Source organism: Paraburkholderia sp. SIMBA_027 (assembly GCF_046535315.1).
GTDB lineage: Bacteria > Pseudomonadota > Gammaproteobacteria > Burkholderiales > Burkholderiaceae > Paraburkholderia > Paraburkholderia tropica.
In genome coordinates this window covers 56,006-157,375 of the sequence record NZ_JAWRWY010000020.1, presented here as the reverse complement: position 1 = coordinate 157,375, position 101,370 = coordinate 56,006, and the positions used below count along the sequence as shown (strand labels likewise).

At 64.2% G+C, this 101,370-nt stretch carries 103 protein-coding genes, 4 tRNA genes, 1 pseudogene and 1 riboswitch (1 of these 109 running past the window's edge); of the genes and pseudogenes, 96 read left to right on the top strand and 12 right to left on the bottom strand.

Going from position 1 to position 101,370, the window contains the following annotated elements:
* The first annotated feature begins 211 nt into the window (after nucleotides 1-211).
* From SB764_RS31825 to dsbD, 50 genes are all read left to right on the top strand, one after another.
* Nucleotides 212-297, top strand: a tRNA-Tyr gene (locus tag SB764_RS31825).
* Nucleotides 298-348: 51 nt separating this feature from the next.
* Nucleotides 349-422, top strand: a tRNA-Gly gene (locus SB764_RS31820).
* A 32-nt stretch (nucleotides 423-454) separates the two neighbouring features.
* Nucleotides 455-529 (top strand) — tRNA-Thr (locus SB764_RS31815).
* Nucleotides 530-639: 110 nt separating this feature from the next.
* Nucleotides 640-1,830 carry an elongation factor Tu gene (gene tuf / locus SB764_RS31810; protein ID WP_011350666.1) on the top strand — a complete coding sequence of 397 codons (1,191 nt, stop codon included), beginning with the start codon at nucleotides 640-642 and terminating at the stop codon, nucleotides 1,828-1,830.
* Between the two features lie 68 nt (nucleotides 1,831-1,898).
* A tRNA-Trp gene (locus SB764_RS31805) sits at nucleotides 1,899-1,974 on the top strand.
* Between the two features lie 37 nt (nucleotides 1,975-2,011).
* Nucleotides 2,012-2,392 (top strand): preprotein translocase subunit SecE, encoded by a 381-nt coding sequence (secE, locus tag SB764_RS31800; RefSeq protein ID WP_028222169.1) that lies wholly within the window; start codon nucleotides 2,012-2,014, stop codon nucleotides 2,390-2,392.
* A gap of 1 nt (nucleotide 2,393) precedes the next feature.
* On the top strand, nucleotides 2,394-2,951 hold the full coding sequence (gene nusG, locus SB764_RS31795; RefSeq protein ID WP_027821101.1) for a transcription termination/antitermination protein NusG: 558 nt from the start codon (nucleotides 2,394-2,396) through the stop codon (nucleotides 2,949-2,951).
* A 182-nt stretch (nucleotides 2,952-3,133) separates the two neighbouring features.
* On the top strand, nucleotides 3,134-3,565 hold the full coding sequence (gene rplK / locus SB764_RS31790; RefSeq protein WP_074987833.1) for a 50S ribosomal protein L11: 432 nt from the start codon (nucleotides 3,134-3,136) through the stop codon (nucleotides 3,563-3,565).
* A complete protein-coding gene (gene rplA, locus SB764_RS31785) occupies nucleotides 3,566-4,261 on the top strand; it encodes a 50S ribosomal protein L1 (RefSeq protein WP_074987832.1) in 696 nt (231 codons plus the stop codon). It begins immediately after the preceding gene.
* Nucleotides 4,262-4,608: 347 nt separating this feature from the next.
* Entirely contained in the window at nucleotides 4,609-5,106 is a 498-nt protein-coding gene (gene rplJ, locus SB764_RS31780; protein ID WP_035534644.1) for a 50S ribosomal protein L10, read from the top strand.
* A gap of 78 nt (nucleotides 5,107-5,184) precedes the next feature.
* Nucleotides 5,185-5,559, top strand: coding sequence for a 50S ribosomal protein L7/L12 (gene rplL, locus SB764_RS31775; protein ID WP_027821097.1), 375 nt, complete (start codon nucleotides 5,185-5,187; stop codon nucleotides 5,557-5,559).
* 381 nt (nucleotides 5,560-5,940) lie between these two features.
* On the top strand, nucleotides 5,941-10,047 hold the full coding sequence (rpoB, locus tag SB764_RS31770; RefSeq protein ID WP_074987830.1) for a DNA-directed RNA polymerase subunit beta: 4,107 nt from the start codon (nucleotides 5,941-5,943) through the stop codon (nucleotides 10,045-10,047).
* Between the two features lie 21 nt (nucleotides 10,048-10,068).
* Nucleotides 10,069-14,319, top strand: a complete 4,251-nt coding sequence (gene rpoC / locus SB764_RS31765; protein ID WP_074987829.1) for a DNA-directed RNA polymerase subunit beta' — start codon at nucleotides 10,069-10,071, stop codon at nucleotides 14,317-14,319.
* Nucleotides 14,320-14,659: 340 nt separating this feature from the next.
* Nucleotides 14,660-14,983, top strand: coding sequence for a hypothetical protein (locus tag SB764_RS31760; RefSeq protein WP_074987828.1), 324 nt, complete (start codon nucleotides 14,660-14,662; stop codon nucleotides 14,981-14,983).
* Nucleotides 14,984-15,312: 329 nt separating this feature from the next.
* Complete coding sequence (gene recQ, locus SB764_RS31755; RefSeq protein WP_410865927.1) at nucleotides 15,313-17,160, top strand: DNA helicase RecQ; 1,848 nt, start codon at nucleotides 15,313-15,315, stop codon at nucleotides 17,158-17,160.
* Nucleotides 17,161-17,622: 462 nt separating this feature from the next.
* Complete coding sequence (rpsL, locus tag SB764_RS31750; protein ID WP_027821136.1) at nucleotides 17,623-18,003, top strand: 30S ribosomal protein S12; 381 nt, start codon at nucleotides 17,623-17,625, stop codon at nucleotides 18,001-18,003.
* Between the two features lie 184 nt (nucleotides 18,004-18,187).
* Nucleotides 18,188-18,658, top strand: a complete 471-nt coding sequence (gene rpsG, locus SB764_RS31745; protein WP_006053291.1) for a 30S ribosomal protein S7 — start codon at nucleotides 18,188-18,190, stop codon at nucleotides 18,656-18,658.
* 150 nt (nucleotides 18,659-18,808) lie between these two features.
* Nucleotides 18,809-20,911 (top strand): elongation factor G, encoded by a 2,103-nt coding sequence (fusA, locus tag SB764_RS31740; protein ID WP_065062799.1) that lies wholly within the window; start codon nucleotides 18,809-18,811, stop codon nucleotides 20,909-20,911.
* A 95-nt stretch (nucleotides 20,912-21,006) separates the two neighbouring features.
* Nucleotides 21,007-22,197, top strand: coding sequence for an elongation factor Tu (gene tuf / locus SB764_RS31735; RefSeq protein ID WP_011350666.1), 1,191 nt, complete (start codon nucleotides 21,007-21,009; stop codon nucleotides 22,195-22,197).
* Between the two features lie 137 nt (nucleotides 22,198-22,334).
* Entirely contained in the window at nucleotides 22,335-22,646 is a 312-nt protein-coding gene (rpsJ, locus tag SB764_RS31730) for a 30S ribosomal protein S10 (RefSeq protein WP_017777154.1), read from the top strand.
* A gap of 199 nt (nucleotides 22,647-22,845) precedes the next feature.
* Nucleotides 22,846-23,505: a 50S ribosomal protein L3 gene (gene rplC / locus SB764_RS31725; protein WP_065062826.1), complete on the top strand. Its 660-nt coding sequence runs from the start codon at nucleotides 22,846-22,848 to the stop codon at nucleotides 23,503-23,505.
* Nucleotides 23,505-24,125, top strand: a complete 621-nt coding sequence (gene rplD / locus SB764_RS31720) for a 50S ribosomal protein L4 (RefSeq protein WP_065062797.1) — start codon at nucleotides 23,505-23,507, stop codon at nucleotides 24,123-24,125. The genes rplC and rplD overlap by 1 nt, the downstream gene beginning before the upstream one ends.
* Entirely contained in the window at nucleotides 24,122-24,436 is a 315-nt protein-coding gene (rplW, locus tag SB764_RS31715; RefSeq protein WP_065062794.1) for a 50S ribosomal protein L23, read from the top strand. Before rplD ends, rplW begins: the two co-directional genes overlap by 4 nt.
* A gap of 2 nt (nucleotides 24,437-24,438) precedes the next feature.
* Entirely contained in the window at nucleotides 24,439-25,266 is an 828-nt protein-coding gene (rplB, locus tag SB764_RS31710; protein ID WP_065062792.1) for a 50S ribosomal protein L2, read from the top strand.
* A 10-nt stretch (nucleotides 25,267-25,276) separates the two neighbouring features.
* Nucleotides 25,277-25,552 carry a 30S ribosomal protein S19 gene (gene rpsS, locus SB764_RS31705; RefSeq protein ID WP_027797286.1) on the top strand — a complete coding sequence of 92 codons (276 nt, stop codon included), beginning with the start codon at nucleotides 25,277-25,279 and terminating at the stop codon, nucleotides 25,550-25,552.
* A 12-nt stretch (nucleotides 25,553-25,564) separates the two neighbouring features.
* The gene (rplV, locus tag SB764_RS31700; RefSeq protein WP_004199272.1) at nucleotides 25,565-25,894 is read left to right on the top strand and encodes a 50S ribosomal protein L22; all 330 of its coding nucleotides are present in this window, start codon (nucleotides 25,565-25,567) and stop codon (nucleotides 25,892-25,894) included.
* 11 nt (nucleotides 25,895-25,905) lie between these two features.
* Entirely contained in the window at nucleotides 25,906-26,700 is a 795-nt protein-coding gene (gene rpsC / locus SB764_RS31695; RefSeq protein ID WP_028213348.1) for a 30S ribosomal protein S3, read from the top strand.
* 2 nt (nucleotides 26,701-26,702) lie between these two features.
* Nucleotides 26,703-27,119 carry a 50S ribosomal protein L16 gene (gene rplP / locus SB764_RS31690; protein ID WP_027797288.1) on the top strand — a complete coding sequence of 139 codons (417 nt, stop codon included), beginning with the start codon at nucleotides 26,703-26,705 and terminating at the stop codon, nucleotides 27,117-27,119.
* Nucleotides 27,120-27,129: 10 nt separating this feature from the next.
* Nucleotides 27,130-27,324 (top strand): 50S ribosomal protein L29, encoded by a 195-nt coding sequence (rpmC, locus tag SB764_RS31685; protein WP_027819350.1) that lies wholly within the window; start codon nucleotides 27,130-27,132, stop codon nucleotides 27,322-27,324.
* On the top strand, nucleotides 27,321-27,593 hold the full coding sequence (rpsQ, locus tag SB764_RS31680) for a 30S ribosomal protein S17 (RefSeq protein ID WP_065062790.1): 273 nt from the start codon (nucleotides 27,321-27,323) through the stop codon (nucleotides 27,591-27,593). Before rpmC ends, rpsQ begins: the two co-directional genes overlap by 4 nt.
* 358 nt (nucleotides 27,594-27,951) lie before the next feature.
* Nucleotides 27,952-28,320 (top strand): 50S ribosomal protein L14, encoded by a 369-nt coding sequence (rplN, locus tag SB764_RS31675; protein ID WP_006998478.1) that lies wholly within the window; start codon nucleotides 27,952-27,954, stop codon nucleotides 28,318-28,320.
* Nucleotides 28,321-28,329: 9 nt separating this feature from the next.
* Nucleotides 28,330-28,638, top strand: coding sequence for a 50S ribosomal protein L24 (rplX, locus tag SB764_RS31670; RefSeq protein WP_065062788.1), 309 nt, complete (start codon nucleotides 28,330-28,332; stop codon nucleotides 28,636-28,638).
* Nucleotides 28,639-28,654: 16 nt separating this feature from the next.
* Nucleotides 28,655-29,194 (top strand): 50S ribosomal protein L5, encoded by a 540-nt coding sequence (gene rplE / locus SB764_RS31665; RefSeq protein ID WP_065062786.1) that lies wholly within the window; start codon nucleotides 28,655-28,657, stop codon nucleotides 29,192-29,194.
* Nucleotides 29,195-29,201: 7 nt separating this feature from the next.
* The gene (rpsN, locus tag SB764_RS31660) at nucleotides 29,202-29,507 is read left to right on the top strand and encodes a 30S ribosomal protein S14 (protein WP_027819346.1); all 306 of its coding nucleotides are present in this window, start codon (nucleotides 29,202-29,204) and stop codon (nucleotides 29,505-29,507) included.
* Nucleotides 29,508-29,521: 14 nt separating this feature from the next.
* On the top strand, nucleotides 29,522-29,917 hold the full coding sequence (gene rpsH / locus SB764_RS31655; RefSeq protein ID WP_027819345.1) for a 30S ribosomal protein S8: 396 nt from the start codon (nucleotides 29,522-29,524) through the stop codon (nucleotides 29,915-29,917).
* 18 nt (nucleotides 29,918-29,935) lie between these two features.
* Nucleotides 29,936-30,466, top strand: coding sequence for a 50S ribosomal protein L6 (rplF, locus tag SB764_RS31650; protein ID WP_065062784.1), 531 nt, complete (start codon nucleotides 29,936-29,938; stop codon nucleotides 30,464-30,466).
* 12 nt (nucleotides 30,467-30,478) lie between these two features.
* Nucleotides 30,479-30,844 (top strand): 50S ribosomal protein L18, encoded by a 366-nt coding sequence (gene rplR, locus SB764_RS31645; RefSeq protein ID WP_027819343.1) that lies wholly within the window; start codon nucleotides 30,479-30,481, stop codon nucleotides 30,842-30,844.
* Between the two features lie 14 nt (nucleotides 30,845-30,858).
* Nucleotides 30,859-31,377: a 30S ribosomal protein S5 gene (rpsE, locus tag SB764_RS31640; RefSeq protein ID WP_027819342.1), complete on the top strand. Its 519-nt coding sequence runs from the start codon at nucleotides 30,859-30,861 to the stop codon at nucleotides 31,375-31,377.
* A gap of 11 nt (nucleotides 31,378-31,388) precedes the next feature.
* Nucleotides 31,389-31,571: a 50S ribosomal protein L30 gene (gene rpmD / locus SB764_RS31635; protein WP_010106952.1), complete on the top strand. Its 183-nt coding sequence runs from the start codon at nucleotides 31,389-31,391 to the stop codon at nucleotides 31,569-31,571.
* Nucleotides 31,572-31,600: 29 nt separating this feature from the next.
* Nucleotides 31,601-32,035: a 50S ribosomal protein L15 gene (rplO, locus tag SB764_RS31630; RefSeq protein ID WP_028206523.1), complete on the top strand. Its 435-nt coding sequence runs from the start codon at nucleotides 31,601-31,603 to the stop codon at nucleotides 32,033-32,035.
* A gap of 59 nt (nucleotides 32,036-32,094) precedes the next feature.
* Nucleotides 32,095-33,441: a preprotein translocase subunit SecY gene (gene secY / locus SB764_RS31625; RefSeq protein ID WP_065062782.1), complete on the top strand. Its 1,347-nt coding sequence runs from the start codon at nucleotides 32,095-32,097 to the stop codon at nucleotides 33,439-33,441.
* Between the two features lie 7 nt (nucleotides 33,442-33,448).
* The gene (gene infA / locus SB764_RS31620) at nucleotides 33,449-33,667 is read left to right on the top strand and encodes a translation initiation factor IF-1 (RefSeq protein ID WP_004521905.1); all 219 of its coding nucleotides are present in this window, start codon (nucleotides 33,449-33,451) and stop codon (nucleotides 33,665-33,667) included.
* A gap of 20 nt (nucleotides 33,668-33,687) precedes the next feature.
* Nucleotides 33,688-33,804 carry a 50S ribosomal protein L36 gene (rpmJ, locus tag SB764_RS31615; protein WP_027797300.1) on the top strand — a complete coding sequence of 39 codons (117 nt, stop codon included), beginning with the start codon at nucleotides 33,688-33,690 and terminating at the stop codon, nucleotides 33,802-33,804.
* Between the two features lie 42 nt (nucleotides 33,805-33,846).
* Nucleotides 33,847-34,212: a 30S ribosomal protein S13 gene (rpsM, locus tag SB764_RS31610; protein ID WP_065062780.1), complete on the top strand. Its 366-nt coding sequence runs from the start codon at nucleotides 33,847-33,849 to the stop codon at nucleotides 34,210-34,212.
* A 28-nt stretch (nucleotides 34,213-34,240) separates the two neighbouring features.
* On the top strand, nucleotides 34,241-34,645 hold the full coding sequence (gene rpsK / locus SB764_RS31605) for a 30S ribosomal protein S11 (protein WP_006052224.1): 405 nt from the start codon (nucleotides 34,241-34,243) through the stop codon (nucleotides 34,643-34,645).
* Between the two features lie 165 nt (nucleotides 34,646-34,810).
* Nucleotides 34,811-35,434 carry a 30S ribosomal protein S4 gene (gene rpsD, locus SB764_RS31600; RefSeq protein WP_065062778.1) on the top strand — a complete coding sequence of 208 codons (624 nt, stop codon included), beginning with the start codon at nucleotides 34,811-34,813 and terminating at the stop codon, nucleotides 35,432-35,434.
* A 124-nt stretch (nucleotides 35,435-35,558) separates the two neighbouring features.
* Nucleotides 35,559-36,536 (top strand): DNA-directed RNA polymerase subunit alpha, encoded by a 978-nt coding sequence (locus tag SB764_RS31595; RefSeq protein ID WP_027819335.1) that lies wholly within the window; start codon nucleotides 35,559-35,561, stop codon nucleotides 36,534-36,536.
* Between the two features lie 129 nt (nucleotides 36,537-36,665).
* Complete coding sequence (gene rplQ, locus SB764_RS31590; protein ID WP_027819334.1) at nucleotides 36,666-37,058, top strand: 50S ribosomal protein L17; 393 nt, start codon at nucleotides 36,666-36,668, stop codon at nucleotides 37,056-37,058.
* Between the two features lie 269 nt (nucleotides 37,059-37,327).
* Nucleotides 37,328-37,660, top strand: coding sequence for a divalent-cation tolerance protein CutA (gene cutA / locus SB764_RS31585; protein ID WP_065062776.1), 333 nt, complete (start codon nucleotides 37,328-37,330; stop codon nucleotides 37,658-37,660).
* The gene (gene dsbD / locus SB764_RS31580; RefSeq protein ID WP_410865926.1) at nucleotides 37,653-39,584 is read left to right on the top strand and encodes a protein-disulfide reductase DsbD; all 1,932 of its coding nucleotides are present in this window, start codon (nucleotides 37,653-37,655) and stop codon (nucleotides 39,582-39,584) included. Before cutA ends, dsbD begins: the two co-directional genes overlap by 8 nt.
* Nucleotides 39,585-39,728: 144 nt before the next feature.
* On the opposite strand, the gene hemB is transcribed toward dsbD, so the two are convergent.
* Both hemB and yihA read right to left on the bottom strand, forming a co-directional pair.
* Nucleotides 39,729-40,727, bottom strand: coding sequence for a porphobilinogen synthase (gene hemB, locus SB764_RS31575; RefSeq protein WP_065062772.1), 999 nt, complete (start codon nucleotides 40,725-40,727; stop codon nucleotides 39,729-39,731).
* Nucleotides 40,728-41,176: 449 nt separating this feature from the next.
* A complete protein-coding gene (gene yihA / locus SB764_RS31570; protein WP_065062770.1) occupies nucleotides 41,177-41,848 on the bottom strand; it encodes a ribosome biogenesis GTP-binding protein YihA/YsxC in 672 nt (223 codons plus the stop codon).
* 236 nt (nucleotides 41,849-42,084) lie between these two features.
* Here yihA and SB764_RS31565 point away from each other — a divergent pair, with 236 nt between their 5' ends.
* The 5 genes from SB764_RS31565 to msrQ all read left to right on the top strand — a co-directional run bounded on the left by SB764_RS31565 (nucleotide 42,085) and on the right by msrQ (nucleotide 48,374).
* Nucleotides 42,085-42,759 carry a c-type cytochrome gene (locus SB764_RS31565; RefSeq protein ID WP_065062769.1) on the top strand — a complete coding sequence of 225 codons (675 nt, stop codon included), beginning with the start codon at nucleotides 42,085-42,087 and terminating at the stop codon, nucleotides 42,757-42,759.
* Between the two features lie 116 nt (nucleotides 42,760-42,875).
* Nucleotides 42,876-45,122, top strand: coding sequence for a cytochrome c biogenesis protein ResB (locus SB764_RS31560; protein WP_183716803.1), 2,247 nt, complete (start codon nucleotides 42,876-42,878; stop codon nucleotides 45,120-45,122).
* A 74-nt stretch (nucleotides 45,123-45,196) separates the two neighbouring features.
* A complete protein-coding gene (gene ccsB, locus SB764_RS31555; RefSeq protein ID WP_065062765.1) occupies nucleotides 45,197-46,417 on the top strand; it encodes a c-type cytochrome biogenesis protein CcsB in 1,221 nt (406 codons plus the stop codon).
* 189 nt (nucleotides 46,418-46,606) lie between these two features.
* On the top strand, nucleotides 46,607-47,629 hold the full coding sequence (msrP, locus tag SB764_RS31550; protein ID WP_065062763.1) for a protein-methionine-sulfoxide reductase catalytic subunit MsrP: 1,023 nt from the start codon (nucleotides 46,607-46,609) through the stop codon (nucleotides 47,627-47,629).
* Nucleotides 47,630-47,636: 7 nt separating this feature from the next.
* Nucleotides 47,637-48,374, top strand: a complete 738-nt coding sequence (gene msrQ, locus SB764_RS31545; protein ID WP_410865925.1) for a protein-methionine-sulfoxide reductase heme-binding subunit MsrQ — start codon at nucleotides 47,637-47,639, stop codon at nucleotides 48,372-48,374.
* A 103-nt stretch (nucleotides 48,375-48,477) separates the two neighbouring features.
* On the opposite strand, the gene lysA is transcribed toward msrQ, so the two are convergent.
* Nucleotides 48,478-49,749 carry a diaminopimelate decarboxylase gene (gene lysA, locus SB764_RS31540; RefSeq protein ID WP_065062759.1) on the bottom strand — a complete coding sequence of 424 codons (1,272 nt, stop codon included), beginning with the start codon at nucleotides 49,747-49,749 and terminating at the stop codon, nucleotides 48,478-48,480.
* Between the two features lie 23 nt (nucleotides 49,750-49,772).
* Nucleotides 49,773-50,096: an LPS translocon maturation chaperone LptM gene (lptM, locus tag SB764_RS31535; protein ID WP_065062757.1), complete on the bottom strand. Its 324-nt coding sequence runs from the start codon at nucleotides 50,094-50,096 to the stop codon at nucleotides 49,773-49,775.
* A 53-nt stretch (nucleotides 50,097-50,149) separates the two neighbouring features.
* Between lptM and cyaY the strand changes: the two genes are divergently transcribed.
* On the top strand, nucleotides 50,150-50,467 hold the full coding sequence (cyaY, locus tag SB764_RS31530; protein ID WP_065062754.1) for an iron donor protein CyaY: 318 nt from the start codon (nucleotides 50,150-50,152) through the stop codon (nucleotides 50,465-50,467).
* A gap of 76 nt (nucleotides 50,468-50,543) precedes the next feature.
* Here cyaY and SB764_RS31525 read toward each other — a convergent pair whose 3' ends face one another.
* Nucleotides 50,544-52,982, bottom strand: a complete 2,439-nt coding sequence (locus SB764_RS31525; RefSeq protein ID WP_110328886.1) for a penicillin-binding protein 1A — start codon at nucleotides 52,980-52,982, stop codon at nucleotides 50,544-50,546.
* 315 nt (nucleotides 52,983-53,297) lie between these two features.
* Between SB764_RS31525 and SB764_RS31520 the strand changes: the two genes are divergently transcribed.
* The 8 genes from SB764_RS31520 (at nucleotide 53,298) to ugpQ (ending at nucleotide 61,603) form a co-directional block, all read left to right on the top strand.
* Nucleotides 53,298-54,371, top strand: coding sequence for a pilus assembly protein PilM (locus SB764_RS31520; protein ID WP_410865924.1), 1,074 nt, complete (start codon nucleotides 53,298-53,300; stop codon nucleotides 54,369-54,371).
* Nucleotides 54,372-54,445: 74 nt separating this feature from the next.
* Nucleotides 54,446-55,042 carry a PilN domain-containing protein gene (locus SB764_RS31515; protein WP_321867050.1) on the top strand — a complete coding sequence of 199 codons (597 nt, stop codon included), beginning with the start codon at nucleotides 54,446-54,448 and terminating at the stop codon, nucleotides 55,040-55,042.
* Nucleotides 55,039-55,938: a hypothetical protein gene (locus SB764_RS31510; RefSeq protein WP_410865923.1), complete on the top strand. Its 900-nt coding sequence runs from the start codon at nucleotides 55,039-55,041 to the stop codon at nucleotides 55,936-55,938. Before SB764_RS31515 ends, SB764_RS31510 begins: the two co-directional genes overlap by 4 nt.
* Complete coding sequence (gene pilQ / locus SB764_RS31505) at nucleotides 55,935-57,554, top strand: type IV pilus secretin PilQ (RefSeq protein ID WP_410865922.1); 1,620 nt, start codon at nucleotides 55,935-55,937, stop codon at nucleotides 57,552-57,554. The genes SB764_RS31510 and pilQ overlap by 4 nt, the downstream gene beginning before the upstream one ends.
* 246 nt (nucleotides 57,555-57,800) lie before the next feature.
* Nucleotides 57,801-58,355 carry a shikimate kinase gene (locus SB764_RS31500; protein WP_065062741.1) on the top strand — a complete coding sequence of 185 codons (555 nt, stop codon included), beginning with the start codon at nucleotides 57,801-57,803 and terminating at the stop codon, nucleotides 58,353-58,355.
* Nucleotides 58,356-58,409: 54 nt separating this feature from the next.
* Nucleotides 58,410-59,501 (top strand): 3-dehydroquinate synthase, encoded by a 1,092-nt coding sequence (gene aroB / locus SB764_RS31495; protein WP_176081423.1) that lies wholly within the window; start codon nucleotides 58,410-58,412, stop codon nucleotides 59,499-59,501.
* Between the two features lie 112 nt (nucleotides 59,502-59,613).
* On the top strand, nucleotides 59,614-60,798 hold the full coding sequence (locus tag SB764_RS31490; protein WP_065062824.1) for a deoxyguanosinetriphosphate triphosphohydrolase: 1,185 nt from the start codon (nucleotides 59,614-59,616) through the stop codon (nucleotides 60,796-60,798).
* 40 nt (nucleotides 60,799-60,838) lie between these two features.
* Entirely contained in the window at nucleotides 60,839-61,603 is a 765-nt protein-coding gene (gene ugpQ / locus SB764_RS31485) for a glycerophosphodiester phosphodiesterase (protein WP_408583333.1), read from the top strand.
* Nucleotides 61,604-61,768: 165 nt separating this feature from the next.
* Here ugpQ and SB764_RS31480 read toward each other — a convergent pair whose 3' ends face one another.
* Both SB764_RS31480 and SB764_RS31475 read right to left on the bottom strand, forming a co-directional pair.
* Nucleotides 61,769-62,146, bottom strand: coding sequence for a YqjD family protein (locus SB764_RS31480; protein WP_065062735.1), 378 nt, complete (start codon nucleotides 62,144-62,146; stop codon nucleotides 61,769-61,771).
* Nucleotides 62,147-62,645: 499 nt separating this feature from the next.
* Complete coding sequence (locus SB764_RS31475; protein WP_065062734.1) at nucleotides 62,646-63,359, bottom strand: OmpW/AlkL family protein; 714 nt, start codon at nucleotides 63,357-63,359, stop codon at nucleotides 62,646-62,648.
* Nucleotides 63,360-63,544: 185 nt separating this feature from the next.
* Between SB764_RS31475 and SB764_RS31470 the strand changes: the two are divergent.
* From SB764_RS31470 to thpR, 4 genes and pseudogenes are all read left to right on the top strand, one after another.
* Nucleotides 63,545-64,240: pseudogene (locus tag SB764_RS31470) on the top strand (transposase); the annotation flags it as partial.
* 667 nt (nucleotides 64,241-64,907) lie between these two features.
* Complete coding sequence (locus SB764_RS31465) at nucleotides 64,908-69,608, top strand: glutamate synthase-related protein (protein WP_183716809.1); 4,701 nt, start codon at nucleotides 64,908-64,910, stop codon at nucleotides 69,606-69,608.
* Between the two features lie 102 nt (nucleotides 69,609-69,710).
* The gene (locus SB764_RS31460; protein ID WP_065062729.1) at nucleotides 69,711-71,177 is read left to right on the top strand and encodes a glutamate synthase subunit beta; all 1,467 of its coding nucleotides are present in this window, start codon (nucleotides 69,711-69,713) and stop codon (nucleotides 71,175-71,177) included.
* A gap of 591 nt (nucleotides 71,178-71,768) precedes the next feature.
* The gene (thpR, locus tag SB764_RS31455) at nucleotides 71,769-72,338 is read left to right on the top strand and encodes an RNA 2',3'-cyclic phosphodiesterase (protein ID WP_065062727.1); all 570 of its coding nucleotides are present in this window, start codon (nucleotides 71,769-71,771) and stop codon (nucleotides 72,336-72,338) included.
* A 45-nt stretch (nucleotides 72,339-72,383) separates the two neighbouring features.
* Here thpR and SB764_RS31450 read toward each other — a convergent pair whose 3' ends face one another.
* The 4 genes from SB764_RS31450 to SB764_RS31435 all read right to left on the bottom strand — a co-directional run bounded on the left by SB764_RS31450 (nucleotide 72,384) and on the right by SB764_RS31435 (nucleotide 78,036).
* Nucleotides 72,384-73,739: a D-amino acid dehydrogenase gene (locus SB764_RS31450; protein ID WP_065062725.1), complete on the bottom strand. Its 1,356-nt coding sequence runs from the start codon at nucleotides 73,737-73,739 to the stop codon at nucleotides 72,384-72,386.
* 46 nt (nucleotides 73,740-73,785) lie between these two features.
* Nucleotides 73,786-75,102, bottom strand: coding sequence for an MFS transporter (locus tag SB764_RS31445; RefSeq protein ID WP_080180421.1), 1,317 nt, complete (start codon nucleotides 75,100-75,102; stop codon nucleotides 73,786-73,788).
* A gap of 397 nt (nucleotides 75,103-75,499) precedes the next feature.
* Nucleotides 75,500-76,282, bottom strand: a complete 783-nt coding sequence (locus tag SB764_RS31440) for an SDR family NAD(P)-dependent oxidoreductase (RefSeq protein ID WP_410865921.1) — start codon at nucleotides 76,280-76,282, stop codon at nucleotides 75,500-75,502.
* Nucleotides 76,279-78,036: an ABC transporter ATP-binding protein/permease gene (locus SB764_RS31435; RefSeq protein ID WP_074987157.1), complete on the bottom strand. Its 1,758-nt coding sequence runs from the start codon at nucleotides 78,034-78,036 to the stop codon at nucleotides 76,279-76,281. Before SB764_RS31435 ends, SB764_RS31440 begins: the two co-directional genes overlap by 4 nt.
* A 500-nt stretch (nucleotides 78,037-78,536) precedes the next feature.
* Nucleotides 78,537-78,649, top strand: a riboswitch (TPP riboswitch).
* Between the two features lie 248 nt (nucleotides 78,650-78,897).
* Between SB764_RS31435 and SB764_RS31430 the strand changes: the two genes are divergently transcribed.
* The 28 genes from SB764_RS31430 (at nucleotide 78,898) to tatC (ending at nucleotide 100,887) form a co-directional block, all read left to right on the top strand.
* Nucleotides 78,898-80,031, top strand: a complete 1,134-nt coding sequence (locus tag SB764_RS31430) for an FAD-dependent oxidoreductase (protein WP_410865920.1) — start codon at nucleotides 78,898-78,900, stop codon at nucleotides 80,029-80,031.
* 88 nt (nucleotides 80,032-80,119) lie between these two features.
* Nucleotides 80,120-80,317, top strand: a complete 198-nt coding sequence (thiS, locus tag SB764_RS31425) for a sulfur carrier protein ThiS (protein WP_065062715.1) — start codon at nucleotides 80,120-80,122, stop codon at nucleotides 80,315-80,317.
* Between the two features lie 52 nt (nucleotides 80,318-80,369).
* Nucleotides 80,370-81,185: a thiazole synthase gene (locus tag SB764_RS31420; protein ID WP_065062713.1), complete on the top strand. Its 816-nt coding sequence runs from the start codon at nucleotides 80,370-80,372 to the stop codon at nucleotides 81,183-81,185.
* Nucleotides 81,185-82,297, top strand: a complete 1,113-nt coding sequence (gene thiE, locus SB764_RS31415; RefSeq protein WP_082992120.1) for a thiamine phosphate synthase — start codon at nucleotides 81,185-81,187, stop codon at nucleotides 82,295-82,297. Before SB764_RS31420 ends, thiE begins: the two co-directional genes overlap by 1 nt.
* A 168-nt stretch (nucleotides 82,298-82,465) precedes the next feature.
* A complete protein-coding gene (locus tag SB764_RS31410) occupies nucleotides 82,466-83,287 on the top strand; it encodes an ABC transporter ATP-binding protein (RefSeq protein ID WP_065062711.1) in 822 nt (273 codons plus the stop codon).
* Nucleotides 83,284-84,060, top strand: coding sequence for a lipid asymmetry maintenance ABC transporter permease subunit MlaE (gene mlaE / locus SB764_RS31405; RefSeq protein ID WP_065062709.1), 777 nt, complete (start codon nucleotides 83,284-83,286; stop codon nucleotides 84,058-84,060). Before SB764_RS31410 ends, mlaE begins: the two co-directional genes overlap by 4 nt.
* Nucleotides 84,061-84,184: 124 nt before the next feature.
* Nucleotides 84,185-84,763 carry an outer membrane lipid asymmetry maintenance protein MlaD gene (mlaD, locus tag SB764_RS31400; RefSeq protein ID WP_065062821.1) on the top strand — a complete coding sequence of 193 codons (579 nt, stop codon included), beginning with the start codon at nucleotides 84,185-84,187 and terminating at the stop codon, nucleotides 84,761-84,763.
* 11 nt (nucleotides 84,764-84,774) lie between these two features.
* Entirely contained in the window at nucleotides 84,775-85,767 is a 993-nt protein-coding gene (locus SB764_RS31395) for a VacJ family lipoprotein (RefSeq protein WP_065062707.1), read from the top strand.
* A 215-nt stretch (nucleotides 85,768-85,982) separates the two neighbouring features.
* On the top strand, nucleotides 85,983-86,615 hold the full coding sequence (locus SB764_RS31390) for a phospholipid-binding protein MlaC (RefSeq protein ID WP_110328893.1): 633 nt from the start codon (nucleotides 85,983-85,985) through the stop codon (nucleotides 86,613-86,615).
* Nucleotides 86,612-86,884: a lipid asymmetry maintenance protein MlaB gene (locus SB764_RS31385; RefSeq protein WP_074987155.1), complete on the top strand. Its 273-nt coding sequence runs from the start codon at nucleotides 86,612-86,614 to the stop codon at nucleotides 86,882-86,884. The genes SB764_RS31390 and SB764_RS31385 overlap by 4 nt, the downstream gene beginning before the upstream one ends.
* A gap of 217 nt (nucleotides 86,885-87,101) precedes the next feature.
* Nucleotides 87,102-88,037 carry an ABC transporter ATP-binding protein gene (locus SB764_RS31380; protein ID WP_065062701.1) on the top strand — a complete coding sequence of 312 codons (936 nt, stop codon included), beginning with the start codon at nucleotides 87,102-87,104 and terminating at the stop codon, nucleotides 88,035-88,037.
* Nucleotides 88,034-88,789 (top strand): ABC transporter permease, encoded by a 756-nt coding sequence (locus SB764_RS31375; RefSeq protein ID WP_065062700.1) that lies wholly within the window; start codon nucleotides 88,034-88,036, stop codon nucleotides 88,787-88,789. The genes SB764_RS31380 and SB764_RS31375 overlap by 4 nt, the downstream gene beginning before the upstream one ends.
* A gap of 27 nt (nucleotides 88,790-88,816) precedes the next feature.
* On the top strand, nucleotides 88,817-89,056 hold the full coding sequence (locus tag SB764_RS31370) for a BolA family protein (protein WP_065062699.1): 240 nt from the start codon (nucleotides 88,817-88,819) through the stop codon (nucleotides 89,054-89,056).
* Nucleotides 89,057-89,164: 108 nt separating this feature from the next.
* Nucleotides 89,165-90,427 carry a UDP-N-acetylglucosamine 1-carboxyvinyltransferase gene (gene murA / locus SB764_RS31365; RefSeq protein ID WP_110328894.1) on the top strand — a complete coding sequence of 421 codons (1,263 nt, stop codon included), beginning with the start codon at nucleotides 89,165-89,167 and terminating at the stop codon, nucleotides 90,425-90,427.
* Nucleotides 90,424-91,122, top strand: a complete 699-nt coding sequence (gene hisG / locus SB764_RS31360; protein WP_065062697.1) for an ATP phosphoribosyltransferase — start codon at nucleotides 90,424-90,426, stop codon at nucleotides 91,120-91,122. Before murA ends, hisG begins: the two co-directional genes overlap by 4 nt.
* Nucleotides 91,123-91,188: 66 nt before the next feature.
* Nucleotides 91,189-92,508, top strand: coding sequence for a histidinol dehydrogenase (hisD, locus tag SB764_RS31355; RefSeq protein WP_074987153.1), 1,320 nt, complete (start codon nucleotides 91,189-91,191; stop codon nucleotides 92,506-92,508).
* Nucleotides 92,509-92,774: 266 nt separating this feature from the next.
* The gene (gene hisC / locus SB764_RS31350; protein ID WP_110328916.1) at nucleotides 92,775-93,851 is read left to right on the top strand and encodes a histidinol-phosphate transaminase; all 1,077 of its coding nucleotides are present in this window, start codon (nucleotides 92,775-92,777) and stop codon (nucleotides 93,849-93,851) included.
* An 81-nt stretch (nucleotides 93,852-93,932) separates the two neighbouring features.
* Nucleotides 93,933-94,520, top strand: coding sequence for an imidazoleglycerol-phosphate dehydratase HisB (gene hisB / locus SB764_RS31345; RefSeq protein WP_065062696.1), 588 nt, complete (start codon nucleotides 93,933-93,935; stop codon nucleotides 94,518-94,520).
* 183 nt (nucleotides 94,521-94,703) lie between these two features.
* Nucleotides 94,704-95,345, top strand: coding sequence for an imidazole glycerol phosphate synthase subunit HisH (hisH, locus tag SB764_RS31340; protein ID WP_065062695.1), 642 nt, complete (start codon nucleotides 94,704-94,706; stop codon nucleotides 95,343-95,345).
* A gap of 192 nt (nucleotides 95,346-95,537) precedes the next feature.
* On the top strand, nucleotides 95,538-96,290 hold the full coding sequence (gene hisA, locus SB764_RS31335; protein WP_065062693.1) for a 1-(5-phosphoribosyl)-5-[(5-phosphoribosylamino)methylideneamino]imidazole-4-carboxamide isomerase: 753 nt from the start codon (nucleotides 95,538-95,540) through the stop codon (nucleotides 96,288-96,290).
* A 165-nt stretch (nucleotides 96,291-96,455) separates the two neighbouring features.
* On the top strand, nucleotides 96,456-97,229 hold the full coding sequence (gene hisF, locus SB764_RS31330; RefSeq protein WP_322005547.1) for an imidazole glycerol phosphate synthase subunit HisF: 774 nt from the start codon (nucleotides 96,456-96,458) through the stop codon (nucleotides 97,227-97,229).
* Nucleotides 97,230-97,232: 3 nt separating this feature from the next.
* Complete coding sequence (gene hisI / locus SB764_RS31325) at nucleotides 97,233-97,649, top strand: phosphoribosyl-AMP cyclohydrolase (RefSeq protein ID WP_065062689.1); 417 nt, start codon at nucleotides 97,233-97,235, stop codon at nucleotides 97,647-97,649.
* Entirely contained in the window at nucleotides 97,646-98,014 is a 369-nt protein-coding gene (locus SB764_RS31320; RefSeq protein WP_065062687.1) for a phosphoribosyl-ATP diphosphatase, read from the top strand. The genes hisI and SB764_RS31320 overlap by 4 nt, the downstream gene beginning before the upstream one ends.
* Nucleotides 98,015-98,121: 107 nt before the next feature.
* Nucleotides 98,122-98,517, top strand: coding sequence for a DUF4870 family protein (locus SB764_RS31315; protein WP_410865919.1), 396 nt, complete (start codon nucleotides 98,122-98,124; stop codon nucleotides 98,515-98,517).
* Between the two features lie 63 nt (nucleotides 98,518-98,580).
* Entirely contained in the window at nucleotides 98,581-98,949 is a 369-nt protein-coding gene (locus SB764_RS31310) for a histidine triad nucleotide-binding protein (protein ID WP_065062680.1), read from the top strand.
* Nucleotides 98,950-99,154: 205 nt separating this feature from the next.
* Nucleotides 99,155-99,391 (top strand): Sec-independent protein translocase subunit TatA, encoded by a 237-nt coding sequence (gene tatA, locus SB764_RS31305; RefSeq protein ID WP_065062678.1) that lies wholly within the window; start codon nucleotides 99,155-99,157, stop codon nucleotides 99,389-99,391.
* A 71-nt stretch (nucleotides 99,392-99,462) separates the two neighbouring features.
* The gene (gene tatB, locus SB764_RS31300) at nucleotides 99,463-100,035 is read left to right on the top strand and encodes a Sec-independent protein translocase protein TatB (protein ID WP_065062676.1); all 573 of its coding nucleotides are present in this window, start codon (nucleotides 99,463-99,465) and stop codon (nucleotides 100,033-100,035) included.
* 69 nt (nucleotides 100,036-100,104) lie between these two features.
* Nucleotides 100,105-100,887: a twin-arginine translocase subunit TatC gene (gene tatC / locus SB764_RS31295; RefSeq protein WP_074987152.1), complete on the top strand. Its 783-nt coding sequence runs from the start codon at nucleotides 100,105-100,107 to the stop codon at nucleotides 100,885-100,887.
* A 186-nt stretch (nucleotides 100,888-101,073) separates the two neighbouring features.
* Here the strand turns inward: tatC and SB764_RS31290 are convergent, their stop codons facing one another.
* On the bottom strand, nucleotides 101,074-101,370 hold the final stretch of the coding sequence (locus SB764_RS31290; protein WP_065062672.1) for a Do family serine endopeptidase. The gene runs 921 nt beyond the window's last position; 297 of the gene's 1,218 nt are visible here — the last part of the coding sequence; the start codon falls outside the window, past its right edge — the gene reads right to left on this strand; its stop codon occupies nucleotides 101,074-101,076.

Below are 101,370 nucleotides of genomic sequence, written 5' to 3'. Positions count from 1 at the left end.
CAGGACCGTGAAACGACTCTACGCCGATGATAGTGCGGATTGCCCGTGTGAAAGTAGGTAATCGTCAGGCTTCTTATTGCGAAACCCCGGCCCTAAAAAGCCGGGGTTTTTGCTTTTCCGCTCTCCCTATAAGTGAGAGCGTTGTGGGTTCGGCGCCGAACAAAGTGCTTGACACGATTCGGAACTTACCCCATAATCATCAGTTCTCTACGGAGGGGTGCCCGAGTGGCTAAAGGGGGCAGACTGTAAATCTGTTGGCTTACGCCTACGTTGGTTCGAATCCAACCTCCTCCACCAGAATTCAGCTGAAGTTAAGTGTCGGGAATCGGCAGTAGTCGGAAAAACTTCGCGGGTGTAGCTCAATGGTAGAGCAGAAGCCTTCCAAGCTTACGACGAGGGTTCGATTCCCTTCACCCGCTCCAGCGACGCAATAAAGCAGTTTAGAGCAGTTTTTGCCCATGTGGCTCAGTGGTAGAGCACTCCCTTGGTAAGGGAGAGGTCGGCAGTTCGATCCTGCCCATGGGCACCAGCCGGTATCTAGCAGGCCTCCAGAGGCCTCGCATCGAGCAGGCAGCAGCAACCCAGTGATTGTTTGCGCGCCCCGCGCAACGTACGGAAAAATCCTCTTAGGAGTCGAAAATGGCCAAGGGTAAGTTTGAGCGGACCAAGCCGCACGTGAACGTGGGCACGATCGGTCACGTTGACCACGGCAAGACCACGCTGACGGCAGCTATCACGACGGTTCTGACCAAGAAGTTCGGTGGCGAAGCCAAGGCGTACGACCAGATCGACGCGGCACCGGAAGAAAAGGCACGTGGTATTACCATCAACACCGCGCACGTCGAGTACGAAACGGCTAACCGCCACTACGCACACGTCGACTGCCCGGGCCACGCTGACTACGTGAAGAACATGATCACGGGCGCGGCACAGATGGACGGCGCGATCCTGGTTTGCTCGGCTGCTGACGGCCCGATGCCGCAAACGCGTGAGCACATCCTGCTGGCACGTCAGGTTGGCGTTCCGTACATCATCGTCTTCCTGAACAAGTGCGACATGGTCGACGACGCCGAGCTGCTCGAGCTGGTCGAAATGGAAGTGCGCGAGCTTCTGTCGAAGTACGACTTCCCGGGCGACGACACGCCGATCGTCAAGGGTTCGGCCAAGCTGGCGCTGGAAGGCGACACGGGCGAGCTGGGTGAAGTGGCGATCATGAGCCTGGCCGACGCGCTGGACACGTACATCCCGACGCCGGAGCGCGCAGTTGACGGCGCCTTCCTGATGCCGGTGGAAGACGTGTTCTCGATCTCGGGTCGTGGCACGGTGGTGACGGGTCGCGTTGAGCGCGGCATCGTCAAGGTCGGCGAAGAAATCGAAATCGTCGGTATCAAGCCGACGGTGAAGACGACCTGCACGGGCGTGGAAATGTTCCGCAAGCTGCTCGATCAAGGTCAGGCAGGCGACAACGTCGGTATCCTGCTGCGCGGCACGAAGCGTGAAGACGTCGAGCGCGGCCAGGTTCTGGCCAAGCCGGGTTCGATCACGCCGCACACGCACTTCACGGCTGAAGTGTACGTGCTGAGCAAGGACGAAGGCGGCCGTCACACGCCGTTCTTCAACAACTACCGTCCGCAGTTCTACTTCCGTACGACGGACGTGACGGGCTCGATCGAGCTGCCGAAGGACAAGGAAATGGTCATGCCGGGCGACAACGTGTCGATCACGGTGAAGCTGATCGCTCCGATCGCGATGGAAGAAGGTCTGCGCTTCGCAATCCGCGAAGGTGGCCGTACCGTCGGCGCCGGCGTCGTCGCGAAGATCATCGAGTAAGTTTTTGCCAGTCTCGTTGATCGACTAGGTGGTTTCGGGGTGGTGGTTACCATCACCCCAAATGGTTTAGGGGTATAGCTCAACTGGCAGAGCGTCGGTCTCCAAAACCGAAGGTTGGGGGTTCGATTCCCTCTGCCCCTGCCAACTTTACGCGCTACGGCGCGTTGTTCTTTAAGGTGTTATGGCGAATCCTTCCGTCGAAACTGTAAATACTTCCAGCGACAAGCTGATGCTTGCAGCAGGTGTATTGTTGGTTGTGGCCGGGTTCGTAGGGTTCTACTGGCTCGGTAGCCAGGAGTGGTATGTCCGCGGTGCAGCGCTTGCAGTTGGCGTGATCGCGGGGGTGGTAGTCGGTCTTCTCTCGGCGCCCGGCAAGAGCTTCATCGCGTTTGCCAAAGACTCGTACAAAGAAGTTCGCAAGGTCGTCTGGCCGACTCGTAAAGAGGCCACGCAAACGACGTTGGTGGTCTTCGGTTTTGTGCTGGTAATGGCCATCTTTCTGTGGGTTTGCGACAAATCCATCGAATGGGTGATTTTCTCGGCGATTCTGGGTTGGAAATGATATGAGCGATACACCGGCATCCCCGAGCGGAAAACGTTGGTATGTGGTGCACGCCTACTCCGGCATGGAGAAGAGCGTGCAACGTGCGCTTCAAGAGCGCATCGATCGTGCCGGCATGCAAGACAAGTTTGGCCAGATCCTCGTCCCGACTGAAGAAGTCGTCGAGGTGAAGGGTGGTCACAAATCAGTGACCGAACGTCGTTTCTTCCCGGGCTACGTCCTGGTCGAAATGGAAATGACGGACGAAACGTGGCACCTCGTGAAGAACACGGCAAAGGTGACGGGTTTTGTCGGCGGGGCGCGTAATCGCCCGAGTCCGATTTCGCCGCGCGAAGTCGAAAAGATCATGTCGCAGATGCAGGAAGGCGTTGAGAAGCCGCGCCCCAAGACCCTGTTCGAAGTCGGCGAGATGGTCCGCGTGAAGGAAGGTCCGTTCACGGACTTCAACGGCAGCGTCGAAGAAGTCAACTACGAAAAATCGCGCGTCCGGGTCTCCGTCACCATTTTTGGCCGCGCCACACCAGTCGAACTCGAATTCGGCCAGGTCGAAAAGCTGTAAATCGAATACGACGGATCGCATCTTTGGTGCGGTCCGTTTTTCCGCGCTTACGGTCCGCGTCATGGCCGTAGAGGAGCGCCAGTAGTCCAGTCGGCTGTGGAAGATGTTTGGTACAGCGAAGATTGGGTGACAGCGCGCTACCACTCACCCGAACGCTCACGCGTTCCAAAGAGGTTTTCAACATGGCAAAGAAAATCATCGGCTTTATCAAGCTGCAGATTCCTGCAGGTAAAGCCAACCCGTCGCCGCCGGTCGGTCCGGCACTGGGCCAGCGCGGCCTGAACATCATGGAGTTCTGCAAGGCGTTCAACGCGCAGACTCAAGCTCTGGAACCGGGTCTGCCGATTCCGGTCGTGATCACCGCGTTCGCGGACAAGAGCTTTACGTTCGTCCTGAAGACGCCGCCGGCTACGGTTCTGATCAAGAAGGCAGCGAAGGTCGACAAGGGTTCGGCCAAGCCGCACACCGACAAGGTCGCTACGATCACGCGCGCACAAGCCGAAGAAATCGCCAAGACCAAGATGCCGGACCTCACGGCAGCCGATATGGATGCAGCGGTCCGCACGATCGCTGGTAGCGCCCGCTCGATGGGCATCGTCGTGGAGGGCGTGTAAATGGCTAAGATTTCGAAGCGTCAAAAGGCTCTGGCCGCCAAGATCGATCGCCAGAAGCAATACGCAATCGTCGACGCACTGTCGCTCGTGAAGGAATGCGCAACGGCGAAGTTCGACGAGTCGATCGACGTCGCAGTCCAGCTCGGCATCGATGCGAAGAAGTCGGACCAGGTCGTTCGTGGTTCGGTCGTTCTGCCCGCAGGTACCGGCAAGTCGGTTCGCGTTGCTGTGTTCGCGCAAGGTGAGAAGGCTGAGCAGGCTAAGGCAGCTGGCGCGGAAATCGTCGGCATGGAAGACCTCGCCGAGCAGATCAAGGGCGGCAACCTGAACTTCGACATCGTGATCGCTTCGCCGGACACGATGCGTATCGTCGGTACGCTGGGTCAGATCCTCGGCCCGCGCGGCCTGATGCCGAACCCGAAGGTCGGTACGGTTACGCCGGACGTCGCCACCGCGGTCAAGAACGCGAAGGCTGGTCAGGTGCAATTCCGTGTCGACAAGGCCGGTATCATCCACGCGACCATCGGCCGTGCTTCGTTCGAGCCGACCGCGCTGCGCAGCAACCTCGACGCGCTCCTCGAAGCGCTGACGAAGGCCAAGCCGGCAACGAGCAAGGGCGTGTACCTGCGCAAGATCGCTGTTTCGAGCACGATGGGTGTTGGCGTTCGCGTCGACCAGTCGTCGCTGGCAGCCTGATCGCCGCGGTAAGCGTCGCAACAAGTTTTGCCGCGCTGAAGTCTGGAACGTAGCTTGCTACCCAGATCGCAGTGCGGATTTAAAGGGCTTTGGGCGGTTGTGCAGCGGCAGTCCGCGCGGCACAACCGGTTGTCAAAGACCGTTGGCGGAAGTGCAGTCGTTGGGTGCTTCCTTAATGCAAAGCCAACGCAGATGGCGAACCCGAAAAAGTTTTGAAGTGCTGATGTGAGCTGAACCAGGTGGAAACGCCTGAAGATGCAAACTGATTTACTCCGGACTGGTCGGTCGCCGTTGTTGAACGCGGCATCTGGCGCAATCGCGTTGGGTGTCGAATCTGGAGGTTAACCGTGCCACTGAACAAAGAAGGTAAGCAGGCCGTCGTGGCTGAAGTCTCCGCGCAAGTCGCGAAGGCTCAGACCATGGTGTTGGCCGAGTATCGTGGAATCGCGGTTGGCGATCTGACCAAGCTGCGCGCGAAAGCGCGTGAGCAGCAGGTGTACCTGCGCGTGTTGAAGAACACGCTGGCGCGTCGCGCTGTCGAAGGTACCCCGTTTGCTCCGCTGGCAGAGCAGATGACTGGCCCCCTGATCTACGGCATCTCGGAAGATGCCATTGCTGCAGCGAAGGTCGTGAACGACTTCGCAAAGAGCAATGACAAGTTGGTCATCAAGGCTGGTTCCTACGAAGGCAAGGTGATGGACGTGGCAGGCGTGCAAGCGCTGGCCAACATCCCGAGCCGCGAAGAACTGCTCTCGAAGCTGCTGTTCGTTATGCAAGCTCCTGTCTCCGGCTTCGCGCGTGCACTCGCCGCGCTGGCAGAGAAGAAGCAAGCAGAAGCTGCTTAAGTTCAAGCAGCAGACGAACAAGCAAGAGCGAGCGAAGATCGCTAGCTGTTTCCGAATTCAAATCTGGAGTAATTTCAAATGGCAATCGCAAAAGAAGACATCCTCGAAGCCGTTGGCTCGATGTCGGTTCTCGAACTGAACGAACTGGTCAAGGCATTCGAAGAGAAGTTTGGCGTGTCGGCAGCTGCTGTGGCAGTCGCTGGCCCGGCAGGCGGCGGCGCAGCTGCTGCTGCTGAAGAGCAGACCGAATTCACGGTCAACCTGCTCGAAGCAGGCGCGAACAAGGTTTCGGTCATTAAGGCCGTTCGTGAACTGACGGGTCTCGGCCTGAAGGAAGCGAAGGACCTGGTCGACGGTGCACCGAAGCCCGTGAAGGAAGCGGTGCCCAAGGCTGCTGCTGAAGAAGCGAAGAAGAAGCTGGAAGAAGCCGGCGCGAAGGCTGAAATCAAGTAAGTTTCAGCGCGCTGTGCGAAGGCTGGCGGTTTTTACACCGCCGGCCTTTTTGTGCTTTGTGGGGACTGCGTTTTTGTGTTCGATTTTCAGGAGTCGGAGGCAGGATGCGGGACCCAGAAGCCAAAGAAAAACGTCTTGTTCAGGGTGAGTGCCAGAACGGCATGAAGGACATCCAGACGCACGACGCTTCTCTTTGTCTTCTGAAGCGACTGCAGAAGGCAAGTTTGGTCGGGCAGCGGGTAAGTTATGACAAGCCCAAATCCGCTGCCGTCAGCCAGCGGTTGGTAGAGGCCAACCACCAAGCTTCCAAGGCTCGCGAAGCCATCGGGTCTCAGTCGGTGAACACTCGGGTCGTCCTACCCGCCGTGATTCGGAGATCGTATGCAATATTCCTTCACCGAGAAGAAGCGTATTCGCAAGAGTTTCGCGAAACGCCCCATCGTTCACCAAGTTCCTTTCCTGCTGGCTACCCAGCTTGAATCATTCAGCACGTTCCTGCAAGCAGAAACGGCGAGCGCACAGCGCAAGTCGGAAGGTCTGCAAGCAGCGTTTTCGTCTGTTTTTCCTATTGTTTCCCATAACGGCTTTGCTCGTCTAGAGTTCGTCAGCTACATGCTGTCGCCGCCGGCATTCAACATCAAGGAATGCCAGCAGCGCGGTCTGACGTACTGCTCGGCGCTGCGCGCCAAGGTACGTCTCGTTCTGCTCGACAAGGAATCGCCGAGCAAGCCGGTCGTCAAGGAAGTGAAGGAGCAGGAAGTGTACATGGGCGAAATTCCGCTCATGACGCCGACCGGTTCGTTCGTCATCAACGGCACCGAGCGTGTGATCGTCTCGCAGCTGCACCGTTCGCCTGGCGTGTTCTTCGAACACGACAAGGGCAAGACGCACAGCTCGGGCAAACTGCTGTTCTCCGCTCGTATCATTCCTTACCGTGGTTCGTGGCTCGATTTCGAGTTCGACCCGAAGGACGTGCTGTACTTCCGTGTCGACCGCCGCCGCAAGATGCCGGTCACGATCCTGCTGAAGGCCATCGGCCTCACGCCGGAACAGATCCTCGCGAACTTCTTCGTGTTCGACAACTTCACGCTGATGCCGGAAGGCGCGCAGATGGAGTTCGTGCCGGAGCGTCTGCGTGGTGAAGTCGCGCGCTTCGACATTTCGGATCGCGAAGGCAAGGTCATCGTCCAGAAGGACAAGCGCATCAACGCGAAGCACATTCGCGACCTCGAAAGCGCCAAGACCACCTACATTTCGGTCCCCGAAGACTATCTGCTCGGCCGCGTTCTGGCGAAGAACGTCGTCGACGGCGACACGGGCGAAGTGATCGCGAACGCGAACGACGAAATCACCGAAGGTGTGCTCGACAAGCTGCGCGAAGCGAAGATCAAGGACATCCAGACGCTCTACACGAACGATCTGGATCAGGGTCCGTACATCTCGTCGACGCTGCGTATCGACGAAACCGCCGACAAGACGGCCGCGCGCATCGCGATCTACCGCATGATGCGTCCGGGCGAGCCGCCGACCGAAGAAGCGGTCGAGGCCCTGTTCAACCGCCTGTTCTACAGCGAAGAAGCGTACGACCTCTCGAAGGTGGGTCGTATGAAGTTCAACCGCCGCGTGGGCCGTGACGAAATCGTCGGCCCGATGACGCTGCAGGACGACGACATCCTCGCGACGATCAAGATCCTCGTCGAGCTGCGCAACGGCAAGGGCGAAGTGGACGACATCGACCACTTGGGCAACCGTCGCGTGCGTTGCGTCGGCGAACTGGCGGAAAACCAGTTCCGCGCCGGTCTCGTGCGTGTCGAACGTGCAGTCAAGGAACGCCTCGGCCAGGCCGAAAGCGAAAACCTGATGCCGCACGACCTGATCAACTCGAAGCCGATTTCGTCGGCGATTCGCGAGTTCTTCGGTTCGTCGCAGCTGTCGCAGTTCATGGACCAGACCAACCCACTGTCGGAAATCACCCACAAGCGCCGCGTGTCGGCACTTGGCCCGGGCGGTCTGACGCGCGAGCGCGCTGGCTTTGAAGTCCGCGACGTGCACCCGACCCACTACGGCCGCGTGTGTCCGATTGAGACGCCGGAAGGTCCGAACATTGGTCTGATCAACTCGCTCGCTCTGTACGCGCACCTGAACGAATACGGCTTCCTCGAAACGCCGTATCGCAAGGTCGTGGACAGCAAGGTGACCGACCAGATCGACTACCTGTCGGCAATCGAAGAAGGCCGTTACGTGATCGCTCAGGCGAACGCGGCAGTGGCCGACGACGGCACGCTGACCGACGAACTCGTCTCGTCGCGTGAAGCGGGCGAAACGCTGATGGTCACGCCGGACCGCATCCAGTACATGGACGTGGCGCCGTCGCAGATCGTCTCGGTGGCTGCTTCGCTGATTCCGTTCCTCGAGCACGACGACGCGAACCGCGCACTGATGGGTTCGAACATGCAGCGTCAGGCCGTGCCTTGCCTGCGTCCGGAAAAGCCGGTCGTCGGTACGGGTATCGAGCGTACGGTTGCGGTCGACTCGGGTACGACGGTTCAGGCGCTGCGTGGCGGCGTGGTGGATTACGTCGACGCGGGCCGTATCGTGATTCGCGTGAACGACGATGAAGCCGTCGCCGGTGAAGTCGGCGTGGACATTTACAACCTGATCAAGTACACGCGTTCGAACCAGAACACGAACATCAACCAGCGTCCGATCGTGAAGATGGGCGACTGGGTGTCGCGTGGCGACGTGCTGGCTGACGGCGCGTCGACCGATCTGGGCGAGCTCGCGCTCGGTCAGAACATGCTGATCGCGTTCATGCCGTGGAACGGCTACAACTTCGAAGACTCGATTCTGATCTCGGAGAAGGTGGTTGCGGACGACCGTTACACGTCGATCCACATCGAAGAACTGAATGTCGTTGCACGCGACACGAAGCTCGGACCGGAAGAAATCACGCGCGACATTTCGAACCTCGCGGAAGTGCAGCTTGGCCGTCTCGACGAGTCGGGCATCGTGTACATCGGCGCGGAAGTCGAAGCGGGCGACGTGCTCGTGGGCAAGGTCACGCCGAAGGGCGAAACCCAGCTCACGCCGGAAGAAAAGCTGCTGCGCGCGATCTTCGGCGAGAAGGCTTCGGACGTAAAGGACACGTCGCTGCGCGTGCCGTCGGGCATGAGCGGCACGGTCATCGACGTGCAGGTGTTCACGCGCGAAGGCATCACGCGCGACAAGCGCGCGCAACAGATCATCGACGATGAACTGAAGCGTTATCGCCTCGACCTGAACGACCAGCTGCGTATCGTGGAAGGCGACGCGTTCCAGCGTCTCGCGCGCATGCTCGAGGGCAAGGTCGCGAACGGCGGTCCGAAGAAGCTCGCGAAGGGTACGAAGATCGATCAGGCTTACCTGAGCGACCTCGACCACTACCACTGGTTCGACATCCGCCTCGCGGACGAAGAAGCAGCGGCGCAGCTCGAAGCGATCAAGAACTCGATCGAAGAAAAGCGTCACCAGTTCGATCTGGCGTTCGAAGAGAAGCGCAAGAAGCTCACGCAAGGCGACGAACTGCCGCCGGGCGTGCTGAAGATGGTCAAGGTGTACCTCGCCGTCAAGCGTCGTCTGCAGCCTGGCGACAAGATGGCAGGCCGCCACGGTAACAAGGGTGTCGTGTCGAAGATCGTGCCGATCGAAGACATGCCGTACATGGCCGATGGCCGTCCGGCCGACGTCGTGCTGAACCCGCTGGGCGTTCCGTCGCGGATGAACGTGGGTCAGGTTCTCGAAGTGCACCTCGGTTGGGCCGCGAAGGGTCTGGGCTGGCGTATTGGCGAAATGCTTGCGCGTCAGACCAAGATTGCAGAGCTGCGTGAGTTCCTCACGAAGATCTACAACGAATCGGGCCACAAGGAAGACCTCGACAGCTTCAGCGACGACGAAATCTTCGAACTCGCGAAGAACCTGCGCGAAGGCGTGCCGTTCGCAACGCCGGTGTTCGACGGTGCGACCGAAGAGGAAATGGGCAAGATGCTCGATCTGGCTTACCCGGACGACATCGCCGCGAACCTCGGCATGACGCCGTCGAAGAACCAGGTGCGTCTGTACGACGGCCGCACGGGCGAGATGTTCGAGCGCACCGTGACCGTGGGTTACATGCACTACCTGAAGCTGCACCACCTTGTCGACGACAAGATGCACGCGCGTTCGACGGGGCCGTACTCGCTCGTCACGCAGCAGCCGCTGGGTGGTAAGGCGCAGTTCGGTGGCCAGCGCTTCGGTGAAATGGAAGTGTGGGCGCTCGAAGCGTATGGCGCTTCGTACGTGCTGCAAGAAATGTTGACGGTGAAGTCGGACGACGTGAACGGCCGGACGAAGGTGTACGAAAACCTCGTCAAGGGCGACCACGTGATCGATGCAGGCATGCCGGAATCCTTCAATGTGCTGGTGAAGGAAATCCGTTCGCTCGGTATCGACATCGACCTCGACCGCAACTAATCGGACTACGGAGAGAAGGCAATGAAAGCTCTGCTCGATCTATTCAAGCAAGTCCAACAAGAAGAAGTTTTTGACGCGATCAAGATCGGTCTGGCCTCGCCGGACAAGATCCGCTCGTGGTCGTTCGGTGAAGTGAAGAAGCCGGAGACCATCAATTACCGTACGTTCAAGCCGGAACGCGATGGTCTGTTCTGCGCGAAGATCTTCGGGCCGATCAAGGACTACGAGTGCCTGTGCGGCAAGTACAAGCGCCTGAAGCACCGTGGCGTGATCTGCGAGAAGTGCGGCGTTGAAGTCACGCTGGCGAAGGTGCGTCGCGAACGCATGGGCCATATCGAACTGGCCTCGCCGGTCGCGCACATCTGGTTCCTGAAGTCGCTGCCGTCGCGTCTGGGCATGGTGCTCGACATGACGCTGCGCGACATCGAACGCGTGCTGTACTTCGAAGCCTATGTGGTGATCGAACCGGGCATGACGCCGCTGAAGGCGCGTCAGATCATGACCGAAGAGGATTACTACAATAAGGTCGAAGAGTACGGTGACGAATTCCGCGCCGAGATGGGTGCGGAAGGCGTGCGCGAACTGCTGCGTGCGATCAACATCGACGAACAGGTCGAAACGCTGCGCACCGAGCTGAAGAACACCGGCTCGGAAGCGAAGATCAAGAAGTACGCGAAGCGCCTGAAGGTGCTCGAGGCTTTCCAGCGTTCGGGCATCAAGCCCGAATGGATGGTGCTCGAAGTGCTGCCGGTGCTGCCGCCCGAACTGCGTCCGCTGGTGCCGCTGGACGGTGGCCGCTTCGCCACTTCGGACCTGAACGACCTGTATCGCCGCGTCATCAACCGTAACAACCGTCTGAAGCGTCTGCTCGAGCTGAAGGCGCCGGAGATCATCGTCCGCAACGAAAAGCGGATGCTCCAGGAAGCGGTTGACTCGCTGCTCGATAACGGCCGTCGCGGCAAGGCGATGACGGGCGCGAACAAGCGTCCGCTGAAGTCGCTCGCCGACATGATCAAGGGTAAGGGCGGTCGCTTCCGTCAGAACCTGCTGGGTAAGCGCGTCGACTACTCGGGCCGTTCGGTCATCGTGGTGGGTCCGACGCTCAAGCTTCACCAGTGCGGTCTGCCGAAGCTGATGGCGCTCGAACTGTTCAAGCCGTTCATCTTCAACAAGCTGGAAACGATGGGCGTCGCGACGACCATCAAGGCTGCGAAGAAGGAAGTCGAGAACCAGACGCCGGTGGTGTGGGACATCCTCGAAGAGGTGATCCGCGAACATCCGGTCATGCTGAACCGTGCACCGACGCTTCACCGTCTTGGCATTCAGGCTTTCGAGCCGGTGCTGATCGAAGGTAAGGCAATCCAGCTCCACCCGCTCGTTTGCGCGGCGTTCAACGCCGACTTCGACGGTGACCAGATGGCTGTTCACGTGCCGCTGTCGCTCGAAGCGCAGATGGAAGCGCGCACGCTGATGCTGGCGTCGAACAACGTCCTGTTCCCGGCCAACGGCGATCCGTCGATCGTGCCGTCGCAGGATATCGTGCTGGGCCTGTACTACGCCACGCGTGAAGCGATCAACGGCAAGGGCGAAGGCATGACGTTCACGGGCGTGTCGGAAGTCCTCCGCGCGTACGAGAACAAGGAAGTCGAGCTGGCGTCGCGCGTGAACGTGCGTATTACCGAAATGGTCCACAACGAGGACAAGTCGGAAGGCGCACCGGCATTCGTGCCGAAGATCTCGCTGTACGCGACGACGGTTGGCCGTTCGATCCTGTCGGAAATCCTGCCGCCGGGTCTGCCGTTCTCGGTGCTGAACAAGCCGCTGAAGAAGAAGGAAATCTCGCGTCTGATCAACACCGCGTTCCGCAAGTGCGGTCTGCGTGAAACGGTGATCTTCGCCGACCAGCTGATGCAGTCGGGTTTCCGCCTGGCAACGCGCGCCGGTATTTCGATCTGCGTGGACGACATGCTCGTGCCGCCGCAGAAGGAAACCATCGTCGGCGAAGCCGCGAAGAAGGTGAAGGAATACGACCGTCAGTACATGTCGGGTCTCGTCACCGCGCAGGAACGCTACAACAACGTGGTCGACATCTGGTCGAACACGTCGGAAGCGGTCGGCAAGGCGATGATGGAGCAGCTCGCGACGGAACCGGTGGTCGACCGTGACGGCAAGGAAACGCGTCAGGAATCGTTCAACTCGATCTACATGATGGCCGACTCGGGCGCGCGGGGTTCCGCAACCCAGATTCGCCAGCTGGCGGGTATGCGCGGCCTGATGGCGAAGCCGGACGGCTCGATTATCGAAACGCCGATTACCGCGAACTTCCGCGAAGGTCTGAACGTGTTGCAGTACTTCATCTCGACCCACGGTGCACGTAAGGGTCTGGCTGATACGGCACTGAAGACCGCGAACTCGGGTTACCTGACGCGTCGTCTCGTCGACGTGACGCAGGATCTCGTGGTCGTCGAGGAAGATTGCGGCACGTCGAACGGCGTGGCGATGAAGGCACTCGTGGAAGGCGGTGAAGTCGTCGAAGCGCTGCGCGACCGTATTCTCGGCCGCGTTGCGGTGGCGGACGTCGTCAATCCTGAAACCCAGGAAACGATCTACGCTTCGGGCGACCTGCTCGACGAAGACGCAGTCGAAACGATCGAAAGCCTCGGCATCGACGAAGTGCGCGTACGCACCCCGCTGACCTGCGAAACGCGTTACGGTCTGTGCGCTTCGTGCTACGGCCGCGACCTGGGTCGTGGCTCGCGCGTGAACGTCGGCGAAGCCGTCGGCGTGATCGCAGCACAGTCGATCGGCGAACCGGGCACGCAGCTCACGATGCGTACGTTCCACATCGGTGGTGCGGCATCGCGTGCAGCAGTGGCCTCGTCGGTTGAAGCCAAGTCGAACGGTACGGTCCGCTTCACGGCGACGATGCGTTACGTCACGAACGCGAAGGGCGAGCAGATCGTCATTTCGCGCTCGGGCGAAGCCATCATCGCCGACGATCACGGCCGCGAGCGCGAGCGTCACAAGGTGCCGTACGGCGCGACGCTGCTGCAACTCGACGGCGACGCGATCAAGGCCGGCACGCAGCTCGCAACGTGGGATCCGCTGACGCGCCCGATCATCACCGAGTACGGTGGTACGGTGAAGTTCGAAAACGTCGAAGAAGGCGTGACGGTTGCGAAGCAGATCGACGATGTGACGGGTCTGTCGACCCTCGTCGTGATCGACGTGAAGCGCCGCGGTTCGCAGGCTTCGAAGAGCGTGCGTCCGCAGGTCAAGCTGCTCGACGCGAACGGCGACGAAGTCAAGATCCCGAACACCGAGCATTCGGTGCAGATCGGCTTCCAGGTCGGCGCTCTGATCACGGTGAAGGACGGTCAGCAAGTGCAGGTCGGTGAAGTGCTCGCACGTATCCCGACTGAAGCGCAGAAGACGCGTGACATTACCGGTGGTCTGCCGCGTGTGGCGGAACTGTTCGAAGCACGTTCGCCGAAGGACGCAGGTATCCTGGCGGAAGTCACGGGTACGACGTCGTTCGGTAAGGACACGAAGGGCAAGCAGCGTCTCGTTATCACGGACCTCGAAGGCAATCAGCACGAGTTCCTGATCGCGAAGGAAAAGCAGGTTCTGGTTCACGATGCACAGGTCGTCAACAAGGGCGAAATGATCGTGGACGGCCCGGCCGATCCGCACGACATCCTGCGTCTGCAGGGTATCGAAGCGCTGTCGCGTTACATCGTGGACGAAGTGCAGGACGTGTACCGTCTGCAGGGCGTGAAGATCAACGACAAGCACATCGAAGTGATCGTGCGTCAGATGCTCCGTCGTGTTCAGATCACCGACAACGGCGATACGCGTTTCATCCCTGGCGAACAAGTCGAGCGTTCGGACATGCTCGACGAGAACGACAAGATGATCGCGGAAGACAAGCGTCCGGCGACGTACGAGAACGTGCTGCTCGGTATCACGAAGGCATCGCTCTCGACCGACTCGTTCATCTCGGCGGCATCGTTCCAGGAAACGACCCGCGTGCTGACCGAAGCGGCGATCATGGGCAAGCGCGACGATCTGCGTGGCCTGAAGGAGAACGTGATCGTCGGCCGTCTGATTCCGGCCGGTACGGGTCTCGCGTTCCACAAGGCGCGCCGTGCGAAGGAATCGTCGGATCGCGAGCGTTTCGACCAGATCGCAGCGGAAGAAGCGTTCGACTTCGGCGCACCGGAAACCCCGGCTGCCGAAGTGCCGGAACAGCCGCATACGACGGACGAGTAAGCAGAAGGGCGGCGCAAGCCGCCCGATGCTCCGCTCGTGCGCCATGCGCACCCCAAAAAGCCGTCTGGTTCACGCCAGACGGCTTTTTTTATGGGTTTTTCTCGGGCTGGCGGGCGAAGCGGTTCGTAGTGCCTGGTATTGCATGCGCGGGTTGCGCGCACGGCTTGCGCGCGACGCGGCGAGGCATTGCCGGGCCGCCGCATGTGCGACCCCGCGCCGCACCGCTGGCGCGGTCGCTGCGCGTGTCTGCGGCGCGTGCTAACGTAGCGCGCCAAGTCTGTCGGCGTACGAACTTTCGCGGCGCGCCGGCAGCAATTTTCTGAATCTGGAGGCGGTAATCATGTGGGTCGTTGGTGTCGGTCTCATCCTGAATCTGGTGGCGTGCATCGCCGACTTTTCGCATCTGCTGCATCACGTCGGAAACCAGGAGGCCGCCATGTTCTTCGCGACTTTCCTCGTGATGTGGGCATTCCTGATCATCGGTTACATCATGCAGCTGGCGCGCAAGGTGAAAATGGGCGCGGTGCTGCTCGTGCTCGGCTCGCTGCTGCTCGTGGTCGGCAGTTTCGTGCAACTGCCCTTTGGCGCGCTCGTGATGCTGTCGGTGGTCGCGGCCATCGTGACGATCGTCGGCGCGCTGCGCGTCGCGCAGAAGCGCGCCTGAGTCCGCGCGCTTCGCTTGCCGCGGGCGCGGGTTCTCCGCGCTCGCCGCGTCGCTGATTCATTGATTCGCTGGTTCGCTGATTCGCAGACAGCGTGCGCACCGCGCGCACGCGCGTTTCAGTCGCGTATTTGTCGTCTATTGCTCGCGTTGTCTTCGCGCGGTTCTGCGCAGTTCTTCCCCGTTTTCCCTTCGCTTTTTGCCGCTGGATTCGTGACGGATTCCTGGCCTGATGGCCAATCTTCACGGTTGCGGCGGTCAAGGCGCGTCCGGGTTGGTAAAATCCGGTCCACCGCCTCCGCTTCACGCCTCCTCCTTACGTCGCCGCCTTCATGTCCCGTTCGCTCGAAATTCTCAACGAAGTCTTCGGTTATCCCGTCTTTAGAGGGCAACAAGCCGAGATCGTCGAGCATGTCGCGGGCGGCGGCGATTCGCTGGTGCTCATGCCCACGGGCGGCGGCAAGTCGCTCTGCTATCAGATTCCGGCGCTGGTGCGCCACGAGGCCGGGCTCGGCGCCGGCATCGTGGTCTCGCCGCTGATCGCGCTGATGCAGGACCAGGTGGCCGCGCTGACCGAAGTCGGCGTGCGCGCGGCGTATCTGAATTCGACGCTCACCGGCGCCGAGGCGGCCGCCACCGAGCGCGCGCTGCGCGAAGGCGACCTCGATCTGCTCTACGTGGCGCCCGAGCGTCTGATGACGTCGCGCTTTCTCGAGCTGCTCGAACGCACGCGCATCGGCCTGTTCGCGATCGACGAGGCGCACTGCGTGTCGCAATGGGGGCACGATTTCCGCCCCGAGTACATCCAGCTTTCGGTCCTGCACGAGCGCTTCCCGAACGTGCCGCGCATCGCGCTCACGGCCACCGCCGACGCGATCACGCGCGACGAGATCATGCACCGCCTCGCGCTCGACGACGCGCGCGTGTTCGTGTCGAGCTTCGACCGGCCGAACATCCGCTACCGCATCGTCGAAAAGGACAACGCGCGCACGCAACTGCTCGATTTCATCCGCGCGGAGCACACGCGCGCCGACGGCACGACCGACGCGGGCGTGGTCTATTGCCTGTCGCGCCGCAAGGTCGAGGAAACCGCGGAGTGGCTGAAGGGGCAGGGCGTGCGCGCGCTGCCGTATCACGCCGGCATGGAATTCGAGGTGCGCCAGAAGCATCAGGAGCTGTTCCAGCGCGAAGAGGGTGTGGTGATGTGCGCGACCATCGCGTTCGGCATGGGTATCGACAAGCCGGACGTGCGCTTTGTCGCGCATCTGGACTTGCCCAAGAGCGTGGAAGGCTATTACCAGGAAACCGGCCGCGCGGGCCGCGACGGGCTGGCGGCCAATGCCTGGATGGCTTATGGCCTTGGCGACGTCGTGCAGCAGCGCAAGATGATCGACGAGTCCGACGCCGACGAGCAGCACAAGCGCGTGCAGACGGGCAAGCTCGACGCGCTGCTCGGCCTGTGCGAAACGGCCACCTGTCGCCGCGTGCGTCTGCTTGCGTACTTCGGTGAGGAGAGCAAGCCCTGCGGCAACTGTGACACCTGCATCGAGCCGCCCGCCACCTGGGACGCCACGCGCGAGGCGCAAATGGCGCTTTCGTGTGTGTTCCGCGCCCAGCGCGCGAGCGGCTTCAATTTCGGCGCGGGTCACCTGATCGACATTCTGCGCGGCAACCGCAACGAGAAGATCATGCAGCGCGGCCACGAGAAGATCTCGACCTTCGGCATTGGCGCGGCGCTGTCCGAGGCCGAGTGGCGCGGCATCTTCCGTCAGCTGGTGGCGTTCGGCTATCTGACCGTCGATCACGAGGGCTTCGGCGCGCTCGTGCTGACGGAGGCGAGCAAGGCGGTGCTCAAGGGCGAGCAGCACGTCACGATGCGCCGCTATGTGAAGCCCACGCGCACACGTATGTCGTCGAGCCGCACCAGCGAGCGCGCCGATCCGACCGTGGGCATGAGCCCGCGTCAGCGCGCGCGCTGGGAGCGCTTGCGCCTGTGGCGCACCGATACGGCCAAGAGCGAGGGCGTGCCCGCCTACGTGATCTTCCACGACGCCACGCTGGCGGAAATCGCCCGCAACGGTCCCGAATCGGTCGACGATCTGCGCGATATTCCGGGCATCGGCGCGCGCAAACTCGAGCGCTTTGGCGAGGAACTCGTCGAGGTCGTCGGCGACGAGTAAGCGGCTCGCTGGCGCCGGGCTCACGACTGGTGCGAAGCCTTTGCACTGTGAGCGCACCGGTCGTATTTGCGTCCTGGTCCGTCCGAGCCGCGCCGTAATTGGCCATGCGCCTTTTCCGCTTCCTCCAGCGCTGCAATTTACCGGTGAGCACGCGTTTTATCCTCGTCGCACCGCAACACGCCACACACTTCTTCCGTGCTCCGAAATACCGCAAGCCGTTGACTTGCTTGGTGTTTTCGGAATATCATGCTGGGTTCCGGTTCTTGGGTTGTCTGCGCACGTCAGTTAGTTTGACTAATTCGTTGACTAATTCGGCGTGGAAGCACGGTGGAGTGCGCTCCAGGTGCATGCGTCGCAGGCGGCGGTTTTCAGGGCCGGAATTCTCGTAGGAGTTTAGATGCGTGGTTTTCCGCTTTGCCCGGAAATAAACGCATCGATTTTGTTCAATTTCAGGAATAAACAATGCCAACCATCAATCAACTGGTTCGCAAAGGCCGCACTTCGGAAGTCACGAAGAGCAAGTCGCCGGCCCTGCAGGACTGCCCTCAGCGTCGCGGCGTGTGCACGCGTGTGTACACGACGACGCCGAAGAAGCCGAACTCGGCACTTCGTAAAGTTGCCAAGGTTCGTCTGACGAACGGCTTCGAAGTCATTTCGTACATCGGTGGTGAAGGCCACAACCTGCAGGAACACTCGGTTGTGCTGATCCGCGGCGGCCGTGTGAAGGACTTGCCGGGTGTGCGTTACCACATGGTTCGCGGCTCGCTGGATACCCAGGGCGTCAAGGATCGTAAGCAGGCTCGCTCGAAGTACGGCGCGAAGCGCGCGAAGGCTGCGAAGTAAGAGTCAAGTGTCGTCTGCGCTCCAGAGCGCTGGCGATAAAAGCGACAGGTGCCGGATTGGCCGGTGCTGTCGAGTAAGTGGTCACCCGACCAGGCTGGTAAGTCGTGAGATGAATCGGGTTAGTTGGTGGCCGCGGAGCGTAGGGTTCCATCCACGCTTCAACTGAAAAGTTAAAGGAAGAAACATGCCGCGTCGTCGCGAAGTCCCCAAGCGGGAAGTGTTGCCGGATCCGAAGTTCGGCAACGTTGATGTAGCCAAGTTCATGAACGTGCTGATGCTCTCCGGCAAGAAGTCGGTTGCCGAGCGTATCGTGTACGGCGCTTTCGAACAGATCCAGACCAAGGGTGGCAAGGACCCGCTGGAAGTGTTCACTGTCGCGCTCAACAACGTGAAGCCGGTGGTGGAAGTGAAGAGCCGCCGCGTTGGTGGTGCGAACTATCAGGTTCCGGTCGAAGTGCGCCCCTCGCGTCGTATGGCATTGGCGATGCGTTGGCTGCGTGAAGCCGCGAAGAAGCGCAGCGAGAAGTCGATGGCCCTGCGTCTGGCAGGTGAACTCTCCGAAGCGGCCGAAGGCCGTGGCGGCGCGATGAAGAAGCGCGACGAAGTTCACCGGATGGCAGAAGCGAACAAGGCGTTCTCGCACTTCCGCTTCTAAGAGAAAGCCCCTACCGGGGTTTGCTCAAAGAGCGGAAAAAAATTCCGGGCGGGTGCGCTTATCTAGCGCCTCGCCCGTTTGTGTTCAGGCGCGTTGGGATCGACCCGGTCGGGATCGAATTCGGCGCGCACCTCCTTATAGAGGATCAAAGTGGCTCGCAAGACTCCTATCGAGCGCTACCGCAACATCGGTATTAGCGCTCACATCGACGCCGGCAAGACGACGACGACCGAGCGCATTCTGTTCTACACCGGCGTGAACCACAAGATTGGTGAAGTTCACGACGGCGCTGCCACCATGGACTGGATGGAGCAGGAGCAGGAGCGTGGCATCACGATTACCTCCGCTGCTACGACCGCGTTCTGGAAGGGCATGGGCGGTAACTACCCCGAGCACCGCATCAACATCATCGACACCCCGGGCCACGTCGACTTCACGATTGAAGTTGAACGCTCGATGCGCGTGCTCGACGGTGCATGCATGGTTTACTGCGCAGTGGGCGGCGTTCAGCCCCAGTCGGAAACCGTGTGGCGCCAGGCGAACAAGTACAAGGTTCCCCGTCTCGCGTTCGTCAACAAGATGGACCGTACGGGCGCGAACTTCTTCAAGGTCTACGACCAGCTGAAGACGCGTCTGAAGGCGAACCCGGTTCCGGTCGTGGTGCCGATCGGCGCAGAAGACACGTTCCAGGGCGTGGTCGACCTGATCAAGATGAAGGCGATCATTTGGGACGAAGCGTCGCAAGGCACGAAGTTCGACTACGTCGACATCCCCGCTGAACTCGTTGACTCGTGCAACGAATGGCGCGAAAAGATGATCGAGTCGGCTGCTGAAGCCAGCGAAGAGCTGATGGAAAAGTACCTCGGCGGCGAAGAGCTGACCGAAGCGGAAGTCGTCAAGGCCATCCGCGACCGTACCATCGCTTGCGAAATCCAGCCGATGCTGTGCGGCACCGCGTTCAAGAACAAGGGCGTGCAGCGTATGCTCGACGCCGTGATCGACTTCCTGCCGTCGCCGGTGGACATTCCCCCGGTCACGGGCGAACTCGAAAACGGTGAGAAGGCAGAGCGCCGTGCAGCCGACGACGAAAAGTTTTCGGCACTCGCGTTCAAGATCATGACCGACCCGTTCGTCGGCCAGTTGATCTTCTTCCGCGCGTACTCGGGTGTCGTCAACTCGGGCGACACGGTGCTGAACTCGACCAAGGGCAAGAAGGAACGCCTCGGCCGTATTCTGCAGATGCACGCGAACAACCGCGAAGAAATCAAGGAAGTTCGTGCAGGCGACATCGCCGCAGCCGTGGGCCTGAAGGAAGCAACGACGGGCGACACGCTGTGCGACCCGGCGAACCCGATCATCCTGGAACGCATGATTTTCCCGGAACCGGTGATTTCGCAGGCCGTCGAGCCGAAGACCAAGGCTGACCAGGAAAAGATGGGCCTCGCCCTGAACCGCCTGGCACAGGAAGACCCGTCGTTCCGCGTCCAGACGGACGAGGAATCGGGCCAGACCATCATTTCGGGTATGGGCGAGCTCCACCTCGAAATTCTGGTCGACCGTATGAAGCGTGAATTCAACGTGGAAGCGACCGTCGGCAAGCCGCAGGTTGCATACCGCGAAACGATCCGCGCAACGGCGAAGGACGTCGAAGGCAAGTTCGTCAAGCAGTCGGGCGGTCGCGGCCAGTTCGGTCACGCTGTCATTACGCTTGAGCCGAACGAGCAGGGCAAGGGCTACGAGTTCCTGGACGAGATCAAGGGTGGTGTGATTCCGCGTGAATTCATCCCCGCGGTCGACAAGGGTATCCAGGAAACGCTCAAGGCCGGCGTGCTGGCGGGCTTCCCGGTCGTCGACGTCAAGGTTCACCTGACGTTCGGTTCGTACCACGACGTTGACTCGAACGAAAATGCATTCCGCATGGCCGGTTCGATGGCGTTCAAGGAAGCAATGCGCAAGGCTCAGCCGGTCATCCTCGAACCGATGATGGCTGTCGAAGTCGAAACGCCGGAAGACTACATGGGCAACGTGATGGGCGACCTGTCGGGCCGTCGCGGTATCGTCCAGGGCATGGAAGACATGGTTGGCGGCGGCAAGATCGTTCGCGCCGAAGTGCCGCTGTCGGAAATGTTCGGCTATTCGACGTCGCTGCGCTCGCTGTCGCAAGGTCGCGCAACGTACACGATGGAATTCAAGCACTACGCAGAAGCACCGCGTAACGTGGCCGACGCGATCATCAGCGCGAAGGCGAAGTAAGCATCGGCATTCAGTTGACCATGCGGCGAACCGGACATGGGTCCGGTTCGCATCGCGCAGTCACCGATTCACCACTTTTTTGAAAGAAGAGAAACATGGCAAAAGGTAAATTCGAACGGACCAAGCCGCACGTGAACGTGGGCACGATCGGTCACGTTGACCACGGCAAGACCACGCTGACGGCAGCTATCACGACGGTTCTGACCAAGAAGTTCGGTGGCGAAGCCAAGGCGTACGACCAGATCGACGCGGCACCGGAAGAAAAGGCACGTGGTATTACCATCAACACCGCGCACGTCGAGTACGAAACGGCTAACCGCCACTACGCACACGTCGACTGCCCGGGCCACGCTGACTACGTGAAGAACATGATCACGGGCGCGGCACAGATGGACGGCGCGATCCTGGTTTGCTCGGCTGCTGACGGCCCGATGCCGCAAACGCGTGAGCACATCCTGCTGGCACGTCAGGTTGGCGTTCCGTACATCATCGTCTTCCTGAACAAGTGCGACATGGTCGACGACGCCGAGCTGCTCGAGCTGGTCGAAATGGAAGTGCGCGAGCTTCTGTCGAAGTACGACTTCCCGGGCGACGACACGCCGATCGTCAAGGGTTCGGCCAAGCTGGCGCTGGAAGGCGACACGGGCGAGCTGGGTGAAGTGGCGATCATGAGCCTGGCCGACGCGCTGGACACGTACATCCCGACGCCGGAGCGCGCAGTTGACGGCGCCTTCCTGATGCCGGTGGAAGACGTGTTCTCGATCTCGGGTCGTGGCACGGTGGTGACGGGTCGCGTTGAGCGCGGCATCGTCAAGGTCGGCGAAGAAATCGAAATCGTCGGTATCAAGCCGACGGTGAAGACGACCTGCACGGGCGTGGAAATGTTCCGCAAGCTGCTCGATCAAGGTCAGGCAGGCGACAACGTCGGTATCCTGCTGCGCGGCACGAAGCGTGAAGACGTCGAGCGCGGCCAGGTTCTGGCCAAGCCGGGTTCGATCACGCCGCACACGCACTTCACGGCTGAAGTGTACGTGCTGAGCAAGGACGAAGGCGGCCGTCACACGCCGTTCTTCAACAACTACCGTCCGCAGTTCTACTTCCGTACGACGGACGTGACGGGCTCGATCGAGCTGCCGAAGGACAAGGAAATGGTCATGCCGGGCGACAACGTGTCGATCACGGTGAAGCTGATCGCTCCGATCGCGATGGAAGAAGGTCTGCGCTTCGCAATCCGCGAAGGTGGCCGTACCGTCGGCGCCGGCGTCGTCGCGAAGATCATCGAGTAATTCGAGTACAATACTCGGCTTGCTTGAGTAGTTGATGTACCCTGGGTCCGCCCCGCGGCGTCTTGTCGCGGGGCGGACCTACGCTCTTTATATTGTCTGGCGGCGCAAGTCCGCCTCGCTCTTTTTAAGGAATTGTCATGCAGAACCAAAAAATCCGTATCCGCCTGAAAGCATTCGACTACCGCCTGATCGACCAGTCGGCTGCTGAAATCGTCGATACGGCGAAGCGCACGGGCGCAATCGTCCGCGGTCCGGTGCCGCTGCCGACGCGTATCCAGCGTTTCGACATCCTGCGTTCGCCGCACGTCAACAAGACGTCGCGCGACCAGCTCGAAATCCGTACCCACCTGCGCCTGATGGACATCGTCGACCCGACGGACAAGACCGTCGACGCGCTGATGAAGCTGGACCTCCCGGCTGGTGTGGACGTCGAAATCAAGCTGCAGTAAGAGTCTCGAGCGCGGCCAGGATGACCTGATCGCGCTAAGTCTTTGATTGCTTGCGGAAATCGTGGGAGGACGTTATACTTGACGTCTTTTCGCGCATTCGCGCAAAAAAATCGGTGTGTCTTGCGGGCCTTTACCCCGGAAACGTGCCGGTACTTTGTAAATTAGCCCCGACCAATCGCAGTCGGGAATGGAGAAAACGATGAGCCTTGGACTCGTAGGTCGCAAGGTTGGCATGACCCGTATCTTCACGGCCGAAGGGGATTCGATTCCCGTGACCGTGCTGGACGTGTCCGACAACCGCGTGACGCAGATCAAGACTGTTGAAACCGACGGCTACACGGCCGTGCAGGTTGCGTTCGGTACGCGCCGCGCTTCGCGCGTGACGAAGCCGATCGCAGGTCATCTCGCCAAAGCCGGTGTTCAAGCCGGTGAAATCCTCAAGGAATTCCAGATCGACGCCGCCAAGGCTGCCGAGCTGTCGAATGGCGCCGTGATCGGTGTGGATCTCTTCTCGGAAGGCCAGAAGGTCGACGTGCAAGGCACCTCGATCGGTAAGGGCTACGCCGGTACCATCAAGCGTTACAACTTTGCTTCGGGTCGTGCTTCGCACGGTAACTCGCGCTCGCACAATGTGCCGGGCTCGATCGGTATGGCGCAGGATCCGGGTCGTGTTTTCCCGGGTAAGCGCATGACCGGTCACATGGGTGACGAAACCGTGACGGTGCAAAACCTCGAAATCGCCCGTATCGACGCAGAGCGCAGCCTGCTGTTGGTCAAGGGTGCCGTTCCTGGTGCAAAGGGCGGCAAGGTTTTCGTGACGCCGGCTGTCAAGGCACGCGTCAAGAAAGGAGCGCAATAATGGAACTGAAGCTCCTGAACGCTAATGGTCAGGAAGGCGCAGCAGTTAACGCGTCGGACGTCGTGTTCGGCCGTGACTACAACGAAGCGCTGATCCATCAGATCGTTGTCGCCTATCAGGCGAACGCGCGCAGCGGTAACCGCGCGCAGAAGGACCGTGAGCAGGTCAAGCACACCACCAAGAAGCCGTGGCGTCAGAAGGGTACGGGCCGCGCTCGTGCCGGTATGTCGTCGAGCCCGCTGTGGCGTGGCGGTGGTCGCATCTTCCCGAATTCGCCGGAAGAAAACTTCGCTCACAAGGTCAACAAGAAGATGCATCGCGCAGGCCTCTGCTCGATCTTCTCGCAGCTGGCCCGTGAAGGCCGCATCTCGGTCGTCGAAGAGCTGTCGCTCGAAGCGCCGAAGACGAAGCTGCTGGCCGAAAAGTTCAAGGCCATGGGTCTCGAATCCGTGCTGGTCATTACCGACACGGTCGACGAGAACCTGTTTCTCGCGTCGCGCAACCTGCCCCACGTGGCAGTCGTTGAGCCGCGTTTTGCCGACCCCCTCTCGCTGATCTACTTCAAGAAGATCCTGATCACGAAGGCAGCGGTCGCCCAGATCGAGGAGTTGCTGTCATGAGCGAGATTCGCAAGAACGATCATCGTTTGATGCAGGTCCTGCTCGCGCCGGTGATCTCCGAAAAGGCGACGCTGGTGGCGGAGAAGAACGAACAAGTCGTCTTCGAAGTCGCCCCGGATGCGACGAAGCAGGAAGTCAAGGCTGCTGTCGAGCTGATGTTCAAGGTGGAAGTCGACTCCGTCAACGTGCTGGTCCAGAAGGGTAAAGCCAAGCGCTTTGGCCGCTTCAACGGCAAGCGCAAGGACGTGAAGAAGGCGTACGTCTGCCTGAAGCCCGGCCAGGAAATCAACTTTGAAGCGGAGGCCAAGTAATCATGGCAATCGTGAAAGTTAAGCCGACTTCGCCGGGTCGCCGCGCGATGGTCAAGATCGTCAACAAGGATCTGCACACGGGCAAGCCGTTCGCGGCGCTGCTCGACACGCAATCCAAGACGGCTGGCCGTAACAACAATGGTCGTATCACGACCCGTCACAAGGGTGGTGGTCACAAGCAGCACTACCGCGTGATCGACTTCCGTCGTACGAAGGACGGCATTCCGGCAAAGATCGAACGCCTGGAATACGACCCGAACCGTAGCGCGAACATCGCGCTGGTTCTGTACGCAGACGGTGAGCGTCGCTACATCATCGCCCCGAAGGGCGCGGTGGTTGGCCAGCCGCTGATGTCGGGTTCGGAAGCGCCGATCAAGTCGGGTAACGCTCTGCCGATCCGCAACATCCCGGTCGGTACGACGATCCACTGCATCGAAATGCTGCCGGGCAAGGGCGCGCAGATCGCGCGTTCGGCTGGTACGTCGGCAATGCTGCTGGCACGCGAAGGCGTCTACGCGCAGGTTCGTCTGCGTTCGGGCGAAATCCGCCGCGTCCACGTTGAGTGCCGCGCAACGATCGGTGAAGTGGGCAACGAAGAACACAGCCTCCGTCAAATCGGTAAGGCTGGTGCGAACCGCTGGCGCGGCATCCGCCCGACGGTCCGCGGCGTTGCAATGAACCCGGTTGACCACCCGCACGGTGGTGGTGAAGGCAAGACTGCTGCTGGTCGCGATCCGGTTAGCCCGTGGGGCACGCCGGCTAAGGGCTACCGCACCCGCAGCAACAAGCGCACGACGAGCATGATCGTCCAGCGCCGTCACAAGCGCTAAGGAGTAGGCAATGGCACGTTCTATTAAGAAAGGTCCGTTCTGCGACGCCCATTTGCTGAAGAAGGTTGAGGCGGCTGCAGCTACGCGCGACAAGAAACCGATCAAGACCTGGTCGCGTCGTTCGACGATCCTGCCGGACTTCATCGGCCTGACGATCGCCGTGCATAACGGCCGTCAACACGTTCCGGTGTATGTCACGGAAAACATGGTCGGCCACAAGCTTGGCGAGTTCGCACTGACCCGTACGTTCAAGGGTCACGCGGCCGACAAGAAGGCCAAGAAATAAGGGGCAATCAAGATGGAAGTGAAGGCAATTCATCGCGGTGCCCGCATCTCGGCGCAGAAGACGCGTCTTGTGGCTGACCAGATCCGCGGTCTGCCGGTTGACAAGGCACTGAACGTTCTGACGTTCTCGCCGAAGAAAGCGGCTGGCATCGTGAAAAAGGTTGTGCTCTCGGCGATCGCAAACGCGGAACACAACGAAGGCGCGGACATCGACGAGCTCAAGATCAAGAGCATCTACGTCGACAAGGCGGCTTCGCTGAAGCGTTTCACCGCGCGCGCCAAGGGCCGCGGCAACCGCATCGAGAAGCAATCCTGTCACATCACTGTGACGGTCGGGAATTAAGGAGCCATACGATGGGACAGAAAATTCATCCGACTGGCTTCCGTTTGGCCGTCAGCCGCAATTGGGCTTCGCGTTGGTACGCGAACAACAACAATTTCGCGGCGATGTTGAAGGAAGACATCGGTGTTCGTGAATACCTGAAGAAGAAGCTGAAGAACGCTTCGGTGGGCCGTGTTGTGATCGAGCGTCCGGCTAAGAACGCTCGCATCACGATTTACAGCTCGCGCCCGGGTGTGGTGATCGGCAAGAAGGGCGAGGACATCGAACTCCTCAAGGCCGAACTCCAGAAGCGCATGGGCGTTCCGGTTCATGTGAACATCGAAGAAATCCGCAAGCCGGAAACCGACGCGCAGCTGATCGCCGACTCGATCACGCAGCAGCTCGAGCGCCGCATCATGTTCCGTCGCGCAATGAAGCGCGCGATGCAGAACGCGATGCGTCTGGGTGCCCAGGGCATCAAGATCATGAGCGCCGGCCGTCTGAACGGTATCGAAATCGCACGTACCGAGTGGTACCGCGAAGGTCGAGTGCCGCTTCACACGCTGCGTGCTGACATCGACTACGCAACCTCGGAAGCGAAGACGACGTACGGCATCATCGGCGTGAAGGTTTGGGTCTACAAGGGCGACACGCTCGGCCGCAACGACGCACCGGTGGTGGAAGAAGTCGCCGAAGAAAAGCGTCCGCGCCGCAACGCGCGCCCGGGCGATCGTCGTCCGCGCCGTGATGGCGAAGGTGCACCGGGCGCACGCCGTGGCGCACCGCGCCGTGGCGCTGCCGGCGGTGACGGCAAGAGTGGAGAATAACGATGCTGCAACCGAAACGCAGGAAGTATCGCAAAGAGCAGAAGGGTCGTAACACCGGCGTCGCAACGCGCGGCAACGCAGTTTCGTTCGGTGAATACGGTCTGAAGGCTATCGGTCGTGGTCGCCTGACCGCACGTCAGATTGAAGCGGCGCGTCGTGCAATGACGCGTCACATCAAGCGTGGCGGCCGCATCTGGATCCGTATCTTCCCGGACAAGCCGATCTCGCAAAAGCCGGCGGAAGTGCGTATGGGTAACGGTAAGGGTAACCCTGAGTACTACGTCGCAGAGATTCAACCGGGCAAGATGCTGTACGAAATGGATGGTGTGTCCGAAGAACTGGCTCGTGAAGCGTTCCGTCTGGCTGCAGCGAAGCTGCCGCTGAAGACGGTCTTCATGGTTCGCCAGCTCGGCGCCTAAGGAGTTAATGATGAAGGCATCTGAACTTCTTCAGAAAGACAAGGCCGCGCTCGATCAAGAGCTGTCGGACCTCTTGAAGGCGCAATTCGGCCTGCGCATGCAACTCGCGACCCAGCAGCTCACGAACACGAGCCAGCTGAAGAAGGTTCGTCGCGACATCGCACGTGTGCGGACCGTCCTGACTCAGAAGGCGAACCAGAAATGAACGAAAGCGTGAAAACCTCGCTTAAGCGGACGCTGGTCGGCAAGGTCGTCAGCAACAAGATGGACAAGACGGTCACCGTCCTGGTCGAGCGCCGCGTCAAGCACCCGATCTACGGCAAGTACGTCGTGCAGTCGAAGAAGTACCACGCTCACGACGAATCGAACACGTACAACGAGGGTGACCTCGTTGAAATCCAGGAGACCCGTCCGCTGTCGAAGACGAAGGCCTGGACCGTGTCGAAGCTTGTAGAAGCAGCACGCGTCATCTAAAACGCCCGTTTCAGATGATGAAACATCCCGGGGATCTCTCCCCGGGATGTAGAAGTAGTTGAAATCGCAGAAGATTTCGCTTGCTAGGCCAAGATTATCGAGTTATAGTCTTGGTCTTCCCTCTTTATGGGTTCGCTGTTGGCAAAGCAGCGAGTAAACGTAAAAGGGGAAGCAAAATCCGGGCGCCAGTCCGGGTTAGCAAGATTCACCGGAATGCGATGGCCGGTTTCGTTTGCCGTCGCTGCTGTTCATACCCAAGCAGCTGAGCGGTCGTTCTAGTGGCGGCGCGGCTGACGGGACCAAGACTGACCGGATGTGCCATGGTGGCGCGACCGGATTAAGTTGGGATAGATAAACCATGATCCAGACCGAAACTCGGCTTGAAGTAGCCGACAACACGGGTGCGCGTGAAGTCATGTGCATCAAGGTGCTCGGCGGCTCGAAGCGTCGTTATGCCAGCATTGGCGACATCATCAAGGTGACCGTCAAGGAAGCAACGCCGCGTGGGCGCGTGAAAAAGGGCGAAATCTACAACGCTGTTGTGGTTCGCACCGCGAAGGGCGTGCGCCGTCAAGACGGCTCGCTGATCAAGTTCGATGGCAACGCCGCCGTGCTTTTGAACACCAAGCTTGAGCCGATCGGCACCCGTATTTTCGGGCCGGTTACGCGTGAGCTGCGTAGCGAACGATTCATGAAGATCGTTTCGCTGGCGCCGGAAGTGCTGTAAGGAGTCGCGATGAACAAGATTCGCAAGGGTGACGAAGTTATCGTCGTCACTGGCAAAGACAAGGGCAAGCGCGGCGTCGTGGTAGGTATCGGCGCAGACCGCGTGACCGTCGAAGGCATCAACATCGCGAAGAAGCATGTTAAGCCGAACCCCATGAAGGGTACGACGGGTGGCGTTGAAGCCAAGGCAATGCCGCTGGCTATCTCGAACGTCGCATTGGTCGACGCGAACGGCAAGCCGTCGCGCGTGGGCATCAAGGTCGAAGGGGACAAGAAGGTTCGTTTCCTTAAGACGACCGGTGCTGTTCTGAGCGCCTGACGCTGCGGAGTAAAAAATGGCACGTTTGCAAGAATTTTATAAAGAGAAGGTCGTTCCCGGCCTGATCGAGAAGTTCGGTTACAAGTCGATCATGGAAGTGCCGCGCCTCACCAAGATCACCCTGAACATGGGTGTCGGTGAAGCCGTTGCTGACAAGAAAGTGCTTGAGCACGCCGTGGGCGACCTCACGAAGATCGCCGGTCAAAAGCCTGTCGTGACGAAGTCGCGCAAGGCAATCGCCGGTTTCAAGATCCGTGAAGGCTACCCGATCGGCACGATGGTCACGCTGCGTGGCCAGGCAATGTACGAATTCCTGGACCGTTTCGTGACGGTTGCGCTCCCCCGCGTGCGCGACTTCCGTGGCGTGTCGGGCAAGGCGTTCGATGGCCGTGGTAACTACAACATCGGTGTGAAAGAGCAGATCATTTTCCCCGAAATTGACTACGACAAGATCGACGCGCTGCGTGGGCTGAACATCAGCATCACGACGACCGCGAAGACCGACGAAGAAGCAAAGGCACTGCTCGCCAGCTTCAAGTTCCCGTTCAGAAACTGAGGTTACCGTGGCTAAACTGGCACTGATCGAACGTGAAAAGAAGCGCGCTCGTCTGGCAGCGAAATTTGCGCCGAAGCGCGCAGAGCTGAAGGCGATCATCGACGACCAAAGCAAGTCGGAAGAAGAGCGCTACGCAGCTCGCCTGGAACTGCAACAACTGCCCCGCAACTCGAACCCGACTCGCAAGCGTAACCGCTGCGCGATCACGGGCCGTCCGCGTGGCACGTTCCGCAAATTCGGTCTCGCACGTAACAAGATTCGTGAAATCGCGTTCCGTGGTGAGATCCCTGGCATCACCAAGGCGAGCTGGTAATAGGAGAAACATAAATGAGCATGAGTGATCCTATCGCCGATATGCTGACTCGCATCCGCAATGCGCAGATGGTCGAGAAAGTTTCGGTTGCTATGCCCTCGTCGAAAGTGAAGATTGCGATTGCGCAGGTTCTGAAGGACGAAGGTTATATCGATGACTTCGCGGTGAAAACCGAAGGTGCGAAGTCGGAATTGAACATCGCGTTGAAGTACTACGCTGGCCGTCCCGTTATCGAGCGCATCGAACGCGTCTCGAAGCCGGGTCTGCGCGTGTACCGCGGCCGCAACGACATCCCGCAGGTCATGAATGGCCTCGGCGTTGCGATCGTGTCGACGCCCAAGGGTGTGATGACGGACCGCAAGGCGCGCGCTACTGGCGTCGGCGGCGAAGTTATCTGCTACGTCGCTTAAGGCCTAAGGAGAAGAAACATGTCTCGAGTAGGTAAGAGCCCGGTCGCGCTGCAAGGCGCAGAAGCGACGCTCAGCGACGAGAAGATTACCGTCAAGGGCGCGCTGGGTACGATTTCGCAAGCTGCGAACCGCCTCGTGAAGGTGGTGAACGACAACGGCACGCTCAAGTTCGAGCCGGCCGACGACAGCCGCGAAGCAAACGCGATGTCTGGCACGATGCGCGCGATCGTCGCGAACATGGTGCAAGGCGTGACGAAGGGTTTTGAGCGCAAGCTGACGCTGGTTGGCGTCGGTTACCGTGCTCAAGCGCAAGGCGACAAGCTGAACCTGTCGCTGGGTTTCTCGCACCCGGTGGTGCACCAGATGCCGGAAGGCGTGAAGGCCGAAACCCCGTCGCAAACGGAAATCGTGATCAAGGGGATCGACAAGCAGAAAGTCGGCCAAACCGCAGCCGAAGTGCGCGGTTATCGCCCGCCTGAGCCCTACAAGGGCAAGGGTGTGCGTTACGCCGACGAGGTTGTGATCCTCAAAGAAACGAAGAAGAAGTAAGGGTGCGCAATCATGGATAAGACTCAATCTCGCCTGCGCCGCGCTCGTCAGACGCGTCTCAAGATCGCTGAGCTGCAAGTCGCGCGCCTGGCCGTGCATCGCACGAACACGCACATTTATGCGCAAGTGTTCTCGCCCTGCGGCACCAAGGTGCTGGCCAGCGCGTCGACGCTTGAAGCCGAAGTGCGTGCGCAACTGGCTGACCAGTCGGGCAAGGGTGGCAATGTCGCCGCTGCCTCGCTGATCGGCAAGCGTATCGCAGAAAAGGCTAAGGCCGCCGGCATCGAATCCGTCGCCTTTGACCGCTCGGGTTTCCGCTATCACGGCCGCGTCAAGGCGCTGGCTGATGCTGCGCGCGAAGCCGGGCTCAAGTTCTAAGGAAGGAATTCGTCATGGCAAAGATGCAAGCGAAAGTTCAGGCTGACGAACGCGACGACGGCCTTCGTGAAAAAATGATTTCGGTCAATCGCGTGACCAAGGTCGTGAAGGGTGGCCGTATTCTCGGCTTCGCCGCACTGACCGTGGTTGGCGATGGTGATGGCCGCGTCGGTATGGGCAAGGGCAAGTCGAAAGAAGTGCCCGTCGCTGTCCAGAAGGCGATGGAACAAGCTCGTCGCAACATGTTCAAGGTGCCCCTGAAGAACGGCACCCTGCAACACGAAGTGCACGGCAAGCATGGCGCATCGGTCGTCCTCCTCGCTCCGGCGAAGGCTGGTACGGGCGTGATCGCCGGCGGCCCGATGCGCGCAGTGTTCGACGTGATGGGCGTGCAGAACGTCGTGGCCAAGAGCCACGGTTCGACGAACCCGTACAACCTCGTTCGTGCAACGCTGGACGGTCTGCGCAAGCAGTCGACCCCGGCCGACATCGCGGCGAAGCGCGGCAAGTCCGTCGAAGAAATTCTGGGCTAAGGGTGGGCACCATGTCTGAAAAAACTGTCAAGGTTCAGCTCGTCAAGAGCCTGATTGGGACCCGCGAAACGCACCGTGCCACCGTGCGCGGTCTCGGCCTGCGCCGCCTGAACTCGGTCTCCGAGCTTCAGGACACGCCGGCTGTGCGCGGCATGATCAACAAGGTCTCGTACCTCGTTAAGGTCATCGGCTAAGCGGTCGACCAAGACTCCAGGAGTTGAAAATGGAATTGAATAACCTGAAGCCGGCAGAAGGCGCGAAGCACGCAAAGCGTCGCGTCGGTCGCGGCATCGGCTCCGGCCTCGGCAAGACCGCTGGCCGTGGTCACAAGGGTCAGAAATCGCGATCGGGCGGCTTCCACAAGGTTGGCTTCGAAGGCGGTCAAATGCCGCTGCAGCGTCGTCTGCCGAAGCGTGGCTTCACCTCGCTGACGAAGGAATTCGTCGGTGAAGTGCGCCTCGCCGACATCGAGAAGCTGCCGGTCGACGAAATCGATCTGCTGGCTCTCAAGCAGGCAGGCCTCGTTGGCGAACTGACCCGCAGCGCAAAGATCATCGCTACTGGCGAGATCAAGCGTAAGGTCGTCGTGAAGGGTCTGGGTGCGACGAAGAACGCGCGTGCTGCGATTGAAGCAGCAGGCGGTTCTTTTGCCGAGTGATTGTGAGTGGGGCGTGCGGGTTCGCCCGCCGTCACTAGCATCTGCATCGGAGAAGCTACTTGGCTACTAGCCCGAGTCTCGCAAAAACCGGTCGCAGCGCTCCGAAGTTCGGCGACCTGCGTCGGCGTGCAATGTTCTTGCTGCTGGCGCTGGTCGTTTATCGTATCGGTGCGCACATTCCGGTTCCGGGTATCGACCCTGACCAGCTGGCGAAGCTCTTTCAAAGCCAGTCGGGCGGCATCCTTGGCATGTTCAACATGTTCTCGGGTGGCGCGCTGTCTCGCTTCACGATCTTCGCGCTGGGTGTGATGCCGTATATTTCGGCGTCGATCATCCTGCAGCTGATGGCGATCGTCTCGCCGCAGCTGGAAGCGTTGAAGAAGGAAGGGCAAGCCGGGCAACGCAAGATCACGCAGTACACGCGGATCTTCACGGTGGTGCTGGCGACGTTTCAGGCGTTCGGCATCGCGGTCGCGCTGGAAAACCAGCCTGGCCTCGTGATCGATCCGGGCATGGTGTTTCGCCTGACGACGGTCGTAACGCTCGTGACGGGCACGATGTTCCTGATGTGGCTTGGTGAGCAGATCACGGAACGCGGTCTCGGCAACGGCATTTCGATCATCATCTTCGGCGGGATTGCAGCGGGTTTCCCGAATGCAATCGGCGGTCTGTTTGAACTGGTTCGCACCGGTTCGATGGGCCCCGTCTCGGCGATCATCATCGTGGCACTGATCGCGGCTGTGACGTACCTGGTGGTGTTCATCGAACGCGGCCAGCGCAAGATCCTCGTGAACTATGCGAAGCGTCAGGTCGGTAACAAGATTTACGGCGGGCAGTCGTCCCACCTGCCGCTCAAGCTGAACATGTCGGGCGTGATTCCGCCGATCTTCGCATCGTCGATCATCCTGTTCCCGGCAACGATTCTGAATTGGTTCAGCTCGGGTTCGCGATCCAACTGGTTCGCAGACACGCTGCACAACGTGGCTGAAGCTCTCAAGCCTGGCCAACCGGTGTACGTGTTGCTGTATGCGTTGGCGATCGTCTTCTTCTGCTTCTTCTACACCGCACTGGTGTTCAACAGCAGGGAAACGGCCGACAACCTGAAGAAGAGTGGCGCGTTCGTTCCTGGCATCCGCCCGGGCGATCAGACGGCTCGCTATATCGACCGCATCCTCACGCGTCTGACGCTGGCCGGTGCGATCTATATCGTGTTTGTCTGTCTGCTGCCGGAGTTTCTGGTGCTGCGCTGGAATGTGCCGTTTTATTTTGGTGGCACGTCGCTGCTGATCATTGTCGTCGTCACAATGGACTTCATGGCGCAGGTGCAGTCGTACGTCATGTCGCAACAATACGAATCGCTGCTCAAGAAGGCGAACTTCAAGGGTGGCGGAGTCCCGATGCGCTGAAGGACATATGGCCAAAGACGATGTGATCCAGATGCAAGGTGAGGTCATAGAAAACCTCCCTAACGCCACCTTCCGGGTAAAACTGGAAAACGGCCATGTGGTCCTTGGGCATATTTCCGGGAAGATGCGGATGCACTACATCCGTATTCTTCCTGGCGACAAGGTGACAGTTGAGTTGACGCCTTACGATCTGTCGCGTGCGCGGATCGTGTTCCGGGCGAAGTGATTTAGAAAAAGGGTAATATCATGAAAGTGATGGCATCGGTAAAGCGCATGTGCCGTAACTGCAAAATCATCAAGCGCAACGGCGTCGTTCGCGTGATCTGCAGCACGGACCCGCGCCACAAGCAGCGTCAAGGCTGATCAGCGCGCTTTTTGCTTGCGCTTTTTGTTTGAGGAAAAACAATGGCTCGTATCGCAGGGGTTAACATCCCGAACCACCAGCACACGGAAATCGGCCTGACGGCGATCTTCGGTATCGGCCGCACGCGTTCGCGCAACATCTGCGTCGCTGCTGGTGTCCCGTTTGACAAGAAGGTCAAGGACCTGAACGACGCGGATCTGGAAAAGCTGCGTGATGAAGTGGGCAAGTTTGTCGTCGAAGGCGATCTTCGTCGTGAAACGACGATGAACATCAAGCGCCTGATGGATCTCGGCTGCTACCGCGGCGTGCGCCATCGCAAGGGCCTGCCCCTGCGTGGCCAGCGTACGCGCACCAACGCACGTACGCGCAAGGGTCCGCGCCGCGCAGCACAGTCGCTGAAGAAGTAAGCGGTTCTGACAGTTACAGGAAAACGTAATGGCTAAGGCTTCGAACAACTCCGCGGCGCAACGCGTTCGCAAGAAGGTTAAGAAGAACGTCGCCGAGGGCGTGGTTCACGTTCACGCGTCGTTCAACAACACGATCATCACGATCACCGACCGTCAAGGCAATGCACTCGCCTGGGCAACGTCGGGCGGTCAGGGCTTCAAGGGTTCGCGTAAGTCGACGCCCTTCGCAGCTCAGGTCGCAGCTGAATCGGCTGGCCGTGTTGCAATGGAATACGGCGTCAAGAACCTCGAAGTGCGTATCAAGGGCCCCGGCCCGGGTCGCGAATCGGCGGTGCGCGCGCTGCATGGTCTTGGCATCAAGATCACCGCGATCTCCGACGTGACGCCGGTCCCGCACAACGGCTGCCGTCCGCCGAAGCGCCGTCGTATCTAAGGCGTCGCGCTTGCCGACTGCCTGAGCCGCCGGTAACGGCGTCCCAGGCTCTCGGCGCTATTGAATTGACTAAGCCCACCGTTCGGTCCAAAGGGCCGGACTAGCGCGAGTCGCGGGGTCTCCCCGTTTCAGGCTTCGCGTGATCAATTATCGAAGGAAAGCAACGTGGCACGTTATATCGGCCCGAAGGCCAAGCTGTCCCGCCGTGAAGGCACCGACCTCTTCCTGAAGAGCGCACGCCGCTCGCTCGCCGACAAGTGCAAGCTCGACAGCAAGCCGGGTCAGCACGGCCGCACCTCGGGTGCGCGCACGTCCGACTACGGCACGCAGCTGCGCGAGAAGCAAAAAGTGAAGCGTATCTACGGCGTGCTCGAGCGTCAGTTCCGCCGCTACTTCGCGGAAGCTGATCGTATCAAGGGCAACACCGGCGAAAACCTGCTGCAACTGCTCGAATCGCGTCTCGACAACGTCGTGTACCGCATGGGCTTCGCATCGACCCGCGCTGAAGCGCGTCAGCTCGTGAGCCACAAGGCTCTCACGCTGAACGGCGTCGTCGCGAACATCCCGTCGATGCAAGTGAAGGCAGGCGACGTCGTCGCAATTCGCGAAAAGGCGAAGAAGCAGGCGCGTATCGCTGAAGCCCTCTCGCTGGCAGAGCAAGGCGGCATCGCAGGTTGGGTCGCAGTCGACGCGAAGAAGTTCGAAGGTACGTTCAAGGGCGTGCCGGAGCGCAGCGACATCGCTGGCGACATCAACGAAAGCCTGATCGTCGAATTGTATTCGCGTTAATCGAATTGACGGCCGGGGTAACCTCTGTGCTTCGCGCAGGAGGAAGCCTCGGCTGTTTTTTTCAGGTTGTGGCCATCTCAGCCTTATCGGTGTAACGAGCCGAGGGTATTGAAAAGGAAAACCTATGCAAACCAGTTTGTTGAAACCCAAGATCATCGCTGTGGAATCGCTCGGCGACAACCACGCGAAAGTGGTCATGGAGCCGTTCGAACGCGGTTATGGCCATACCTTGGGTAACGCGCTTCGGCGCGTGCTGCTGTCGTCGATGGTGGGCTACGCGCCGACCGAAGTGACGATCGCAGGCGTCGTGCACGAATACTCGACGCTCGATGGTGTGCAAGAGGATGTGGTCAACCTGCTGTTGAACCTCAAGGGCGTGGTCTTCAAGCTGCATAACCGTGACGAAGTGACGGTTACGCTGCGCAAGGAAGGCGAAGGCGTTGTCACCGCTGGCGACATCGAACTCTCGCACGACTGCGAAGTCATCAACCCGGAACACGTCGTTGCGCATCTGACGAAGGGCGGCAAGCTCGACGTCCAGATCAAGATCGAGAAGGGCCGCGGCTACGTGCCGGGCAACGTGCGCCGTTACGGCGACGAGTCGGCCAAGATCATCGGCCGCATCGTGCTGGACGCTTCGTTCTCGCCGGTTCGCCGCGTGAGCTACGCAGTGGAAAGCGCGCGTGTCGAACAGCGTACCGACCTCGACAAGCTCGTGATGAACATCGAAACCAACGGCGTGATCTCGCCTGAGGAAGCGATCCGCCAGTCGGCGCGCATCCTCGTGGATCAGCTGTCGGTGTTCGCTGCACTGGAAGGCACGGAAACGGCGGCGGAAGCCCCGTCGCGCGCACCGCAGATCGATCCGATCCTGCTGCGTCCGGTGGACGATCTCGAACTCACGGTTCGCTCGGCGAACTGCCTGAAGGCCGAGAACATCTACTACATCGGCGACCTCATCCAGCGTACCGAGAACGAGCTGCTCAAGACCCCGAATCTGGGTCGCAAGTCGCTCAACGAGATCAAGGAAGTGCTCGCTTCGCGCGGTCTCACGCTCGGCATGAAGCTCGAAAACTGGCCGCCGGCTGGTCTCGACAAGTAAGAAGTCTGGCACGGACGCGGATTTTCCTTTAAAATCCGCGTCTTGCCTTTTTCACGTACCGGCCCGTGCTTCACGTTGTTGTGAGGCGATAGAAGAGCTGGACCAAAACTTTGTTTCAAGGAAATTGAAATGCGTCACCGTCATGGTCTGCGGAAACTGAACCGCACGAGCAGCCACCGTCTGGCAATGCTCCGTAACATGTCCAACTCGCTCATCGAGCACGAAGTCATCAAGACGACGCTGCCGAAGGCGAAGGAACTCCGTAAGGTTGTCGAGCCCCTCATCACGCTGGGCAAGAAGCCGTCGCTGGCAAACCGTCGTCTGGCGTTCAACCGCCTGCGCGATCGTGACTCGGTCACGAAGCTGTTCGACGTGCTCGGTCCGCGTTTCGCGAACCGTCCGGGCGGCTACCTGCGCATCCTGAAGTTCGGTTTCCGTGTTGGCGACAACGCACCGATGGCACTGGTCGAACTGCTCGACCGTCCGGAAGTCACGGAAGAGAACATCCAGGAAGCGGAATAAGCTTTCAGTCGCGAGATCCCCGGATCGAGCGGCACGCGAAAAAGCCAGGCCTAGCCTGGCTTTTTTGTTTTGAGCGCGGAATAAACGGCGCGGCGTGACGTTTGCTCCCTGAACGCGCCCTCGCGGCTGCGGTGGGTCATCGTTGCCGCAGGGCGCACGGACGAAGGCCGACGGCGGCGGTGGTACGATAACGTCCTGCCTCGAGTCCCCGGCCTTTCGCGTGCGCATGCATGCGGCGGTGCGCGCGGGACACCCAGCCGGAGTTCGCCGTGACCCTCAATGTGACCCTGATGCTGACCACGGTGCCCGACGAGGACACCGCCGACAAGCTCGCTTCCGCCGTCCTCGCGGCGCGGCTGGCCGCCTGCGTGACGCGGCTCGGCGCCGTGCATTCGGACTTTCACTGGCAGGGCAAGATCGAGTCCGGCAGCGAAATCCAGCTGCTTTTCAAGACGAGTCTCGCCCGCACGGCCGAACTCGAACAGTTCATCCAGACCCAACATCCCTACGAGACGCCCGAAATCCTCGCCTGGCAGGCGATGGCGTCGACCGCTTACGGGCAGTGGGTCAACACCGAAACCCAGCGTCCCCTCCATGTCTAACCGCTTCGATCGGCGCCTGCGCGCCGCGCCGTACGCTTCGCTGCTGGCCTTTTTCGCGTTCGTGGTCTGCGTGCTGCCGCTGCTGTTCGGCGCCGCGCCCGCACACGCCGACGACGACTTCCTGCCGCCCGATCAGGCCTTCACGTTCAGTGCGAGCGAGGAGCCGGGCATGGTCGACGTCCACTTCAAGATTGCCGACGGCTACTACATGTACCGCGAGCGCTTCGCGTTCGACGTGCAGAACGGCGCCACGCTCGGCGATGCGCAGATTCCGCCCGGCCACGTGAAATTCGATCCGACGTTCAACAAGAACGTCGAGACGTATCGCAAGGAATTGACGATCCGCGTGCCGGTGAAGCAGGCGAGCGGCCCGTTCGATCTCACGGTGACGTCGCAGGGTTGCGCCGATGCGGGCATCTGCTATCCGCCCGCGCAGCACGTCTATCACGTGAGCGGTGCGGCGCTGCAAGCGGCGAATGCCGCGCCCGCGCAGACGGCGGTTGCGTCGACCACCGCCGCTGCAAACGCAGCCGCAAACACCGGCAGCGCCGAAGAACCCTGGTACGAACGCGCCACGAGCGCCGACTACGCGCAGTCGCTGCTGCAAGGCGGCGGCTTCTTCGCGGTGATCGGTTTGTACTTCGTCGCGGGTATGGTGCTGAGCCTGCTGCCCTGTTCGTATCCGATGATCCCGATTCTCTCGGCGATCATCGTCGGCGAGGGTGCGCAGGTGACGCGCTCGCGCGGCTTCGCGCTTTCGTTCGTCTACGTGCTCGGCATGGCGCTCGTCTACACGGTGCTCGGCATCGCGGCGGCGCTGGTCGGGCAGAGTCTGGGCGCGTGGCTGCAGAATCCGTGGGTGCTCGGCGTGTTCGCCGTGCTGCTTACCGCCTTTGCCGTGATGTTGATCGCAGGCTACGACATCGCGCTGCCGCAGCGCTGGCAGGACGGCGCCTCGCGCGCGTCGCAGGGCCGCTCGGGCGGCAAGTTCGCGGCCGTCGCCGTGATGGGCGCGCTGTCCGCGCTCGTGGTGGGCGCGTGCATGACCGCGCCGCTGTTCGCCGTGCTCGCGTTCATCGCGCACACGGGCAACGCGGTGCTCGGCGGCGCGGCGCTGTTCGCGATGGGGATCGGTCTCGGCGTGCCGCTGATGATTCTCGGCCTCGGCGCGGGCACGCTGCTGCCGCGCGCGGGCACGTGGATGGACGGCGTGAAGGTGTTTTTCGGCGTCGTGCTGCTGGCCGCCGCGTTGTGGATCGTCTGGCCGGTGCTGGGCGCGACGGCGCAGATGCTGCTCGCCGCGCTCTGGCTGCTGCTCGCCGCGGCCGCGCTCGGCCTGTTCACACCGAATGCGGGCGCAACCAACGTGTGGCGTCGCCTTGGCCGCGGGCTCGGCGCGGCATTCGCGATCTGGGCCGCGACCTTGATGGTCGGTCTGGCGGCGGGCTCGGCCGATCCGCTGCGTCCGCTCGCCGTGCTCGCCGCGCGCACGGGCGGCGCGGGTGGTGCAAGTGACGCGGTCGCCGGTGCGGCATCGGGCGCGCCCGCGAACGGCGCGGATGCGCTGGTGTTCGCGCCGGTGCGTTCGTCGGCGCAACTCGACGCGGCGCTCAAATCGGCGGGCAAGCCTGCGATGCTCGACTTCTACGCGGACTGGTGCGTGAGCTGCAAGGAGATGGAGAAGTTCACGTTCAGCGACGCGCGCGTGCAGGCACGCCTCGCGCAACTCGGCCTCCTGCGCGCCGACGTGACCGCGAATAGTCCCGACGATCAGGCGCTGCTCAAGCGCTTCGGTCTGTTCGGGCCGCCCGGCATCATCTTCTTCGATGCTCAGGGTAACGAAGTATTGCGCGTGGTCGGCTACGAGAACGCCGATAAATTCCTCGCGCGCCTCGATCGCGTCGTGCCGGCGGCGAGTACCTAAGCGTGCTCGAAGCGGTCGAATCGACAACGCTCACCGCGCCGCGCATATGAAAAAAGCCCCGGTTTTCCGGGGCTTTTTCGCATCTGAACGCTGCGCGAGCGTCGCTTATTTCTGTCGCTTATTTCTGTCGCTTATTTCTGTCGCTTACTTCTGCGCGCGCAACAGTCGCGCGGCGTCGAGCGCGAAGTACGTCAGGATGCCGTCCGCGCCCGCGCGCTTGAACGCGAGCAGCGATTCCATCATCACCTTGTCGTGATCGAGCCAGCCGTTTTGCGCGGCGGCCTTGAGCATCGCGTATTCGCCGCTCACCTGATAGACGTAGGTCGGGAAACGGAACTCGTCCTTCACGCGGCGCACGATGTCGAGGTACGGCATGCCGGGCTTGACCATCACCATGTCCGCGCCTTCCTCGATGTCGAGACGCACTTCGCGCAGCGCTTCGTCCGAGTTCGACGGGTCCATCTGGTAGGTCATCTTGTTGCTCTTGCCCAGATTCGACGCCGAACCCACCGCGTCGCGGAACGGGCCGTAGAACGCCGACGCGTACTTGGCCGAGTAGGCCATGATCTTCGTGTGGACGTGGTTCTCGCTCTCGAGCATCTCGCGGATCGCGCCGATGCGGCCGTCCATCATGTCCGACGGCGCGACGATATCGACGCCCGCTTCGGCCTGCGCGCGCGCCTGCGCGACGAGGATCTCGATGGTCTGGTCGTTGATGACGTAGCCGTTCTCGTCGAGCACGCCGTCCTGGCCGTGGCTCGTGTACGGATCGAGCGCGACGTCGCAGAGCACGCCCAGATCGGGGAAGCGTTTCTTGAGTTCGCGCACGGCGCGCGGAATCACGCCGTCGGGATTGGTCGCTTCGATGCCGTCGGGCGTCTTGAGCGACGGGTCGACCACGGGGAAGAGCGAAAGCACCGGAATGCCCAGCTCGACGCATTGCTCGGCCACGCCCATCAGCAGATCGATCGACACGCGCTCGACGCCGGGCATCGACGGCACGGCTTCGCGCACGTTCTCGCCCGCGATGACGAACACCGGGTAGATCAGATCGTTGGTGGTGAGGAGGTTTTCGCGCATCAGGCGGCGCGAGAAGTCGTCACGGCGCATGCGGCGCGGACGGTGATGCGGATAGAAGCTCATGTCGGCGGATATCTCGAATCGGGGCTGCAAAGCTGCGGCAATTGCGCGGCTCGCGCGGTGGCAACGCCTGGGTCAAGCGTCTGCAATTGCTTGAAATGGAACCACGCCTCTGGGCGCAGGAAACTTTTCAGGACAATGGTATATCATACCGATCGAGCGAGGCGCCTTGCGCCAGACTCCCCGCTTCTCCTCCCTGAGCGGGTGCCTGTCGTTTTTCGATAAGGCTGTTTAGCCCGCCGGCAATTACGGCGGGTTTTTTTATGCGCAGCCAGAATCGTGCATTGCGCATATTTTCGACGTCGCGCATGCGGTTGCGGGCAGACCTTGTGTGGGCTGCCGCACGTTGGCACGAAGAAAGTTCGGGAGGGTGCCGCCGGATGGCGGCGGCGCGCCCCCGCGGCATTGATGCGCGGGGCTTGCGCCGGAACGACGAAGTGACCGATACGCGCTTACGCGCCGGCTTTGGGGGCGGTTTCGCCGGCCTCGGCCGCGTTGTCCGGGGGCACGATCCAGCTTTCGATGACGGCATGGGCCTCATCGAGCCCCACACGCTTGAGCGCCGAAAAGAGCTGCGCGCTCAGCTTGCCCTGATAGCCCTGTTGCCGGTATTCGTCGAACGCCTTGTTCGTCGAACGCAGCGCGAGCACGCTCTCCTGACGCGTCAATTTGTCGCATTTCGTCAGGAGTGCGTGAATCGGCTTACCGGTGGGCGCAAACCACTCGATCATGCGGCGGTCCAGTTCGGTCAGTGGGCGGCGCGCGTCCATCATCAGCACGAGACCGCTCAGTTGCGCGCGCGTTTGCAGATAGACCGACAGCAGATGCTGCCAGTGCTGCTTCGCCGCTTCCGGCACTTCCGCATAGCCGTAGCCGGGCAGGTCGACCAGATAGCCGGACGGTTCGTCGGCCGGACCCACCGAGAAATAGTTGATGTGCTGCGTGCGGCCAGGCGTCTTCGACGCGAAGGCGAGGCGCTTCTGGTTGCACAGCAGATTGATCGCGGTCGATTTGCCCGCATTTGAGCGGCCGGCGAACGCCACTTCCGGCCGCGCCGTGGCGGGCAGGTCGCGCAGGTGATTCACCGTCGTGAAGAAACGGGCTTGATGCAGCAGGAAGGCCATCTGTAGGACCACATTATGAAATAACGAGGCGGCTGGCCTGCCTCGCCCGGCGGCGCCCGGGAACGATATTGAGATATCGGGGAGAGGCCCGATTGGCGCGGTTGCGCCTTGCGCGCTATTGTACAATGCGACGGTTTACTGAATACCCGTGAGGCCGGCGCGGGCCTTTCGAGCGAGATCGGTCGCTGTCGTACATTGCAGAACCTGATTCCCACAAGACGAAACAAGGTGCGCGAATGAATCGACTGTGCAAGTCCCTGAAAGTACTCAATTTTGCGATTGTTACGATAACGGCAGGTCTTGCAGCAGGGGTGTCGATGATAGCGATGGCGGCGGACCCGGCAACCCCGGCGAAACCAGACCTTGCGCGGGGGCAGGCGATCGCGGCGCAGGTGTGCGCGGCCTGTCACGCGGCCGATGGCAACAGTGCGGGCGGCGCCTATCCGAAGCTCGCCGGCCAGCACGCCGACTACCTCGTCAAACAGCTCAAGGATTTCAAGCCGCAACCCGGCGGCAAGCCCCCCGTGCGAAATAATGCGATTATGGCGGGCTTCGCATCGGCGCTGTCCGATCAGGATATGATCAACGTCGCCGCCTGGTTCGCGTCGCAGACGCCCAAGCCCGGTTTCGCCCACGACGCGAAGACCGTGCCGCTCGGCCAGAAGATCTGGCGCGGCGGTATCGCCGACAAAGGCGTGCCCGCCTGCGCTGCCTGCCACGGCCCGACCGGGCAGGGCATTCCGATCCAGTATCCGCGACTGTCGGGCCAGTGGTCGGAGTATCTCGTTACGCAGCTCACCGCTTTCCAGCAGGGCACGCGCAACAACAACGAGCCGATGCACACGATCTCGCACCGTCTGTCGGACGACGAAATCAAGGCGGTGGCGGATTACGCGGCCGGTCTGCATTGACCGTTTCGCCGGAGTCGAAGAACAAGAAAAGGGTGTGGGCACCGCGCGCATGCGGCGGTCCTGCACCCTTTTTTGCTGTAAGCGCGCACGTCGTGCGCACTCGAAGCGGAGTTTGAATGAGCGTCACCACGCAGGGTCTGCAGTTGAATGTCCGCCAGAAGGCGGTGAGAAGCGCCATCGAGCTGCTCAGTTCGATGCGTTTTGCCATTGCGCTGCTGGTCGTGCTGGCCATCGCGAGCATCATCGGCACGGTGCTCACGCAGGACGACCCCTATCCGAACTATGTGAATCAGTTCGGCCCGTTCTGGGCCGACATCTTCCGCTCGCTGAGCCTCTACACGGTCTACAGCGCGTGGTGGTTCATGACGATCCTCGGCTTTCTCGTCGTGTCGATCTCGCTGTGCGTGATCCGCAACGGCCCGAAGATGATCGCCGACATGAAAAGCTGGAAGGACAAGGTGCGCGAAGGCAGCCTGCGCGCCTTCCACCACAAGGGCGAGTTCGCGCTCGACGGCGCGACGCGCGAGCAGACCGCCGCCACGCTCAGCAAGCTGGCGGGCCGCCTCGGCTACCGCTTCGTCACGCGCGAGACCGACGGCGCCACGCTGATCGCGGCCAAGCGCGGCGCGCTCACGAAGATCGGCTATATCTTCGCTCACCTTGCGATCGTGGTGATCTGCATCGGCGGTCTGCTCGACAGCAACCTGCCGATCAAATTCCAGATGTGGCTGTTCGACAAATCGCCGATCCGCAGCAACGCGGTCATCAACGACATCTCGCCCGAACATCGCCTCTCGGCCTCGAACCCCACCTTCCGCGGCTACGCGTGGGTGCCCGAAGGCCAGTTCGTTTCCACGGCCATCCTGAACCAGCCCGACGGCTCGCTGATTCAGGATCTGCCGTTCTCGATCCAGCTCAACAAGTTCATCGTCGACTACTACTCGACCGGCATGCCCAAGCTGTTCGCGAGCGACATCGTCGTGATCGATCACCAGACCGGCAAGCGCATTCCGGCGCGCATCGAGGTGAACGAGCCGTTCACGTACGACGGCGTGTCGATCTACCAGTCGAGCTTCCAGGACGGCGGCTCGCAGATGCAGATGACCGCCTGGCCGATGAACGGTGCGAGCGCGAAGAGTTTCCCGTTCGGCGGCACGATCGGCAACTCGGCGCCGCTCAAACTGCCCGCGGGCCAAAGCGTGCCGGGCGTGGACGGCCAGACCATCGAGTTCGCCGATTTCCGCGCCATCAACGTCGAGAACATCTCGAACGGCAGCGGTCAGACCGACGCGCGCGGCGTCGCGCACCAGACGCTCAAGGAAGCGTTCGACGAGCGCCTCGGTTCGGGCGCGAAGAGTTCGAAGCCGCTCGATCTGCATAACGTCGGGCCGTCGGTGCAATACAAGGTGCGCGACAAGGACGGCCAGGCGCGCGAGTACAACAACTACATGCTGCCCGTCGACGTGAACGGCGAGCGCATGTTCCTCGCGGGCATGCGCGAGAACCCCGACGATCCGTTCCGTTACCTGCGCATTCCGGCCGACAGCGGCGGCACCATGAAGGAATGGATGATGCTGCGCGCGGCCTATGAAGATCCGGCGCTGCGCGCCCAGGCGGCGCACCGCTTCGCCGTGCGTTCGGTCCCCGAAGCGAATCGCGAGCTTCAGCAGCATCTCGAAGACAGCGCGCTGCGCGTGCTGACCCTGTTCGCGGGCGCCGACGATTCGACCCAGGCCGCGCCGAAAGCGCAGCAGGGCGGCTTCCAGGCGGTGGCGGCGTTCATCGACAAGTCGGTGCCGAAAGACCAGCAGGAGAAGGCCGCGGGCCTCTTGCTGCGCATGCTCGAAGGCGCGACGTGGGATCTCTGGCAGCTCGCGCGCGAGCAGGCCGGCGAGCCCGATCTGAAGCCGGACGCCGACTCGGCGCGCTTCGTTCAGGACGCGATCAACGCGGTATCCGACAGCTTTCTGTATGGATCGCCTGTCTATCTACAGCTCGATTCATTCAAGCAGGTGCAAGCTTCGGTATTTCAGTTGACGCGCGCACCGGGCAAAAAAGTCGTGTATCTTGGCAGCCTGTTGCTCGTGCTCGGCATCTTCTCGATGTTCTACGTGCGCGAGCGGCGTCTGTGGTTCTGGCTGAAGGACCGGAATGGCGAAGCAGGCGGCGGCGTGAACGTCATCATGGCGATGTCAACCGCGCGCCGTACACTCGACTTCGAGAAGGAATTTGCCCGTACCCGCGAAGCTGTCGCGCGCGCGCTCGGCGCGAAAGCGCAGGCCGCCGAAGACGCTGCCGACGCCGACGCTCACGCCAAGGCGGACCGCAACGCAAACGAAGGCGGGACGGACCGTGCACCTTGATCCTCGCGATCCTTGCGCGCTTTTCACGTTTTGCGCGCGCTTCACGGACATTCACGATCAACACCGGTAAGCCCATGGACTTGACTCAGGTTTCCTCATCCGCAAAGGCCCGCCGCGCAGACCGCGCCGCGGTGCAGACGGCGGCGCACGATTTGCCCGCCGACGACTTCTTCGACGAACGCCCCTTCCTGCGCCGCCTGACGCTGGTCGACTGGCTGTTCGCGCTGGTGCTGGTGGCGGGCGCGGGCTTCGCGCTGTCGCGCTACCACGCGCACATGAACTACTACGACAAGCTCGTGATGTGCGGCACGGTGCCGGCGCTCGTCGTGCTCGGCTGGCGCTGGAAACCGGCGCGTCTGCTGATGGCGGGCATCGCCGTGATGTCGATCGGCGCGATCCAGATCTATCAGGGCGACCTCGCGCGCGCCGACCAGGCGTTCTTCCTCAAGTACTTCCTCTCCAGCCAGTCGGCCATTCTGTGGATGAGCGCGCTGTTCGTGCTCGCCACGCTGTTCTACTGGATCGGCCTGCTCTCGCGCTCGCCCTCGGGCGGCTCGATCGGCTCGAAGCTGACCTGGGCGGCCGTGTTGATGGGCTTCACGGGTCTGATGGTGCGCTGGTACGAGTCCTACCTGATCGGCGCGGACGTCGGCCATATTCCCATCTCGAACCTCTACGAAGTGTTCGTGCTGTTCAGCCTGATCACGGCGCTGTTCTACCTGTATTACGAAAAGCACTACAACACGCGCGCGCTCGGCGCCTTCGTGCTGCTCGTGATCAGCGCGGCCGTGGGCTTCCTGATGTGGTACTCGATCTCGCGCGACGCGCAGCAGATCCAGCCGCTCGTGCCCGCGCTGCAAAGCTGGTGGATGAAGATCCACGTGCCGGCGAACTTCATCGGCTACGGCAGCTTCGCGTTGTCGGCGATGGTGGGCGTGGCCTACATCATGAAGGAGCGCGGCATGCTGGCGGACCGCCTGCCCGCGCTGGAGGTGCTCGACGACGTCATGTACAAGTCGATCGCCGTCGGCTTCGCGTTCTTCACCATCGCCACGATTCTCGGCGCGCTGTGGGCCGCGCAGGCATGGGGCGGCTACTGGAGCTGGGACCCGAAGGAAACCTGGGCGCTGATCGTCTGGCTGAACTACGCCGCCTGGCTGCACATGCGCCTCATGAAGGGCCTGCGCGGCGGCGTGGCTGCCTGGTGGGCGCTCACGGGCCTGCTGGTCACGACCTTCGCGTTCCTCGGCGTGAACATGTTCCTCTCGGGGCTGCATAGTTACGGCAAGCTGTAACCGGTCTGCGCCGCACAACGAACTCACCGCCGGACGCCACGCGCTCCGGCGGTTTTTTTTCGTCGGATGGGAAGGATTGCGCGGCGCGTGCGTTTGCCGTGTTACAGGGCTCCGAACCATCGTGTGCGGAGCCGGTCGACAGTCAGGAAACACCCAGGCAGGCGGTGGAAAGCAGACGAGGGCAACATCATGTGGACGAAGCGCAGCAGCAGGATCATCCTCACCGGCGACGACATCGCCGCAAGCGAGATCACGCCGCAAAAGGTGTTCGAACAGCGCCGGCGAGTGATGAAGGCGGCCGGCGCGCTGGCGCTCGGCGGCATGACGGGCGGTGTCGGCGCGTTCGGCTTGTTGGGGGGCGCGCGCGAGGCGTTCGCGGAATACGCGCCGGGCGACCCGAAAGCGATCAAGCTGGCCGCGAAGACCAACCCGAAGTTCGTCGCGCCCGACAAGGCCACGCCGTACAAGGACGTGACGACCTACAACAACTTCTACGAGTTCGGCACCGACAAGGGCGATCCGGCGCAGAACGCCGGCACGCTGCGTCCGCGTCCGTGGAAGGTGAGCGTGGAAGGCGAGGTGAAGAACGCGAAGGTCTGGGACATCGACGACATCCTCAAGATCGCGCCGCTTGAGGAGCGCGTGTACCGCCACCGCTGCGTGGAAGGCTGGTCGATGGTGATTCCGTGGATCGGCATCTCGCTGTCCGAGCTGGTCAAGCGCGCACAGCCGACCGGCAACGCGAAATACGTGCAATTCATCACGCTCGCCGACCGCTCGCAGATGCCGGGCCTCGCCGAGCCGATTCTCGACTGGCCGTATTCCGAAGGCCTGCGCATGGACGAAGCGATGAATCCGCTCACGCTGCTCACCGTCGGGCTCTACGGGCAGGTGCTGCCGAACCAGAACGGCGCGCCGGTGCGCGTGGTGATTCCGTGGAAGTACGGCTTCAAGAGCGCGAAGTCGCTGGTGAAGATCCGCTTCGTCGAGAAGCAGCCGCCGACGAGCTGGAACACCTACGCGTCCAACGAGTACGGCTTCTTTTCGAACGTGAATCCGAACGTCGATCACCCGCGCTGGAGCCAGGCGACCGAGCGGCGGATCGGCGAGGACGGTTTTTTCACGCCCAAGCGCAAGACGCTGATGTACAACGGCTACGGCGATCTGGTGGCGTCGATGTATCAGGGCATGGATCTGCGCAAGAACTTCTGAGCATGCGATGGAGCACAACGTGAATTCGACCCGCGAGGCCAACGAAGCGACGGACGCGACCGCCCGCCGTGTCGGCGGCGCGCCGTCCGCGCAGGCGAAAGCCCGTGCCGCGAGCGGTCCGCGCTGGCTGCCGTGGCTGTCGTGGCTGAAGGGCGCGGTGTTCGTCGCTTCGCTGTATCCGCTCGCGCGTATCGTGCTGTTCGGCTTCACCGACCGGCTGGGCGCGAATCCGATCGAATTCATCACGCGCTCGACGGGACTCTGGACGCTCGTGTTCCTCTGCATCACGCTGGCCGTCACGCCGCTGCGCCGTCTCACGGGCTGGACCGCGCTCGTGCGCTTGCGGCGCATGCTTGGCCTGTACGCGTTTTTCTACGCGGCGCTGCACTTCACGACTTACATCTGGTTCGACAAATGGTTCGACGTGGCCGCGATGCTCAAGGACGTCGGCAAGCGGCCCTTCATCACGGTGGGTTTCGCGGCCTTCGTGCTGCTGATTCCGCTTGCCGTCACCTCGACGCGCGCGATGGCGCGCAAGCTCGGCCGCCGCTGGCAGACGCTGCACCGGCTGATCTATGCGATCGGCGTGCTCGCGATTCTGCATTTCTGGTGGATGAAGGCCGGCAAGCACGATCTCGCGCTGCCGAAGCTCTACGGCGCGATCATGCTCGTGCTGCTCGGCTGGCGGATCGGCGCGTGGCTAGTCGCGCGCTTCAAGGCGGGCGGGCCGACGCGCGCGGCTTGAGCGCCGTGGGTTCTCCGCCCGCGCAATAAAAAAGCGACGCACGCGGCGTCGCTTTTTCGTTTCATGCGGTCGGCAACACAGCCCGACGATCAGGTCAGTCCAATCAATCCGGCAGCAGATGCTCGCCCGCGAACAGTTGCGGCACCGTTTCGCGCTCGCGCGCGACGTGCGTGCGAGCACCGTCGACCATGATTTCGGCGGCACGCGGACGCGTGTTGTAGTTCGAGCTCATCGCGAAGCCGTACGCGCCCGCCGAGCGGATCGCCAGCACGTCGCCCGGCTCGATCGCGAGCGTGCGTTCGCGGCCCAGCCAGTCGCCGCTCTCGCACACCGGACCGACGATGTCCCACGTTTTGGCTTCGCCCGCCGGCGTTGCGACCGTCTCGATCGCGTGATACGCCTCGTACATCGCGGGGCGTGCCAGATCGTTCATGGCCGCGTCGACGATCGCGAAGTTCTTTTCCGCGCCGGGCTTGAGGAATTCGACGGTCGTCAGCAGGATGCCTGCATTGCCGACCAGCGAGCGGCCCGGCTCGAACCAGACTTCGCGCGACTTGCCGGTCTTCGCGCCATGCGCCTCGATGCGGTCGAGCACGGTGCGCACGAACGCGCCGATGTCCGGCGGCGTTTCATCGTCGTAGCGGATGCCGAGACCGCCGCCCACGTCGATGTGATGAATTGCGATGCCGTCCGACTCGATCTGGTCGACGAGTTCGAGCACCTTGTCGATGGCGTCGAGATACGGCGCGACTTCGGTGATCTGCGAGCCGATATGGCAGTCGATGCCCACGACCTGCAGATTCGGCATGGCCGCCGCCGCGCGATAGGTGGCGCGCGCGTCTTCGAAGGCGATGCCGAACTTGTTCGACTTCAGGCCCGTGGAAATGTACGGATGCGTTTTCGCGTCGACGTCCGGGTTCACGCGCAGCGACACCGGCGCCTTCTTGCCCAGTTCGCCCGCGACGGCGTTCAGGCGGTCGAGTTCGGGAATCGATTCGACGTTGAAGCACTTCACGCCCGCTTCGAGCGCGACGCGCATTTCGTCGGCATGCTTGCCCACGCCGGAGAACACCGTGTTCTGCGCCTTGCCGCCGGCGGCCAGCACGCGCGCCAGTTCGCCGCCCGACACGATGTCGAAGCCCGCGCCTTCGCGCGCGAATACGTTCAGCACGGCGAGATTGCTGTTGGCCTTCACGGCGACGTGCACGCTCGCGCGGCGGCCCGCGCAGGCGTCGGCGTAGGCGTGCCATGCGCTGCTGAGCGCGGCGCGCGAGTAGACGTAGAGCGGGGTGCCGTACTGCGCGGCGAGGTCGGCGGCGGACACGCCTTCGACGAAAAGCGTGCCGTCGACACGATGAAAAGCGGGCTGGGTCATGCGAGCGTCTGGTTGAGTCGGTGCTATTGAGCGGGCGCGGCGGCCGAGGCCGCTTGCGCGCCGCTGGCGGCCGCGGGCGCGGAATTCAGTTCAGGGTCGGTCGACAGCGACAGCGGCGTCCCGGTGGTATCGGGCACCGAGCCGGCCTGCGCGCCCGAGGCCGCGTTCGGCAGGGTTTGCGCGTTGTCGTCGGGCTGCGTTTCGAAATTCGGTTTCTGCGGGAGCGGCGGCACCGTGGGCATGTAGAGCGGCCCTTTCTGGCCGCAACCCGCGAGTGACGCGGCGCCGATCGCGAAAGCCGTTAGAATCGCGCCGGACGCCGAGATGCGGGATGCCAGTGCGCGCATCCTGGAATTGACACGCATAATTGTCCCTGAATGATTAACCGGTGGAGTTTAGCATGGCAGATAGTGACTACCTGAGCCGCGCGGAGGCCGTGCTGGCGGCCGTCGAGCGCGGTGTCGACGCGAGCGGAGCCGATATCGAGCTCGAGCGCAGCGGCAACGTTCTGACACTCGAATTCGAGAACCGCTCGAAGATCATCGTGAATCTGCAGCCGCCGATGAAGGAGATCTGGATCGCGGCGAAAGCGGGCGGTTTCCATTACCGCTTCATCGACGAGCAATGGCTCGACACGCGCACGGGCACCGAGTTCTTCTCGGCGCTCACCGCGTACGCGACGGAGCAGGCGGGCGAGACGGTGACGTTCACGCCGTGAAGTCGCGATAGCGCGGCCGCAGCATGAAAAACGGGCACCCCTCGGGTGCCCGTTTTGCGTTTGCAGCATCGGTGAATCAGTGCTTGCGGAACAGATTCATGATGTCTTCCTTCTCCTGCGCGTTGACGTGCGCGGGCTCGCTCTCGGACGAACCCTGCGCGCCCTGTTCGCCGCTCGCCGCCGCGTCGAGCGCCGCCTGGCTGATGCCCACCGTGGAGACGAAACCATGGCCCGGCGTGGCGTCGGCGTAATACAGCTCGTCGCCGAGCGTGACGATGCCGTCGGGCATCGGCATCTTGTACTCGGGCACGCCGTTGAGCGCCTTCTGCATGTAGTCGATCCACACGGGCAGCGAAAGGCCGCCGCCGGTTTCGCGGTCGCCGAGGCTGCGCGGATTGTCGTAGCCGATCCACGCGATGGCCGCGAGCGTGTGCTGGTAGCCCGCGAACCAGGCGTCGCGCGAATCGTTGGTCGTACCGGTCTTGCCGCCGAGGTCGGTGCGCTTGAGGACGTTCGACTTCGCGCCCGTGCCGCGCTGCGCCACGCTCTGCAGCAGGCTGTTCATGATGTAGGCGTTGCGCGGATCGATCGCGCGCGGCGCGTTCTGCTCCGCGACGAGCGGCTGCGCCTGCGCGACCACCATGCCGCGCTGATCGGTGACTTCGGCGATCAGATACGGATTCACGCGATAGCCGCCGTTCGCGAACACGGCGTAACCGCCCGCCATCTGCAGCGGCGTGACGAGGCCCGCGCCCAGCGCCATCGGCAGATAGGCCGGATGACGCTCGGCGTCGAAGCCGAAGTGCGTGATGTACTGCTGCGCGTACTTCGTGCCGATGTGGTTGAGGATGCGGATCGACACGAGGTTCTTCGACTTCATGAGCGCCGTGCGCATGGTCATGGGGCCGTCGAAGCCGCCGCCGTAGTTCTTCGGCTCCCACGCCTGGCCGCCGGTTTCCGCCGCGCTGAAGAAGAGCGGCGCGTCGTTGATGATCGTGGCCGGCCCGAGCCCCTTGTCGAGCGACGCCGAATAGATGAACGGCTTGAAGCTCGAACCCGGCTGACGCCACGCCTGCGTGACGTGGTTGAACTTGTTCTTGTTGAAGTCGAAGCCGCCCACCAGCGCGCGGATCGCGCCGTCCTGCGGCACCACCGAGACGAACGCGCCCTCGATCTGCGGCAACTGCGTAATCGACCATTCGCCCGCGTTGTTGCGCGCCACGCGGATGATCGCGCCCGGGCGGATCTTCTGGCTCGGCTGCGCGCGCGCGGAGAGGTTGTACTGCGCGAAGCGCAGGCCGTCGCCGGTGATGCTGGCCGTGTTGCCGTCCATGAAGGTGGCCTGCACTTCCTTCGGGCTCGCCGAGGTGACCACGGCCGCCACGAGTTCGCCGTTGTCCGGATGCTCGATCAAAGCGTCGTCGATGGCCTGTTCGCGGTCGTCGGCGTCGGCGGGCAGGTCGATGAAAGCTTCCGGGCCGCGATAGCCGTGACGCCGCTCGTAATCCATCAGCCCCTTGCGCAGCGCGCGGTAGGCCACGTCCTGGTCGGCGGAATCGATGGTCGTGACCACGTTCAGACCACGCGTGTAGGCCTCTTCGTGGTACTGCGCGTACATCATCTGACGCACCATTTCCGCCACGTACTCCGCGTGCACGCTGAATTCCTTGCCCTGGCCCTTCACGACGAGCGGTTGCGCGGCGGCGTCGTCGTACTGCTGCTGGGTGATGTAATGCAGCTCCAGCATGCGTTCGAGGATGTATTCCTGACGCACCTTCGCGCGCTTCGGATTGACGACCGGGTTATACGCCGACGGCGCCTTCGGCAGCCCCGCGAGCATCGCGCATTCGGCGAGCGTGAGGTCCTTCAGATCCTTGCCGAAGTACACGCGCGCGGCGCTCGCGAAGCCGTAGGCGCGCTGCCCCAGATAGATCTGGTTCATGTAGACCTCGAGGATCTGGTCCTTCGAGAGCTTCGACTCGATCTTGTAGGCGAGCAGCATCTCGTAGATCTTGCGCGTGTAAGTCTTTTCGCTCGACAGGAAGAAGTTGCGCGCCACCTGCATGGTGATCGTGCTCGCGCCCTGCGACGCATGGCCGTTCGTCAGGGCGACGAAGCCCGCGCGCGCGATGCCCGTGAGGTCGACGCCGCCGTGCTCGTAGAAGCGCGCGTCTTCGATGGCGAGGATGGCTTTCTTCAGATTGTCCGGCACGTCCTGGAAATGGACGATGTCGCGCCGCTCCTCGCCGAATTCGCCGATCAGCACGTGGTCGCGCGTGTAGATGCGCAGCGGCACCTTGGGCCGGTAGTCGGTGAGCGCCTCGAGCGACGGCAGATTCGGCGTGGCGACGATCAGCGCGTAGCCGAGCACGAGCGCGACGCACGCGGCGCCGCCCGCGATCAGCACGACAAAACCGATCAGCAGCTTGACCCACCAGGGCCGCTTGCGCCGGGTCGGGGCGGGCGGCTCCGGCGGGGTGGACGGAGCGGACGAGGGAGGCTGGACGTCTTGCATACGGTTACCGGAAAAACAGTCCCGCGATTATAGCCGCCCGCCTCGCGTGCTTTCGGAAAGCTTACGCACGGCTTGAGGCGGGTCGTGCAGCGTCTCGGCCGGTGTATGGCGCAGGTGCAGGGCGGACGCTAGCGGGACAGATGACGCACGACAGAGTGCTCACTCTAGCCGCGTCTCATGGCGCGGAGAAGCATCCCGGTCGCATTCGCTGCGAGATTGGCCATCCGGCCGAGTGTTCGCGCGAGCGGACGCTTCGCACAATCCCAGCAACGCGCCACGAACGGTTCGCGGCGCAAAGCACACGGGAGAAATGCGATGAGCCTGCTCAATCCGCTGTTGTTGAATGCTCGCCGTCATGCCGCTGGCGTCGACGTGAGCGCGCGCGGCATCACGCTGGTCGTGCTCAGCGAGCCGCTGTTCGGCGGCGGTCCGCTGCGCATCGAGTGGCTGGCGCGTGCGCCGCTGGGGCGCGAGGTGCTGTCGGGCGCGGAGATCGCTGACCGCACGGCGCTGGCGGCGGCGTTGCGCGCGCTGTTCGGCGCGCTGCCTCGGGCGTGCGCCCAGGCCGGTCTGCGCTGTGCGATGGCCTTGCCCACGGGCGCGACGCTGCTGGCCACGGTGCCGCTCGCGCGGCTCGTGCCGGAGGCCGGGTCGCCTGCGTGGCGGGCGGACGTGTCGGGGCTTTATACGGAGCTCGAACCGCTGGTGCTGGCCGAGGCCGAGCGCGTGGCGGGCATCGAGCGGCATGAGCTGGCGGTCGACTGGCAGGTGGGTCCGTTCGGGTCCATCTATTCGCTCGGCTCGTGCGATTCGCCCGATTCGCCTGGCTCGTCGGGTGCGTCGGCCCTCGGCACGGCTGCGCTGCGCGAGGCGCGCGTGACGATCGCGGCCACGGCGCGCGCGCATCTCGAAACGCGTATCGAGTGCGCGGCGATGGCGGGCATCACGCTCTGCGCGCTGGACGACGAAGCGCACGCGGCGCTGCGTGCGATGCGCCACGCGGCGGCGTTCGAGTTGCCGCCGCACGAGACCTGGGCCGCGCTCTGGGTCGGCGCCGACGGCATACACGGCTGGCTCGTCGCCGACGAATCCGTCACCCGCCGCATGCGTTTTCCCGCGCTCGAGTACGCCGATTTCGTCGAGGCGTTGCGCGATCTGGCGAGCGGCGCGCAGGTCGGCTGCACGCTGGTGTCGGGCGATCTCTCGATGCTGGCGGGCGTGCAGTTTTCGCTCGCGGATATCGGCGACGTGCTCGGCAGTCCGGTGCTGCCGTTCGAATGCGCGCCGCTCGCCGATGCCGACACCGAACAACCGCTCGACGTCGGCCTGCTGCACGACCCGTCGTGCGTGGTCGCCTTCGGCCTCGCACTGCGTGGGGTGAGCGAATGAGGCGGCGCGCGAAGATGGCTGGCGCGCGCGAGGGTTTCAATCTACTGCCGTGGCGGCCGGGGGCGGTGCGGCGCGTGCGTCGGCGTCGCGCGCTCGAATGGCTCGCGGCGGCGGTTTTAGGTGGCGTGTGCGGCTGCGCGGTCGCGGGCTGGCAGCACGTCGAGCAGACACGCCTGGCGACGCGGCACGCGGCACTGGAGCGGCAACTCGCGCAACTGGGCGCGCCGCTCGCCGAGGCGCAACGGCTCGCTCGGGAGACACGCGCGCGGCAGCTTGCCTCGAGTGAAGCGCGCGAGCGGGCGCGCCCTTTCCAGCGGTTGTTCGCGCTCGTCGACGGCCTGGCGCGGGCGCGCACCGAAGGCGTCGCGCTCGAACAACTGGCCCAGCACGGCGACGCCACCGAGTTGCTGGCCAACGCCGCCGACGAGATCGCGGCGGCGGCGTGGCTCGAACGCCTGCGCGCGCTGCCCGAGGTCGAGGCCGTGAGCGTGCAGGAGATGAAGCGCGCGCAGGAGGCGGGCGGCGCACGTTCGCGCGGTGGATCAGGCGCGAGCGTCCCGCATCGCGTCGAGCCGATTCGCGTGGCTGCGCGGCTCGTCTGGAAAGGCGCGACTGCACCGGCTTCGGCTTCGGATTCGGTCTCGACTGCGCCGGCGAAGGAGGCGAAATGAACGCCATGTCGACGTTGCGCGGCTGGCGGCCGCTACACACATGGACGCGAAGACGGCGCGCGCTGGTCGCCGCGACGCTCGCGATGCTTGCCGCGTTGCTGAGCGGTATCGCGTGTTTTCTCACCGATGCCGGCGGCGCGCAGGCGGCCCGAAGCGCGCTGGCCCAAGGCGAGGCGCGGCTCGCGGACGCCCGGCGGACGCTCGCGCGATTGCCCGCGCTGCGCCGCGAAGCCGAAGGCTGGCCGCGCGACGCAAGACTGACGGGATCGGCGGAATCGGAGCAAGCGAACACGAGCGCCGACGACATCCGCAGCGTCTCCCGGCTGGCGGCAGACGCCGGACTTGTCTTGATCGCGCTGGAACCTGCCGCGCCGGGCGGCGCGAAAGCGCAGGCGTTCCGCGCGACCAAACTCGCGGCACAGGGCGGTTTCGCCCAGCTTCGCGCCTTTCTCGAAGGACTGGCCGAGTGGCCCGAACTCGCGGTGCCTGCGGACATCGTCGTTCGGCGCAACGGCAGCGCGCTTGCCATCGCGGCTACGCTGCACGTTTTCGGCGGTTTGCCCGCCGTCGCGATCGAAGCGGCCGACGGCGCCGAAGTCGCCGCAATCGAAGAACGGACCGATGCCGCGCGCGATCCGTTCGCGAGCCGGTTTGCGCTCGCAGCGGGCGGCGGCGCTGCGTCGGGCGTGCAGGGCGATGGCGCGCTGCGGCTCGTCGGCACGCTGAGCGAGCGTGGACGCGTGCTCGCGCTGATCGAAACCGCCGACGGCACGCTCGCCGTTCAGCCAGGCGCTTCGCTCGCGGGCGCACGCGTGACGGGCGTGGGTCCGGAGCGGGTCGTCCTGTCCGTCGAGGGCGCGACGCAGGTGCTGAACTGGGCGGAGGCGCAGCCATGAAACGCGTTGGCTCGATTCGGCTTCTTTCCCGTTTGCTCGTTTGGCCGCTGCTCGTGCTTGCGCCGGCCGCACGCGCTGCGTTGCCGCCGGCGCCGCCACCGTTGCCGACGCCCGCGTGGCGTACGGCGGCGCAGATGATCGCGCGCCACGAAGTGCCGCCCTTGCCCGAAGGCGAGCAGGCCGACGCGCCCGCGGGCTGGACCGCCAACCCATTTTCGACGACGCAGGACACGCCTGCCGATCCTGCTGACGAGCGACCGGCCGCGCCGCCGTCCACGAATGGCGCGGACGCAGCGCCCACGGCGGTGCCCATCGCCGCGCCCGAGCCGCTCGAAGGGCCGCCGGTGCCGCTGCCCGCGCCGTCGCGTCTTGCCGACACAGCGTCCGGGAGCGACGGCCTGCCGCCCGACCGTCCGATCTCGCTCAACTTCCAGCGCGCGGAACTTACCGCCGTGCTGCATGCCTTCGCGCAGTTCACGCGGCTGAACATCGTCGCGAGCGAGCGCGTGCGCGGCCAGATCACGCTACGCCTCGACCGCGTGCCGTGGCGCGCGGCCTTCGATCTGCTGCTGGAGTCGAACGGCCTCGCGATGGAGCGGCACGGCGGCGTGCTTTGGGTCGCGCCCGCCGCGGATCTCGCCGCGCGCGAGCGGCTGCGTTTCGAGGCGCATGCGCGCGCCGCCGAGCTCGAACCGCTCGCGAGCCGTGCGTTCGAGCTGCACTACGCGCGCGCTGAGGACCTGCGGCGGCTGCTGAGCGGTTCCGGCACGCAGCGCGCGCTGTCCAAACGCGGCGCGGCAGTCGCGGACGCGCGCACGAACCTGTTGTTCGTCACCGATCTGGCGGGGCGGCTCGATCAGATCGCCGACCTGATCCGGCGGCTGGACGCGCCCGCGCGACAGGTGCTGATCGAAGCGCGTATCGTCGAAGGCGACGAGGGCTTGTCGCGCGAACTGGGCGTGCGGCTCGGCGTGACGCCGAACGCGGTCGAAGGCACGGCGCGCGGCGTGCGCGGCAGCGCCGCCGACGGCACGCTCTATGATCTGGGGGCGGGAGCGATCAACGGTTTCGCGGCCGCGCAACTCGGCCTGACGTTGCTCGCCGCCCGCGCGACCCGGCTGCTCGACATCGAATTGAGCGCGCTGGAGGCGCAGGGGCGCGGGCGCGTGGTGTCGAGTCCGCGCGTGGTGACGGCGGATCGCACCAAGGCTGTGGTCGAGCAGGGCACCGAGCTGCCGTATCAGGCCAAGGTCGGGCAAGGTGTATCGGGCGTGCAGTTTCGGCGCGCAAGCCTGAAACTGGAGGTCGAGCCGCAGATCACGCCGGACGGCCGCGTGATTCTCGACCTCGACGTCGCGAAGGACAGCGTGGGCGAGCAGACCGCCGCGGGGCCCGCGATCAACACGAAACATGTGCAGACGCGCGTCGAAATCGAGGATGGCGGGACGGTCTCGATCGGGGGGATCGATGCGACCGACGACCGCGATGATGTGACGCGCGTGCCGCTCCTGGGCAAAATACCGCTTTTGGGCGCGCTTTTTTCGCATCGCGCGCATTGGGACAAACGCAGCGAACTGGTGGTGTTCATCACGCCGCGCGTGGTCACCGGCGATTAACGGGTGACCACGCGGGTGACTACGCGGGTGACTACGCGGTGATCGCACTGAGCCGTCCGCCGGTTTGCGGCGGCCCCACGCGGATCATGTCGCGTGCGCAGATCGCGCACGAACCGGCCCCAAATCGGCGGAAATTCGCGCGAAAAAGCGGGTTTATCCGCTTCGGGGCCGGATCGCGCGGGCCGCAGGCTCGACAACGCCGCCGCTTTGCCAGTAAGCTGCGGCACCAACCTTTCGTAGGAAACGCTGCAAGTGCGGGACGCTAACGCCAATGTATTTTTCGTAGGGCTCATGGGCGCCGGGAAGACGACCGTGGGCCGGGCGGTCGCGCGCCGGCTTGAGCGTCCGTTTTTCGATTCCGATCACGAGGTCGAAGCGCGCACCGGCGCGCGCATCCCCGTGATCTTCGAAATGGAAGGTGAAGCGGGCTTTCGCGACCGCGAAGCGCAGATGATCGACGAGCTGAGCGCGCGCGAGGGCATCGTGCTCGCGACCGGCGGCGGCGCCGTGCTGCGCCCGGAAAACCGCGCGGCGCTCAAGGAGCGCGGTTTCGTCGTGTATCTGCGCGCCCACCCGCACGATCTGTGGCTGCGCACGCGGCGCGACAAGAATCGCCCGCTGCTGCAGACCGAAGACCCGAAAGGGCGGCTCGAAGCGCTCTACGAGCAACGCGATCCGCTCTACCGCGAGGTCGCCGATTTCGTGATCGAGACCGGCCGGCCTTCGGTCAACGGGCTCGTCAACATGGTGCTGATGCAGCTCGACATGGCCGGCGTGCTGCGCGCGCCGGCGCGCGAGTAGTAGCGCGTCACGCAAGTCGCCCGCGTTCCCCATCAGCGCCTCATCACTGAACTATTGCCTGGCATGATTACCGTCAACGTCGAACTGGGCGACCGCGCCTACCCCATCCACATCGGCTCCGACCTCATCGGCCAGACGGCGCTGTTCGCGCCGCACATCGCCGGCAAGTCGGTGACGATCGTCACCAATACCGTCGTCGATCCGCTTTACGGCGAGACGCTGCGCGCCGCGCTCGCGCCGCTCGGCAAGGACGTCAACACGGTCGTGCTGCCCGACGGCGAGGCGCACAAGAACTGGGAAACGCTCAATCAGATCTTCGACGCGCTGCTCACGTCGCGCGCCGACCGCAAGACTACGCTGATCGCACTCGGCGGCGGCGTGACGGGCGACATGACCGGTTTCGCGGCGGCCTGCTACATGCGCGGCGTGCCGTTCATCCAGGTGCCCACGACGCTGCTCTCGCAGGTCGATTCGTCGGTCGGCGGCAAGACTGGCATCAATCATCCGCTCGGCAAGAACATGATCGGCGCGTTCTACCAGCCGCAAGCCGTGATCGCCGACATCGGCGCGCTGCGCACGCTGCCGCCGCGCGAGCTGGCGGCGGGCGTGGCCGAAGTCATCAAGACGGGCGCGATCGCCGACGCCGAATTCTTCGAGTGGATCGAAGCGAACGTCGAAGCGCTCAACCGCTGCGAGCCCGAGGCGCTCGCGCACGCGGTCAAACGCTCGTGCGAGATCAAGGCGTCGGTGGTCGCCGCCGACGAACGCGAAGGCGGTCTGCGCGCGATCCTCAATTTCGGCCACACCTTCGGTCACGCGATTGAAGCGGGCCTCGGTTACGGTGAGTGGCTGCACGGCGAGGCCGTGGGCTGCGGCATGGTGATGGCGGCCGATCTGTCGGTGCGCGTCGGCATGCTCGACGAGGCTTCGCGCGAGCGGCTCGTGCGCGTGGTGGACGCCGCGCATCTGCCGGTCGTCGCGCCGGCGCTCGGCGCTGAGCGTTACGTCGATCTGATGCAGGTCGACAAGAAGGCCGAGGGCGGCGCGATCAAGTTCATCCTGCTCAAGCGCTTCGGCGAAACGCATATCGGCCGCGCGCCCGACGAAGCCGTGCAGGCCACGCTGGCCGCCACCGTCGCGCGCTGAGCGCGTCGCCGCGCGCGGCTCGCGCCGCCGTGGCGGCTTTTCCTGCGACGCGGCTGGCGACTCGATTGACGTGTCGTCCGGCGCACGCGTCGCGATCCTTGCGGAGGAACCGTTGAGCGACACCCGCAGCAATCCTGGCGCGCCTTTCGCCGACGCGCTGAGCGCCTCGCCCGACGCGGGGCTTGCCCCTTACGCGGCACACGCCTCGCAGTCGCGCGGCCGCCGTCACGCCGAAGCGCCGCCCGCCGCGCGCAGCGAATTCCAGCGCGACCGCGACCGCATCGTCCATTCCACGGCGTTTCGCCGGCTCGAATACAAGACCCAGGTCTTCGTGAATCACGAAGGCGATCTGTTCCGCACGCGGCTGACGCACAGCCTCGAAGTCGCGCAGATCGCGCGTTCGGTCGCGCGGCAACTGCGCGTGAACGAGGATCTCGTCGAGGCGATTTCGCTTGCGCACGACCTCGGTCATACGCCGTTCGGCCATGCGGGCCAGGACGCGCTCAACGAGTGCATGGGCGAGCACGGCGGCTTCGAGCACAACCTGCAAAGTCTCGCGGTCGTCGACGAACTGGAGGAGCACTACGGCGCGTTCGACGGCCTCAATCTCTGTTTCGAGACGCGCGAGGGCATTCTCAAGCATTGCTCGCGCGAGAACGCGCGGCGTCTGGGCGAACTGGGCGAGCGCTTCCTGCTCGGACGCCAGCCGTCCATCGAGGCGCAAATCGCGAATATCGCCGACGAAATCGCCTACAACAATCACGACGTCGACGACGGGCTGCGTTCCGGTCTCCTGACGATCGAGCAGCTCGCCGAAGTCGAACTCTGGCAGACCCACTACGAGGCCGCGCGCGCCGAGTATCCGCAGATCGACGGGCGGCGGCTGATTCACGAGACCGTGCGGCGCATCATCAATACGCTGATCGTCGATTTGATCGGGCAGACGAGCCGCAATCTCGCCGAGCACGCGCCGCGCTCGCTCGACGAGGTGCGCGCCGCGCCGCCGCTCGTCGCGCACAGCGAACGCGTCGCCGCGCAGGCGGCCGCGCTCAAGCGCTTTCTCTATCGCAATCTGTATCGCCACTATCGCGTGATGCGCATGGCGAACAAGGCGCGGCGCGTCGTGAAGGGACTTTTCGACGCGTTCACCGACGATCCGCGCCTGCTGCCGCCCGCGTACCAGATGCACGACGAGACCACGCAGCCGCGTCAGATCGCGCATTACATCGCGGGCATGACCGATCGCTACGCGCTGAAGGAATACCGCCGTCTGTTTGTCGTCGCCGACGACGTCTGACGAACGACCGCGCCCCGCGCAAACCGCACCGAGCACACGCATGCAACCGATGAAAACCTGGCCTTATCCGCGCGTGGTCGCGCATCGCGGCGGCGGCACGCTCGCGCCGGAGAACACGCTCGCCGGGCTGTGCGTCGGCGCGGCTTTCGGGCATACGATGGCGGAGTTCGACGTTAAGCTTTCCGCCGACGACATCACGTTCCTGCTGCACGACGACACGCTCGATCGCACCTCGAACGGGCAGGGCGCGGCGGCGCAACTGCGTTATCGGCAGATCGCGGCGTTCGATGCGGGCAGCTGGCTCGACGCGCGTTTCGAGGACGAGCACATGCCCACGCTCGCGGAAGCCGCGCAGTGCTGCCGCGAGGAAGGGCTCGCGGCGAATGTGGAGATCAAGCCGTGTCCGGGGCGCGATGCGCAAACGGGTCGTCTCGTCGCCGCCGAAACCGCGCGTCTGTGGGCGAAGCCGATGGCGGCGGGCGCGTTGCCGCCGCTGCTGTCGTCGTTCTCGGTCGAAGCCCTGATAGCGGCGCGCGAGGCCGCGCCGGATGTGCCGCGCGGCTTGCTGGTCGAGCGTGTGCCCGACGACTGGCGCGAGCAGACGGCCGCGCTCGGCTGCGTTTCGCTGCACGCGAGCTATCGTCATCTCGACGAAGCGCTCGTGGCCCGCATCAAGGAAGCGGGCCTGTTTATCCTCGCCTATACGGTGAACGACCTCGACACCGCGCAGCGCCTAGTGCGCTGGGGCGTCGATACCGTTTGCACGGACCGCATCGATCTGATCGGCCCGCACGCGCTCGACTGACGCCCGAAACGCCGGGCGCCTGGCGAGCATCGTCAGGGCGTGTTCACTGCGCACTTATCCGACAACTATTCCAGCTATTTCGCTGTCGTTGCGCAGTCTGTCGCGGCGCGCGTTGCAGGTCATGCACGTGGCGCCGTGCTCTCAGGTTCGTGCGGCCCGGCCCGCTTAGCGGCAGCGCGCGAGAATCGCGCCCGCGACCAGCGCCACGCCGCCCACGATCGCAATCGCTTGCCACGGGTTGGCGTGCACGTAGTCGTCGGCGTTATCCATCGCCTGGCCGGCGCGCTCGCGCGTGGCGGCGCGCGCCACTTCGAGTCGCTCGCGCGCGGCGTCGAGGCGTTTGCGAACGTCCGCGCGCAACGCCGCGGCGTCGGCCTGGGTGCCGTCGCCTAGCGTGGTTTCCAGTTCGGCGAGCAGGTCACGCAGCTCGTCTGCGATATCGGACGCCGCGCTGCGGCCGCGTCGCGCGATGCGGCGCGCGTGGCGGCCCGTGCGCGTCCAGGATTCTCCGAGGGCGTCACGCGTGTTCGGAAATGCGCTCATGAATGGCTCCGTCTTGGAAAACAGGTAAGAGGCTCGCGCCGCGTGCACGAAAAAGGGCTGCGCGGTCGAGGGCTGGAGTCGAAGTATTGCGCAAATCCGGTGCCCGGCGCGCGAGCGTGTCCGGTCGAATCGACGCACAGGCCCGTCCGGCGGGGCTCGGCGGCATCCTGTTGCGGCGGGGTGCAGATAAATGATTACGGGGACAGCACGCTTTTTCCGAGAGGCATAGAATCAAGAAAAGCCAATCGAATTGTCAGGAACATCTGGTGCTGGCGTAGGAGGGGAGATGCGTGGGAGGCGAGACACGGCTGAAGCATGCCGCTCTCCGTCGGACGCCGTAACGGCGGGACGGAGAGCTGCTGCATACGTTGCAAACGTTGCTGATGTTTCCGCTGACTTTTCCGTGGATGTTCCCACGCATGCCGGCGTTGTTGCCGATGTCGCCTGTCTTGCCGATGTTGCCGATCTTGCTGGTGTTGCCTGTCGCACCGAACGGCGCTCAGAACATGTAGCCGACCTTCAGGTACGTCACGAGCGGATTCAGGTGGATCTTCGATTCCGCCTTGCGCGTGGTGCCGAGTTCGGTGGTGCTCGTGTACGTCGCCGTCACGTTGACGGGGATGTACGACAGCGAGAAACCGGCGAACCAGTGCTTTGTGAAGTTGTAGTTGAAGCCGACGTTAAATACGGGCGCCCAGGAACGATTCGTCGAAACGCTGGTCGGACCCCCAAGTACGCTTTGTTCGAACGCGGCGTTGGTGATCTTCGCGTCGGAGAACCAGACGTAGGTCGCGCCGAGGCCGAGGTACGGACGGAATTTGGCGTCCGGTTTGTTGAAGTAGTACTTAAGAAGCAGCGCCGGGCTCCACTGGCGTGCAGAGCCAACCTTGCCGAACTGGTTGAGGCTGCCGCCACCCGAGATGTCGAACTTCGGCGGAATGCCGAGCTCGGCTTCGGTCGCGAGGCTGTCGGTGATGAAGTAACCGAGCGAGAAGCCCAGCGTGTCCGCGGAGCCGACGCTAGCGCCGGTGCCCGGGAAAGCCTGGTTGACCGTCGTGCCGCCCACGCTGTCGATCTTGAGCGGATCGCTCGAGTCTTGCGGCATGAGACGGAACCACCCCGTTGTTACGTAGAACGTGTTGGCCGATTGCGCGTATGCCCCCGACATGCCGGCGACCGCGAAAATCGCTGCCAGCGCCTGTTTTAATTTCATATGTGCTCCTCCATTAAAGGCCCGCACATTATGTACACAACGTTTGCAACAAACCATATGCAGTCGTTAGAAGTTTCTCCCTAAGCGCCGCGCGCTTTCCGCCCGAGCCGCATGCCCGCGAGAGCGAGCGCCGGCGCGGCCTGGCGGGCATGCGGGTATTCACCAACGTACCAGGAAAATCGAGCATGGCACGGCTTGCACGTCTTTATGTTCCTGACCAGCCGCAGCATGTGATTCTGCGCGGACTGGATCAGCAGCCCGCTTTCGTCGACGACCAGGACTACGAACTGTTCATCGACTGCCTGAAGGCAGCGGCGCGCGATCACCACCTGGCGGTGCATGCGTGGGTCTTGATGCCCGGCGCGGTGCAGCTGCTCGTCACTCCCTCCGACGAATCGAGCCTTCCCAAGGCGATGCAGGCGGTCGGCCGGCGTTACGTCGCGCACTTCAACCGGCGTTACGCGCGGCGCGGCACGTTGTGGGAAGGGCGCTACCGAGCGACCGTCATCGAGGGCGAGCGTTTCTTCCTGCTCGCGAGCCGCGTGGTCGAACTCGCGCCGGTGCGCAATCACCTTGTCGCGGCGCCGGAGGATTACCGCTGGTCGAGCTACCGGCATCACATCGGGCTCACCGTCGACAGTCTGATCACCGACCATCCGCTGTACTGGGCGCTCGGCAACACGCCGTTCGAGCGGCAGCGCGCGTATCGCGAACTCTGCGAGCAGTCGCTCGACGAGCGCGAAACCAATCAGCTGATGCAGGCGACGCTCAAGGGCTGGGTGCTCGGCGGCGACACCTATCGCGAATGGGCGGGGCGTACGGCCAACCGGCGCGTTTCGCCGTTGCCGCGCGGTCGGCCGCGCAAGGTGCGCGAAGCGCCGGGCGCGACGCCTGCGGGCGCTGCATCGGGTGCATCGGGTGCGCTCGGCGCTGCCGGGACGGTGGCACCCGCCGCGGCCACGTCGGCGCCTGCCGCGAGTGGTCAGGCCGGCGGTCCGGCTTCGGCTGCGGGCGAACATCAATCGGTCCCTAATTCAGGATCGACGGGCTCCGCCCACGCCGGCAGCCATGGCGGCACGCACGGAAGCAGTGGTTCCGGCGCAACGCCAGGTACAAATCCGGGTAGTTCTGCCGGCCATTCCGGCACCTCGACGGCGTCGGGCAGCGGTAGCGTCTCCAGTCCGTCGTCGGCACACGAGGAGCGCAAACCGGGCACCGGTACGCACTGAACCCGCAATCGATCCATTACGGATCAACGACTTACTTCTGAAAACGGCGTCCGCGAGCGCCGTTTTCTTTTGTCGGATTTTGGTATGGCACTAATAAAATTACGGTGCAATGCACCAACTTGATAATTGGGGTCTAATCACACGGTTTTATTTGCATGCCCTTGATTCGTCGCGTATATTCGCCTTTCGGCTCTCCTGGACGCACAACGCGGGAAGCCAGCATCGCCCGCGCAACGCCGTACAGCGGTCACGCAAGCGGCGGGAAAACAAAGTACGGAATCAACGGCCATTCCCCTGGCCCCTCTAGGACGGTGTCCCCATGAACGATCACCAGCAGCGCGCCGCGGTGCCCGCCGCGCAAGGTCTCTATGACCCGCAAAACGAACACGACGCATGCGGCGTCGGCTTCGTCGCCCATATCAAGGGCAAGAAAAGTCACGAAATCATTCAGCAAGGGCTGAAGATTCTCGAAAACCTCGACCATCGGGGCGCCGTCGGCGCCGATCCGCTGATGGGCGACGGCGCGGGCATCCTGATCCAGATTCCGGACGCGTTCTACCGCGAGGAAATGGCCAAGCAAGGCGTGACGTTGCCGCCGGCTGGCGAATATGGCGTCGGCATGATCTTCCTGCCGAAGGAACACGCTTCGCGTCTCGCCTGCGAACAGGAACTCGAGCGCACGGTGCGCGCCGAAGGCCAGGTGGTGCTCGGCTGGCGCGACGTGCCGGTCGACCACGCCATGCCGATCTCGCCCACGGTCAAGGCCAGCGAGCCGCTGATCCGCCAGATCTTCATCGGCCGCGGCAAGGACGTGATGGTCACGGACGCGCTCGAGCGCAAGCTGTACATCATCCGCAAGACCGCGAGCCACCGCATCCAGGCGCTCAAGCTCAAGCACGGCAAGGAATACTTCGTGCCGTCGTGCTCGGCGCGCACGGTCGTCTACAAGGGCCTGCTGCTGGCCGGTCAGGTCGGCGTGTACTACCGCGACCTGCAGGACGAGCGCGTGGTGTCGGCACTGGCGCTCGTGCACCAGCGCTTCTCGACCAACACGTTCCCGGCGTGGGAACTGGCTCACCCGTACCGCATGATTGCCCACAACGGTGAAATCAACACCGTGAAGGGCAACGTGAACTGGCTGAACGCCCGTACCGGCGCGATCGCCTCGCACGTCCTCGGCGACGACCTGCCCAAGCTCTGGCCGCTGATCTATCCGGGCCAGTCGGACACGGCATCGTTCGACAACTGCCTCGAACTGCTGGTGATGGCCGGTTACCCGCTCGTCCACGCGATGATGATGATGATCCCGGAAGCCTGGGAACAGCACACGCTGATGGACGAGAACCGCAAGGCGTTCTACGAATACCACGCAGCGATGATGGAGCCGTGGGACGGCCCCGCCGCGATCGCCTTCACCGACGGCCGCCAGATCGGCGCGACGCTCGACCGTAACGGTCTGCGTCCGGCGCGCTACATCGTCACCGACGACGACCTGGTCATCATGGCGTCGGAAGCCGGCACGCTGCCGATCCCCGAGTCGAAGATCGTCAAGAAGTGGCGTCTGCAGCCGGGCAAGATGTTCCTGATCGACATGGAACACGGCCGCATCATCGACGACAAGGAACTGAAGGACAACCTCGCCAACGCCAAGCCGTACAAGAGCTGGATCGACGCCGTGCGCATCAAGCTCGACGAGATCGAGCCGAAGGCGGAAGACGTCGCGACCGCGCGCGTCGAAGCCGCCGCGCTGCTCGACCGTCAGCAGGCGTTCGGCTACACGCAGGAAGACCTGAAGTTCCTGATGGCGCCGATGGCGATGTCGGGTGAAGAAGCGGTCGGTTCGATGGGCAACGACTCGCCGCTGGCGGTCATGTCCAACAAGAACAAGACGCTCTACAACTACTTCAAGCAGCTGTTCGCGCAGGTCACCAACCCGCCGATCGACCCGATCCGCGAAAACATGGTGATGTCGCTCGTGTCGTTCATCGGCCCGAAGCCGAACCTGCTCGACACCAACAACATCAACCCGCCGATGCGTCTCGAAGTGTCGCAGCCGGTGCTCGACTTCAAGGACATCGCGAAGATCCGCGCGATCGAGCAGTACACGGGCGGCAAGTTCAGCAGCTACGAGCTGAACATCTGCTATCCGGTGTCGTGGGGCAAGGAAGGCATCGAGGCGCGCCTCGCGTCGCTGTGCGCGGAAGCCGTCGACGCAGTCAAGTCGGGCTACAACATCCTGATCGTGTCGGACCGCCGCGCGGACCGCGACAACGTCGCGATTCCCGCGCTGCTCGCCACCTCGGCGATCCACTCGCACCTCGTGCAGCACGGTCTGCGCACGAGCACGGGTCTCGTCGTGGAAACGGGTTCGGCGCGTGAAACGCACCACTTCGCGCTGCTCGCGGGCTTCGGCGCGGAAGCCGTTCACCCGTACCTCGCGATGGAAACGCTCGCGCAGATGGCGCAGGGCCTGAAGGGCGACCTGTCGGCGGACAAGGCGGTCTACAACTTCACCAAGGCAGTGGGCAAGGGCCTGCTCAAGGTGATGTCGAAGATGGGCATCTCCACGTACATGTCGTACACGGGCGCGCAGATCTTCGAAGCGGTCGGCCTCGCCGACGAACTGATCGCCAAGTACTTCAAGGGCACGGCCTCGAAGGTCGGCGGCATCGGCCTGTTCGACGTCGCGGAAGAAGCGATCCGCATGCACCGCGACGCGTTCGGCGACAACCCGATCCTCGCGAACATGCTCGACGCGGGCGGCGAGTACGCGTACCGCGTGCGCGGCGAAGACCACATGTGGACGCCGGACGCGATCGCCAAGCTCCAGCACTCGGCGCGCAGCAACTCGTATCAGACGTACAAGGAATACGCGCACCTGATCAACGATCAGACCAAGCGCCACATGACCTTCCGCGGTCTGTTCGAATTCCGCCTCGACCCGGCACGCGCGATCTCGATCGACGACGTCGAGCCGGCCAAGGAAATCGTCAAGCGCTTCGCCACGGGCGCGATGTCGCTCGGCTCGATCTCGACGGAAGCGCACGCCACGCTGGCGGTCGCGATGAACCGCATCGGCGGCAAGTCGAACACGGGTGAAGGCGGCGAAGACGAGAAGCGTTATCGCAACGAACTGCGCGGCATTCCGATCAAGAACGGCGACACGATGCAGTCGATCATCGGGCCGGAAGTCGTCAAGGACATCCCGCTGAAGGATGGCGACTCGCTGCGTTCGAAGATCAAGCAGGTCGCGTCGGGCCGCTTCGGCGTGTCGGCGGAATACCTGTCGTCGGCGGACCAGATCCAGATCAAGATGGCGCAGGGCGCGAAGCCGGGCGAAGGCGGTCAGCTGCCGGGCCACAAGGTGTCGGAATACATCGGCAAGCTGCGTTACTCGGTGCCGGGCGTGGGCCTCATCTCGCCGCCGCCGCACCATGACATCTACTCGATCGAAGATCTGGCGCAGCTGATTCACGATCTGAAGAACGTGAACCCGGTGTCGTCGATTTCGGTGAAGCTGGTGTCGGAAGTGGGCGTGGGCACGGTGGCGGCGGGCGTGGCGAAGGCCAAGGCCGACCACGTCGTGATCGCGGGCCACGACGGCGGCACGGGCGCTTCGCCGCTGTCGTCGCTCAAGCACGCCGGCACGCCGTGGGAACTCGGTCTCGCGGAAACGCAGCAGACGCTGGTGCTGAACCAGCTGCGCGGCCGTATCCGCGTGCAGGCCGACGGTCAGATGAAGACGGGCCGCGACGTGGTGATCGGCGCGCTGCTCGGCGCGGACGAATTCGGCTTCGCGACGGCGCCGCTCGTCGTGCAGGGCTGCATCATGATGCGCAAGTGCCATCTGAACACCTGCCCGGTCGGCGTCGCGACGCAAGATCCGGTGCTGCGCGCGAAGTTCTCGGGCCAGCCCGAGCACGTCGTCAACTTCTTCTTCTTCATCGCTGAAGAAGTGCGCGAAATCATGGCGCAACTCGGCATCCGCAAGTTCGACGATCTGGTCGGCCGCGCGGATCTGCTCGACACGCGCCGTGGCGTGGAACACTGGAAGGCGAAGGGTCTCGACTTCTCGCGCGTGTTCTATCAGCCGCAAGTCGGCGACGAAGTGGCACGCAAGCACGTCGACACGCAGGACCACGGTCTGGACCGCGCGCTCGATCACACGCTGATCGAGAAGGCGAAGGCCGCGATCGAGAAGGGCGAGCACGTCTCGTTCATCCAGCCGGTGCGCAACGTCAACCGTACGGTCGGCGCGATGCTCTCGGGCGTGGTGGCGAAGCAGTACGGCCACGACGGCCTGCCGGAAGACTCGATCCACATCCAGCTCAAGGGCACGGCGGGTCAGAGCTTCGGCGCGTTCCTCGCACGCGGCATCACGCTGGATCTCGTCGGCGACGGCAACGACTACGTGGGCAAGGGCCTCTCGGGCGGCCGCATCATCATCCGTCCGACCAACGACTTCCGCGGCAAGTCCGAAGAAAACATCATCTGCGGCAACACGGTGATGTACGGCGCGCTCGAAGGCGAAGCCTTCCTGCGTGGCGTGGCGGGCGAGCGTTTCGCGGTGCGTAACTCGGGCGCGACGGCGATCGTCGAAGGCACGGGCGACCACGGCTGCGAATACATGACGGGCGGCACGGTGGTCGTGCTCGGCGAAACGGGCCGGAACTTCGCGGCGGGCATGTCGGGCGGTATCGCCTACGTGTTCGATCCGGAAGGCACGTTCGCCGGCAAGTGCAACAAGGCGATGGTCACGCTCGAACCGGTGCTGCAACAGGCCGAGCAGGAACGCACGGTCGACCGCGCACTGTGGCACGCCGGCCAGACCGACGAAGCGCTGCTCAAGGGACTCGTCGAGCGTCACTTCCAGTTCACCGGCTCGCCGCGTGCAAAGGCGCTGCTGGAAAACTGGGACGCGGCACGCCGCCAGTTCGTGAAGGTGTTCCCGACGGAATACAAGCGCGCACTGGGCGAAATCGGCGCGAAGAAGGCGAACCAGGAAGAACTGGCCGCTTAATCCCGCGAAGACGACTCCAAGACGATGATTCGCCCGCCGCGCACCTGATGCGGCGGCGGGCGCGGTCCCCCTCACTGAATAGATTAGATAGACGAGAACCACATGGGTAAGGCAACCGGTTTTCTCGAGTTCGAGCGCCAGCATGAGGCGTACGAAGCACCGCTCACGCGTGTGAAGCACTACAAGGAATTCGTCGCGGCGCTTACGGACGCCGACGCGAAGGTCCAGGGCGCTCGCTGCATGGACTGCGGCATCCCGTTCTGCAACAACGGCTGCCCGGTCAACAACATCATTCCGGACTTCAACGACCTCGTGTTCCGCCAGGACTGGAAGAGCGCGATCGACGTCCTGCACTCGACCAACAACTTCCCCGAGTTCACGGGCCGCATCTGCCCGGCGCCCTGCGAAGCGGCGTGTACGCTTGGCATCAACAACGACCCGGTCGGCATCAAGTCGATCGAGCACGCGATCATCGACAAGGCCTGGGCCGAAGGCTGGGTTGCGCCGCAAGTCGCGAAGCACAAGACGGGCAAGAAGGTCGCGGTCGTCGGTTCGGGCCCCGCGGGTCTGGCCACGGCGCAGCAACTGGCGCGCGCCGGTCACGACGTAACCGTGTTCGAAAAGAACGACCGCGTCGGCGGCCTGCTGCGCTACGGCATCCCCGACTTCAAGCTGGAAAAGTGGCTGATCGACCGCCGCATGCGCCAGATGGAAGCCGAAGGCGTGACGTTCCGCACCAGCGTGTTCATCGGCAAGGGCGAGCTGCCGGCTTACATCGGCAACACGGCGAAGGAAACCATTTCGCCGGACGAGCTGAAGGACCAGTTCGACGCCGTGGTGATCGCAGGCGGTTCGGAAACGCCGCGCGATCTGCCGGTGCCGGGCCGCGAACTCGAAGGCGTGTACTACGCGATGGAGTTCCTGCCGCAGCAGAACAAGGTCAACGCGGGCGACAAGCTGGCGGACCAGCTGGTGGCGAAGGGCAAGCACGTCGTCGTGATCGGCGGCGGCGATACGGGCTCGGACTGCGTGGGCACGTCGAACCGTCATGGCGCGAAGAGCGTCACGCAGTTCGAACTGCTGCCGCAGCCGCCGGAAGTCGAGAACAAGCCGCTCGTGTGGCCGTACTGGCCGGTCAAGCTGCGCACCTCGTCGTCGCACGAGGAAGGCTGCTCGCGTGACTGGGCTGTCGCGACCAAGCGTCTCGAAGGCAAGAACGGCAAGGTCGAGAAGCTGATCGCCGCGCGCGTCGAGTGGAAGGACGGCAAGATGGTCGAAGTGCCGGGCTCGGAATTCGAAATGAAGGCCGACCTCGTGCTGCTCGCGATGGGCTTCACGCAGCCGGTTTCGCCGGTGCTCGAGGCGTTCGGCGTGGACAAGGATGCGCGCGGCAACGTGCGCGCCTCGACCGAAGGCGACAAGGCGTACTACACGTCGGTCGACAAGGTGTTCACGGCGGGCGACATGCGCCGTGGCCAGTCGCTGGTGGTGTGGGCGATCCGTGAGGGCCGTCAATGCGCACGCTCCGTCGACGCGTTCCTGATGGGCAGCACGGAGCTGCCGCGTTAAGAGCGGATCTGGGACCCAAGTAAGCGCTGAAGCGCTAACTTGGGTCGACACGTGAGGGCCGTCAATGCGCACGCTCCGTCGACGCGTTCCTGATGGGCAGCACGGAGCTGCCGCGTTAAGAGGCGGATCTGGGACCCAAGTAAGCGCTGAAGCGCTAACTTGGGTCGACACGTGAGGGCCGTCAATGCGCGCGCTCCGTCGACGCGTTCCTGATGGGTAGCACGGAGCTGCCGCGTTAAGAGGCGGATCTGGGACCCAGGTAAGCGCTGAAGCGCTAACTTGGGTCGACACGTGAGGGCCGTCAATGCGCACGCTCCGTCGACGCGTTCCTGATGGGCAGCACGGAGCTGCCGCGTTAAACCTCATTAAGTCGTGCAAAATCCAGCGCGTCCGTCGCCAGGACAGGACGCGCGGGAGACGGCAGGAGACAGATGCCAGGAAGCCGGGCACCCTTCGGGGTGACCCGGTTTTTTTGCGTCCGGAGGCGTCCGGCGCGCGTGTGTTTGCGGGTTGTCACGGGCGCACCGCGTCGCGCGGGCGCGCTACCATGTGGCGATTGTCGATTGTCCGACCGTTCGAGGACTGCCGATCATGTCCGAAGCCCGGGAAGCCCACGCCGCAGCCAGCAAGGACGCCGATCAATGGCGGCGCTGCTTCGTCGCGCTCGCGCCCGATACGCCGTCGCGCGACGCGCTCGCCGCGCTCGACGTGCCACCCGGCGCGCGCCGCGTGCCCTACGCGCAGTTGCACATGACGGTGGCGTTCATCGGCGCGATGACCTTCGCGCAGGGCGAGGCGCTCGCGCAGCGGCTCGCCAGTCACGCGACGCCCGTGCCGCCTGCGAGCGTCACGAAAATCGAATGCTGGCCGGGCGGCGCGCAACCGCGCCTGATGGTGGCCGTCGTCGCGATGTCCGATGCGTTCACGGCGCTCGACTGGGGCGTGCGTTCATCGATGGGGGAGGTGGGTTTGTCGCTCGATGCGCGCGCGTTTCGTCCGCATGTGACGCTTGCGCGCTTCACCCGCGATGCGCACGGCGCGCCGCCGCCGCCGAGCGCCGCAGCGTTGCCGCCGCTGCGCTTCACGTCGCTCGTGCTCTATTCGAGCACGCTGGCGAAGCAGGGCGCGAAATACGAGGCGCTGGCGAGCGTGGCGCTGTAAGCGGGAGCGCCCGCGCCTCGCGTCTCCCGCCTCGCGCGTTCAGCGTCAGCGCCGGTAGCGCGCCAGCGTCAGCCCGTCGAGATCGATGTCCGGCCGGTGCTGCGTCACGAGATCGGCGACCACGCGGCCCGATCCCATCGACATCGCCCAGCCCGTCGAGCCGTGGCCGACGTTCATCCACAAGCCGTCGACGCCCGAGGCGCCCAGCAGCGGCGCGCCGTCCGGCACCATCGGCCGCCTGCCGACCCAGAATTGCGCCGACGACGGCGTGGCCGCGTGCGGAAACCAGTCGTCGAGCACTTTCATGAGCGTTTGCAGCGCCTGCTCGCGCAGCGTCGTGCGATGGTTGCCGAGCTCCGCCGTGCCCGCCACGCGCAGATACGGCCCGAAACGCGTGATCGCGGTCTTGAGCGACTCGTCCATGAGCGCGGCGCGCGGCGCCTTGTGCTCGTCGACGACCGGCAGCGTGGCCGAGTAACCCTTCACCGGATAGAGCGGCACGCGCACGCCCAGCGGCGCGACGAGCGCCGCGCTTTCCACGCCGAGCGCGACCACCACGGCATCGGCGGCCAGCGTGTGCGGCGAGGTGTCGGCGGCGGGTTCGGCGAGATCGGCGGGGCGCAGCACTTCGGCGGGCGCGCGCCGCTGTTCGCGACGGTTGCGCGCCTCGCGGCCCGGCACCGCGCGCACGCGCACGCCCGTCACCTTGCCGCCCGCGGATTCGAGCGCGAGCACTTCGGTATCGAAGACGAACTTCACGCCGCGCGCCTCGCACACGGCGCGCAGCTCGCGCGTGAAGCGCGCGCAGTCGCCCGCTTCGTCGTCGGGGAGATAGATGCCCGCGACCGGCTTCACGCGCGACCACGCGAGGCCCGGTTCGATCTGCGCGCAGGCATCGGCGTCGAGTTCGCGATACGCGATGCCCGCGTCGCGCAGCACGTTCAGCGCGGGCTGCGCGAGCTCGACGTCGTAGTCGCTGCGAAAGAGTTGCAGATAGCCCTGGCTGCGGCCGTACTCGAACGCATGCTGCGCGCGAAACGCGTGCAGACATTCGCGGCTGTAGTAAGCGATGCGCTGCATGCGCTGCTTGTTCACGCGAAAACGCGCGAGGTCGCATTCGCGCAGCCAGCGCGCGATCCAGCGCCACTGCGCGGCGTCCAGCGCGGGGCGGAAGATCAGCGGCGAAGTGGGTTTGAGGAGGTATTTGAGGAGCTTGGCCGGCATGCCCGGCGCGGCCCACGGCGTGACGTAGCCAGGCGCGATGACGCCCGCGTTGCCGAAGCTCGTGCCGAGCGCGACGCCCGGCTCGCGCTCGATGACCGTGACGTCGCAGCCTCGTTCGCTCAGATAGTACGCAGTAGCGACGCCGATCACACCGGCGCCGAGGACGATCGTTTTCATGCCGGTCGTAGTGAGAGGGACGGAAGGTATTGCAGCATGTTCGGGCTCATCGTGCAGCGGAGTCCGCAGGCGGCCGGGCTTGCTTCTGAGCCTGCTGATCGGCAATGTCTGACGCGCCATGATCGGCCAGCACTTTGCCCTTCGTTTCCGGCAGACACAGCGCCGAGACGATCACGAGCAGATAGCCCGCGCCCGCCACCGTACCGATCGCTTTCACGAGCGTCGTGGTCTGCGCGAGCGTGCCGACGAGGATCGGAAAGAACGAGCCGAGACCGCGTCCGAGGTTGTAGCAGAAGCCCTGTCCCGAGCCGCGGATCGCGTTCGGGTAAAGCTCGGAAAGATAGGCGCCGACGCCCGCGAAAATGCCCTGCACGACGATGCCGAGCGGAAAGCCGAGCGCGAGCATCGCGGCATCGGTGATCGGCAGCATCGTGTAGGCCATGCCGAGCGCGAACGAACCGATCGCGAACAGGATGAACGACGCGCGCCGGCCGATCTTGTCGCACAGAATCGCGCCGACGATATAGCCCGTGAACGAGCCGACGATCAGCACGATCAGATAGCCGCTCGTGTTGAATACGGACAGATGGCGCACCGTCTTCAGATAGGTGGGCAGCCAGGTGGTGATCGCGTAGTAGCCGCCGAGCATGCCGGTGCACAGCGCGCTGCCGAGCAGCGTGGTCGCCAGATGCGCGGGCGCGAAGATCTGCAGGAAGTGGCCTTGCACGTCGCCGGCCTCGCGCGCGCGGCGCGTCTGCAGGAACACCTCGGGGTCGCTCACGTTGCGGCGCACGTAGAGAATCCACAGCGCGGGCAGGATGCCGATCCAGAAGCACGCGCGCCACGCGTATTCCTCGGGCAGCAGCGCGAAGAAGGCCCAGTAGAGAATCGCCGCCGCGCCCCAGCCGAACGACCAGCTGCTCTGCACGGTGCCCACGGCCTTGGCGCGATGCTGCGGCGAGCGGATCGTCTCGGCCATCATGATCGTGACGACCGACCATTCGCCGCCGAAGCCGACGCCTTGCAGCGTGCGCGTCGCGAGCAGTTGCCAGAACGAGTGCGTGAAACCGGAGAGACAGGTGAAGAGCGCGAACGTGGCGATGGTCCATTGCAGCACGCGCACGCGGCCGTAGCGATCGGCGAGGATGCCCGCGAGCCAGCCGCCGATCGCCGACGAGATCAGCGAGCTGGTGGCGATCATGCCCGCCTCGCTTTTCGTCATGCCCCACGTGGCGATGAGCGTCGGGATCAGGAACGAGTAGATCATGAAGTCGAACGCATCGACGGCGTAGCCGCCGAAGCCCGCGTAGAGCGTGCGGCGCTCGCGTGCGTTCAGTTCCTTGAACCATTGAAATGCTGCCATCGCGCGTCGTCCCCAGGATTGTTGTGCGCGCCACGACCGGCGTGGCGACGGGTGGCGAAAGCGGCGTCCGGTGGCGCGGGCCGCTGGCGATGCGTCGAGGCGCGCGCTGCTGGCGGGCCGCCGATGCTCGAACGGCGCTATTTTACGGTGCGACAGGCTGTCGCGGCCAGGGAAGCCCTCAGGATGCGGGGCATTGTGTGCGCTTTCGCTCGCGATTTTGCGCGATGGTGCACGCGTGTTCGCTTCACGTGCGATTTGCGTGGGCGATGTTTGCGCTGCGTGCGCGGTTTGTGGGTGGCGTGCGGCGTGGCGCGGGTATGCGCGAGTGTCGCGCAGGTGTCGTGCGTGGCGTTTGATTCGCCGGCGAGCGAACCAATGCGTGATGCGCGCGGGAGAATCAGCCCAGCGTCAGTCCGCCGTCGATGTGGATGGTCTGGCCGGTGATGTGACGCGCGGCGTCGGAAAGCAGGAAGGCGATCAGTTCGGCGATATCGGCGGGATCGGCCACGCGGCCCAGCGGCGTGACTTCGGCGGCGCGCGCCCAAGCGGGCGCGTTCTCCGGCGTGGGACCGGCGTCCTTGCGCGTGTAGCCGGGCGCGACGCAATTCACGCTCACGCCGTGCGGTGCGAGTTCGGCGGCGGCGGTTTTTGCGAGCGATTCGAGCGCGGCCTTCGCGGCGGCCGTGGCCGCGAACGGCGCGTCGGCGCGATAGCGATGCGCGACGAACGAACTCACCGCCACCACGCGTCCGCGCGCCGAGCGTATCAGCGCGGGTTGCGCCCTGCGAACGAGCGACGCGAACGCGGCGGGCATCGCGGCGAACGCGGCGCCGAGCACATCGGTGTCGAGTGCGGCCAGCGTCTGGCGCTGCGCGTGGCCCGCGTTGGCGACGAGCTGATCGAGCGCGCCGAAGCGTTCGAGCGTGGCGTCGATCAGATGCGCGGCGGGTTCATTGGCGAGATCGGCGCAAGCCGTCGCGCAGACCGCGCCGCGCGCTTCGCACGTTTGCGCGACATCGGCGAGACGGGTGCGCGAGGCCGCGTCGGCGCCGCGTGCGTGCAGCATCGGCGCCACCCCTGGCGCGGCGAGCCTGCGCGCGAGCGCCGCGCCGATGCCGGAGCCCGCGCCCGTGATCAGGACGACGCGTTCGCCGGACGCCGCGCGGCTTTCGGCGCTCACGCCGCCACGCGCTCTTCAGGCGAGCGAGCGATTTCGAGCGTGTCGTGGTGATACGCCTCGAGCGATTCGCGATGCGCCACGCTCACGATCGCCGCCTTCGGCAGACGCTCCATGAAGAGCTTGTAGAGACGGCTTTCGTTGTCCGGATCGAGCGCGCTGGTCGCTTCGTCGAGGAACAGATAGTCGGGCTTGTGCAGCAGCACGCGCGCACCCGCGAGACGCTGCTGTTCGCCCGGCGAGAGCACGCGCGTCCAGTGCGCCGATTCGTCCAGGCGATCGACGTAGCCTTCGAGACGGCAGGCGCGCAGGGCTTCGCGGCAGTCTTCGTCGCTGTAGTCGTCGGCGGGCGAGGGGTAGGTGAGCGCGGCCTTGAGCGTGCCGATCGGCAGATAGCTCTGCTGCGGGATGAACATCATGCGCGCATCCACGGGCGCGTCGATCGAGCCTTCGCCGAACGGCCAGAGGCCCGCGAGCGCGCGCATCAGCGTGCTCTTGCCCGCGCCCGACGGGCCGCGCACGAGCCAGCGCGAGCCCGGCTTGATGGCGATGTCACGCACTTCCGAAAGCGGCTGGCCGTTGGGCAGCGCGAGCTTGAGGTGCTCGGTGCTCAGTTGCTCCGCGTCGACGTAATGCAGATTGATGCCGCCATGCTCGGTGGCCGGCGAGACGCTTTCCTTCAGACGCGGCGAGTGAACCACGCGCACGAATTCGCGCAGACGGTTCACGGTGGCGCGCCACTCGACGAGGCTCGCGTAACTGTTGATGAACCACGAGAAGCAGTCGCTCACGGTGCCGAAGGCCTGCGAGATCTGCATCAGCACGCCGAACGTGAAGGCGCCCGCAAAGTAGCGCGGCGCGGCCACGACGAGCGGGAAGATGATGGCGATCTGGCCGTAGAAGCTCAGCACGAAGGTGAGGCGCTTCGTGTACTTCATCACGCGCCACCAGTTTTCGCGGATGTGCTCGAAGAGGCCCTGCGCATTGCTGCGCTCGGTTTGCATGCCGTCGTAGAGCGCGATCTGCTCGGCGTTTTCACGCAGGCGGATCAGGCCGAAGCGGAAGTCCGCTTCCACCTTTTGTTGCTGATAGTTGATCGACACGAGCGGGTGGCCGACCTTCTGGATCACGAGCGACCCGAACACGGCGTAGAGCGCGGCGGCCCAGACCATGTAGCCCGGAATCGTGATGGGCGTGCCGCCCAGCGAGAAGGTGAGCGCGCCCGCGATGGTCCACAGGATCGTGATGAACGAGATCAGCGTGACGACCGTCGAGAGCAGGTCGAGCGTCAGCGAGAGCGTGCTGGTGGCGAACGATTGCAGGTCGTCGCTGATACGCTGGTCGGGGTTGTCGGCGAGACGGTCGCGCTCGATGCGGTAGAACGCGCCCTGCCGAAGCCAGTCGTTCAGATAGTGCGTGGTGAGCCACTGGCGCCAGCGGAAGCCGAGCATCTGGCGAAGATACCGCCCGTACACCGCCAGGATGATGAAGCCGAACGCAAGCGCCGTGAAGATCATCAGCAGATGCGGGAACTGTTTGACGTCCTTGGTTTGCAGGGCGTTGTAGAAGTCCGCGTTCCAGCCGTTCAGACGCACGTTGATCCACACAACGGCGAGATTCATCGCGATGATCGCGACGAGCAGGCCCCATGCGATCCAGCGTTCCTCGGACACCCAGTAGGGCTTGATGAGGCTCCAGGCCGTGATCTTGTGATGCTCGTTCTGATCCGGCGTGGCGCGGGGAGTGTGGTTGGTCATGAGCGTCCTGATGTTGTGCCCTGATGGTGTTGCCGTGTATGTCCGGTATGCCGCCTTGCGCCGTCCTTGGCCGCGTCTTTCGCGAACGCGGCGCGAGTCGCGTACGGCACGCGGTGGACGGACTTGCTAGCGATTCTGTCGCGAGCCGCTTAAGTGAGTCTTAATGCCACGTTGGGCCACGCTCGGCCACGTTGGGCCACGCGCGCCCCATTCTCTCACCGCCCGAAAGCGGCCGGGCGGCATACGGGGTTCGGGGCATTGTGCCAGAGCGCCGCTTGCGCCCCCCATTTTTAGGGGCCGCCGCGGCCCGCGCGTGGAGACGAAAAGGCCGCCGGGCGCACTGAGCGGCACAGCCCGGAAAGCAGCGGAAAGCGCGTGAAGAAAACACAGAAAAACCCGCACAAAACCCCACGAAAACGCCCGCAATGCAGCATCGGCAGCCTATAAACCGGCCTGCCGGGCGGTTTGCGGCGCGCGCGCCTTTTGTGGTCTAATGACTGCTGACGAAACAGGGGTGCTTCACCGGTATGCCTGCATGCCGCCGTGAGGCTGAGAGAGACCCTTCGCACCCGATCCGGGTAATACCGGCGCGGGAAGTTTCCGGAAAGTCTTGCTGGCGCCGCTTTTTCGAGTCCGTTCCTCCGGTTCGGGCGTGGCGTCCAGATTCCCGCCGGGCAACGCGTGCAGTGCAGTTAGTTTTCGCGCGCATCGTTTGCACGGCCGGCTTTGCCAGCCGGTTTCGTCCTTGGGTACGCATGCTTGTTGCCGTACGGAAAGGATCCGATGACCGCACCTTCTTCACCTCAATCAGTTCGCTCCCCGATTCTGGAAGCCTCGCCGGATGCTTCGGCGCCCTCTGTCGTGCCCGATTTCGCCGTGCTCGGCGGCGGCCTGTGCGGACGCCTCGTCGCGTGGCGACTCGCGGGCGCCGGGCATCGCGTGGCGCTTTACGAGCGCGGCGGTCCCGAGGGCGGTGAAGCCGCGGCCTGGGTCGCGGCGGCCATGCTCGCGCCGCTCGCGGAAGCCGCCGTCGCCGAACTGCTGATCACCGAACTGGGCGTCGAATCGCTCGACACCTGGCCGCGCATTCTCGCCGAGCTGCCCGAACCCGTCTTCTTCCAGCGCAACGGCACGCTCGTGGTCTGGCATCACGCCGATCGCACCGAAGCACCGCTGTTCGAACGCCGCGTGCGCGCCAACGCGCCGCGCGCGCTCGCCGACGCGCATTTCACGACGCTCCAGGGCGCTCAGCTCGACGCCGCCGAACCGGCGCTCGCCGGGCGTTTCGCGCGCGGCTGGCTGCTCGACGGCGAAGGTCAGCTCGACAACCGCCAGGCGCTGGCCGCGCTCGCCGCGGGCCTCGCGCAGCGCGGCGTGCAAACGCACTGGAACACCACGGTCGACGACGCGAATCCGCCGCCCGCGCGCGTGACGATCGATTGCCGCGGACTCGGCGCGAAACCCGCGCTGCCCGCGCTGCGCGGCATCCGCGGCGAAGTCGCGCGCGTGCACGCGCCGGGCATCGGGCTCACGCGTCCGGTGCGCCTGCTGCATCCGCGTTATCCGCTCTATATCGCGCCGAAGCAGAACGATGTCTACGTGATTGGCGCGACCGAAATCGAAGGCGAGGACCGCTCGCCGGTGAGCGTGCGCTCGGCGCTCGAACTGCTGAGCGCGGCGTTCGCCGTGCATCCGGCGTTCGGCGAGGCGCGCATTCTCGAACTCAATTCGCAGTGCCGCCCGACCTTGCCCGACCATCGCCCCGCGTTCTTCTGGGACGGCGACAACACGTTGCGCGTGAACGGCCTGTATCGCCACGGTTTCATGATCGCGCCCGCCGTCGCCGACGAAGCGGTGCGAGTGGCCGAAGCCTTGCTGGCCGGACGCATGCAGAACGCCGACGGATTCGAGGCGCTGCGCGCCGAATCGCGCTGGCCGGCGATGCTGCACGACCGCCGCGCCGAAGCCGCGCCGCGTGCGCACGAACCGGCCTGAGCGCGTCGCTATCCGCGAACAGGAACACGATGGACACGACGGCGCGCCGCTTGCGCCGCATGAAACACACGTAGTCAGACGAATCGTTATGGACATTCAGATCAATCAGAAGCCGCTCACGCTCCCCGAGGGCGCGACCGTCGCCGACGCGCTGGTCGCGTTCGGCGCGCGTCCGCCGTTCGCCGTCGCCGTGAATGGCGATTTCGTGGCGCGCGCCCAGCACGGCGCGCGCGCATTGTCGGCGGGCGACCGCCTCGACGTCGTGAGCCCGGTGGCCGGCGGCTGATACGGCCGCTAGCCGATCCGCGCGCCCACGCCACCCGACCAGGATTTCCGCCATGACCACGCTTCAACCGACCGCCGACGCGCTCACGCTCTACGGCGAAACTTTCCAGAGCCGCGTGCTGCTTGGCACGTCGCGCTATCCGTCGCTGCAATCGCTGTCCGATTCGATGGCGGCCGCGCGGCCCGGCATGATCACCGTCGCGTTGCGCCGCCAGATGAACGAGGGCGGCGCCGAAGCCGGTTTCTTCGATCTGCTCAAGCGCCACGGCGTGCCGCTGCTGCCGAACACGGCGGGCTGCCTCACCGTCAACGAAGCCGTCACCACGGCCCACATGGCGCGCGAGGTGTTTGACACCGACTGGATCAAGCTCGAACTGATCGGCGACGACTACACGCTCCAGCCCGATCCGGTCGGCCTGATCGAAGCCGCCGCGCGGCTCGTGAAGGACGGCTTCAAGGTGCTGCCGTACTGCACCGAGGACCTCGTGATCGGCCGTCGTCTGCTCGACGCGGGTTGCGAGGCGCTGATGCCGTGGGGCGCGCCGATCGGCACCGGCAAGGGCGTGATCAATCCGTACGGTTTGCGTGTGCTGCGCGAGCGGCTGCCCGACGTGCCGCTGATCGTCGATGCGGGCCTCGGTCTGCCGTCGCACGCGGCGCAGGTGATGGAGTGGGGTTTCGACGGCGTGCTGCTGAACACGGCGGTCGCGCAGGCGACGCACCCCGACGCGATGGCGCGCGCGTTCGCGCTGGGCGTGGAGGCGGGGCGCAGCGCGTTTCTCGCCGGACCGATGGCCGAGCGCGAAGCCGCTGTGGCGAGCACGCCGGTCGTCGGCATGCCGTTCTGGCACCAGGATGGAGGCAAGTAATGAGTGAAACGTTGCATTTTCAGGGCCGTGAATTGTTCTGGCCACCCGCCGACGCGCTGACCGCCACGGCGGAACGCATCCGCGCGCGACTGGGCGACTGGGCGGCGACGCAGGCGCCGTGGCGCATCTGCCTGACGCCGCCCGACGCGCCCAACGGCGGCGATCTGATCGTCGTGACCGACGCTGCGCCGCATCTCGCGAACATCGCGCGCTGGATGACGCAAGGCGCGGGTGTGATCGAAGCTGCCGGCGACGATCCGCGCGAGGCGCGCGTCACGCTGCATCTGGGCGGCGAGCGCTACGCGCTCGAAGGCGCGCTGGCCGAGGACTGGATCCCGGCGCTGGCGGCGTTCCTCGACTGCGGTTTCGATCCGCACGACGCGCTCGTGCTCGCACTCGCCTGGCGCGACGGCGACGAACAGCAAACCGACGCCTGGCCGGTCGACATCGCGCGCTTCCCGCGCGTGCTCGGTCTTCCCGACGCGCCCGCGCAGCCCTTCGCGCCTTGCCCGGCGCGGCTCGGCCTGTATCCCGTGCTGCCGAGCGCCGACTGGGTCGAGCGCGTGCTCGACTACGGCGCGACGACCGTGCAGCTGCGCAGCAAGCAGCCTGAATCGCCGGAACTTACGCGTGAAATCGAGCGCTGCGTCGCGGCGGGCCGCAAGCACGACGCGCAATTGTTCATCAACGATCACTGGCAGGCCGCCCTGGCGGCGGGCGCTTACGGCATCCATCTGGGCCAGGAAGATCTGCGCGAAGCCGATTTGAACGCGATCGCGGCGTCGGGCACGCGCCTCGGTCTGTCGACGCACGGCTATTTCGAGATGCTGACGGCGCTGCACTTCCGCCCAAGCTATATCGCGTGCGGCGCGGTGTTCGCCACCACCACCAAGCAGATGCCGACCGCGCCGCAAGGTCTCAAGCGTCTCGCACGCTACGTGCAGCTGCTCGACGGCGTGGTGCCGATGGTCGCGATCGGCGGCATCGACGCCGCCGCCTTGCCCGCCGTCCTCGCCACCGGCGCGCCGTGCGCCGCCGTCGTGCGCGCCGTCACGGAAGCCGCCGATCCGGCTGCCGCCGTTGCTGCGCTGCGCAACGCGTTTACGCAATAATGGTCCGCCTCGTCGCCGGTCGCGCCCCTGTTGCGTGACCGGCGCGAGGAGCGAGCAGCGGGGCCTTTCACGGCCTTTCCGACTGCATCAAGCGGCATGGGCGCATCACGGCAGCAATTCCACGATGGCCCTATAATCCCGCCTTCGTGTAAATGGACTGTCAGCCACGTGCCCTCAACCTCTGAGACCCTTCTGGAGCTGCGCGACGTCGACTTCGGTTACGGCGATCGGCTCGTCCTGTCCGGACTGAACATGCGCTTCGGGCGCGGTCAGGTCATTGCGGTCATGGGCGGCTCCGGCGGCGGCAAAACCACGGTGCTGCGCCTGATCGGCGGCCTGGTGCGCGCGCAGCGCGGCCAGGTGCTGTTTCACGGCCAGGACGTCGGCGCGCAAACGCGCGAAGGCCTCTACGCGCTGCGCCGCAAGATGGGCATGCTGTTCCAGTTCGGCGCGCTGTTCACCGACATGTCGGTGTTCGACAACGTCGCGTTCGCCCTGCGCGAGCACACCGACCTGCCCGAAGAACTGGTCCGCGACCTCGTGCTCATGAAGCTCAACGCCGTGGGCCTGCGCGGCGCGCGCGACCTCGCGCCGTCGGAAATCTCGGGCGGCATGGCGCGCCGCGTCGCGCTCGCGCGCGCAATCGCGCTCGACCCCGAACTCATGATGTACGACGAGCCCTTTGCAGGACTCGACCCCATTTCTCTCGGCATTACCGCGAACCTGATCCGCACGCTCAACGACGCGCTCGGCGCGACGTCGATCCTCGTCACGCACGACGTGCCCGAGTCGTTCGCGATTGCCGACTACGTGTATTTCCTCGCGAACGGCAAGGTGCAGGCGCAGGGCACGCCCGACGAACTGCGCGCCTCGACCGATCCGATCGTGCGCCAGTTCATCGACGGCGCGCCGGACGGCCCGTTCCGTTTCCACTACCCGACGAACGTGCCGCTCGGCGCGGACTTCGGCATTGGCGGAGGCCGCTCATGACCGGCGCCATCAGTTCAGTCGGCCGCGCAGTGCTCGACGCCATCGCGCGCGCGGGCCATGCCACGCGGTTTTTCGTGCGCCTCGTGCTGGAATTTTTCCCGCTGCTGCGCCGTCCGCGTCTTGTCACGAAGCAGATCCACTTCGTCGGTAATTATTCGCTGCTGATCATCGCGGTCTCGGGCCTGTTCGTCGGCTTCGTGCTCGGTCTCCAAGGCTATTACACGCTCAACCGCTACGGTTCGGAGCAGGCGCTCGGTCTGCTGGTCGCGCTGTCGCTCGTGCGCGAGCTGGGTCCGGTGGTCACGGCGCTGCTGTTCGCGGGTCGCGCGGGCACTTCGCTCACGGCCGAAATCGGCCTGATGAAGGCGGGCGAGCAGCTCACGGCGATGGAAATGATGGCGGTGGACCCGGTGCGCATCGTGGTGGCGCCGCGCATGTGGGCGGGCGTGATCGCCATGCCCATTCTGGCGGCCATTTTCAGCGCGGTCGGCGTGCTGGGCGGTTATGTGGTGGGCGTGCTGCTGATCGGCGTCGATTCGGGCGCGTTCTGGTCGCAGATGCAAGGCGGCGTCGATGTCTGGGCCGACGTCGGCAACGGCGTGATCAAGAGCATCGTGTTCGGTTTCGCCGTCACGTTCACCGCGCTGTATCAGGGTTACGAGGCGAAGCCCACGCCCGAAGGCGTGTCGCGCGCGACCACCAAGACGGTGGTGTACGCGTCGCTCGCGGTGCTCGGCCTCGACTTCCTGCTCACCGCACTGATGTTCAGCTAAATAAAGCCAGGCGCTCCGGCGTCTCGCGTTTCGACCGGGTCGAACGCGAACGGCGGGGCGACGCGGCAGGCGCAACGGGCTTTCGGGCCGCGCGCCGCCGCAACGGATTCTCATTGGGATGACGATGAAAAAGACTGCTCTCGACTTCTGGGTCGGCCTGTTCGTGGTGCTGGGCTTCATTGCCCTGCTGTTTCTCGCGCTGAAGGCCGGGAACATGAGCTCGCTGTCGTTCCAGGCGACTTACCCCGTGAAGCTCAAGTTCGACAATATCGGCGGCCTCAAGCCGCGCGCGCCCGTGAAGAGCGCGGGCGTGACCGTGGGTCGCGTGGCGTCGATCGGCTTCGACTCGAACACGTACCAGGCGCTGGTCACGATCAATCTCGACCAGCAGTATCAGTTTCCGAAGGATTCGTCCGCGAAGATCCTGACCTCGGGTCTGCTCGGCGAGCAGTACATCGGTCTGGAGCCGGGCGGTGACACGGAAATGCTCAAGGCCGGCGATACCATCTCGATGACGCAGTCGGCCATCGTGCTCGAAAACCTGATCGGCCAGTTCCTCTACAGCAAGGCTGCCGACTCGGGCGCGTCGAAATCGGGTAACAGTGGAAGTGGGGCCGCAAATGGTCCGGCAGGCGGGGATAGCGCCGCGCCGGTCCAGGCACCCGCGCCGGCAGCAGCCGGTTCGGGCGCGGCGGCGCAATAAGGAGAAAAACGATGATGACCACACGCATGCGCGCCGTTTCGATCGGCGTCGCGGCGCTCGCCCTCACGGCGTGCTCGACGGTGCAGACGCCGTCGAAGGACGATCCGTGGGAAGGCTTCAACCGCACCGTCTACACCTTCAACGACAAGGTCGACCAGTACGCGCTCAAGCCGGTCGCGAAGGGTTACGTGAAGATCACGCCGCAGCCGGTGCGTGACAGCGTGACGAACTTCTTCGCGAATATCGGCGACGTCTACAACGCGGCCAACAACCTGCTGCAGTTGAAGATCACCGACGGCGTCGAAGACATCATGCGGATCGTGATCAACACGGTCTTCGGTGTCGGCGGCCTGTTCGACGTGGCGACGCTCGCCAAGCTGCCCAAGCACAATCAGGACTTCGGCCTGACGCTCGGCCACTACGGCGTGCCCGCCGGTCCTTACCTCGTGTTGCCGCTGTTCGGGCCGAGCACGGTGCGTGACGGCGTGGGCCTCGTCGGCAACTACTTCATCAACCCGCTCACCTATGTCGATCCGGCGGCGCTCTCGTGGGGCCTCTACGGCCTGAACGTGGTGAGCACGCGCGCGAATCTGCTGGGCGCGAGCGACCTGCTGGAAGGCGCGGCGATCGACAAGTACTCGTTCGTGCGCAACACCTACCTGCAGCGCCGCCGCTATCTGCTGTCGGACGGCCACGCGTCGTCGGATGGCAGCCTGCCGGACTACGGCGACACGCCGCCGCCGAACTACGAAGACGCCGATCAGGGCGCGGCGGCAGCGGCGCCGGCATCGGGCGCGGCACGTGCTGCTACGCCTACGGCGGCCAGCATGGCGCCCGCCGTGCCGGAAGGCGCGTCGGCCACGGTTGCTGCACCGGCCACGCTGGAAGGTCCGGCTGGCGCAGCGGCGGAGCCGGCTTCGGCCGCCTCGCAGACCACGGTGCCGGGCGGCGACGTCGTCCCGCCCGCGCGCATCGGCTTTCCGAGCCTCCTGCGTCTGCGTTGAGAGGCGGCGGCGGGTGGTTCGCGCGGGGTGGAACGCCGGTTCGCCGGCGTCCGGAGCGCTCAGGTCCGACGTAACAAGCTGAAACGCTTGTCGCAATTTCCTGGCACTCTTTGACTCAGTGCGATAGAACTCGCGTGCTATCGTTGGCTCGAATAACAGGCGCGATTCGGGGCTCATCGCCCGAAATCGCGCCTCCCCAACTTGCAGGACTCACTATGAAAAAATTCTTGTTGTTCCCGATTTTCGCCATGTTCTTCGCGTTCGCCGGCACGGCATCCGCGCAGACCGTCGACACCAGCAACCCCGACGCGATGGTCAAGACGATCACGCAGCAGGTCATGGACCAGATCAAGGGCGACAAGTCGATCCAGTCCGGCGACATCAGCAAGATCACGCAACTGGTCAACGAGAAGATCCTGCCGTACACCGACTTCCGCCGCACCACGCAGCTCGCGATGGGCCGCAACTGGCGCGCGGCAACGCCCGACCAGCAGCAACAGGTCATCGAACAGTTCAAGACGCTGCTGATCCGCACGTACTCGGGCGCGCTCGCCCAGGTGCGCGACCAGCAGATCGACTACAAGCCGTTCCGCGCGAACCCGGACGACACCGACGTCGTGGTCCGTTCGACCGTTGTGAACAACGGCCAGCCGATCGAACTCGACTACCGCCTGTACAAGACGGCGCAAGGCTGGCGCGTGTATGACATCAACGTGCTCGGCGCGTGGCTGATCCAGGCGTACCAGCAGCAGTTCCAGGAAAAGATCCAGCAGGGCGGCGTGCAAGGGCTGATCAGCTTCCTCACGCAGCGTAACCAGCAGCTGGCTTCGGGCAAGGCCGCTTCGTGAGCGAGCGCTTCGCCACCGGCGCCACGCTGACCCACGAGAGCGCGAAGGCCGCGCTCTCGGCGGGGCTCGCGCAGATCGCGTCGGGCGCGACCGCCGTCGACTGCGCGCCGCTCACGCAGTTCGATTCGTCCGCGCTCGCCGTGCTGCTCGCCTGGCAGCGTGCCGCGAGCCAACGCGGCGCCATCCTGAACGTCGTCAATCTGCCCGCCGCGCTCGCGTCCCTCGCGCGCGCCTATGGCGTCGATTCGCTCCTCCACGAGCGACATTGACGCGCGGCGGCTCGCCGAGCCGCCGCGTCCTCCTTCAAGTCAACGCCAGGCCCAGGCCGGGCCTTCCGACTTGGCCTATAATCAAATGTTTTTTGGGCGTTGCCCCGGCTCGATCGGGTAGCGCAGCAGACGGCCTGTGCCGTCCCCAATTCCGGTCTTCCCCGCAGCATTGATGCACTTACCGGCCGCACCGTTTACCACGGGCGGCGTCCGAGTCATGCCAGCCATAGAAATCCGCAACGTCAAGAAGCGCTACAAAGAGCTTCAGGCGCTCAAAGGCGTCAGCTTCACGGTCGAAGAGGGCGAGTTCTTCGGGCTGCTCGGCCCGAACGGCGCGGGCAAGACGACGCTCATCAGCGCGCTTGCCGGCCTCGCGCGTGCCGACGAAGGCACGATCGAAGTCCGCGGCCACGACGTCGTCACCGATTACCGCAACGCGCGCCGCAACCTCGGCGTCGTGCCCCAGGAACTGGTGTTCGATCCGTTTTTCACGGTGCGCGAGACGCTGCGCATCCAGTCCGGCTACTTTGGTCTGCGCAATAACGACGCGTGGATCGACGAAGTCATGGCCAATCTCGACCTCACCGAGAAAGCCGACGTCAACATGCGCGCGCTGTCGGGCGGCATGAAGCGCCGCGTGCTGGTCGCGCAGGCGCTGGTGCATCGTCCGCCCGTGATCGTGCTCGACGAGCCCACGGCCGGCGTCGACGTCGAACTGCGCCAGACGCTCTGGAAGTTCATCGCGCGCCTGAACCGCGAAGGGCACACCATCGTGCTCACCACGCACTATCTGGAAGAAGCGGAAGAACTCTGCGACCGCATCGCCATGCTGCGCCGCGGCGAAGTCGTGGCGCTCGAACGCACGAGCACGCTGCTGCAGCGCTTCGCGGGCACGCAACTGTTCCTGCGCTTCTCGGAAGGCGCACTGCCGACCGAATTGCGCGCGCTCGAAGTCGATACCTCGAATCTGCCGAACGGCGGCGGCAATCAACATCTGCTGCGCCTGAACAGCTACGACGACGTGGAGCGCATCCTCGCGCTGTGCCGCGCGAACGGCTGCAAGCTCGAGGAAATGGAAGTGCGCAAGGCCGATCTCGAAGACGTCTTCGTGCAGGTGATGAACGGTCCGGAAGTGATCGAGGGGCTCGCATGAGCGGTTTCCGTACGCTGTTTTACAAAGAAGTGCTGCGTTTCTGGAAGGTCGCCTTCCAGACCGTGCTCGCGCCGGTCATCACCGCGCTGCTCTATCTGACGATCTTCGGTCACGCGCTGCGCGGCCACGTGGAGGTCTATCCGGGCGTCGAGTACACGAGCTTCCTGATTCCGGGTCTCGTGATGATGAGCGTGTTGCAGAATGCGTTCGCGAATTCGTCGTCGTCGCTGATCCAGTCGAAGATCACGGGCAATCTCGTATTCGTCTTATTGCCGCCGCTGGCCGCCTGGGAGATGTTTGGCGCCTACGTGCTCGCCTCGATCGTGCGCGGCCTCGCCGTGGGCGCGGGCGTGTTCGTCGTGACGATCTGGTTCATTCCGATGAGCTTTGCCGCGCCGCTTTACATCATCGCTTTCGCGGTGCTCGGCTCGGCGATTCTCGGCACGCTCGGCCTGATCGCCGGGATCTGGGCCGAGAAGTTCGACCAGCTCGCGGCGTTTCAGAACTTTCTCATCATGCCGCTCACGTTCCTGTCGGGCGTGTTCTATTCGACGCATACGCTGCCGCCGGTGTGGCGCGAAGTGTCGCGGCTCAACCCGTTCTTTTACATGATCGACGGCTTCCGCTACGGTTTCTTCGGCTTGTCCGACATTAACCCGCTCGTGAGCCTCGCGATCGTTTTCGTCTTTTTCGTGGTGCTGGCCGCGCTCGCGATGCGTCTGCTCGCAAGCGGCTACAAGCTGCGCCACTAAGTGAAATTCAGGCAGGAGCCTCTCACCATGTTGTCTTCGGAACAGCTCAAGCAGTACATCCTGGCCGGGCTCGCGTGCGAGCATCTGGAGGTCGAGGGCGACGACGGCACGCACTTCTCCGCGGTCGTCGTTTCGTCGGCTTTCGAAGGCAAGCGTCTGATCCAGCGCCATCAGCTCGTCTATGCGGCGCTCGGCGACCGCATGCGCGCGGAAATCCACGCGCTCAGCATGAAGACGCTCACGCCCGCCGAATGGCAGAACGCATAATCTGGAATCTCAGTGCGAATTACCCAGGATAAAGGCGCCGCAGCCAGCGGCGCCGCTCAACTCGACGCAGCGCCGCACAGCGGCCGCACCGATCAGGAAACCTCAGGCATGGACAAACTCGTCATCGTCGGCGGGCAGAAGCTCGCAGGGGAAGTCACCGTTTCCGGTGCGAAGAACGCCGCGCTGCCCATTCTCTGCGCCGGTCTGCTGAGCGCGGAACCCGTTCATCTCGACAACGTGCCCGACCTACAGGACGTGCGCACGACGCTCAAGCTGCTCAACCAGATGGGCGTGCGCACGAGCCAGGACGGCGCGCGCGTGCAGCTCGACGCCTCGAACGTGAACAACCTCGTCGCGCCGTACGAACTGGTCAAGACCATGCGCGCCTCGATCCTCGTGCTCGGGCCGCTCGTCGCGCGCTTCGGCGAGGCGAAGGTGTCGCTGCCGGGCGGCTGCGCGATCGGCGCGCGTCCGGTCGATCAGCACATCAAGGGCCTGCAGGCGATGGGCGCCGAGATCAGCATCGAGCACGGCTTCATCGAAGCACGCGCCAAGCGCCTGAAGGGCGCGCGCATCGTCACCGACATGATCACGGTCACCGGCACGGAAAACCTGCTGATGGCCGCCGTGCTCGCCGACGGCGAGACGGTGATCGAAAACGCCGCGCGCGAACCGGAAGTGGGCGACCTCGCGCACCTGCTGGTGGCGATGGGCGCGAAGATCGAGGGCATCGGCACCGACCGCCTCGTGATTCAGGGCGTGGAGAAACTCCACGGCGCGCAACACACGGTTATTCCCGACCGCATCGAAGCGGGCACGTTCCTGTGCGCGGTCGCGGCGACGGGCGGCGACGTCACCTTGCGCAACGTGCGTCCGCACACGCTCGACGCGGTCACGGACAAGCTGCGCGAAGCGGGCGTGACGATCGAAGAGGGCGACGACTGGATGCGCGTGCGCATGCACGAACGCGCGCGCGCCGTGAATCTGCGCACCTCGGAATACCCGGCGTTCCCGACCGACATGCAGGCGCAGTTCATGGCGCTCAACACGATCGCCGACGGCACCTCGCAAGTGGTCGAGAACATCTTCGAAAACCGCTTCATGCACGTGCAGGAACTGAACCGCCTGGGCGCGCACATCACGATCGACGGCAAGACCGCGCTGATCGCGGGCGTGGAAAAACTCTCGGGCGCGAAGGTCATGGCGACCGATCTGCGTGCGTCGGCGAGCCTCGTGATCGCCGCCATGTGCGCCGAAGGCGAAACGCTGATCGACCGCATCTATCACCTCGACCGTGGCTACGACCGCATGGAAGCGAAGCTCACGAAGCTCGGCGCGAACGTGAAACGCATCAAGGGGAGCGAAGCATGAGCACGGTCGAATCCAGGCCGACGCCGGCCGCCGCCTCCAGCGCGCCGCTGACGCTCGCGCTCTCGAAAGGCCGCATCTTCGAAGAGACGATGCCGTTGCTGGCCGCCGCGGGCGTGCACGTGGCCGAAGACCCGGAAACTTCGCGCAAGCTGATCCTGCCGACCACCGATCCGAACCTGCGCGTGATCATCGTGCGCGCGACGGACGTGCCCACCTATGTCGAGTACGGCGCGGCCGACTTCGGCGTGGCGGGCAAGGACGTGCTCAACGAGCACGGCGGCGGCGGGCTCTACCAGCCGGTCGATCTCGACATCGCGCGCTGCCGTCTGTCGGTGGCCGTCAAGGCGGGCTTCGACTACGCGAACGCGGTGCGCCAGGGCGCGCGTCTGCGCGTGGCGACCAAGTACACCGAAGCCGCGCGTCAGCATTTCGCGGCCAAGGGCGTGCACGTCGATCTCATCAAGCTGTACGGCTCGATGGAACTGGCGCCGCTCGTCGGCCTCGCCGACGCGATCGTCGACCTGGTGAGCACCGGCGGCACGCTGCGCGCCAACAATCTGGCCGAAGTCGAAGAGATCATGCCGATCTCGTCGCGCCTCGTCGTCAATCAGGCGGCGCTCAAGCTCAAGCGCGCCGCGCTGCGGCCGTTCCTCGACGCGTTCGAACGCGCGTCGCGCGGCGAGCAGGCCGCATAAGTAGTCCGCGCGCCGCGCGCCTCGTGTGAGGCGCCGCGCGCACAACCGATACGGATGGATACCAGCATGGCTATCACGATGCGCAAACTCGATTCCAGCGCCGAAGGTTTCAAGAAGGCGCTGCGCGCGGTGCTCGCTTTCGAGGCGAGCGAGGACGAAGCCATCGAGCGCTCGGTCGCGCAGATCCTCGCCGACGTGAAGGCGCGCGGCGACGCCGCCGTGCTCGAGTACACGAACCGCTTCGACCGCCTGAACGCCACGAGCGTCGCGGCGCTCGAACTGCCGTTCAGCGAACTCGAGGCGGCGCTCGAAAGTCTCGAACCGAAGCAGCGCGCGGCGCTCGAAGCGGCGGCGGCGCGCGTGCGCGGCTACCACGAGAAGCAGCGCATCGAGTGCGGCTCGCATAGCTGGCAGTACACCGAATCGGACGGCACCGTGCTGGGCCAGAAGGTCACGCCGCTCGACCGCGTCGGCCTGTACGTGCCGGGCGGCAAGGCGGCGTATCCGTCGTCGGTGCTGATGAACGCGATTCCCGCGCGCGTCGCGGGCGTGCGCGAGATCGTCATGGTCGTGCCCACGCCGGACGGCGTGAAGAATCCGCTCGTGCTGGCGGCCGCGCTGATCTCCGGCGTCGACCGCGTGTTCACGGTCGGCGGCGCGCAGGCGGTGGGCGCGCTCGCCTACGGCACGCAGACCATTCCGCCCGTCGACAAGATCTGCGGCCCGGGCAACGCCTATGTGGCCTCGGCCAAGCGCCGCGTGTTCGGCACGGTCGGCATCGACATGATCGCCGGTCCGTCGGAAATCCTCGTGATTTGCGACGGCACGACCGATCCGCGCTGGGTCGCGATGGACCTGTTTTCGCAGGCCGAACACGACGAACTCGCGCAGTCGATCCTGCTGTGCCCGGACGAAAACTTCATCAAGCGCGTGGAAGCCGCCATCGACGAACTGCTGCCGACCATGCCGCGCGCGGACGTGATCGCCACGTCGCTCACGAATCGCGGCGCGCTCGTGAAGGTGCGCGACATGGCCGAAGCCTGCGCGATCGCCAACGACATCGCGCCGGAGCATCTGGAAATCTCGGCGCTGGAGCCGCAGAAGTGGGGCGCGGAAATCCGCCACGCGGGCGCGATCTTCCTCGGCCGCTACACGAGCGAAAGCCTCGGCGACTACTGCGCCGGCCCGAATCACGTGCTGCCTACGTCTCGTACCGCACGTTTCTCGTCGCCGCTGGGCGTCTATGATTTCATCAAGCGTTCGAGCCTGATCGAAGTCAGCGCGGAAGGCGCGCAGACGCTGGGCGAGATCGCGGCGGAACTGGCTTACGGCGAAGGGCTGCAAGCCCACGCGCGCAGCGCCGAATACCGCATGAAGCAGAGCTGATCGGGCCGCGCCGGTCGAGCAGCACCGATCGGCGTCGTCGAGCCCGGTTCGCGGCGCCGCCCGGCGCTAAGGCCGCGCCCGATGCCTGGAAATCCGAAGTAACCAGCCGGGCCACGGCAGTCAGCAATGTGCCAGGGTCCCGCGAATGCCTTGCCAAAGGCACCGATAACAACCCGAGACCAACGATCACCTGGACGGTCATGCAGCCGGGCGCTGCGAATCGACCGTTCCTGCCGGCTTGCCGCCTCGCGCGCCAGCCTTCCGACATGACGACACCTCAAGATCTGATCCGCTCCGATGTGCTCGCAATGACGAGCTACCCGGTGCCCGACGCATCCGGCTTCGTGAAGCTCGACGCGATGGAAAACCCGTTCCCGCTGCCCGCCGATCTGGCGGCGAAGCTGGGCGAGCATCTCGCGGGCGTTGCGTTGAACCGCTATCCGGCACCGCGTCCCGAGGCGCTGCTGGCGAAGCTCAAGACCGCGCTGCGCGTGCCGGCCGACTGCGACGTGCTGCTCGGCAACGGCTCGGACGAAATCATCAGCATGATCACGATGGCGTGCGCGAAGCCGGGCGCGAAGGTGCTCGCGCCGGTGCCGGGCTTCGTGATGTACGCGATGTCGGCGAAATTCGCGCAGCTCGACTTCGTCGGCGTGCCGCTCAACGCCGACTTCACGCTCGATCTCGACGCCATGCTCGCCGCCATCGACGAGCACAAGCCGGCCGTGATCTGGCTCGCGTATCCGAACAATCCGACCGGCACGCTGTTCGACGACGCCGACATCGAGCGCGTGATCGCGGCCGCCGACGCCGCGGGCTCGCTCGTGGTGATCGACGAGGCGTATCAGCCGTTCGCGCAATCGAGCTGGCTGCCGCGCGCGGGCGCGTTCCCGAACGTGGTCGTCATGCGCACGATGTCGAAGCTGGGTCTCGCGGGTATTCGTCTGGGGTATCTCGCGGGCCGCGCCGCGTGGCTCGACGAATTCGACAAGGTGCGTCCGCCGTACAACGTGAACGTGCTCACCCAGGCGGCGGCCGCTTTCCTGCTCGATCACCTCGACGTGCTCGACGCGCAGGCTGCGCAACTGCGCGCCGGACGGGCGCAACTGGCCGCCGAAGTGGCGAAACTGCCGGGCGCCGAAGTGTTCCCGAGCGCGGGAAATTTCCTGCTGGTGCGCGTGCCGGATGCTCACGCCGTGTTCGATACCCTGTTGACCGCGCGGGTTTTGATCAAAAACGTGAGTAAAATGCACCCATTGCTGGCGAATTGCGTGCGCCTGACCGTCGGGACCCCCGACGAGAACGCGCAACTGATCGCCGCCCTGAAGCTTGTGCTCAAGTGAATCGTCCCCACTGTTCACCGTATTCCGAAGCGCGCTTCGTTCTCTAATCCCTCCTGTACGGGCTGTTTGAAGGAAATTGCCATGCGCGTCGCGCAAGTCGTTCGCAACACCAGCGAAACGCAAATCCGCGTCAAAATCAATCTGGACGGCACCGGCGAGCAGAAGCTCGCGACCGGCGTGCCGTTTCTCGACCACATGCTCGACCAGATCGCACGACACGGTCTGATCGATCTCGAAGTCGAGGCGCATGGCGACACGCAGATCGACGACCACCATACGGTGGAAGACGTCGGCATCACGCTCGGCCAGGCGGTCGCTCAGGCGATCGGCGACAAGAAGGGCATCCGCCGCTACGGCCATGCCTACGTGCCGCTCGACGAGGCGCTCTCGCGCGTCGTGGTCGACTTCTCGGGCCGTCCGGGTCTGGAGTTCCACGTGCCGTTCACGCGCGCGCGCATCGGCACCTTCGACGTCGACCTGTCGATCGAATTCTTCCGCGGCTTCGTCAATCACGCGGGCGTGACGCTGCATATCGACAATCTGCGCGGGCTCAATGCCCACCATCAGCTGGAAACCGTGTTCAAGGCCTTTGGCCGCGCGCTGCGTCAGGCCGCCGAGTTCGACGAGCGCCAGGCCGGCAAGATTCCGTCGACCAAGGGCAGCCTGTAAAGCGGTGCTGGCGGGCTCCGCGCTGCGCCAGTTAAGGGCGCGCGCGAGCCGCAAGGCGTAGATTGACGGGTTTGAGCAGCATCGGCGGCGCGCCCGGGCGGTGGCGCTCCGAAGTTGCTCGCGAAGCCGGGGCACGAAGCAAACCGGGCAAGGCCCAACATGGCCCACGCGGCCTGAATCGAGATGAAAACTTCAATTGCGATTGTGGATTATGGGATGGGCAACCTGCGTTCGGTCGCCCAGGCGCTGAAGCAGGCCGCGCCGGAAGCCGACGTACAGATCGTCGAGCGTCCCGAAGCGATCCGCGCAGCCGACCGCGTCGTGCTGCCGGGCCAGGGCGCGATGCCCGACTGCATGCGCAGTCTCGCCGAGTCGGGCCTGCAGGACGCCGTGCTCGAAGCCGCGCGCAGCAAGCCGCTGATGGGCGTGTGCGTGGGCGAGCAGATGCTGTTCGACTGGAGCGCGGAAGGCGACACGAAGGGCCTCGGCCTGTTGCCGGGCAAGGTCGTGCGCTTCGAACTCGCGGGCCGGCTGCAGGACGACGGCTCGCGTTTCAAGGTGCCGCAGATGGGCTGGAACCGCGTGCGCCAGGCGCGTGCGCATGCGCTGTGGGACGGCGTGCCTGACGAAAGCTTCTTCTACTTCGTGCACAGCTACTACGTGGTGCCGGACGACGCGTCGCACACTGTCGGCGAAACGCCTTACGGTGCGGCCTTTACCTCGGCGGTGGCGCGGGATAACATTTTCGCGACCCAATTCCACCCGGAAAAGAGCGCCGCGGCAGGCCTGCGCGTGTATCGCAACTTCGTCCACTGGAACCCCTGATTTCGAATGCGGCGCTGCCTGATTGCGGGCTGACTGGCGCCGGGGCCGGCCAACGAGGCCGCCCCGCACCGATCTCCGATGGCAAGGCCGTCGAAAGAGTTGTACTAAACTAGCGAAACGGCGTCGGATCGGGCCTTTTATCCACCGAAGCCGGCTGATTTCAACCTCATTCCCAGATATTCCCCGATTGCTATGCTGCTGATTCCGGCCATCGATCTCAAAGACGGTCACTGCGTACGCCTGAAACAAGGCGATATGGACCAGGCGACGATTTTTTCCGAGGAACCGGCGGCGATGGCCCGACATTGGGTCGAGCGTGGCGCGCGCCGTCTGCACCTCGTCGATCTGAACGGCGCATTCGCCGGCAAGCCGAAGAACGAAGATGCCATTCGCGAAATCATCCGCGAAGTGGGCGACACGATTCCCGTGCAGCTCGGCGGCGGCATCCGCGACCTCGACACCATCGAGCGCTATCTCGACGACGGCCTCTCCTACGTGATCATCGGCACCGCCGCGGTCAAGAACCCGGGCTTCCTCCAGGAAGCGTGCACGGCGTTCGGGGGCCATATCATCGTCGGCCTGGACGCGAAGGATGGCAAGGTCGCCACCGACGGCTGGAGCAAGCTCACGGGCCACGAAGTCGTGGATCTCGCGCGCAAGTTCGAGGACTACGGCGCGGAGTCGATCATCTACACCGACATCGGCCGCGACGGCATGCTGCAAGGCATCAACATCGAAGCCACGGTGCGCCTCGCGCGCGCGGTGAAGATTCCGGTGATCGCGAGCGGCGGCCTGTCGAATCTCGCCGACATCGACGCGCTCTGCGAAGTGGAAGACGAGGGCGTCGAAGGCGTGATCTGCGGCCGCGCGATCTACTCGGGCGATCTCGACTTCGCGGCGGCGCAATCGCGTGCGGACAGCCTGCGCGAATCGGACGACGCGTAAGCGTCGCCCCCATGGCCTCCGCGAGCGGAGGCCTTTTGCTTTTATGCCGCTCGCGGGCCAAAGCCGCTCGAAGCGGCCCGCAGCGACGGCACACGGCGCCGCCGCGTCCGCTTTCGTCCGCTTTTGCGCCCGACCCGACACTAACCTGGCATCACCGGCAAGATCATGGCTCTACCCAAACGCATCATCCCCTGTCTCGACGTGACGGCCGGACGGGTCGTCAAGGGCGTCAACTTCGTCGAACTGCGCGACGCGGGCGACCCCGTCGAAATCGCGCGCCGCTATGACGATCAGGGCGCCGACGAGCTGACGTTCCTCGACATCACCGCCACCTCGGACGGGCGCGACCTGATTCTGCCGATCATCGAAGCGGTGGCCTCGCAGGTCTTCATTCCGCTGACGGTCGGCGGCGGCGTGCGCGCCGTCACCGACGTGCGCCGCCTGCTCAACGCGGGCGCGGACAAGGTCGGCATGAACTCGTCGGCGGTCGCGAATCCGCAACTGGTGCGCGATGCGGCCGACAAGTACGGCTCGCAGTGCATCGTCGTGGCGATCGACGCCAAGCGCGCCTCGGCGCCGGGCGAAGCGCCGCGCTGGGAAGTGTTCACGCACGGCGGCCGCAAGGCCACGGGCATCGACGCCGTCGAATGGGCGCGCAAGATGGCCGAGTTCGGCGCGGGCGAAATCCTGCTCACGAGCATGGACCGCGACGGCACCAAGAGCGGCTTCGACCTCGATCTCACGCGCGCCGTCTCGGACGCCGTGCCGGTGCCCGTGATCGCCTCGGGCGGCGTGGGCGGCCTGCAGGATCTGGCCGACGGCATCGTCAAGGGTCACGCCGACGCGGTGCTCGCGGCGAGCATCTTCCACTACGGCGAGCACACGGTCGGCGAGGCGAAGCGCTTCATGGCCGACCAGGGCATTTCGGTGAGGTTGTAAGCCATGACGACCGGATCGATTGAACAGGCAGGCTGGCTCGACAAGATCAACTGGGACGCCAACGGCCTCGTGCCGGTGATCGCCCAGGAAGCCACGACCGGCGACGTGCTGATGTTCGCGTGGATGAACCGCGAGGCGCTCGCCAAGACCGTCGAACTGCGCCGCGCGGTGTACTTCTCGCGTTCGCGCCAGCGCCTGTGGTTCAAGGGCGAGGAATCGGGCCACGTGCAGCACGTGCACGAGATTCGCCTCGACTGCGACGAAGACGTCGTGCTGCTCAAGATCGAGCAGGTGTCGGGCATCGCCTGCCACACGGGCCGCCACTCGTGCTTTTTCCAGCAATTCGAAGGCACGGTCGACGAGGGCCGCTGGGTCGCCGTCGATCCCGTGCTGAAAGACCCCGAGCACATCTACAAATGACGCAACTGAACACCAACGACACCCTGCTGCGCCTCGCGGCGGTGATCGACAGCCGCAAGGGCGGCGATCCGGACGCATCGTATGTCGCTCGCCTGTTCCACAAGGGCGACGACGCGGTCCTCAAGAAGGTCGGCGAAGAAGCGACGGAAGTCGTGCTGGCCGCCAAGGACGTGCGCCAGGGCGGCGCGCCGAAGGCGCTGGTCGGCGAAATGGCCGATCTGTGGTTCCATTGCCTCGTCACGCTCTCGCATTTCGACCTGAGCCCCGCCGACGTGCTGGCGGAACTCGAGCGCCGCGAAGGCCTCTCGGGTCTCGAAGAAAAGGCGCTGCGCAAGAGCCAGGAGCGCGAGGCGAACGGCGACTGACGACGGACCCGGCGCGGGTCCGAGCGCAGACAGGCGCATGCCGCCGGGCACTCCGGCGGCGCTTGCCCACCCACGCGGCGCGCGCCGCTCACCAGGGGAGACGCAACATGTCCACGACGCCCGGCGGTTATCCGCCTCCAGCCGTGCGCGATCCGCTCGACGCGGACCGCCTGCGCAGTCTGCGCACTCTCACGCACGTGCTCTACGGTCTGTATGCGTTTTACTGGCTCACCGGCGGCGCGACCGTGCTGGTGGCGATCATCATCAATTACCTCAAGCGCGACGAAGCGGCGGGCACGCCCTACGAGCAGCATTTCACCTGGCAGATCCGCACCTTCTGGCTCGGGCTGGCCGGGCATCTGATCGGGATTGCGCTGTTTTTCGTGCTGATCGGCATTCCAATTTTGTGGGCTGTCGCGATCTGGACGTTGTACCGTATCATCAAAGGCTGGCTGTATCTGCACGACAACAAGCCGCTGCGCGATCCGCGCGCGTGGGTTTGATGCCGCAGGTCGTCAGGCCAGCAGGGCCAGCAGGGTAAGCGGGCCGGTCATTCCGGGAGCATCATGAGCCACGATCGCAGCACCTGTCTGTTCTGCAAGATCGCCGACGGCGCGATTCCGAGCACGCGCGTCTACGAAGACGACGAATTCGTCGCTTTCCGGGACATCCGGCCCGCGGCGCAGACCCACGTGCTGGTGATCCCGCGCGAACATATCGCGACGCTCGCCGATTGCGGTGAAAAGGACGCTCCGCTGCTTGGTAGAATGTTCGTGCTGGTGGCGCGGCTGGCGAGGGATCTCGGCGTGTCGTACACCGGCGGCGACACCGGTTTTCGCACGGTCGTGAACACGGGGCCCGGCGGCGGTCAGGAGGTGTATCACCTGCACGCGCATTTGCTGGCCGGACCGCGTCCGTGGCAGCGCATGGGCTGAAGGCGTGCAGCGTCATCTGTACGCACGCGGCGCATGGGCCTATAAAGCAACAAAGCCTGCATAAAGAGGATGGCATGCCACGCAGACGCCACACCTCGCAGGCACGATGGATGACCGGACCGTTTTTTACGCAGCGCGCCTTGGCGCGCCAACGTTTTCTCGCTGCGCACCTGGCGCGGCGTCGGGGTTAAGGAGAGTTTTGATCATGGGTTCGTTGAGCATCTGGCATTGGCTGATCGTGTTGTTGATCGTGGCGCTCGTCTTCGGCACGAAGAAGCTGCGCAATATCGGTAGCGACCTCGGCGGTGCGGTCAAGGGTTTCAAGGAAGGCATGCGCGAGGGCGAAGAAGCGCCCGACGCGGCAAAGCGCGAACTGCCGAAGAACGGCGGCACGGTCGACGTCGACGCCAAGGACAAGACTTCGAGCAACGACCTCCGCTAAGCGCGGCGGTCGTCTGCTTGCCGTGTCTGTTCCGCTTTTTCCCGCTCCAAGGCTGACGGAAAGCTCCATTCATGCTTGATCTGGGTCTCACGAAGATGGCGCTGATCGGCGTCGTCGCGCTGGTCGTTCTCGGACCGGAGCGCCTGCCGCGCGTCGCGCGCACCGCAGGCGCGCTGTTCGGGCGCGCGCAGCGTTACATCAACGACGTCAAGGCCGAAGTCACGCGCGAGATCGAACTCGACGAACTGCGCCGCATGAGGGGCGAGTTCGAGCAGGCCGCGCAGAACGTCGAAAAGAACGTTCACGAGAATCTGCGCAAGCACGAAACCGAGCTCAACGACGCCTGGAACCAGGGCACGAGCGTGTCGCCCAGCATCGCGGGCGGCGCGGACCCGGCTGCCGTCACGGCGGAAAGCGCGGTGTCCGGCATGGCTGGAATTTCCGACGGTTCTTCCGCGGCGGCATGGCGTTCCGGCGATGCCGGCCCGTCCACCGCAAAGCGCAAGAACTGGCGCGTGAAGCAGACGGCGGCGCCCGTGTGGTACAAGCGCGCGACGCTGCGGCGCACGCGCGTGCAGTCGGGCGCGGCGCGCGTCGCGCAGCACACGCCGGCCAGCCTGCGCCGGCCCACGCGTTTCTTCTGACGCGCATTCACCGATCGCGATGCCGCAGCCGCATTCGAATTTCCCCATCTCCAACCCCCGAGGGCCGGTGTGAGCGACCCCCAGCAAAACCAGGGCGAGGGCACTGAAGAGACCTTCATCTCGCACCTCGTCGAACTCCGCGACCGCATTATCCGCGCGGGCATTGCCGTCATCGTCGTGTTCGTCGGGCTCGTGTATTGGGCGCCGGACATCTTCCGGCTGCTCGCGCGCCCGCTCATGCAAAACCTGCCGCGCGACGGCAAGATGATCGTCACCGACGTGACCGGCTCGTTCTTCGTGCCGATGAAAGTGACGATGCTCGTCGCCTTCGTGATAGCGCTGCCCGTCGTGCTCTACCAGATCTGGGCGTTCGTCGCGCCGGGGCTCTATCAGCACGAGAAGAAGCTCGTCGCGCCGCTCGTGGCGAGCAGCTACACGCTGTTCCTGTGCGGCATGGCGTTCGCGTACTTCGTGGTGTTTCCGACGATCTTCCGCGTGATGGCGCACTACAACGCGCCGCTCGGCGCGGAGATGACGACCGATATCGACAATTACCTGAGCTTCGTGCTCACGATGTTCATTGCGTTCGGCGTGACCTTCGAAGTGCCGATCATCGTCGTGCTGCTCGTGCGCATGAACGTGCTCACGGTGAAAAAGCTCAAGGAAATCCGTCCGTACGTGATCGTTGGCGCGTTCATCGTGGCCGCGGTCGTGACGCCGCCGGATGTGTTCTCGCAGCTCATTCTGGCGCTGCCGCTGATCATCCTCTACGAAGCGGGCATCATCGCCGCGCGCGTCTTTATCGGCACGGGCGAGAAGAAGGCCACTGACGAGAGCGAAGCGACAAGCTGACCGCCCGCGATCATGCCGCAGCATGCTGCGGCGCGGCAAAGACAAAAGGCCGCGAACGGTGACGTTCGCGGCCTTTGTGTTTGGTGCGGGTTGGTGCGGGTTGGTGCGCGTTATTGCGGTTCGTCGCGATTCGTCTGAAGTGAGAGACGAGGCCGCGCGTGCGGCCTTGTCGACCTCCACCCTACCTCAACCGCCGTCGTCGTCGCCTTCGCCGTCTTCGTTGGCCGGCTGTTTCGGCGGCGGCGGGCGCTTGCCGATCATGACGTCGAGATCCATGTCCTTGTTCTTGCGCACGAGATGGACCTTCGCGTCGGTGCCCGGCTTGATCTGCGCGATCACGTTCAGCAGACGCGTGGTGTCGGTGATCGCCTCGCCGTTCACGGAGAGCAGGATGTCGCCCGGCTTGATGCCGGCCTTGTCGGCGGGACCGCCTTGCAGCACGCCCGCGACGATCGCGCCGGCCTTCTCGTTGATGCCGAACGA

What these genes read in the sequence shown, in the direction of transcription:
- tuf (WP_011350666.1), top strand. Translation starts at nt 640, where the DNA reads ATGGCCAAGGGTAAGTTTGAGCGGACCAAGCCGCACGTGAACGTGGGC.
- secE (WP_028222169.1), top strand. Translation starts at nt 2,012, where the DNA reads ATGGCGAATCCTTCCGTCGAAACTGTAAATACTTCCAGCGACAAGCTG.
- nusG (WP_027821101.1), top strand. Translation starts at nt 2,394, where the DNA reads ATGAGCGATACACCGGCATCCCCGAGCGGAAAACGTTGGTATGTGGTG.
- rplK (WP_074987833.1), top strand. Translation starts at nt 3,134, where the DNA reads ATGGCAAAGAAAATCATCGGCTTTATCAAGCTGCAGATTCCTGCAGGT.
- rplA (WP_074987832.1), top strand. Translation starts at nt 3,566, where the DNA reads ATGGCTAAGATTTCGAAGCGTCAAAAGGCTCTGGCCGCCAAGATCGAT.
- rplL (WP_027821097.1), top strand. Translation starts at nt 5,185, where the DNA reads ATGGCAATCGCAAAAGAAGACATCCTCGAAGCCGTTGGCTCGATGTCG.
- rpoB (WP_074987830.1), top strand. Translation starts at nt 5,941, where the DNA reads ATGCAATATTCCTTCACCGAGAAGAAGCGTATTCGCAAGAGTTTCGCG.
- rpoC (WP_074987829.1), top strand. Translation starts at nt 10,069, where the DNA reads ATGAAAGCTCTGCTCGATCTATTCAAGCAAGTCCAACAAGAAGAAGTT.
- SB764_RS31760 (WP_074987828.1), top strand. Translation starts at nt 14,660, where the DNA reads ATGTGGGTCGTTGGTGTCGGTCTCATCCTGAATCTGGTGGCGTGCATC.
- recQ (WP_410865927.1), top strand. Translation starts at nt 15,313, where the DNA reads ATGTCCCGTTCGCTCGAAATTCTCAACGAAGTCTTCGGTTATCCCGTC.
- rpsL (WP_027821136.1), top strand. Translation starts at nt 17,623, where the DNA reads ATGCCAACCATCAATCAACTGGTTCGCAAAGGCCGCACTTCGGAAGTC.
- rpsG (WP_006053291.1), top strand. Translation starts at nt 18,188, where the DNA reads ATGCCGCGTCGTCGCGAAGTCCCCAAGCGGGAAGTGTTGCCGGATCCG.
- tuf (WP_011350666.1), top strand. Translation starts at nt 21,007, where the DNA reads ATGGCAAAAGGTAAATTCGAACGGACCAAGCCGCACGTGAACGTGGGC.
- rpsJ (WP_017777154.1), top strand. Translation starts at nt 22,335, where the DNA reads ATGCAGAACCAAAAAATCCGTATCCGCCTGAAAGCATTCGACTACCGC.
- rplC (WP_065062826.1), top strand. Translation starts at nt 22,846, where the DNA reads ATGAGCCTTGGACTCGTAGGTCGCAAGGTTGGCATGACCCGTATCTTC.
- rplD (WP_065062797.1), top strand. Translation starts at nt 23,505, where the DNA reads ATGGAACTGAAGCTCCTGAACGCTAATGGTCAGGAAGGCGCAGCAGTT.
- rplW (WP_065062794.1), top strand. Translation starts at nt 24,122, where the DNA reads ATGAGCGAGATTCGCAAGAACGATCATCGTTTGATGCAGGTCCTGCTC.
- rplB (WP_065062792.1), top strand. Translation starts at nt 24,439, where the DNA reads ATGGCAATCGTGAAAGTTAAGCCGACTTCGCCGGGTCGCCGCGCGATG.
- rpsS (WP_027797286.1), top strand. Translation starts at nt 25,277, where the DNA reads ATGGCACGTTCTATTAAGAAAGGTCCGTTCTGCGACGCCCATTTGCTG.
- rplV (WP_004199272.1), top strand. Translation starts at nt 25,565, where the DNA reads ATGGAAGTGAAGGCAATTCATCGCGGTGCCCGCATCTCGGCGCAGAAG.
- rpsC (WP_028213348.1), top strand. Translation starts at nt 25,906, where the DNA reads ATGGGACAGAAAATTCATCCGACTGGCTTCCGTTTGGCCGTCAGCCGC.
- rplP (WP_027797288.1), top strand. Translation starts at nt 26,703, where the DNA reads ATGCTGCAACCGAAACGCAGGAAGTATCGCAAAGAGCAGAAGGGTCGT.
- rpmC (WP_027819350.1), top strand. Translation starts at nt 27,130, where the DNA reads ATGAAGGCATCTGAACTTCTTCAGAAAGACAAGGCCGCGCTCGATCAA.
- rpsQ (WP_065062790.1), top strand. Translation starts at nt 27,321, where the DNA reads ATGAACGAAAGCGTGAAAACCTCGCTTAAGCGGACGCTGGTCGGCAAG.
- rplN (WP_006998478.1), top strand. Translation starts at nt 27,952, where the DNA reads ATGATCCAGACCGAAACTCGGCTTGAAGTAGCCGACAACACGGGTGCG.
- rplX (WP_065062788.1), top strand. Translation starts at nt 28,330, where the DNA reads ATGAACAAGATTCGCAAGGGTGACGAAGTTATCGTCGTCACTGGCAAA.
- rplE (WP_065062786.1), top strand. Translation starts at nt 28,655, where the DNA reads ATGGCACGTTTGCAAGAATTTTATAAAGAGAAGGTCGTTCCCGGCCTG.
- rpsH (WP_027819345.1), top strand. Translation starts at nt 29,522, where the DNA reads ATGAGCATGAGTGATCCTATCGCCGATATGCTGACTCGCATCCGCAAT.
- rplF (WP_065062784.1), top strand. Translation starts at nt 29,936, where the DNA reads ATGTCTCGAGTAGGTAAGAGCCCGGTCGCGCTGCAAGGCGCAGAAGCG.
- rplR (WP_027819343.1), top strand. Translation starts at nt 30,479, where the DNA reads ATGGATAAGACTCAATCTCGCCTGCGCCGCGCTCGTCAGACGCGTCTC.
- rpsE (WP_027819342.1), top strand. Translation starts at nt 30,859, where the DNA reads ATGGCAAAGATGCAAGCGAAAGTTCAGGCTGACGAACGCGACGACGGC.
- rpmD (WP_010106952.1), top strand. Translation starts at nt 31,389, where the DNA reads ATGTCTGAAAAAACTGTCAAGGTTCAGCTCGTCAAGAGCCTGATTGGG.
- rplO (WP_028206523.1), top strand. Translation starts at nt 31,601, where the DNA reads ATGGAATTGAATAACCTGAAGCCGGCAGAAGGCGCGAAGCACGCAAAG.
- infA (WP_004521905.1), top strand. Translation starts at nt 33,449, where the DNA reads ATGGCCAAAGACGATGTGATCCAGATGCAAGGTGAGGTCATAGAAAAC.
- rpmJ (WP_027797300.1), top strand. Translation starts at nt 33,688, where the DNA reads ATGAAAGTGATGGCATCGGTAAAGCGCATGTGCCGTAACTGCAAAATC.
- rpsM (WP_065062780.1), top strand. Translation starts at nt 33,847, where the DNA reads ATGGCTCGTATCGCAGGGGTTAACATCCCGAACCACCAGCACACGGAA.
- rpsK (WP_006052224.1), top strand. Translation starts at nt 34,241, where the DNA reads ATGGCTAAGGCTTCGAACAACTCCGCGGCGCAACGCGTTCGCAAGAAG.
- SB764_RS31595 (WP_027819335.1), top strand. Translation starts at nt 35,559, where the DNA reads ATGCAAACCAGTTTGTTGAAACCCAAGATCATCGCTGTGGAATCGCTC.
- rplQ (WP_027819334.1), top strand. Translation starts at nt 36,666, where the DNA reads ATGCGTCACCGTCATGGTCTGCGGAAACTGAACCGCACGAGCAGCCAC.
- dsbD (WP_410865926.1), top strand. Translation starts at nt 37,653, where the DNA reads ATGTCTAACCGCTTCGATCGGCGCCTGCGCGCCGCGCCGTACGCTTCG.
- hemB (WP_065062772.1), bottom strand. Translation starts at nt 40,727, where the DNA reads ATGAGCTTCTATCCGCATCACCGTCCGCGCCGCATGCGCCGTGACGAC.
- yihA (WP_065062770.1), bottom strand. Translation starts at nt 41,848, where the DNA reads ATGGCCTTCCTGCTGCATCAAGCCCGTTTCTTCACGACGGTGAATCAC.
- SB764_RS31565 (WP_065062769.1), top strand. Translation starts at nt 42,085, where the DNA reads ATGAATCGACTGTGCAAGTCCCTGAAAGTACTCAATTTTGCGATTGTT.
- SB764_RS31560 (WP_183716803.1), top strand. Translation starts at nt 42,876, where the DNA reads ATGAGCGTCACCACGCAGGGTCTGCAGTTGAATGTCCGCCAGAAGGCG.
- ccsB (WP_065062765.1), top strand. Translation starts at nt 45,197, where the DNA reads ATGGACTTGACTCAGGTTTCCTCATCCGCAAAGGCCCGCCGCGCAGAC.
- msrP (WP_065062763.1), top strand. Translation starts at nt 46,607, where the DNA reads ATGTGGACGAAGCGCAGCAGCAGGATCATCCTCACCGGCGACGACATC.
- msrQ (WP_410865925.1), top strand. Translation starts at nt 47,637, where the DNA reads ATGGAGCACAACGTGAATTCGACCCGCGAGGCCAACGAAGCGACGGAC.
- lysA (WP_065062759.1), bottom strand. Translation starts at nt 49,749, where the DNA reads ATGACCCAGCCCGCTTTTCATCGTGTCGACGGCACGCTTTTCGTCGAA.
- lptM (WP_065062757.1), bottom strand. Translation starts at nt 50,096, where the DNA reads ATGCGCGCACTGGCATCCCGCATCTCGGCGTCCGGCGCGATTCTAACG.
- cyaY (WP_065062754.1), top strand. Translation starts at nt 50,150, where the DNA reads ATGGCAGATAGTGACTACCTGAGCCGCGCGGAGGCCGTGCTGGCGGCC.
- SB764_RS31525 (WP_110328886.1), bottom strand. Translation starts at nt 52,982, where the DNA reads ATGCAAGACGTCCAGCCTCCCTCGTCCGCTCCGTCCACCCCGCCGGAG.
- SB764_RS31520 (WP_410865924.1), top strand. Translation starts at nt 53,298, where the DNA reads ATGAGCCTGCTCAATCCGCTGTTGTTGAATGCTCGCCGTCATGCCGCT.
- SB764_RS31510 (WP_410865923.1), top strand. Translation starts at nt 55,039, where the DNA reads ATGAACGCCATGTCGACGTTGCGCGGCTGGCGGCCGCTACACACATGG.
- pilQ (WP_410865922.1), top strand. Translation starts at nt 55,935, where the DNA reads ATGAAACGCGTTGGCTCGATTCGGCTTCTTTCCCGTTTGCTCGTTTGG.
- ugpQ (WP_408583333.1), top strand. Translation starts at nt 60,839, where the DNA reads ATGCAACCGATGAAAACCTGGCCTTATCCGCGCGTGGTCGCGCATCGC.
- SB764_RS31480 (WP_065062735.1), bottom strand. Translation starts at nt 62,146, where the DNA reads ATGAGCGCATTTCCGAACACGCGTGACGCCCTCGGAGAATCCTGGACG.
- SB764_RS31475 (WP_065062734.1), bottom strand. Translation starts at nt 63,359, where the DNA reads ATGAAATTAAAACAGGCGCTGGCAGCGATTTTCGCGGTCGCCGGCATG.
- SB764_RS31465 (WP_183716809.1), top strand. Translation starts at nt 64,908, where the DNA reads ATGAACGATCACCAGCAGCGCGCCGCGGTGCCCGCCGCGCAAGGTCTC.
- SB764_RS31460 (WP_065062729.1), top strand. Translation starts at nt 69,711, where the DNA reads ATGGGTAAGGCAACCGGTTTTCTCGAGTTCGAGCGCCAGCATGAGGCG.
- thpR (WP_065062727.1), top strand. Translation starts at nt 71,769, where the DNA reads ATGTCCGAAGCCCGGGAAGCCCACGCCGCAGCCAGCAAGGACGCCGAT.
- SB764_RS31450 (WP_065062725.1), bottom strand. Translation starts at nt 73,739, where the DNA reads ATGAAAACGATCGTCCTCGGCGCCGGTGTGATCGGCGTCGCTACTGCG.
- SB764_RS31445 (WP_080180421.1), bottom strand. Translation starts at nt 75,102, where the DNA reads ATGGCAGCATTTCAATGGTTCAAGGAACTGAACGCACGCGAGCGCCGC.
- SB764_RS31435 (WP_074987157.1), bottom strand. Translation starts at nt 78,036, where the DNA reads ATGACCAACCACACTCCCCGCGCCACGCCGGATCAGAACGAGCATCAC.
- thiS (WP_065062715.1), top strand. Translation starts at nt 80,120, where the DNA reads ATGGACATTCAGATCAATCAGAAGCCGCTCACGCTCCCCGAGGGCGCG.
- SB764_RS31420 (WP_065062713.1), top strand. Translation starts at nt 80,370, where the DNA reads ATGACCACGCTTCAACCGACCGCCGACGCGCTCACGCTCTACGGCGAA.
- thiE (WP_082992120.1), top strand. Translation starts at nt 81,185, where the DNA reads ATGAGTGAAACGTTGCATTTTCAGGGCCGTGAATTGTTCTGGCCACCC.
- mlaE (WP_065062709.1), top strand. Translation starts at nt 83,284, where the DNA reads ATGACCGGCGCCATCAGTTCAGTCGGCCGCGCAGTGCTCGACGCCATC.
- mlaD (WP_065062821.1), top strand. Translation starts at nt 84,185, where the DNA reads ATGAAAAAGACTGCTCTCGACTTCTGGGTCGGCCTGTTCGTGGTGCTG.
- SB764_RS31395 (WP_065062707.1), top strand. Translation starts at nt 84,775, where the DNA reads ATGATGACCACACGCATGCGCGCCGTTTCGATCGGCGTCGCGGCGCTC.
- SB764_RS31390 (WP_110328893.1), top strand. Translation starts at nt 85,983, where the DNA reads ATGAAAAAATTCTTGTTGTTCCCGATTTTCGCCATGTTCTTCGCGTTC.
- SB764_RS31380 (WP_065062701.1), top strand. Translation starts at nt 87,102, where the DNA reads ATGCCAGCCATAGAAATCCGCAACGTCAAGAAGCGCTACAAAGAGCTT.
- SB764_RS31375 (WP_065062700.1), top strand. Translation starts at nt 88,034, where the DNA reads ATGAGCGGTTTCCGTACGCTGTTTTACAAAGAAGTGCTGCGTTTCTGG.
- SB764_RS31370 (WP_065062699.1), top strand. Translation starts at nt 88,817, where the DNA reads ATGTTGTCTTCGGAACAGCTCAAGCAGTACATCCTGGCCGGGCTCGCG.
- murA (WP_110328894.1), top strand. Translation starts at nt 89,165, where the DNA reads ATGGACAAACTCGTCATCGTCGGCGGGCAGAAGCTCGCAGGGGAAGTC.
- hisG (WP_065062697.1), top strand. Translation starts at nt 90,424, where the DNA reads ATGAGCACGGTCGAATCCAGGCCGACGCCGGCCGCCGCCTCCAGCGCG.
- hisD (WP_074987153.1), top strand. Translation starts at nt 91,189, where the DNA reads ATGGCTATCACGATGCGCAAACTCGATTCCAGCGCCGAAGGTTTCAAG.
- hisC (WP_110328916.1), top strand. Translation starts at nt 92,775, where the DNA reads ATGACGACACCTCAAGATCTGATCCGCTCCGATGTGCTCGCAATGACG.
- hisB (WP_065062696.1), top strand. Translation starts at nt 93,933, where the DNA reads ATGCGCGTCGCGCAAGTCGTTCGCAACACCAGCGAAACGCAAATCCGC.
- hisH (WP_065062695.1), top strand. Translation starts at nt 94,704, where the DNA reads ATGAAAACTTCAATTGCGATTGTGGATTATGGGATGGGCAACCTGCGT.
- hisA (WP_065062693.1), top strand. Translation starts at nt 95,538, where the DNA reads ATGCTGCTGATTCCGGCCATCGATCTCAAAGACGGTCACTGCGTACGC.
- hisF (WP_322005547.1), top strand. Translation starts at nt 96,456, where the DNA reads ATGGCTCTACCCAAACGCATCATCCCCTGTCTCGACGTGACGGCCGGA.
- hisI (WP_065062689.1), top strand. Translation starts at nt 97,233, where the DNA reads ATGACGACCGGATCGATTGAACAGGCAGGCTGGCTCGACAAGATCAAC.
- SB764_RS31320 (WP_065062687.1), top strand. Translation starts at nt 97,646, where the DNA reads ATGACGCAACTGAACACCAACGACACCCTGCTGCGCCTCGCGGCGGTG.
- SB764_RS31315 (WP_410865919.1), top strand. Translation starts at nt 98,122, where the DNA reads ATGTCCACGACGCCCGGCGGTTATCCGCCTCCAGCCGTGCGCGATCCG.
- SB764_RS31310 (WP_065062680.1), top strand. Translation starts at nt 98,581, where the DNA reads ATGAGCCACGATCGCAGCACCTGTCTGTTCTGCAAGATCGCCGACGGC.
- tatA (WP_065062678.1), top strand. Translation starts at nt 99,155, where the DNA reads ATGGGTTCGTTGAGCATCTGGCATTGGCTGATCGTGTTGTTGATCGTG.
- tatB (WP_065062676.1), top strand. Translation starts at nt 99,463, where the DNA reads ATGCTTGATCTGGGTCTCACGAAGATGGCGCTGATCGGCGTCGTCGCG.